This window comes from Streptomyces sp. NPDC005151 (genome assembly GCF_053599875.1).
In genome coordinates, this window is sequence record NZ_JBSFYR010000026.1 from 1 (window position 1) to 86,979 (window position 86,979).

General features: G+C 69.4%; 88 protein-coding genes, 1 pseudogene and 5 CRISPR repeat arrays. Of the genes and pseudogenes, 17 read left to right on the top strand and 72 right to left on the bottom strand.

The features are described 5' to 3' along the window. Positions 1–424: 424 nt before the first annotated feature. Complete coding sequence (locus ACWD6R_RS16325) at positions 425–1,843, top strand: ATP-binding protein (RefSeq protein ID WP_451819280.1); 1,419 nt, start codon at positions 425–427, stop codon at positions 1,841–1,843. 802 nt (positions 1,844–2,645) lie between these two features. On the opposite strand, the gene ACWD6R_RS16330 is transcribed toward ACWD6R_RS16325, so the two are convergent. The 10 genes from ACWD6R_RS16330 to ACWD6R_RS16375 form a co-directional block, all read right to left on the bottom strand. Then, complete coding sequence (locus tag ACWD6R_RS16330; protein ID WP_451819281.1) at positions 2,646–3,593, bottom strand: YcxB family protein; 948 nt, start codon at positions 3,591–3,593, stop codon at positions 2,646–2,648. Between the two features lie 269 nt (positions 3,594–3,862). Then, a complete protein-coding gene (locus ACWD6R_RS16335; protein ID WP_451819282.1) occupies positions 3,863–4,606 on the bottom strand; it encodes a hypothetical protein in 744 nt (247 codons plus the stop codon). A 55-nt stretch (positions 4,607–4,661) separates the two neighbouring features. Continuing rightward, positions 4,662–4,964, bottom strand: a complete 303-nt coding sequence (locus ACWD6R_RS16340) for a hypothetical protein (protein WP_451819283.1) — start codon at positions 4,962–4,964, stop codon at positions 4,662–4,664. Between the two features lie 81 nt (positions 4,965–5,045). After that, a complete protein-coding gene (locus ACWD6R_RS16345; RefSeq protein ID WP_451819284.1) occupies positions 5,046–5,234 on the bottom strand; it encodes a DUF4314 domain-containing protein in 189 nt (62 codons plus the stop codon). Positions 5,235–5,628: 394 nt separating this feature from the next. Then, positions 5,629–6,738: an N-6 DNA methylase gene (locus ACWD6R_RS16350; RefSeq protein WP_451819285.1), complete on the bottom strand. Its 1,110-nt coding sequence runs from the start codon at positions 6,736–6,738 to the stop codon at positions 5,629–5,631. A 95-nt stretch (positions 6,739–6,833) separates the two neighbouring features. Then, complete coding sequence (locus tag ACWD6R_RS16355) at positions 6,834–7,235, bottom strand: hypothetical protein (protein ID WP_451819286.1); 402 nt, start codon at positions 7,233–7,235, stop codon at positions 6,834–6,836. Between the two features lie 68 nt (positions 7,236–7,303). Further along, positions 7,304–7,804, bottom strand: a complete 501-nt coding sequence (locus tag ACWD6R_RS16360; protein ID WP_451819287.1) for a hypothetical protein — start codon at positions 7,802–7,804, stop codon at positions 7,304–7,306. Positions 7,805–7,880: 76 nt separating this feature from the next. Then, positions 7,881–8,459 (bottom strand): hypothetical protein, encoded by a 579-nt coding sequence (locus ACWD6R_RS16365; RefSeq protein ID WP_451819288.1) that lies wholly within the window; start codon positions 8,457–8,459, stop codon positions 7,881–7,883. Between the two features lie 61 nt (positions 8,460–8,520). Next, on the bottom strand, positions 8,521–8,862 hold the full coding sequence (locus ACWD6R_RS16370; RefSeq protein WP_451819289.1) for a hypothetical protein: 342 nt from the start codon (positions 8,860–8,862) through the stop codon (positions 8,521–8,523). Between the two features lie 123 nt (positions 8,863–8,985). Continuing rightward, entirely contained in the window at positions 8,986–9,450 is a 465-nt protein-coding gene (locus tag ACWD6R_RS16375) for a PP2C family protein-serine/threonine phosphatase (protein WP_451819290.1), read from the bottom strand. A gap of 103 nt (positions 9,451–9,553) precedes the next feature. Here ACWD6R_RS16375 and ACWD6R_RS16380 point away from each other — a divergent pair, with 103 nt between their 5' ends. From ACWD6R_RS16380 to ACWD6R_RS16405, 6 genes are all read left to right on the top strand, one after another. Beyond that, positions 9,554–9,709 (top strand): hypothetical protein, encoded by a 156-nt coding sequence (locus ACWD6R_RS16380; RefSeq protein ID WP_451819291.1) that lies wholly within the window; start codon positions 9,554–9,556, stop codon positions 9,707–9,709. A gap of 1,651 nt (positions 9,710–11,360) precedes the next feature. Continuing rightward, positions 11,361–12,017, top strand: a complete 657-nt coding sequence (locus ACWD6R_RS16385) for a YeeE/YedE family protein (protein WP_451819365.1) — start codon at positions 11,361–11,363, stop codon at positions 12,015–12,017. Then, complete coding sequence (locus ACWD6R_RS16390; RefSeq protein ID WP_451819292.1) at positions 12,017–12,433, top strand: YeeE/YedE thiosulfate transporter family protein; 417 nt, start codon at positions 12,017–12,019, stop codon at positions 12,431–12,433. Before ACWD6R_RS16385 ends, ACWD6R_RS16390 begins: the two co-directional genes overlap by 1 nt. A 291-nt stretch (positions 12,434–12,724) precedes the next feature. Then, positions 12,725–13,573: an SCO2400 family protein gene (locus ACWD6R_RS16395; protein ID WP_451819293.1), complete on the top strand. Its 849-nt coding sequence runs from the start codon at positions 12,725–12,727 to the stop codon at positions 13,571–13,573. A 110-nt stretch (positions 13,574–13,683) separates the two neighbouring features. After that, positions 13,684–14,256, top strand: a complete 573-nt coding sequence (locus ACWD6R_RS16400; protein ID WP_451819294.1) for a hypothetical protein — start codon at positions 13,684–13,686, stop codon at positions 14,254–14,256. 1,164 nt (positions 14,257–15,420) lie between these two features. Continuing rightward, the gene (locus ACWD6R_RS16405) at positions 15,421–15,912 is read left to right on the top strand and encodes a MarR family winged helix-turn-helix transcriptional regulator (RefSeq protein WP_451819295.1); all 492 of its coding nucleotides are present in this window, start codon (positions 15,421–15,423) and stop codon (positions 15,910–15,912) included. 31 nt (positions 15,913–15,943) lie between these two features. On the opposite strand, the pseudogene ACWD6R_RS16410 reads toward ACWD6R_RS16405, so the two are convergent. After that, positions 15,944–16,192, bottom strand: a pseudogene (locus tag ACWD6R_RS16410) (ATP-binding protein); the annotation flags it as partial. Positions 16,193–16,451: 259 nt separating this feature from the next. On the opposite strand from ACWD6R_RS16410, the gene ACWD6R_RS16415 reads away from it, so the two are divergent. The 5 genes from ACWD6R_RS16415 to ACWD6R_RS16435 all read left to right on the top strand — a co-directional run bounded on the left by ACWD6R_RS16415 (position 16,452) and on the right by ACWD6R_RS16435 (position 22,887). Further along, positions 16,452–17,081, top strand: coding sequence for a hypothetical protein (locus ACWD6R_RS16415; RefSeq protein WP_451819296.1), 630 nt, complete (start codon positions 16,452–16,454; stop codon positions 17,079–17,081). Between the two features lie 53 nt (positions 17,082–17,134). Next, positions 17,135–18,229 (top strand): IS630 family transposase, encoded by a 1,095-nt coding sequence (locus tag ACWD6R_RS16420; RefSeq protein WP_451819297.1) that lies wholly within the window; start codon positions 17,135–17,137, stop codon positions 18,227–18,229. Between the two features lie 361 nt (positions 18,230–18,590). Beyond that, positions 18,591–19,235: a helix-turn-helix transcriptional regulator gene (locus ACWD6R_RS16425; RefSeq protein ID WP_451819298.1), complete on the top strand. Its 645-nt coding sequence runs from the start codon at positions 18,591–18,593 to the stop codon at positions 19,233–19,235. Continuing rightward, on the top strand, positions 19,232–19,996 hold the full coding sequence (locus tag ACWD6R_RS16430) for a phytanoyl-CoA dioxygenase family protein (RefSeq protein WP_451819299.1): 765 nt from the start codon (positions 19,232–19,234) through the stop codon (positions 19,994–19,996). The genes ACWD6R_RS16425 and ACWD6R_RS16430 overlap by 4 nt, the downstream gene beginning before the upstream one ends. A 254-nt stretch (positions 19,997–20,250) precedes the next feature. Then, complete coding sequence (locus tag ACWD6R_RS16435; RefSeq protein WP_451819300.1) at positions 20,251–22,887, top strand: family 20 glycosylhydrolase; 2,637 nt, start codon at positions 20,251–20,253, stop codon at positions 22,885–22,887. Positions 22,888–23,409: 522 nt separating this feature from the next. On the opposite strand, the gene ACWD6R_RS16440 is transcribed toward ACWD6R_RS16435, so the two are convergent. The 38 genes from ACWD6R_RS16440 to ACWD6R_RS16625 form a co-directional block, all read right to left on the bottom strand. Continuing rightward, positions 23,410–23,802 (bottom strand): hypothetical protein, encoded by a 393-nt coding sequence (locus tag ACWD6R_RS16440; protein WP_451819301.1) that lies wholly within the window; start codon positions 23,800–23,802, stop codon positions 23,410–23,412. A 58-nt stretch (positions 23,803–23,860) separates the two neighbouring features. Beyond that, on the bottom strand, positions 23,861–24,253 hold the full coding sequence (locus ACWD6R_RS16445) for a hypothetical protein (RefSeq protein WP_451819302.1): 393 nt from the start codon (positions 24,251–24,253) through the stop codon (positions 23,861–23,863). An 84-nt stretch (positions 24,254–24,337) separates the two neighbouring features. Beyond that, the gene (locus tag ACWD6R_RS16450) at positions 24,338–24,628 is read right to left on the bottom strand and encodes a hypothetical protein (RefSeq protein ID WP_451819303.1); all 291 of its coding nucleotides are present in this window, start codon (positions 24,626–24,628) and stop codon (positions 24,338–24,340) included. 106 nt (positions 24,629–24,734) lie between these two features. Further along, positions 24,735–24,941, bottom strand: a complete 207-nt coding sequence (locus ACWD6R_RS16455; protein WP_451819304.1) for a hypothetical protein — start codon at positions 24,939–24,941, stop codon at positions 24,735–24,737. Between the two features lie 166 nt (positions 24,942–25,107). Beyond that, positions 25,108–25,761, bottom strand: coding sequence for a hypothetical protein (locus tag ACWD6R_RS16460; RefSeq protein WP_451819305.1), 654 nt, complete (start codon positions 25,759–25,761; stop codon positions 25,108–25,110). A gap of 86 nt (positions 25,762–25,847) precedes the next feature. Continuing rightward, positions 25,848–26,306 (bottom strand): hypothetical protein, encoded by a 459-nt coding sequence (locus ACWD6R_RS16465; protein WP_451819306.1) that lies wholly within the window; start codon positions 26,304–26,306, stop codon positions 25,848–25,850. Positions 26,307–26,394: 88 nt separating this feature from the next. After that, positions 26,395–26,793, bottom strand: a complete 399-nt coding sequence (locus ACWD6R_RS16470) for a hypothetical protein (RefSeq protein ID WP_451819307.1) — start codon at positions 26,791–26,793, stop codon at positions 26,395–26,397. A 23-nt stretch (positions 26,794–26,816) separates the two neighbouring features. Next, complete coding sequence (locus tag ACWD6R_RS16475) at positions 26,817–27,002, bottom strand: hypothetical protein (protein WP_451819308.1); 186 nt, start codon at positions 27,000–27,002, stop codon at positions 26,817–26,819. A gap of 116 nt (positions 27,003–27,118) precedes the next feature. Continuing rightward, the gene (locus ACWD6R_RS16480; RefSeq protein ID WP_451819309.1) at positions 27,119–27,562 is read right to left on the bottom strand and encodes a hypothetical protein; all 444 of its coding nucleotides are present in this window, start codon (positions 27,560–27,562) and stop codon (positions 27,119–27,121) included. Positions 27,563–27,738: 176 nt separating this feature from the next. Continuing rightward, positions 27,739–29,289 carry a DNA cytosine methyltransferase gene (locus ACWD6R_RS16485; protein WP_451819310.1) on the bottom strand — a complete coding sequence of 517 codons (1,551 nt, stop codon included), beginning with the start codon at positions 29,287–29,289 and terminating at the stop codon, positions 27,739–27,741. 71 nt (positions 29,290–29,360) lie between these two features. Beyond that, positions 29,361–30,017 carry a hypothetical protein gene (locus ACWD6R_RS16490; RefSeq protein ID WP_451819311.1) on the bottom strand — a complete coding sequence of 219 codons (657 nt, stop codon included), beginning with the start codon at positions 30,015–30,017 and terminating at the stop codon, positions 29,361–29,363. Between the two features lie 108 nt (positions 30,018–30,125). Continuing rightward, complete coding sequence (locus ACWD6R_RS16495) at positions 30,126–30,611, bottom strand: hypothetical protein (protein ID WP_451819312.1); 486 nt, start codon at positions 30,609–30,611, stop codon at positions 30,126–30,128. A gap of 91 nt (positions 30,612–30,702) precedes the next feature. After that, positions 30,703–30,861: a hypothetical protein gene (locus tag ACWD6R_RS16500; protein ID WP_451819313.1), complete on the bottom strand. Its 159-nt coding sequence runs from the start codon at positions 30,859–30,861 to the stop codon at positions 30,703–30,705. 86 nt (positions 30,862–30,947) lie between these two features. Next, entirely contained in the window at positions 30,948–31,871 is a 924-nt protein-coding gene (locus tag ACWD6R_RS16505) for a hypothetical protein (protein ID WP_451819314.1), read from the bottom strand. A gap of 66 nt (positions 31,872–31,937) precedes the next feature. Further along, positions 31,938–33,074, bottom strand: coding sequence for a PD-(D/E)XK nuclease family protein (locus ACWD6R_RS16510; RefSeq protein WP_451819315.1), 1,137 nt, complete (start codon positions 33,072–33,074; stop codon positions 31,938–31,940). A gap of 25 nt (positions 33,075–33,099) precedes the next feature. Continuing rightward, positions 33,100–34,266, bottom strand: coding sequence for an AAA family ATPase (locus tag ACWD6R_RS16515; RefSeq protein WP_451819316.1), 1,167 nt, complete (start codon positions 34,264–34,266; stop codon positions 33,100–33,102). A 27-nt stretch (positions 34,267–34,293) separates the two neighbouring features. After that, the gene (locus ACWD6R_RS16520; RefSeq protein WP_451819317.1) at positions 34,294–34,644 is read right to left on the bottom strand and encodes a hypothetical protein; all 351 of its coding nucleotides are present in this window, start codon (positions 34,642–34,644) and stop codon (positions 34,294–34,296) included. A 231-nt stretch (positions 34,645–34,875) separates the two neighbouring features. Beyond that, on the bottom strand, positions 34,876–35,436 hold the full coding sequence (locus ACWD6R_RS16525) for a hypothetical protein (protein ID WP_451819318.1): 561 nt from the start codon (positions 35,434–35,436) through the stop codon (positions 34,876–34,878). A 154-nt stretch (positions 35,437–35,590) separates the two neighbouring features. Further along, the gene (locus ACWD6R_RS16530; RefSeq protein ID WP_451819319.1) at positions 35,591–35,848 is read right to left on the bottom strand and encodes a hypothetical protein; all 258 of its coding nucleotides are present in this window, start codon (positions 35,846–35,848) and stop codon (positions 35,591–35,593) included. Positions 35,849–35,850: 2 nt separating this feature from the next. Beyond that, positions 35,851–36,069 (bottom strand): Acb2/Tad1 domain-containing protein, encoded by a 219-nt coding sequence (locus tag ACWD6R_RS16535; protein WP_451819320.1) that lies wholly within the window; start codon positions 36,067–36,069, stop codon positions 35,851–35,853. A gap of 7 nt (positions 36,070–36,076) precedes the next feature. Continuing rightward, positions 36,077–36,946, bottom strand: coding sequence for a glycoside hydrolase family 25 protein (locus ACWD6R_RS16540; RefSeq protein WP_451819321.1), 870 nt, complete (start codon positions 36,944–36,946; stop codon positions 36,077–36,079). Between the two features lie 60 nt (positions 36,947–37,006). Continuing rightward, complete coding sequence (locus ACWD6R_RS16545; protein ID WP_326604269.1) at positions 37,007–37,369, bottom strand: hypothetical protein; 363 nt, start codon at positions 37,367–37,369, stop codon at positions 37,007–37,009. A gap of 269 nt (positions 37,370–37,638) precedes the next feature. Next, the gene (locus tag ACWD6R_RS16550; RefSeq protein WP_451819322.1) at positions 37,639–40,176 is read right to left on the bottom strand and encodes a hypothetical protein; all 2,538 of its coding nucleotides are present in this window, start codon (positions 40,174–40,176) and stop codon (positions 37,639–37,641) included. A gap of 5 nt (positions 40,177–40,181) precedes the next feature. Further along, positions 40,182–41,252: a hypothetical protein gene (locus ACWD6R_RS16555; RefSeq protein ID WP_451819323.1), complete on the bottom strand. Its 1,071-nt coding sequence runs from the start codon at positions 41,250–41,252 to the stop codon at positions 40,182–40,184. A gap of 20 nt (positions 41,253–41,272) precedes the next feature. After that, positions 41,273–42,214, bottom strand: a complete 942-nt coding sequence (locus tag ACWD6R_RS16560; RefSeq protein WP_451819324.1) for a hypothetical protein — start codon at positions 42,212–42,214, stop codon at positions 41,273–41,275. Positions 42,215–42,224: 10 nt separating this feature from the next. After that, positions 42,225–43,124, bottom strand: coding sequence for a phage distal tail protein (locus ACWD6R_RS16565; protein ID WP_451819325.1), 900 nt, complete (start codon positions 43,122–43,124; stop codon positions 42,225–42,227). Continuing rightward, entirely contained in the window at positions 43,121–47,932 is a 4,812-nt protein-coding gene (locus tag ACWD6R_RS16570) for a phage tail tape measure protein (RefSeq protein ID WP_451819326.1), read from the bottom strand. Before ACWD6R_RS16570 ends, ACWD6R_RS16565 begins: the two co-directional genes overlap by 4 nt. Next, on the bottom strand, positions 47,933–48,238 hold the full coding sequence (locus ACWD6R_RS16575; RefSeq protein ID WP_451819327.1) for a hypothetical protein: 306 nt from the start codon (positions 48,236–48,238) through the stop codon (positions 47,933–47,935). A gap of 26 nt (positions 48,239–48,264) precedes the next feature. After that, complete coding sequence (locus tag ACWD6R_RS16580) at positions 48,265–48,876, bottom strand: hypothetical protein (protein WP_451819328.1); 612 nt, start codon at positions 48,874–48,876, stop codon at positions 48,265–48,267. 17 nt (positions 48,877–48,893) lie between these two features. Next, the gene (locus ACWD6R_RS16585; protein WP_451819329.1) at positions 48,894–49,379 is read right to left on the bottom strand and encodes a phage tail tube protein; all 486 of its coding nucleotides are present in this window, start codon (positions 49,377–49,379) and stop codon (positions 48,894–48,896) included. 149 nt (positions 49,380–49,528) lie between these two features. After that, complete coding sequence (locus ACWD6R_RS16590) at positions 49,529–49,972, bottom strand: hypothetical protein (RefSeq protein ID WP_326604259.1); 444 nt, start codon at positions 49,970–49,972, stop codon at positions 49,529–49,531. Beyond that, positions 49,973–50,227, bottom strand: a complete 255-nt coding sequence (locus tag ACWD6R_RS16595; RefSeq protein WP_451819330.1) for a hypothetical protein — start codon at positions 50,225–50,227, stop codon at positions 49,973–49,975. It lies immediately after the preceding gene. Further along, complete coding sequence (locus tag ACWD6R_RS16600) at positions 50,224–50,646, bottom strand: HK97 gp10 family phage protein (RefSeq protein ID WP_451819331.1); 423 nt, start codon at positions 50,644–50,646, stop codon at positions 50,224–50,226. Before ACWD6R_RS16600 ends, ACWD6R_RS16595 begins: the two co-directional genes overlap by 4 nt. Beyond that, positions 50,646–51,029, bottom strand: a complete 384-nt coding sequence (locus ACWD6R_RS16605) for a hypothetical protein (RefSeq protein WP_451819332.1) — start codon at positions 51,027–51,029, stop codon at positions 50,646–50,648. Before ACWD6R_RS16605 ends, ACWD6R_RS16600 begins: the two co-directional genes overlap by 1 nt. A 79-nt stretch (positions 51,030–51,108) precedes the next feature. Further along, positions 51,109–51,522: a DUF6093 family protein gene (locus ACWD6R_RS16610; RefSeq protein ID WP_451819333.1), complete on the bottom strand. Its 414-nt coding sequence runs from the start codon at positions 51,520–51,522 to the stop codon at positions 51,109–51,111. A 10-nt stretch (positions 51,523–51,532) separates the two neighbouring features. Continuing rightward, on the bottom strand, positions 51,533–51,973 hold the full coding sequence (locus ACWD6R_RS16615) for a DUF6093 family protein (protein WP_451819334.1): 441 nt from the start codon (positions 51,971–51,973) through the stop codon (positions 51,533–51,535). Between the two features lie 59 nt (positions 51,974–52,032). Further along, positions 52,033–52,497, bottom strand: coding sequence for a hypothetical protein (locus ACWD6R_RS16620; RefSeq protein WP_451819335.1), 465 nt, complete (start codon positions 52,495–52,497; stop codon positions 52,033–52,035). A 125-nt stretch (positions 52,498–52,622) separates the two neighbouring features. After that, on the bottom strand, positions 52,623–52,835 hold the full coding sequence (locus ACWD6R_RS16625; protein WP_451819336.1) for a hypothetical protein: 213 nt from the start codon (positions 52,833–52,835) through the stop codon (positions 52,623–52,625). A gap of 88 nt (positions 52,836–52,923) precedes the next feature. On the opposite strand from ACWD6R_RS16625, the gene ACWD6R_RS16630 reads away from it, so the two are divergent. Beyond that, positions 52,924–53,151 carry a hypothetical protein gene (locus tag ACWD6R_RS16630; protein ID WP_451819337.1) on the top strand — a complete coding sequence of 76 codons (228 nt, stop codon included), beginning with the start codon at positions 52,924–52,926 and terminating at the stop codon, positions 53,149–53,151. A gap of 103 nt (positions 53,152–53,254) precedes the next feature. Here the strand turns inward: ACWD6R_RS16630 and ACWD6R_RS16635 are convergent, their stop codons facing one another. From ACWD6R_RS16635 to ACWD6R_RS16665, 7 genes are all read right to left on the bottom strand, one after another. Further along, the gene (locus tag ACWD6R_RS16635) at positions 53,255–53,527 is read right to left on the bottom strand and encodes a hypothetical protein (RefSeq protein WP_451819338.1); all 273 of its coding nucleotides are present in this window, start codon (positions 53,525–53,527) and stop codon (positions 53,255–53,257) included. Then, positions 53,511–53,741 carry a hypothetical protein gene (locus tag ACWD6R_RS16640; protein ID WP_451819339.1) on the bottom strand — a complete coding sequence of 77 codons (231 nt, stop codon included), beginning with the start codon at positions 53,739–53,741 and terminating at the stop codon, positions 53,511–53,513. The genes ACWD6R_RS16635 and ACWD6R_RS16640 overlap by 17 nt, the downstream gene beginning before the upstream one ends. Before the next feature lie 52 nt (positions 53,742–53,793). Next, positions 53,794–54,609 (bottom strand): phosphotransferase family protein, encoded by an 816-nt coding sequence (locus tag ACWD6R_RS16645; protein WP_451819340.1) that lies wholly within the window; start codon positions 54,607–54,609, stop codon positions 53,794–53,796. Between the two features lie 79 nt (positions 54,610–54,688). Beyond that, positions 54,689–54,886 (bottom strand): hypothetical protein, encoded by a 198-nt coding sequence (locus ACWD6R_RS16650; protein ID WP_451819341.1) that lies wholly within the window; start codon positions 54,884–54,886, stop codon positions 54,689–54,691. Then, positions 54,883–55,998, bottom strand: coding sequence for a radical SAM protein (locus tag ACWD6R_RS16655; RefSeq protein ID WP_451819342.1), 1,116 nt, complete (start codon positions 55,996–55,998; stop codon positions 54,883–54,885). The genes ACWD6R_RS16650 and ACWD6R_RS16655 overlap by 4 nt, the downstream gene beginning before the upstream one ends. A gap of 155 nt (positions 55,999–56,153) precedes the next feature. Next, positions 56,154–56,516 (bottom strand): hypothetical protein, encoded by a 363-nt coding sequence (locus ACWD6R_RS16660; RefSeq protein ID WP_451819343.1) that lies wholly within the window; start codon positions 56,514–56,516, stop codon positions 56,154–56,156. Between the two features lie 287 nt (positions 56,517–56,803). Further along, positions 56,804–57,226, bottom strand: coding sequence for an ATP-binding protein (locus ACWD6R_RS16665; RefSeq protein ID WP_451819344.1), 423 nt, complete (start codon positions 57,224–57,226; stop codon positions 56,804–56,806). Between the two features lie 212 nt (positions 57,227–57,438). Here ACWD6R_RS16665 and ACWD6R_RS16670 point away from each other — a divergent pair, with 212 nt between their 5' ends. After that, complete coding sequence (locus ACWD6R_RS16670; protein ID WP_451819345.1) at positions 57,439–58,689, top strand: helix-turn-helix domain-containing protein; 1,251 nt, start codon at positions 57,439–57,441, stop codon at positions 58,687–58,689. Between the two features lie 13 nt (positions 58,690–58,702). Continuing rightward, entirely contained in the window at positions 58,703–59,179 is a 477-nt protein-coding gene (locus ACWD6R_RS16675) for a hypothetical protein (RefSeq protein ID WP_451819346.1), read from the top strand. A gap of 1 nt (position 59,180) precedes the next feature. Here the strand turns inward: ACWD6R_RS16675 and ACWD6R_RS16680 are convergent, their stop codons facing one another. The 7 genes from ACWD6R_RS16680 to ACWD6R_RS16710 form a co-directional block, all read right to left on the bottom strand. Further along, positions 59,181–59,867 (bottom strand): hypothetical protein, encoded by a 687-nt coding sequence (locus ACWD6R_RS16680; RefSeq protein ID WP_451819347.1) that lies wholly within the window; start codon positions 59,865–59,867, stop codon positions 59,181–59,183. Positions 59,868–59,899: 32 nt separating this feature from the next. Beyond that, a complete protein-coding gene (locus ACWD6R_RS16685) occupies positions 59,900–60,718 on the bottom strand; it encodes a hypothetical protein (protein ID WP_451819348.1) in 819 nt (272 codons plus the stop codon). Positions 60,719–60,721: 3 nt separating this feature from the next. Next, complete coding sequence (locus ACWD6R_RS16690; protein WP_451819349.1) at positions 60,722–61,042, bottom strand: hypothetical protein; 321 nt, start codon at positions 61,040–61,042, stop codon at positions 60,722–60,724. A gap of 73 nt (positions 61,043–61,115) precedes the next feature. Further along, positions 61,116–61,439, bottom strand: a complete 324-nt coding sequence (locus ACWD6R_RS16695; protein WP_451819350.1) for a hypothetical protein — start codon at positions 61,437–61,439, stop codon at positions 61,116–61,118. Next, positions 61,439–62,488 (bottom strand): major capsid protein, encoded by a 1,050-nt coding sequence (locus tag ACWD6R_RS16700; protein ID WP_451819351.1) that lies wholly within the window; start codon positions 62,486–62,488, stop codon positions 61,439–61,441. Before ACWD6R_RS16700 ends, ACWD6R_RS16695 begins: the two co-directional genes overlap by 1 nt. 18 nt (positions 62,489–62,506) lie before the next feature. Further along, a complete protein-coding gene (locus ACWD6R_RS16705) occupies positions 62,507–62,917 on the bottom strand; it encodes a head decoration protein (protein ID WP_451819352.1) in 411 nt (136 codons plus the stop codon). 113 nt (positions 62,918–63,030) lie between these two features. Beyond that, positions 63,031–63,765 carry a hypothetical protein gene (locus ACWD6R_RS16710; RefSeq protein ID WP_451819353.1) on the bottom strand — a complete coding sequence of 245 codons (735 nt, stop codon included), beginning with the start codon at positions 63,763–63,765 and terminating at the stop codon, positions 63,031–63,033. Positions 63,766–64,050: 285 nt separating this feature from the next. On the opposite strand from ACWD6R_RS16710, the gene ACWD6R_RS16715 reads away from it, so the two are divergent. Next, positions 64,051–65,289: a protein kinase domain-containing protein gene (locus tag ACWD6R_RS16715; RefSeq protein WP_451819354.1), complete on the top strand. Its 1,239-nt coding sequence runs from the start codon at positions 64,051–64,053 to the stop codon at positions 65,287–65,289. Positions 65,290–65,362: 73 nt separating this feature from the next. Further along, a CRISPR array of direct repeats spans positions 65,363–65,820; the repeat unit is 29 nt; unit sequence CGGAACACCCCCGCGTCGGCGGGGAGGAC. Positions 65,821–66,334: 514 nt separating this feature from the next. Then, positions 66,335–67,646: direct repeats of the CRISPR family, unit length 29 nt; unit sequence CGGAACACCCCCGCGTCGGCGGGGAGGAC. 179 nt (positions 67,647–67,825) lie between these two features. Here the strand turns inward: ACWD6R_RS16715 and ACWD6R_RS16720 are convergent. The 8 genes from ACWD6R_RS16720 to cas3 form a co-directional block, all read right to left on the bottom strand. Further along, a complete protein-coding gene (locus ACWD6R_RS16720) occupies positions 67,826–68,980 on the bottom strand; it encodes a hypothetical protein (RefSeq protein WP_451819355.1) in 1,155 nt (384 codons plus the stop codon). Positions 68,981–69,129: 149 nt separating this feature from the next. Next, on the bottom strand, positions 69,130–70,422 hold the full coding sequence (locus ACWD6R_RS16725) for a hypothetical protein (protein ID WP_451819356.1): 1,293 nt from the start codon (positions 70,420–70,422) through the stop codon (positions 69,130–69,132). Positions 70,423–70,563: 141 nt separating this feature from the next. Next, positions 70,564–71,569: direct repeats of the CRISPR family, unit length 29 nt; unit sequence CGGAACACCCCCGCGTCGGCGGGGAGGAC. A 90-nt stretch (positions 71,570–71,659) separates the two neighbouring features. After that, positions 71,660–72,728: a CRISPR direct-repeat array (repeat unit 29 nt; unit sequence CGGAACACCCCCGCGTCGGCGGGGAGGAC). Between the two features lie 92 nt (positions 72,729–72,820). Then, positions 72,821–76,959: a CRISPR direct-repeat array (repeat unit 29 nt; unit sequence CGGAACACCCCCGCGTCGGCGGGGAGGAC). Between the two features lie 95 nt (positions 76,960–77,054). Further along, positions 77,055–77,705, bottom strand: coding sequence for a type I-E CRISPR-associated protein Cas6/Cse3/CasE (gene cas6e / locus ACWD6R_RS16730; RefSeq protein WP_451819357.1), 651 nt, complete (start codon positions 77,703–77,705; stop codon positions 77,055–77,057). Then, positions 77,702–78,469 carry a type I-E CRISPR-associated protein Cas5/CasD gene (cas5e, locus tag ACWD6R_RS16735; protein ID WP_451819358.1) on the bottom strand — a complete coding sequence of 256 codons (768 nt, stop codon included), beginning with the start codon at positions 78,467–78,469 and terminating at the stop codon, positions 77,702–77,704. The genes cas6e and cas5e overlap by 4 nt, the downstream gene beginning before the upstream one ends. Continuing rightward, entirely contained in the window at positions 78,466–79,593 is a 1,128-nt protein-coding gene (gene cas7e, locus ACWD6R_RS16740) for a type I-E CRISPR-associated protein Cas7/Cse4/CasC (RefSeq protein ID WP_451819359.1), read from the bottom strand. Before cas7e ends, cas5e begins: the two co-directional genes overlap by 4 nt. Continuing rightward, the gene (casB, locus tag ACWD6R_RS16745; protein WP_451819360.1) at positions 79,593–80,231 is read right to left on the bottom strand and encodes a type I-E CRISPR-associated protein Cse2/CasB; all 639 of its coding nucleotides are present in this window, start codon (positions 80,229–80,231) and stop codon (positions 79,593–79,595) included. The genes cas7e and casB overlap by 1 nt, the downstream gene beginning before the upstream one ends. A 46-nt stretch (positions 80,232–80,277) precedes the next feature. Continuing rightward, on the bottom strand, positions 80,278–81,888 hold the full coding sequence (casA, locus tag ACWD6R_RS16750) for a type I-E CRISPR-associated protein Cse1/CasA (protein ID WP_451819361.1): 1,611 nt from the start codon (positions 81,886–81,888) through the stop codon (positions 80,278–80,280). Between the two features lie 120 nt (positions 81,889–82,008). Further along, complete coding sequence (gene cas3, locus ACWD6R_RS16755; protein ID WP_451819362.1) at positions 82,009–84,873, bottom strand: CRISPR-associated helicase Cas3'; 2,865 nt, start codon at positions 84,871–84,873, stop codon at positions 82,009–82,011. 481 nt (positions 84,874–85,354) lie between these two features. Here cas3 and ACWD6R_RS16760 point away from each other — a divergent pair, with 481 nt between their 5' ends. Beyond that, complete coding sequence (locus ACWD6R_RS16760; RefSeq protein WP_451819363.1) at positions 85,355–85,945, top strand: hypothetical protein; 591 nt, start codon at positions 85,355–85,357, stop codon at positions 85,943–85,945. A 301-nt stretch (positions 85,946–86,246) separates the two neighbouring features. Here ACWD6R_RS16760 and ACWD6R_RS16765 read toward each other — a convergent pair. Then, positions 86,247–86,979 (bottom strand): IS1634 family transposase (locus ACWD6R_RS16765; RefSeq protein ID WP_451819364.1); only part of this gene is annotated, 733 nt, incomplete at its 5' end.

An 86,979-nucleotide genomic window follows, 5' to 3' on the forward strand; every position in this document is an offset into this window, starting at 1 on the left:
TACAAAAGCCTCAAAGTCGACCGGCGTACCTACAAAGCCACCCTCAGGATTGACATCTTGCAACCAACGATCAGCCCGTAACTTCACGGCCTTGCGCTTTAGGAGTGGGATCGAATCTCTGGAGGGTGGTGCTTGGCTGTGCCGCGTGGTGGCCTTCTGGCTGATCAGCACCGCGCGGCATGACCGGCCATCCGGCTCAGGGCCGCTCCTGTTACGCCGTCCGCTCACGCGCCGCTCACGCATTCGGCGGCCCTGGGGCGTCCAGTGGCGGACCATGCTGTGGCGCCGAAGGCTGATTTTCTCCCGTGGGTGTACCGGGGTAAGTAGGACACTTCCAGATTGGCCTCAATCACTAACGCTAATGTTGCTAACTGTGATGTTAGTATCCGTAAGGGCGTGAGGTAACACTCTGGAAGGCGGCGACATGGCGGGTTTCGTGGGCAGGCGGCGCGAGCTCGAGACGCTGGATCGCGAGCTGGGCAAGGTGACGGCCGGGGTCGGTGGGGAGCGGCCCGGGCGGTGCGTGATGCTTCGAGGGCGCCGCCGGGTGGGTAAGTCGCGGTTGGTGGAGCGGTTCGCCGAGAGGTCTGGTGCGCCGTTCCTCTTCTATGCCGCCACAGGGGCATCGCCGGGGGCAGACCTGGAGCGGCTCAGCCAGGATGCGCAGTCATCCAGCCTTCCGCTGGCGAATCTGCTGTCCGCGGCTCGCCCGGCGAGTTGGGATGCCGCCTTCGATGTACTGGCGGCGGCACTGCCACACGACCGGGCGAGCGTGGTGGTCATGGACGAGGTGCCCTATTTGATGGATGCGGAGGGCGCCTTTGAGGGCATGCTTCAGCGGGCCTGGGACCGAGTGCTGGAGACGAAGCCGGTTCTGCTGGTTCTCATCGGCTCCGACCTGTCGATGATGGAGGCGCTGAACAGCTATGGACGCCCGTTCCACCAGCGCGGCAGGGAGATGGTGCTGGGTCCGCTCAACCCGGCGGAGGTAGGCGAGATGCTCGGCCTCGAGCCTGCCTCGGCCTTCGATGCGGCCTTGATCACCGGTGGACTTCCTCTGATCTGTGCAGAGTGGACGCATGGCGCCGGGATGTGGGAGTTCCTGCAGGCGGCACTCAGTGATCCGGTCTCGGCCTTGCTGGTGTCAGCGGAGCGCTCGCTCGCTGCAGAGTTCCCCCAGCAGGTGCAAGCCCGCACCGTCCTCTCGGCGATCGGCAGCGGTGAGCGGACGTTCTCCAATATTGCCCGCGCCGCCGGCGGGATCGGGGCGACCCCGCTACAGCGGTCACTAGGGATCCTTGCGGACAAGCGGGTGATCGCGGCGGAGCTTCCCGTGTCCACGCGGCCTTCGAAGGATCGCCGCTACCGGGTCGCGGATCCCTACCTCCGCTTCTGGCTGAAGCTCCTGGGTCCGGCGATGGAGGAGATCGAGCGGGGCCGGGGTGACCTGACGCTGCGGCGCATCCGCGAAAACTGGACCAGCTGGCGTGGCAGGGCCGTTGAACCTCTGGTGCGCGAGGCGCTGGCACGGCTGCTGCCCGACGCGAACCTCCCCGCCGCCCCCGCCATCGGCGGTTACTGGACCCGCACCAACGATGTGGAGATCGACGTCGTGGGAGCGGACCGCGCGCCGATCGCCAAGGAGCTGTTGTTCGTCGGCTCGGTGAAGTGGCTGGAGAACTCCCCGTTCGACCGGCACGATCTCGCGGCGCTGCACCGACACCGCGCCGCGCTCACGCCTGCTCCCGTGCCTGTGATTGCTGTCTCGCGCAGCGGGACCGACTGCGCGGGGCTCGACGCTGCGTACGGCCCGGCGGAGCTCCTCGCGGCGTGGTCCTCCTGAGCACGCCGGGATTCATGATGGGCCGGAGGCGTACGGCCTGCTGGCCGAACTCGGGTCGGCGGAGCTCCTGGCCCCGATACTCGGTTCTGCCTTGCGAAGTCCGCCTGGACGCAACTGAGGAGCAGAGGTGCACCAGGATGTCGGTCGCCTACGCGGGTCGCCCTGCCGTCGAGCGGCGCACGATGTCCGGCACAGCACGGACCGCCGGCCGTACCCGGGCCGAGCCGCCCTCGAGCAGGTCCACCGCGACCTCGGCGCCGTGCCGACACCCTCGACGAGGACGTCCTTCCGCTCACGCAAACGGTCCCGGACGAGGAGTCCGAGGCCGAGTAGAGCGCCTTCCTGGGGGAGAAACCCCAGGTCAGCGACGTACTGCGTTGTGCCCCCGGCAGGATTCGAACCTGCGACACCCGCTTTAGGAGAGGCCCTATAACCTGCCCTGTCTGTGTTGATCTTCCCCCGGATTCACCGTTCTGGCTGGTCAGCGCGGTCCGGCCTTCCGTCCCCGTCGGATCATTCCCGGCCTTTACTCGGCCTTCCGTTCCCCTGACGTTCCCCATGTGGCCCCCCCGGACCTGAGGGAACGGAGGCCGGGGGAGTCGGTCGAGGTCAGCTGCGGTCGTCGAAGTGGTGAGCACCGCAGACCCTTTGGGGACGACAAAGGCCCCGCCCCCATCAGAGGGTCGGGGCCCTTGGCCGTCTGTGCGGGCCATCAATGGCCGCTGGGCGGCATCCTGCCACACCTCACGGCTCGCCGGCCGGTCTGGCTGAGATTCGAGGAGTGAGCCCCGGGCCCGCCCGCTCAGAAGTCGTAGCAGGCGTAGTCGCCGTCGGGGCCCTGGGTGATCCGGTCTGAGCCCCAGCAGTGCAGCATCGGCCCGATGCGGTAGAGGGCGGCGCCGCCGACCAGCAGCACGGCTGCGGCGAGCACGGCGGTCACGATCCGCATCACCTTCATCCGCCGTACGGCCCACCATGCGCGGGCGACGGCAGGCATCCCCAGGATCAGGGCGATGGCCGAGACCGGCGCGTTGTTGTGCTGGAGCCCGGGGAAGGCATCTGGGTCCGCGGACTTCTGGACGGCGGCGTAGGCGAAGAAGAACAGGACCAGCCCGAGGAGCAGCAGCCCGACGACGCCCGCTCCGCGCCGGACGGCCCGGCCCCGGCTCGGCGCCCTGTCGGCGTCCGGCGCCGCAGCGGCATCCGCGCGTACGAGGTGCCGATCGAGGATCGTCCGCAGCCGGCCCGCGTCCTCCGGGTTGCTCAGGCCGCGCTTGGGCAGGACGACGACGCCGACGGCGGACTTGTCGGCGCTGAGCAGCACGAACAGCTCCGGGGTCTCGGCATAGCGCGAGTACAGGTGCCAGTCGAGAGTGGCCGAGCTGTGGGCGGTGGTGAGGCGGATCCCCGTGTCGTCGACGACGGCGCGGAAGTCGCCCTGCCGCTCGCTGAGCCGGTGGAGCTGGCGGGCCTGCAGTCGCGGCACGGCGGTCGTGAAGGCGACGAAGGCCACCAGGGCCAGGTACAGGTGCCACGGTGTGTCACGGTGGCCGTCGCCGAGCGTCGAGAGCAGGACTCCGACGGCCGTGACCACCAGCGTGTAGATCAGCAGCCGTCGCCGGAAAAGGCCCGTTCTGGTGCTCTTTGCCCGGGTGCGGATCGCTGCCGCGAGGTCGTCAACGGTGGGCCGGTAGGCCAGCTCCACCGGTCTCTCCGCGACGGCGTCCGTCGCTTCCCGGCCCTCGGCCATGTCCCCTCCCCGGTTCGGTGAACCACCGGATCGTAGCGCCGGGGGGGATGGGACGTGCTCGGGGTCAGGAGGCGGGAGCGGAGGGCTCGTTCGCCGACGGCACCTCGCTCGGCCTCGGGGCTGGTGGACTCGCATCAGTCGGGGCAGTTGGCGGGTGTGGGATTGGCCGGGCTTTCGGGCTCGGGCTGGGTTTCAGGCTAGGGAGCCATGGGTGTCCTTGCCGGTTTGGTCCGGCCGCCCGCTGTGATGGGGGCGGCCGGGCTGGGTTGTCAGGAGGTGGCGGGCTTCGGCTTGGCGGTGGTGCGCTTGCGGGCGGCGCGCGGCTTGGGTTCGGCGGCGGCCGCGGGTGCGGGCTTGGTGGTGGTGCGCTTGCGGGTGGGGCGCGGCTTGGTTTCGGCGGCGAGGTCGGCCTTGGTGCGGCGGGTCCGTTTGGCGGCGGGCTTGGCCTCCGGCTCCGGCTCCGGCTCCGGCTCCGGCTGGGGCTGGGGCTGGGGCTGCGGGGCGGGCTGATCGGCCGGGGCCTGCGGCTCGGGTGTGGGTGCAGGTGTGGGCTGTTCGTCGACGCCGGCGGCGGGCGGGGGCGTCGCCTCGGCGTCCCGCTCGACGTCGGGTGCGGTGTCGGGCTCCCAGGGCCGGTGGCCGACGTAGTGCGGCTTGGCGTCGAAGACGGGCAGCAGGTTGTCCCTGACGGTGTTGTAGAGGACGACCCCGGGGTCCTGGTCCTCGGTGAGGGGGCCGATGTGGACGGCGAGGTTGTAGCGGTGGCCGTGCGGCAGCGGGATGACGCCGTCGGCGGGCTCGTGGTCGGTGGGCTGGGTGCCGCCGGTGGCCCACATCTGGACGGTGTTGCCGTTGTTGATGAGGCGCATGCCGATGTGGCGTTCCATGTCGCCCTGGAGGTGGACGATGCCGTCGATGTCGAGCCCGTCGAGCTGCCAGGAGCCGAGGCGCGTGGCGAGGTCTTCGCCGGTGGCGTGAAGGGCTGAGGGTGCGAGTTGCACGGTGTTCTCCAAGAGGTCGGTGGTGCTGGTTGGGGCCCCGCCCCTGGTGGGGCGGGGCTGGCTTGGGTCAGGCCGGGAGGCCTGCCAGGAGGGTGCGGGCGGCGGCTGCGAGCTGGGGGGCGTTGGCTTCCTCGCAGCTGGCGTAGCTGCAGGCGGCGCGGAGGGCGTCGCGAGCCTTGTCGGTGTCGCCGTGGTCGAGGAACTTGGCGGCGGAGTCGAACTGGAAGGCGGCGACGCCGAGGGCGTTCTCCTGGTCGTCGCAGACGGCGCGGTTGACGAGGGCGCGGGCGCGGGTGGCCCACTTGCGGGCGGCGGCTTCGAGGTTCGGGATGTCGAGGTGAATGTCGAGGGCCGGGGCTGCGGGCTGCATGGGGTGCTCCAAGAGGTCGGGTGGTGCTGTGCGAAGGCCCCGCCCAGGTGGGCGGGGCCGGGTGGGCGGGGCCGGGTGGGGTCAGGTCAGGACGCTGACCTCGTCGCCGTCGTCGAGGAGCATCGAGAGTCTGGAGCCGCTGTCCCAGGTGACGTTGAGCTGCTGGAGGGCGGGGTTGTAGGAGCGGACGGTGCCCTCGTCGCCGGGGCGGAGTTCGGTGTGGGGGTCGGTGGTGATTACGAGGGCGACGCGCTGGCCGGGTTGGTACATGACTGCCTTCCTCGCACAAGTCGGTGGATTGGTGTGGCACATCCGAAGGCGGACGGCGGAATCACATTCCGCCGTCCGCACTCAGATCACGCCTCGCGAACGGTGACGACGCCGTCGTCGTTCAGCGTCGTCTCGCTCAGCTTCGCGCCGAAGGCCCAGACCTCGGCGATCGAGGTGTCACCCTCGTGTCGCACTCTCACACTCCAACCGCACTGGCAGGTCTCGGGCGTGCAAGCCGGCTGCTCGCTCATATGCAGTTCCTCTCGGGATGCAGGGGGCCTTCCCCCTCCCCGCTACCCTTATTCTAGCGGCATAGCGGCATAGCGGCATAGCGGCATAGCGGCATAGCGGCATAGCGGCAGGGGTCAAGCATTTTTTTCAGCGAAACCCCAGGTCAGGCGGCCTTTGCCCCGGTCATGAGCCGGTCGGCGAGCGCCATCGCCTCGCCGTACGCCTCGACCGTCGCGAGGTACCCGACGATCTGGTCGCGCTCCTCGATGAGCGCCGCACGCTCCCGCATGGCCTGGTCCACCACGTCACCCTGCCGAAGAACGTCGCCGCAGGAGACGACGACGTTCGGGCCCAGGCCCCACACGATCGCGTTGACGGCGGCACCGGCGGCCGCGAGCGGGTCGAGGTCGTTGATGGCCCACCCGTAGTCGGCCGGGTCCAGGTGAAGGTGGCGCAGGTGCTGCGCGAGCGCGCGGAACATTCCGCCGGTCCCGCCGGCGGGCTCGTGGAACCAGGAGCCTTTCGGCAGCGCCTCGTTGCCGTAGGTCATGGCGGCCATCAGGTCGCACAGCTCCGGCGGGGTGTGGTACTCGCCCAGGCCCTGGCGGGCGCCGTGCGAGCGCAGCGAGGTGATCGTCCACGACATCAGGTCGGTGTCGGAGCGGCACCAGGGGTCGGGGTCGCCGGTCAGCTGCAGCACCCCGTACTTGAGCGCGGTGTCGGTGACCCGCCGTACCGCGTACGCCTTCTCCTCCACGCCGTCCTCGGTGAGCCAGCTCATCAGCGGGGCCATGCGGGCACCGAGGTCGGGGCGGCTGGACCAAGTCGTCGCGTAGATCTCGCGGTAGCCCTGCAGGAGCTCCCAGTCGGTGCAGGTGCTGATGATGCGGGTGACGTCGGCGGTGTGCCCCTTGATGGGGAACAGGGCGAGGGCGGCGACGATGCTGACGGGGATGTCCATGCGGTACCCGCCCCAGTTGGAGGCGTGCCAGGTGTCGGCGACGGCCTCGCCGAGGCGCTGTCCGGCGTCGCGAGGGTTGCCGATCAGCAGCGGTGTGACACTGCGGCGGGCGGGGATGGGCGTCTGCACGGCGGGCAGCTCCGGGCGCGGGTCGGCGAACAGCGCCTCGGGCTCGGCGGCGGCCGCGGCGACCGGGCGCGGCGCCTGCGCCGGGCGGGGTGCGGGTACAGCGGCCGGGCGGGGCGGGACGGGGCGGGCGGTGAAGGTCGCCGGGATCTCGTCGACTTCGGCGAACAGGTCGAGCTGGTCCATCGGTTGCTCCTCAGGGTGTGGGTGTGACGGCGCCCCGCCGCCCGGGCCGGAGTCGGCGGGGCGGCGGGGCGCTGGCAGGGGATGCGGTGGGGGGGTCAGTCGGACCAGGTGGCCCGGCGCATGTAGGTCCAGCCGGTGCGGTCGGCGTTGCGGGCGAGGACTTCGATGCGGTCGGGGTGCAGCACGTAGGCGTAGTGCAGGTCGCGGTCGGCGGTGCCCTCGTGGGTGAGCAGGCCCATGTCGATCCGGTCGTTGTCGCTGCCGCTGTGGCAGAAACACTCGCCGTCGTCCTCGGCCTCGTCGGGCAGGCGGACCCAGCCGTTGGGGTGCTCGTCGAGCAGGGCGCGGGCTGCGGCCGCGACGTCGCCGGCGTGGACGTTGAGCACCAGGTGGCGCAAGACCCACACGCGGGTGGTGGGCTCGCCGTCGAAGTGGACGTAGCGTCCGGCGAAGCCTCCGCCTTCGGCGGGGCGGGCGACGATGGAGCGGGCGGCCATGGATTCCTCCGGGTGTGGAAGGGGCCGGGCGCCCGCAGGTGCGGGGCCCGGCCCAGGGGCGGGTGGGGTCAGGTGGTGGTGGGGGCTGCGGTGTCGGGGGTGGCCTCGTCGTCGGCGGGGCGGGGGAGGCCGCACTCGCAGTGGGTCACGTGCCATTCCTCTTCGGCACCGCACGTGCACGCCCACGTCGCGAAGTGCCAGGTCCACGCCCAGCCGCCGATGCCGTACAGGCCCTCGTCGTTGGGCTGGATGACCGTCGCGGCGGACTCGGAGCCTTCCTCAAGGTGCATCCAGCGGACGTGGAGGACGACCGCGCGGGGTTCGCCCTCACGGCCGGTGCCGCCGTCGATGACGTGGATGGTGTCGATGCAGTCGAAGCCGTCCTCGTCGGCGATCTCCTGCGTGCGGGCGGCGAGTTTGCGGGCAGTGTCGAGGGTGAAGAACGGGGAGAGCCAGCCGTTCCACCGGTTGTTGGGGTTGAGCTGGGCGTCGTAGGGGCCGAGCATGTCGTCGATGCAGACCCGCGTTTCGATCACAGAGGACTGCTGCGGCTGGTCGGTGTCGGACACGTGTGTTCCTCCGGGCATGGAAGGGGCCGGGCGCCCGCAGGTGCGGGGCCCGGCCCGGGGGTGGGATGGAGCGGGGTCAGAGGGTGGCGGCGCTGCCCAGTGCGTGGATGAGGACGGCCACCGCCTCCTCGTTGCGGCCTGCGGCCACCAGCGCGGCGTGCCGGTAGAGGGTCGCCGCGGTGTTGACCGTGAGGTGGTCGACGTACTGCTCGTACGTCAAGTGGCGTTCGCGCAGGGGCCGGTGCCGGTATCCGGCGCGCAGCGCGGTCGCAACGATGTCGTCGGCGCGCTTTGCGGCGGGCCGGGTCAGGGCGACTTCGCGGGAGGCGTGGGCGAGGGCCTGGCGGCCGCGGGGCGTGGTGCAGGTGCGCGGCGCCGCCGCACGGCGCTGGGAGCGGTCGGCACGCATGCGGGCGCAGACGGTGCGGATGCGTTCGACGTCGTACAGCTGCCGGGCGGTGCGCCGGGCCTCGCCGGCGGTGGTGGCGTCGACGTCGTACGACGACAGGTGGGCGATGTAATGCTCGGTGCGCAGCTCGTCGAGGGCGTCGGGGTCTTCGGGGTCGCGGTGGACGGCGATGATGCGCATCGCGTAGGGGTCGTTGCGGAAGACGACGATCCAGCCGCGGGGCTGCCGCTTGAAAGTGATGGCCATGCTGGTCTCCAAGAGGTCGGTGGTCCGGTGGCCCGCCCGCCGGCGGGCGGGCCACCAGGGGTCAGCGGCTGATCTGGCCGATGTACGAGTGCATGTCGTTCGCGACGAGCCACAGGCTCTTGGTGATGAGTGCGGTCTCGAAGGCCGACTTGTAGAAGCAGTGGCAGACCAGCTGCGTGAACTGCTCGCGGGTGAGGCCGTGCGCCCCGTTCTTCCGGATGAAGTTCTCGTCCGGGTCGAAGGCGTCGGTGAGGGCGATGTTCACGAGGAGCAGGGCGTTGCTGATGTCGGCGCCAGTGAGCGTGAGGTCGCGGCGGTGGCGGTCGATGACGTCGGCGATCGTCTGCGCGATCTGCAGGCCGGCGTAGGGGGGAAGGGGCATGAGGGTCGAGTTGGTGGTCACGTTGTTCTCCAAGAGGTCGTGGTGGGGAGGGGGCGGCTTCCCCCTCCCCGTTGCACTTATTCTACAGGCATTGGACCTATGTGTCCCCCTATGCCAGAAAATCTCAGGTATGGGCCAGATTTTTCAGGCGCCCGGGCGCGGGAACCTCACCACGAGCGCGGTCGCGTTGTCCGAGCTCGCCTCACGCGAGCACCCCTGGGCCAGGGCCTCGGCCACGAGCGAGCCCGCGCCTTCCTTCGCGTCCAAGGCCAGCAGCAGGGCCTCCTCCATCAGGCCCGGCTCGTAGTTCTCCAGCGGGTGGTGCACCCCGTCCGAGCACAGGACGAGCTGCGCGACCACGTCCATCTCCACCTCCTCGAAGCCGATGTCGCCGTCTTCGAGGCACGTCATCAGCGAGCTGTGGTCCCACTCCTTGGGCTGGCGGCCGGCGTCGAGCAGCTCCTGCGCCCAGTTGTGGTCCTTCGTCAGCGGCACGAGGGTGCCGATGCGGGAGAGCCGGTAGGCGCGGACGTCGCCGGACCAGGCCAGGCGCAGCAGCGGGTTGCCGGGGTGGTGGACGGCCACGACCGCGGCCGCACCCGGGTCCATGTGACCCCAGCGTCGCCCGAGTCGGGTAAGGATCTGGGCGCGAGTCGCACCACGGAACCCAGGCACCGATGCCGACATCGCCTACGGACAACTTCTGCGCCGCATGACCGACCCGCCCCCGGACACCCGCTACGCCCTTGTCGTGCCGTCCTCGTCCGTGTTCCACGCCTTGCGGGTGCCGCCCTCAGTGCGGAGCCTGCTCAGGATCAGCGTCTACGAGGTCACCGACGACGGCTCGGTGCGGATGTGCGAGGCGTAGCCCAGCGCAATCGAGGACCTCGGCGCTGCTTGGCGTCAGCCCCCAGGGTCCCTCCGGGCATGCTCGGCCACGAGCATGCCCTTACTCGCGCCCCGTCCTCCCGTCCGGGGCCAGCGCCATCGAGGCCGAGTGGTGGGCGCCCGCATCGCAACGCCTTTGGACTGTGCACCGGCGGTGACCAGGTCGCTCACACCGTGCGGGTGCTGCTGACGTTCGACCTATGTGGGCAGAACCTTCACCGTTCAACCACCAAGGCCATTTAGCTCGAAGCGTCGTACACCAGGCGTCCAACGGCGTGCCGCAAGAGGGTGGTCAGATCTGCCAGGAGTTCCCGCTCGTCGGTTCCGTGGATGGTTCCCGTTCATGCCGGGCCTTTCGCCCAAGAGACGAGCCGGGCCCACCAGCCACCCGTCGATCGACCCCGTGAACTGTCTGGGCGTCGAGGAACCTGTGTGCGTCGCGCCGACCCACCCGGTCGGACCGGCATCGGCCCCGATCGAGCCATCACCTCGCCTGTACGGGCACGCCTGCGCTTCGCCGGCTCACACATGCACCGCTGAGGTGTTGGCACACCGGCGAGCACTTGCTCCACGTGTCTCCCGCAGCCCTCGTAGGTGACCTTCCGGCAGGACCGGCAGACAGCACGTTGGCACATGATTCCCCTTCATTAGCGTCCGCATTTACGCCCAGCAATATCAACAGTTTCGTCACAGTCGAATTCACAATTTCGCCACAAGCGACGCCCATATGTACACCATCTCCACGAACAACTTCTTCCCGCCACCAGGAGGGTCGGCCATGAGGTCGCCTCACGCTCCAAGCGATCTCATTATCGGCCGCGAATATCCGGATACGAGAGACATAGGGGCACAAGCGCGGCGTGGCATAACTCACTCAGCGATGTCAAGCGGTCACGGTCAGAATTCTCCCTGAGGTTGCTCGGGACACCGAAACAGTGGTTGCATCACGCCCGGTCGAAGGAATGGAGGGCACAGCTCCGTATTGTGACAGGCCGTCACTGCGTCGTTTTGAGATCGTCGACCCTGGCGCGGCGAGGGCACGAAATCGAGAACGGCAACCGCCTTCACCGAACGGGTGGTGTGCGCCGCTCGGAAGGGAGCAACGTGGGTTGCTCGCACACCGCAGGATGCCCCCTTTTCCCGCTACTTAGGGCGAGCTTGCAAGGCTGGCGCGACTACTACTGCGACAGCGAGGATCAGTGGCTGGGCTGTGCGCGCTACCAGGTGTCACTCACCGGCGAGCGCGTGCCGATCAGCCTGCTGCCCAACGGAGCCAGCGCGCGACACCTCGAAGCCACTGCCGCCGACGCGGACCGCTCCGGCGCCGCCTACCCAGAGCAGAGACCCCAGCAGGCCCAGCCACCACAGCACAATCCGTGGGCACCGGAGAGCACGTCCTGGTCGCAGCCGGCACCGGCCCGGCCACCAGAGCCGTCATTTGGGACCGCGGCACCCGAGACCATGGCTCAGTTCGGCGCGGCATCTCCGCCGATACCGGTCTCGCATTACCAACCGTCACCACCCTCAGAGATTCCCCAGCCTCATACCCACCCCTCTCGACACGCGCGGCAGGCGCCCAGCTCGAAGCGCGGCTGGTGGGCCCGATTCACCGAATGGATGAGAGGACCCGCATGAGTAACTACTGGCCCTGGTGGGCGGGCGCTATCGGGCTCGCTCTGATCACCATCAACTACACCCTCATCACCGATCGGTCTTTCGGGGTGTCGTCCGCATGGGATCGCGTGTTGCACTGGCGCCGCGAGCGCCACCTCGAGGAGATGGACGAGGAGTTCACCGACGATCAAGCTCTCGCTGAGGCGCTCGCCGCAGCTACGGCGGAGCACTTCGGCACCGGCACCGGCGCGTCCACCCCGCCACAGGTTCCGTACGGGAATTCACAGCCACTCGAAGCGGATACCGAACCAGCGGCGAGCGAGAGCCCCGCGGCCACAAGCCTGCGCCCGGCCCCGCTGGTCACCCAGGCTGCCCTGCTGATATCGATCTTCCTCGGCGGATTGATCGCCGCAGCCACCTCCGGGCGGTTCCACCTCCGCTACGACATGGGCCCGGGTTTTCGGAACCTGGTCACCGCAAATCCGACCACCATGATCGTCCTGCTGTTCGTGGGAGGCGTGCTGGTCGGCTTCGGCACTCGGCTGGCCGGTGGGTGCAGCTCCGGCCACGGACTCAACGGCTGCGGCCGTCTGCGCCCGGTCAGCCTCGTCGCGACCGCCGTGTTCTTCGGCACCGCCGTCGCGGTGTCGTTCCTGCTGTGGAAGGTGATCTGATGCGTACTCGGGGCGCGATTCTGCTGGCCACCATCATCACCGGACTGGCCCTCGGTTATACCGTCACCAACATAGGCTTCGGCGACTACGCCGAGCTGAACCGCATGTTCACCTTCCAGGACCTGCGCATGCTCCTCGCCTTCGCCGGCGCTGTCGTGATCATCGTGTGCGCATTCGCTCTGCTGCGGGTCCGCCGCACCCCCGGGCGCATCCACGCCGGCGTGATCCCCGGCGCAGTGCTGTTCGGTACGGGCTGGGCGATCTCAGGTGGGTGCCCTGCAATCCCGATCGTCCAAGTCGCCAGCGGATACCTGCCTGCCCTGGTCACCATCGTCGGCGTCATCGTCGGTATCCGGCTGTGCCGCTGGGCCAACGCCCGGTACTTCCACCTCGACCGCGGCTCCTGCGGGCTGTAACCAAGGACGCCCCGCCACACGTCCCGCCGAGGAAGCGGCCCTCGGCCGGAGCCGCTGCGGCTGGTTAGCCGGAGTAGCGCGGGTCGCCGCCGTAGGTGGACTCGGCGCGGATACGTCCACCTATCCCGTCTCCACACAAGGAATCCGCGCAGGAGCATCACACATGCTGCACACAGCGTTTCAAAAGCCTCGTTAGCGTTGACGGCTGCTCGATCCCCTGTGCGAACGTGACCAGGCCGTGGCCCAGGCGGGCCGACGGCGCGTCGAACCAGGAAGGCCGGAAAACCGCAGATGGATTACTGCTCCTCATGCCGTCGGCATCTCAACGGCGCCCTGGTGTGCCCCGGGTGCGGGGCCTACGCCCCGGACATCGCCCCGCACGCCGCCGACGGCCGCAGCAAATCGGCCCCGACGATGACGAGCGCCGCACCGGCCACAACGGCTCACTGGGACACCGCAACCTACGACACGTGGCATGACACGCTCCTCGACGGCGAGGCGGAGTCCGGCGCTGCCATGGACGTGGCCCCGCACGTTGCCGCCGATGTCGAGGACCCGCCCGCGCGGCAGGGGCGTGCGGCACGTCGGCGCCAGCTGGTCCGCTGGAAGAAGAACAAGCGCCGGGCGGCGGTCGCGAGTGCTGTCGCACTCGTCGGAGGCGGCCTGACCATCACCATGATGGACCGGAACTCCGCCGACCAGGCAGAAGCAGCCACGGCGCCGGACGGCCGGAGCGTGAGCGCCGTGGAGGAGCAGACGCCCGAGCAGAACCGTCCGGCATCCGCATCAGCGACCGCCCAGCGCACTCACCGGTCATCCCACGCCCCTTCCCAGCCGCAGCCGCCGACGACAAACGCCCCGCGGCAACAGTCCCTCGCATCCTCGCGCCGCACGACGCAGACGATCGACAGGCCAGAGGCCGCCGCGCCTCACAGCCTGGCCGCGACGCCGACCCCGCAGCCGCGGAGCACCGCCCCCTCCGCCGGCGACGCGGTCCCCGACCGCTCCGATACAACGGCGCAACAGCCGCCGACGCCCGCGCCCACCAACGGCACGGACTCGGAAACGTCCCAGCCCCGCCCCGCACGGGCATCGACGTCGCCGACGGACGTCTGTCTCCTCGGACTGTGCCTCAGCTGACCACGCCTGCACCCGGGCTGTTCCCGATCGAATGACTTTCGGAGTTCGCGGGCCGTGTGCCGGTCTGTGAGCAACGGCCCCAGCCGAGGGAAGGAGAGGAGGCAGAGCCCATGAGCCCCCGCGACGAATTCCAAGTCCTGCTGCGCCGCATCGGCCGGTGGTGGGCCGTCGACATTCCCCGCCTGGACCTCCACACCCAGAGCCGCACACTTGAAAGTGCGGAGAACCTCGCGCGCGGCCTCGTCGCCGAAGCCGTCGGGGCCCCTCCCGACGTGATCGTCCTGAACATGGTGGTGCCCGAACTCGCGCCCGTGCTCAGTCCGGTGGCCGAAGCGCGGCAACATCGGGCGGCCGCGGTCGCCGCCGAGGACCAGGCGATTGCGGCCGCTGTTCACGAGCTCGTAGACAAGCTGCACGTAAGCCAAGGTGACGCCGCGTGTCTGCTCGGCATGCCTCCGAGCGAAGTGGCCCACTTCACCCCACGACGCAGCTCGGCGACCGCCGGCACAGGGCAAAGCGCAGGGCAGCGCACCCCGGTGCCCTCGCCCAGTCCGCCGCGACCGGGCGCCGCCGCCCCTGCTGCCGGCTCGCGCCCTGGCCTGCCACGGCGACCGCGGCAGACGACCTCGCCCGCCCGACCCGCCTGGGCGACTTCAGACGACGGCACCGCAGACCGAGGCTGACACGGCTTCGCCTACAGGCATGCGGCCACGGGCATGCTCGCGTGGAGTGGTTACCGATCATTGGGCGGCCGGTGCCCATCGACCGCACGCCCCTGCCCGAAGGTCAGCTCATTACGCCGTCCGCGCGGCCACGATCTCCATCAGAGGGCAGGCGCCGGCGGACGCCTTCAAGACCGCCACCGATCCGGTCACCCAACGACTGGCAAATGATCGCTACCGGCGAGCGTGTGGCCAGCGGTTCGTCCTTAGGAAGGAACGACAGCCACACAGAGCAGCGGTACGTTTCTGCGCACCTCGCTCCCACGCCCCCCTCGGCCGGATATCGAGGTCTGCGGCCCCGCCTCCCTGTGCGCAGCGCGTACAACCCCCAGGGCGGCGGGGCCGCACCTACCGCTCGGCCGGGGACCGGCGTGTCGGCCGATGTGAAGAGCAGGGGGCAAGCTGCCTGGCACGGACGGACGCTCCCTGCCCCTGCGCACCGGGTGTGACCAGACCACCGCGGCGGGGACGGCCAGCTCGTGCGCCCGGGAGGGAAGAACCGCGGCTCGCCCCCCAAGCCACAGACAGCCCATCCCCAGCATTCCCTAAAACTGGTCAGGCCTCCGACTCCCCGATGTAGGACGGCCTTCTTCCCGTCCGTTGGAACGACCTGGGTGCCCCTGCCACGTGTCGGTCGGGCGCCCAGGCCGGCCTCTTGCGAGCAGGGGCAGACCTGTCACGGGGGGAAACGGGCCTGCCCCTGCACGATGGCGCCCGCGTACCTCCCCCACAGAGAGCAGGCGCCTGACCCCACTCGGGGGGTCACTCTCTTCAGCGGTTGGTGCGACGGAAGTGTCACGGGTGACCCAAGGGTAGCTGGATCCGTCACAGCTCTGCACGAAGCCAGCACGCCGCCCACGCAATTCACGCACAGATCACACAATGACTGCTCCACACACCGCACTTGGGGGACAGCCATGGCCTACAGCTCGAACCCGTACATCAACATGCCCATCACCCCATGTCAACGGACAGCAGGCCGTCCGGGTGAGCGGACATCTCGGATCCTTGTGCGCGGACAGTTGACCTCCCTGCCCGGTACGACTATTCGTCCCTCGGATGGGGGCGTGTGAGCGTTGGGGCCCCGTTGCGCTGGCGGTGCGATGGGGATGTAGCGTCGCGATGATGAGACCGCTGACTGACACCACCACCGACCAGGCGCCGGCTGATCCGGCCGCCACCGACGACATGCTGGCCACTCAGCCCATCGGATACTGGAGTGGCCTCGCCCACGCGGCCGTCACCCGGCATCTGCGTGACGCTATGGCCAGGATCGATGTCACGCAGCCGCAGTACTGGGTGCTCAACAGGGTGAACGGCGGGCCCGCGGCACCGAGCCGCGAGGAGGTCGTCATACAGCTGACGCCCCTCGCGGACGGGCCACACGAGATCGCTCGTGTCATCGACCAGCTGTTCCACCGCGGCTGGCTCCGAATCGACGCCGGGCAGCGCCTGCAGCTCACCGACGCCGGGGAGGCTGCCCGGGTGCGGCTGCGCGAGCTGGTGACCGATCTGCGCACCGTGGTCCACGAGGGCATCAGCGACGAAGAGTACGTAGCCGCGCTCAAGGTGCTGCGCAGGATGGTCGCCAACGTCGAGGGCAACGGGGGCTCGTAGGTTCTGCCTCTTTGGTCAGCCGACGAACCCGTCAAGGAGACACGCTCTGACCCGGCTGGTTCAGCGGGACGACGCCCTGGCCGGTGGTTGCCTGGGTCAGTCGCAGGCTGGAGCCCTCGGTGAGGACGATGTGCGCGTGGTGCAGGAGCCGGTCGACGGCGGCGGTGGCCAGCGTCTTGGGCATGATCGAATCGAAGCCTGACGGGTGCAGGTTCGAGGTGACGATCACCGACCGGCGTTCGTAGGCGGCGTCGATGACGCGGTAGAACGCCTCGGCGGCCGCCTGGCCCCCAGCCCGGCCACGCATGTACGGCTCAAGCCTCGCCCGTGTCATCTGGACACTCGTGCCCGTGGTCAGCAGCAGCCTGCTTGCCGCGGTGCCCTTCGTCACCGCCGCCGCGAAAGGCGTGATCAAGGGCTGCTGCACATCCTGTTGATCAGCATCTCGGCGACGCACACCGCTCTGCTCGACAGCGAGAAGATCCGCATCGGCAAGTAGCCCCTCTCAAAGATCTGTTCCTTCCGTTAGGTTCGGCGCCATGACCGAACCTAACGATATTGAGAGTACGGACGGGATCACTTGGCTGGCCGACGTTTGGCACGCACAGGATCTGAATGTGACCTTCGCCCGCGGCATCAGCCCAGGAGAGCTGGTTATCCGCCTCGGGGCCGCCCCGGGAATGTCGCTGGACCAGATCACCGCCACAGAGGCGATCGGAATGACGGGCACTGACGGGTGCGCCCGCGTAGCGCGTTTCGGTGAGTGCGGCGGGTGGTCATTCGCGTTAGAGCCGATCTGCCCCTCGGCTGGCTGGTGGGGCAAGCCCGGCCTATCTGCGGGCGGGGTGGAGGTGCTGCATCTGACGCCGAAGGGCTACGATCCTCCGTCGGAGGTCTGGTACTACCGCGACGGGGCCACCGTGGGTCACTTCAGCATCGGCGAGATACCCGACGGTGACATGACGTTCCTGGCCCCGGCGTTCGAGGCGGCCGGCCTCGTTGATGATCCTGTGTTGTCTGAGCGGCCGGAGGACTTCGATTCGGTGCGGGCGACCCTGGCGGTGCTGGAAGAGCACTTCGGGCTGTGCCTGCCGCGAGACGCAGTCCTTGAGGGGCGCCTGCCCGCCGCGGTGACCGCGCTCACGCACCCGGAGAACCTGGGCGACTAGTGTCTCGTGACCCTGTCAGCGTTACTTGATCTTGTGTGTCTCGTTCTATTGGCATGGAGCTCTCTGTGGAACAGGCCGCCGAGCTGCGGGAGTTGGTGAGCAGTCGGGACGTGCCTGCGGATATAGCCACGCGGGGCCGGATCGTGCTGTGGTCGGCTGGGGGGCGTCGACGCAAGGACATCGCCGAGCTGCTGGGAGTGTCGCTGCCGACGGTGGACCGCTGGAAGCGCCGTTATGTCGAGCACGGCGTGGCCGGGCTGGAAGTCGACCGGCCCGGCGGGGCCCGGGAGCAAGTGCCGGCACGGGTACGGGCCCGGGTGATTGCGCTGACGCGTATGACGCCGCCGGACGGCACTGGTCTTTCGCACTGGTCCACACGCGAGTTGGCGAAGTACCTGAAGCGGACTGAGGACGCCACCGTGTCCTGGCGCTACATCGCGCGGATCTGGCGGGAGGAGAAGCTCAAGCCGCACCGGTCGGGCACCTTCAAGATCTCGAAGGACCCGGCGTTCGCGCAGAAGGTCGCCGACGTGATCGGTCTCTATCTGGACCCTCCGGGCGGCGCGGTGGTGCTGTCGATCGACGAGAAGACGCAGGTGCAGGCGCTGGACCGGACCCAGCCGGTGCTGCCCGTGGCATTCGCGGCCACCGAGAAGCGCACCCACGACTTTGTGCGGCATGGCACGACGAACCTGTTCGCCGCCCTCAACGTCGGCACCGGGGAAGTCATCGGTGAGTGCAGGCCCAACCGGAACGGCGCAACTTTCCTGGCTTTCCTGAAGAAGGCGGTGAAGCCACACGCGGGCAAGGAGATTCACGTCGTTTTGGACAACCTGTCCACGCACACCACGCCGGAGGTGAAGGCGTGGCTGGCCAAGAACCCGCATATCCACTTCCACTTCACTCCCGTCGGCTCCTCCTGGTTGAACCAGATCGAGATCTGGTTCGGCATCCTGACGCGGCAGTCGATCCGTCGCGGGACGTTCTCGAGCGTCAACGTCCTGGTCAAGCAGATCCGCGACTACATCAGCTCCTGGAACCAGGCGGCGAAACCCTTCACCTGGACCGCGACCGCCGACGAGGTTCTCGCCAAGGTCCGGCTCGTCCAGACCAACGTGAAGAAACTCGTCAATAACAACGCGAGATGACGCAATCAGGATCACGAGATACTAGCCGCCCACCGCCTCACGCCGGAAAGCACGCGATGATCCCCATCACCCGCGACACCGTCGACACCACCTGCACCAGCGAACGCACGGTCCTGGACCTCGCCGCGCGCGGCTGGGACCCGCTGGTCGCCCTGGGCCGCTATCACTACCGCCGCGCCCACAGGCCGCTCCCGCCGACCCGCCACAATGCCCTCCTCGTGATCGCCCTGCCCGTACGGGGCACCTTCACGTTCACCGTGGACAGCCAGGCATGCCTCATACAGCCAGGTCAAGCCCTGTGCATCCCGCCGCAGCACATCTACACCACCGGACAACGCGCCGAACCCCGCGGCGAGCTGCTGTGGCTGATCACGCGTACCTCTCCTCAGGCCGACGCCACCCCCCTGCACACCGCACTGTCCGTGCTCGCGCAGTCCACCGCTGCCGCCGTCTGCTTCCACACGGCCGCATCCTGCAGACCCTCGACGAGATCCTCACCACGCCCCATCCCACCCACCTGCGCCAGCACGAATTCCGCTACCTGCTGCTCGCGGAACTGCTCGCCCTCGCCGACGCCCACACGCACGCCGCAGCCACCCCCACGAAGCAGGCACCCCTGCACCCGGGCATCGCCAACGTGCTCGCCCTGATCGAGCGCAGCCTGGAGCGGCCCCTGAGCGTTGCCGACCTCGCCGCTCACGCCAGGCTGTCGACCAGCCGGTTCTACGACGTCTTCACCAGCCAAGTCGGCACCACGCCCAAGGACCATGTCCACCGCCGGAAGATGGAGCACGCCCGGCGCCTGCTGCGTGATCACCCTCATCTCACCGTCACCGAGGTAGCCCACCGAGTCGGCTTCTCCTCCTCCCAGTACTTCGCCAGCGTCTACCGGCGCTACTACGCCACCTCCCCCTCCACCGATCGCCGGCCGACGGCACCGTCTTCTGTTCCCGTGGAAGGACTCGAACGCCCCACCCCCCCTGCGCACTTACGGTCCACACCATGAACACCACCACCCAGACGCACGAAACGTGGGCCAGGGACGGATTCGTCACCGTGGGCTGCCTCCTCCACGCAGACGAGATCGCCGCCTACCGCACCCTGTACAACCACTTCCTGGACGGCACCATCAACTGCGCCGACAAGCGTGCCGACCTCGGCACCGGCAACGCCGCCACCCAGGGCAACGAGACGATCACCCAGATCATGTGGCCCTCCGCCCTCGCCCCCGAGGTCCACACCCTGCCCCTGCACGACCGCGCGCTGCGCCTGGCCAAAGAACTCCTCGGCGACGACGCAGAACTCGACTTCGACATGCTCATCGACAAGGCTCCCGGCAGCGCCACCCCCACCCCGTGGCACCAGGACGCCGCCTACTGGGTCGACCTCCCCGACACCCGCGCCCTGTCCCTGTGGGTCGCCCTCGACAACGCCGACCTCGACAACGGCTGCATGTGGTACGTCACCGGCTCTCACAACGGACCCATCCGCCCCCACTGGACCACCGGAAGCAGCGCCGCCCTCCAATGCCAGTGCAGTGAACAGGAACCCGGCGCCACCCCCGTCCCCATTCCACCCGGCCACGGCATCGCCCACGCCGGCAAAACCCTGCACTACTCCCGCGGCAACACCACCACCAACCGCCACCGCCGCGCCTACATCCTCAACTACCGCCCCGCCGCAATGATCACCCTCGAGCGGGAAAAAGGCATGGACCACGGCCTCAGCAACAACGAACGAAAGATCCGCAACACCAAAGCCGGATGACCCTCCTGAAGTTCCCCCACCATGCCGACCAGCTTCCGGCGGGCCGGGTTTTTCCTGGAAGGCCGGATAGCGCCGCGCAATGAACTCCAAGACCTCACTGGAGAACCTGGAGGCGACAGCGAGGAACTCGATGACCGTGCAGCGCCCGGACACAGGATCCCAGGACCTCGTCACCGTCACCGTAGCGCCGTCAGTTCTGTTCCCGTGGAAGAACTTGAACGCCCCGCCTCTCCTGCGCACTTACGGTCCACGCCATGAACACCACAACCCAGACGCACAAAACGTGGGCCAGGGACAGACTCGTCACCGTGGGTTCCCTCCTCCACGCAGACGAGATCGCCGCCTACCGCGCCCTGTACAACCGCTTCCTGGACGGCCTCCGGCCCTCTCGTCGACCGATGCTGAGTGGGTCGCGGCCCGTCGCGTGGCTAGCGGCCCTGTTGCTGCTCGTGCTCGCGTCGACCCTGACCGGTATCACCCCGACGTCAGCCGCCACACCGGCCAACCAGTCTGTGTCACCACCGGCAGTTCCCACGGTCATCCCGGTTCCGCAATCCATGACCCTGAAAGGGGGCCATCCATTTGTCCTGACCAAGGACACCGAGATCGTGGTCGACGGGAGCGGTGCAGCCACGGTGGGCGGCTATCTCGCCAACCTTCTACGACCGTCGACCGGCTACCCACTCCCCGTGTCCGACCACGGGCGCGGCAAGCAGGTGATCGAGCTGCGGGTGGCCGGCGTCGACCTCGGAGTCGAGGGCTACCAACTGGAGGTCAACACCGACCGAGTGCTGCTGCGCGCCTCGAGTGCCGAAGGTCTGTCCCGTGGCGTGCAGACGCTGCGCCAGCTGCTGCCCGCCGAGGTTGAGGCCCACCGCGTCCAGTCCGGGAAGTGGACGGTGCCGGCGGTACACGTGAGGGACAAGCCGCGATTCGCTTGGCGTGGTTCCATGATCGACCCGGCCCGCAACTTCCTCACGGTGCAGGAGATCAAGCAGCACATCGATACGCTGGCTCTGTACAAGATCAACATTCTGCATCTGCATCTCACCGACGACCAGGGGTGGCGGCTGGCGATCAAGAGCTGGCCGCGGCTTACAGAGGTCGGCGGGAGTACCGAGTGGGGCCCTGGTCCGGGCGGTTACTACACGCAGGACGAGTACCGCGACATCGTCGCGTACGCCGCCGAGCGTTACATCACGATCGTCCCCGAGATTGATATGCCCGGTCATAGCACCGCCGCGGTGAGGTCATATCCCGAGCTCAGCTGTGATGGCCGTGCCGGGGAGCTGTGCCCCGACAAGTCCGTAACCGACAAGTTTCTTGACGACGTGATTCGGGAGGTCGCGGCGCTGACTCCGGGGCCGTACATCCACATCGGCGGCGATGAGTCCGACATGTCAGATGAGACTTATGTGCGGTTCATCCAGCGAGCCGAGCACATCGTGCAGAAGCACGGCAAGCGGATGGTTGGCTGGGACGAGGCCGCGACGGCGGGCCTGTCGGCTCACTCGGTCAATCAGCACTGGTATTACTCTGATCTCGCGGCGACGGCTGCACAGCAGGGTGTCCCGGTGGTCATGTCACCGGCGTCGTATGCCTACTTTGACATGGCGTACAACAAGGACACTCAGGGTCGCGCATGGGCAGGTCGCATCAGCGTCCAGCGCGCGTACGAATGGAATCCGGCCACCCTTATCAAAGGCGTCGGCGAGTCCAACGTGCTCGGTGTAGAGGGTCCGGTGTGGGGCTTTCCGGAGTGGGGAGATGTACCGTCGGGCGCGGCCTTCGACACGTTCAAGGGCCTCCAGTTTATGGCGTTTCCGCGGACCGCGGCCCTCGCCGAGGTCGGCTGGTCGGCGCAGCAGGACCGGTCATGGGCGGACTTCCGGGAGCGGCTCGGCAGGCAGGGCGCGCGCTTGGAGCGGCTAGCGTCGAACTACTACCGTGCACCGGACGTGCCGTGGCCATTCGGGTTCAACCTCGACACGACCGAGCTGCACCCTGGCAAATCCTTTACTGCCGTGGCGAGGATGCGCAACGACTACGGGTTCTCCACGTTGACCGATGCCCGCTTCCAGCTCGACGTGCCAGAGCAGTTCGTCGTACGGCCGCTGTCCAACACCAAGGCCGAGTCGGTGGCGCCGGGCGAGACGTTCACGGCGAGATGGGAAGTGACGGTGCCGAGCGGATACGACCCGTCGGCCCCAATCGAGTACGCCGAAGTAGGTGCGACGGCGTCATACGTACACGCGGGTGTCCGCCAGTCCGCCCAGGAACGAGAGCGTGTGTCGGTGGTGACGCCCGTGCAGGCGCCGTACCTGACCGCGGATCATGACGCCAACGCCATCTTCGGCCAGAAGGACGGCCACTTCTCGATTCTGGCAGGAGGCCGCGACGCTTGGGGCCCCATCGACGAGTACGGCACGATCTACCGTGACGACATCCTGAGCAACGAGGGAACCGTCACGGTAAAGGTGCTCAGTCAAGAGAACACCGGGCAGTGGGCAAGAGCAGGCATCATCGTGCGCAATGACCTCGCCAAAAGCGGGTCCACCGGCTTGGTCAGCGTCTTCATCACCCCAGGGAACGGCTGCGCGATGACGTGGGACAGCAACGGCGACGGCTACAACGACCGGGTCGCCCAGGTGCCCGGCGTCAAGGCGCCAGTGTATCTGCGCCTCAAGCGGTCGGGCACCGGCTATACGGGCCAGTGCTCGGCAAACGGCACGGACTGGACGACCGTCGCTGCGGTCGACGTACCAGGGGCTGCGGCGGTCCAGGACGCTGGCATGTACGTGTCTGCCGCCGCCCGGGAGATCGGAGGCCTCGTCCAGTTCACCGGTTTCGGCGTGCAGAGCGACCTGCCCTCCGGACCGGCAGCAGGGTGACGGCCAGGGGAGACGGCTTCACAAGCGCACACGGAGAATGCGCGGACAACCTGCCCGTGATGGCGGCGCACACCAGATCAGCGCCGCCGGCTAACGCCACGTGGCGCATACGGTCTGTGCCCGTGGCCATGGAAAAGTCGCCGCAGGTGGCCGGTTCGAGGTCACCGCTGGTGGCCGGCTGAGGTCCCCGCTTCTTGCATGCGCGTCAGCGTGTCGTGGACGTCGAGCTTGACGAGGCGTTTCAGCTTGGCGCGAGTGCCTTCGATGTTCTTCGGCAGCAGTTCGTGGTCAAGGGCTTCGCAGACGTCACGGGCTCGTAGGGGTCGGTGGCCTCGTTGAAGACGGCGAGGATGTGCGGATAGTCCGGGCGCTCGGGCAGGTCCGGCGAGACCGGGTGGGTGGGGAGTCGTTCGGTGAGGGCGGTGACGGTCTTCCGGGTGATCGCCAGGTGTTCCGCGTGTGCTCCGTTCAGGCAAGAGGGGCGGCCGGGCCCGTTCGGGGCCCGGCCGCAGGCGGGTGGGGTCAGGAGGTGGCGGGGGTGTAGCGGGTCGCCAGGACGGCGACGATCTGCGGCAGGACCCCGCGCAGCGGTTCGGGCACGTCGGTGTGCTCGCCCGCGCCGTTCGGGGCACCCAGCAGCACGACGGGCCCGTGCAGGCAGTACGGCAGTCGGCTCAGGCGGATCGCGTTGATCAGCGAGGTCGCGAACAGGTTCTCCGGCTGCGTGTCCCGCCCGTCGGCGTTCACGACCACGGCCACGCGGCGCTTGCCATCGGGGCGGGAGTAGTGGGCGGTCTCGGCCCAGCCGCCGACGGCGTCTCGAAGGGCCTTCGCCCGTGCGTCGCCGGCGGGCAGTTCCAGGTCGGTGAGGGTGCCGTCGACGTCGAGGCGGATCGCGCGAAGGATGACGGTCACGGTTGTCTCCCAGAGGGTGAGGGGTGAGGCGGCCGCCGGGCGGCGGCCCCCGGGGTGGTCAGCGGCCGCCGAGGTCGACGGCGAGTTCGGTGAGCATCAGGCGTGCCATGCGCAGCTCGTGGGCGGTGGCGTACTTGTCGGTCTCGGCGCGTGCGGCCATCTCGACCAGGCACTTGAGCAGCACCTCGGGCAGGCGGCCGACCCAGGCGGTGTAGTTCTCGCCGTACGCGGTGGCTCGCCAGGTCTGGTGGAGGGTGGCGCCGGTCGAGAAGGCGGCCTGCTCGGCGGCTTCGTCGTCGAGGCCGAACCGTTCGGCGAGCAGGGGCTGCAGGTGGGGGCCGTCGATGATGTCGGCGAGTCGGTGGCCGATGACGGGCCGGTAGTTGGGGTCGCCGGTGACGCAGACCTCGTAGGGGCCGGCGAGTCGGTCGAGCGGGGCGGTGGCGGGCATGGCTTCCTCCAAGAGGCCGTTGGTCGAGCGGGGGCGGGGCCCGGCCGCCCACCTGGTGGGGTGGGCGGCCGGGCCCGGGGTGGGTCAGGCGAACCAGAACCAGACGTCCATGAACTCGTCCAGCTCCACCAGGGCCTGCGAGAACTTCTGCGCGCGGGTGTGGATGAAGCTGGCCGCGTCGATCGGGCCGCGCTCCGGGGCGATGGCCACGAGCGTGATGCGCAGCTCGTCGGACGCCGCCGGCTCGCAGATGACCTTCAGGACGCGGGAGTTATCGGCGAAGCGGGCGTAGACGTTGTTGCCGACGCGCGCGACATGGTCAGCGCGCTGGGTGAGGTGGGCGGTGAACAGTTCCTGGACGGTGCTCAGACTCATGGCTTCTCCGAATGAACTGGAACGTTTGAAAGGTGTGGCACACCTTTAGGCTTGCCTTTCGCTGCCGATAGGGCGCACCCCTTTCGAGGTGCGCCCTATCGGTTTCCTACTTTGCGAAGGTTCGAACGCAGCACAGCTGGCCCTGCGGCCCGTTGTCCCAATCGACGACGAACTTGTGGACGGCAGTGGTGTTCCCACTGGCCTGGCGCTTCCAGTCGGCCTTCACCTCGCGGACTGTCCCTCTGTCCCCGGTCTGGCCGTGTTCGACGGTGTCTCCGACGTTGTAACGACGCATCGTCGTCTCCCTCCGCATTCATGGACTCCTTGCCGGCGGAGGGAGCTCCCCCCGCCTCTCTCCACTTATTCTAGCGGCAATCCCCAGGAAGGCCAGAACTTTTTTCTCGTTTGCCCAGGTCAGGCCCCATCCAGTCCGACCCGCGCCCGACCACCGCACCATCCGGCCACAGCACCGCCTCCACTTACGCCGCGGCCTCGGCCCGGCCCGCGCCCGGCGGCGGCACGGCCTCTGCCTCCGCCCGGCCCACGCTCGGCCACGGCACCGCGTCCAGGGCCCGACGGTGCGTGTCCGGAACCTCGGCCAGCGGCCAGCCCGTCCAGTGCAGGCCCATCGCAGCGAGGATGAACGCGTCCGCCTTGTCGTACCGGCCCGGCCCCTCGCACTCCATGCCGTACCGCTCGGCGACCGCGTCACGCACCATGCCCTTGGCGATGCGTGCCCGCTGCGCCTTGGGGTGCTCCTTCGCCGGGTTCGCGCTGCCGGTGGCGTAGATGGTCCGCGAGTGCGGGTTCACCACCGCGTACGGGATGTCCCGCTCCCACAGGTCCTGCGCGATCAGCCACCACAGGCCCGCCAGCTCGTGGTGGCCGGCCTGGCCGCCCCGCCCGTACGCCGCGCCCTCGATCACCACCAGGTCCGCCAGGCGGGTCCGGTCCCGTATCTCCTTGCGCAGCCACCCGAGGCGCTGGTGGCCGCGCCCCTTGAAGCGCAGCGCATCGGCCCAGCCGTCGCCCGCCACCCCCGTGCACGTCAGCGACGGGTCCAGGCCAATCACCAGCGGGGCCCGGCCGCTCGTGGCCAGCCAGGCACCGGGGGCAACAACGAGGTCGGTCAACGCGAGCTCCTTCACGAGCAGATGGGGGGTTGGTGGGCCGCGCCCGCAGGGGTGATGGGCGCCGCGGGCGCGGCCCGGCTTATGGGTCAGTGCGGGTGGGCCGCGGGCTCCTCGCCGCCCTCGGCGAGCTCCAGCAGCGCGCGGCGGGCCAGACGGGCGACGTCGCCGAGCAGCGCGATCACCGAGTGGGTGTAGTCGTCGGCGCTGGCGTTGGACGCGGCCAGGTACAGGGCCTGGCAGGTCTCCATGTCGCCGTTGGCGAAGGCGGTGATGAAGCGCAGGGAGAAGGTGTGCGCGGGGTGGCGGGGCTCGTCGTCCGGGTCCGGCGCGGCCAGCGCCCACTGCATCTCGGGGCCCAGGTGCCCGTACAGGCGCACGAGGGTCTGGCGGGCGGCGTCCGCCAGACCGCAGCACACCCCGTACATCTGCTGGCCGTTGCTGTTCCGGGCGATCTCGCCCATCAGGTTCGAGGCGATCTGGAAGTCGCAGTCGACGGCGTGCCTGATGGCGTCCATGACCAGCTTGGCGCGAAGGGAGTAGTCCACGATGCTCTGTTCCTTTGTCTAGGTGGTGGGGTGGGCCGCGCCCGCGGGGGTGCGGGCACCGCGGGCGCAGCCGGGATCAGGGGCTGGGTCAGGCGACGAGGAGTGCGAGGCTGTCCGCCCATGCGCGGCCGCCGGACGCCCACGCCACGGCGTGCAGGGCCAGGCGCTTACTGGTCTCGTCCAGCAGGCTCAGGTTCGCCAGGGACAGGGCATGACGTCCGGTCAGGAGGCAGGCCAGGCACAGGACCTGCCACTCCGAGGGCGTTCCGACCAGGGGGCCGTCGCCGGCGGACAGGCACGTGGAGGCAACCTGACGCCAGGCGATGCGGGAGCAGCCGTCGCCGTCGTCGTGGATCAGGCCGGTCCGCTCAAGTTCGGGCAGCCAGTGGCCATGGGTGGCGAGCAGCCACACGGCGGCTTCTTCCTGCCACGCTCCGGCGGCGCGCTCTCCAAGGCGGGCGGCGAGGTCGGTCGTGTCGTGGTTCACGTGTTCTCCAAGAGGAGTTGGGGTCAGCGGGTGGTGCGGGGTTTGGGCGTGTGGCCGACGTGCCAGCCGCCGCAGGCGCGGCGGCGGCACTCGTAGGCGGCCAGGCGTACGGCGCCCCTGGCGATCAGCCGGTCGCGGTGCTCCTCGGCCTGCTGCTCGGTGTCGTGGCGCTTCTTGCCGGTGCAGGCCCGGTTCTTGGTGCGGATCACTGGGGGCCGCCGGTGTCGGCGCGGGGGACGGTGGTGGGGTGGAGCATCGTCGTCTCCAAAAGGGAGTCGGGCCCGCCGCCCGCCCCCCTTTCGCCGGAGGCAGGCGGGGGAACGGGTCAGGTGGTACCGGCGAAGTCGAGCTGCAGCTGTTCCTGCTGCCGCTTGGCCTTCTCCGCCTCGCGGCGCGCATCTATCTCGCGGGCCGCCTGCCGGCAGGAGGGGCAGACGCGTTCGTCGTTGCGGCTGTGGCTCCTCGCTCCGGCTTCGGTGCCGCAGGAGGCGCGCAGCTTCGGCTCCGCCAGCTCCTCGTCGCTCACGTCGTCGAGGGCGTCGATGACTTCGCCGTTGCACCACAGGCGGCCGCCGGCGATCCCGTCGAACTTGACCTGGGAGGGCTTGATGGTGGCGATGCACTCGGCGCGGAACGGACACGGCCCGCACGTCGGCAGCTGAGGCCCGCACAGGTCTTTGATGTGTTTTGCGCTTTCGCAGGCGTCCTGGTTGGGCGAGAAGCCGTCCTTGCCGCTGCAGGGTGCGCGAAGGGTCCACGCGCCGGTCACATCTCCTCCTCGGGGTCGTAGGCGGTGGCGGGGATGATGGCGACGGCCGCTTCGGCCGGTAGCCGGGCGGCTTCCGCCCGGTGGTCGGGAGTGGTCACAGGGGTCTCCAAGAGGTCGGTTTCAGGTGGTGAAAGGGGGCGGCGGGCCAGGCCGGTTGGGCCCGGCCCGCCGCGGGGTTACAGGACGGCCTTGATGCACTCGCCGATGTGCCGGGCGACGTTCACCGACACGGCGTTCCCGGCCTGCATGGTCTGCTCGGCCTGGTTGCCCAGCACGATGTAGCGGCGGGGGAACCGCTGGGCCTCCAGCTGCTCGCGGGGCTTGAGCATGCGGAAGTAGCAGTCCTCCACCGCGGGTGCGCTGCGCAGGAGTGCGGCCGAGTCGCGGGTGGTCAGGGTGTGAACGGGCTCGGCGGCCGTCTTGACGGCGGCCTTGCGGTAGGGGATGACCAGGGAGTTGCGCAGCTCGGGCGGGACGGGCCCGCCGGGGACGACCAGACCGTGATGGTTGCCCTGCGCGGTGACACTGGTAATGGGCTCGGTGGCCAGGGCCGGGTTGGCGTTCTGGCGGTAGGTGATCACGAACGGCTCGGGGTCGACCGTGACCAGGGCCTCGCTCTCGCGGGTCAGCCGGGTGCGCATCGGGTCGGCGACATCGCTGCACGCGGTGTTCCAGCTGCCGCCGGTCGGCACGAGCAGCGCGTCGCCCTGCTTGATGGTGCGGGTGGAAAACGGCCGCTCGGCCACCGCGTAGGCCCGGTCGGTTCCGTCCCGGCCGTGGTTGAGGGTGATCGAGGACGGCTGGTGGGGGAACTTGGCGCGGCCCGCGCGGATGCGGTCCATGGTGGTCTCCGCCAGCGGCTTCTTGCGGTCGCCGATGCGCTGGCCGAGGTCGTCCCAGTTGATGACGGAGGCGGCCGGGCGCACGTACGGCTCGACCTCGGCGTGACGGCAGCGTGTGTTGGGGCAGCGGTAGCTGTAGTCGCGCAGGTACTTGCCGACACGGACCCCGGGCTGGAACCAACTCTTCTTCGCGCGGACGTCCTTGCCGCACTCGAAGCAGAACGCCAGCGGGCGGGGCTCCAGGTCCGGCTTGGGCATGCCCTTGAGGCGGAAGACGATGTAGATGCGGTCCCGCCACTGCGGGGCGCGCAAGTTGTCGTCGTCGCCAACGTGCGCGGAGGTGGCGCACAGGATCTGCGGGGCCTCGTAGCCGAGCTCCGTCATGGCCTTGACCCAGGCCTTCCTCAACACCCAGCACAGCCAGAACTCGACGACGTTCTCGATCACGACGTACGGGAACCGCTTCGCCTCGCAGGCCCGCACCACGCACCAGGCGGTGGCCCGGGTCCGCTCGAACGCGTCCGGGGTCAACGCCTTCCACGACTCGGCATCGTCGTCATCGCCGAGCTGGTCGAGGACTTCGAACAGGTCGAGCTGGTCAGTGGGGTGAATGCGGCCGCCGGCCGGGCTCACCTCGGTGCAGATGATCGACGCCCACAGCATCAGGGCGCGGGGCAGGAAACGCATGGGGTAGCCGGTCACGTCGGCGACCAGGTGCTCGCAGTCGGGGTGATTGGCGGCGTGGCTGTCGATCGCGGTCCGCCAGTGGTTCATGGCGAGCTTGCCCCGCCATCCGGCCTCAACCAGGCCAGAAGTAGAACCGCCCGCTCCGGCGAGCAGGTCGTTGAACGTCAGCTCGATGTCGGTCGGAAGAGTGGTCAGCACAGAGGTCTCCAAGGGGTCGCGATCCGGCCCCGCACACGCGGTGCGGGGCCGGGCCGGTCAGGGGGCGATGGTCAGTTGGCGACGCGGGCGACGAAGACGATCTGTGCGGCCTCCTCGCGGCGGTGCCAGATGGTCAGGGGCCACTCGGTGCCGCCCTGCTCGTGGACCATCTGCCAGCCGTCCTGCTCCAGCTGGTGGGTCTGCCAGCCGTACTCCTTGACCGCCTGCAGGTGGGTGTCGAAGGGGCCGGAGGTGATCTGCCCGGTGGGCGTGTGACCGGTGCTGACGCCCACGAAGCTGACGGCGAACCGCTCGGGGGTCTCGATCAGGGACATGCCGAGGACCTGGCCTGCGGTCTTGGTGTCGGGGTCGCGCAGGTCGTGCAGGTAGATCGCGACGGCGGCGAGCATCGTCCGGATGTCGGCGGCGTGCTGGCCGTGCTCGCCTTCGGCGGTGGAGTCGTAGAGCAGTCCGTCGTGGTTCGGGTTGTCCACGTGGCTGCGCACGATCCGCCAGCCGGTGACGTCGGCGAGACGGTCGGGCAGGGAGTGGTCGTCGGCGATGACCAGGTGCGTGCCGTCGGGGAGGTTGGCGTAGATGACGGTCTCGCCGCCGGAGGTCTCGATGTCGCAGGCCAGTCCGGCCGCGCGCAGCGGGGTGGTGACGGCTTCGTACTGCTGCCACAGGGCCTGCCACTCGGGGCGGTTGACGCGGGCGTGGTCAGGCATGGGGGCGAGGTTCATCATGATCTCCAAGAGGTGAGCGGTCGTCACAGTACAGAGTTGTGGCACATCCGGGAACCGGGGGGCGGGCTCGGCCGCCCCCCGGACGGGGGGTCAGGCCGACTGAGGTGTCGTGGCGTTGGTCCGGGCCTCTTTCAGCTGGGCGCGTAGGCGCTGGATCTCGGCCTGCGCTCTGTAGAACTGGGCACGATCGGCGTCATCGACCTCGATCGCGATCGCGTTGGCGTGAGCGTCGAGGACGTCGGCCATGCGGCGAGCCTCCTCGGCGATCCGTCGGGCCTGATGGGCGGCGTGACGGTCGCGCCTGGGGCTCAGGTGGAACTCGGCGCCGCCGGCCTCGGTCAGGAGCTGGTCGGCGATCTGGTCGCGGGCATGCTCGATGTCGCCGAGTCGTTCCGGCTCGACCTCGTCGCGAACAAGGTCGTCGTGTTCGATGAGCTGGGAGAGCAGGCCGCCGATGGCGTCGGGGTCGCGGCGCCAGGCGCCGGCGAGGTCGATCAGGACGGTGGTGACCTGCTGATGGGAGTCCAGGACGATGCGGTCCGGGTGGTCGCGGCGCAGGGTGGGCAGGTGACCCATGAGGTCCTCCAAGAGGCGGGTTCGGAAGGTCGAGTGGTGTGGCACATCTCGGTCCGGACGGCGGTGTTCGTCCGCCGCCCGGACCGGGGGGTCAGGCGGTGCGAGCGGACTTCCGCAGGGCGGCATCCTCGGCGGCGAGTTCGGCGTCGTGGGCGTCGATCTCGGCGATCTCGGCCAGCTCGGCCAGCTCGGCGGCCGCGCGCTCGGCGTCGGCGGCGTCGTCGTCGTTGATGTCGATCAGTCGGTTCATGCGGTTCTCCAAGAGGCTCGTGGGTGGGGGCCTTTCCCCTTCCCCGCTGCCCTTATTCTAGCTGCATTCGGGTTGGGAGGCCAGTTTTATTTTTCGGGTGAGCGGGCGCCACCGAGCCCTCCCCGCGCCGCCCGTGCCGCCTGGCGGGCCAGCTGCCTGGCCGCCTCCACCTCCTGCGGGCGGTCGTAGGCCACCTGCCGCGCCTGGGCCTGGTCCGCGTGCCAGTTCTCCATGAACTCCCGCTGCGACTGCCGCTCCGCCTCCGCCCGCTCCCGCTCCCGTGCCGCGCGCTCGGCGCGCGGATTGGTTTTGCAGCCACGACAACTGGCAGCGGGAGTCGAGTGCTTGGGGCAGCCGCGCGGCTCCCCTGCGGCGTCAGCCGCGGGGGTAGGGGGGAAAGGAAGAACAGCAGTAGAAGAAGGAAAAGAAGGGGTTCCACCGGTGGAACCCTTGGGGTTCCCCCCGTGGAACCCTTTGGGTTCCACCGGTGAAACCCTGGCCTCGTCATCATCAGGGTTCCACCCGTGGAACCCTGACTCTCGCCTCACGCCTTCGCCGGCGGCCAGCTCCTGCACGTCGAAGTCCGCGCGCGTTCGGGCGTCGATGTCCTCATGCGTCATCGCGGGCTTGGACGGTGCCGCGCGAGTGATGCCCGAGCGGGCTTTGTTCGGGTTCTTCGGCGCGGCATCAGCGGCCTCGAACCGCTCTTTCAGGTCGTCGTTGGTCGGGATCGCGGGCACTCCCAGCGGGAAGACCCGGTACACCGCCCGGCGCCCGAGCATGCCGACCTCCACACGCTCGATCAGGCCCTTGGCGACCAGTTCGGTGACGATGGTCGTGCACCGCTTCTCGCTGACGCCGACCCACGCGCGAACACGCAGCATGCCCGGCTTCGACAGACGCGTCTCGTCGTCGGCCGAGTCGCATATCTTCATCAGGGCCACCTTCTGGCTCTGGGTGACCACGTCGTCGGGCAGGTATGCGGCGACGAGCATCAGGTGAATGGACAACGGAACTTCCCCTTCTGCGGGCACGCTGCCGCCCGCCCGGGTCGAGGGCGGGCGGCAGCAGTCCGATCAGGCCTTGTAGGCCCGCACGTTGATGGTCTTGGGCGTCTTCTGCGCGGTCTTCTTCTCCGGGACCGCGAGGCCCGCTTCCTTCAAGTTGGCGACCATCCGCTTCTCGTCGGGCACCATCGGCACCGTCAGGCCCGCCGACTCGTGGAGGTCGACCATGGCCTGCAAGTCGCCGGACCAGACGTCGTTCCCGCCGGTCCACACCAGCTCGTTCGCGCCGTACACGCCCGCCGGCGAGAGGTCGACCTTCTTGCGCGCCAGGGCCTTCATGCGGTTGCCCTGCAGCGCCAGCTCGTGGCCTTGCACGTACTCCGCCAGGGCCTGGGTCCGGTCGGCGTCGTCGTGGATGAGCACGGTCTGCACCGCGGCGCCCGGCTGCTGAGGCAGGCCCCAGCAGGCCGTCATGAACGGGCAGTGGTCGCAGATGGCATCCAGGCCCGGCCCGTCGAAGTCGCGGCGCCCCTCCTCGGGCGAGTTCAGCTCCCGCACGCGCTGGACCCACCAGCGTGCGCGGGTGGCCTCGTTCGGGTCGAAGTCGAACTCCTCGATGAGCTCTTCGCCGTTGTCGCGGTTGACGAAGCGGAAGCGGATCCGGGAAACCTCCAGCGGGCCGAGCTTGGCCAGGTACCGCTGGCCGCGCCGGTCCTCGAAGCCGACCGTGCGCAGCAGGTCCGCGTACAGGTACACCTGGCGCAGCTCGGCCGCCGAGGGCCCGTAGCGGCGCACCTTCTCCCACAGGTACGTGGACTTCGTCTTGACGTCCTCCACGGTCACCCCGTGCTTGGCGGCCACCTTGGGCCGGTGCCGGGCCGGGACGCGGTCAGCAGTGGCCTGGTCGAGCTGCACGGCGTCGATGTGGCCCCGGATCGTGTCATCGGCCACGGCCCTCTCCACCAGCCAGCCGTACTCGGTGCGGGCGGCACCCAGCAGGCCCTCGTGAATGTAGGTCCCCAAGATCGCGGCACGCTTCTCGGACCAGTCGGAGGGGGTGACCCCGAACAGGACGTAGGCGGCGCGGCGCTCGCACACCGTGTCGGACGCGCCGAGCTGGCGCTGCAGCGATCGCGGCCGTCTAGCGTCGACGTCGTGAGCGGCTGTCCACAGGGACACGGCGCTTTCCATAGGTTGTGCGGTCATCAGGTACTCCTGGAAGTAGGGCGGCTCAACGCCGGACGGGGACCTTGGCGGCCGTGGTCTTGGCGGGGGTGCGTTTGCGCGCGGGCCGGCGCGTCGGCTCCGGCACGGTCACGTCGTCGGGGTCGACGACGGGCTCCTCGGCGGCCTTTCGCTCGGCGGCGGCCCGCAGCTTGTCGGCGTCGCTGATTGGGCCCTGGCCCATCTCGGTGGGCGGGTTCTCGAGGACGGCGACCTTCCGCTCGATCGCCCCACGGATGGAGACGACCTCGGCGCGGGTCAGGCCGGTGTCGTCCTTCGCGGTGTCCCACCACAGCTGGCGCAGCTTCTCGACGTCCTGCAGCTCGTCGACGTCGTTGTCCTCCAGCCACGCCTGCACGCGGTCGCCGATCAGGGCGGGCATCTGGCGGGGCTGGGAGTCCATCGAGCAGCCGAGCCGGTTGAACACCAGGTCCTCGACGGTGAAGTCCGGCAGGGTGAGCGGCTTGCCGTCCTCGACGCGCAGCTGCAGCGAGCGGGCCTTGATGACCTGGGGGGCCTTGCCTCGGCGCATGCGCACCCACACCGAGCAGTCGAACGCCAGGTCCTTCTGGGCCTGGACCTTCCACTCCCGCAGGACGCGGCCGCGGTCCTTGACCGGCTTGCCGCCCTCGTCGATGGCGGTGATCTGCTTGCCCCGGGCGGTGATGATGGCGATGCCCGGGAAGGTCTGCAGGAGGTGGATGACTTCCAGCCAACGGTCGGTGGCGTCGTTCCACAGGTTCATGCCGACGTCGATCGAGGCGTCCGGGTTCTCCTGCAGGAGTTGCGCGTTGTTCTTGCTGCGCCGGGCCCGCTCGTTGGTCCAGGTCTTGAGCATCCGCCACAGCGCGGTGCCCGAGTCGACGGACAGCACCACGGGCGGTTCGCCGGCGGCCGCGGCCCGGCGGGCTTCGAGGAACACGGCCCGGATCTGCTCCAGGATGTCCCGGTAGGTGCCGTCGTGCTCGATGATCAGGTAGCGGGCGCCGGGGATCGCCGCGTATTCGTCGGCGCTGCCTTCCGCGAGGTCGATCCAGTACATCTGGCCGACGAGCTCGGAGGCGGAGAACTCGGCGGCGGAGTACGTCTTTCCGGCGCCCTCGTCTCCTTCGAGGAGGATCAGGGGCCACGGGACGATGCCGGTGGGTCTGCGAGTTTTGAGCTGGATGGCCATCGGGACTGCTCCAAGAGGTCGTTGGTCTCATGCGGCGCGCAGGGCCCGGGTCTCGAACAGCGGCGCCCACTGGGCGTTGCGTTCGATCAGGAGCCGCACGTACCGGCTGCGGAAGTTGTTGTTGAGCCGGAAAGAGTCGCCTTGGGTGGCTTCGCCGTAGCGCCAGCGCAGGAGCTCGAAGAGCATCCCGATGCCGACGCGTTTGAAGCCCTTGGCGATGCAGTCGGTGGTCAGTGCCTCCAGGTGCCGCAGCACCCACGGATTGAGGTCGTGGAACGCCTCGAACCGCTGCTGGATGGACTGGCCGGGGTGGATGGCGGGCTGCTGGACAAGCTGGATGTCGTCCAGGCCGGGCAGTTGTTGCTGCTGGAAGGGCACAAGACCCCCGAAAGTGCGCTCACGCTCGAATGATGTGGCACATCTTTACCGATGGGCGTCGCGTGATCAACCGGCGAGGCATCCCCGGGCCCGCGCCGGCGGGTCGGCGAACGGGCCACGCGCGTCGTGGCGTGCATGCATTCCTCCCAAGACAAAGGGCAGCGCCGCTCTCTGCGGCACTGCCCTTATTCTACCTGCGTTTGGGGGAATGCGTCTAGCTGTTTCCGCAGGTCAGACGGCCTTCGCGGCGAGACCGCGTGGCACGATCACGGAGCCGGGGCCGGTGTACCGCTTCTGCCGCAGCGCCGCCTGCACCTGCGTATTGATCGCCCACGACACGGTGCGGGACTTCGCCTGCATCTGCGGCGCCGCCTCGATCAGGGTGTCCAGCAGCCACAGCGGCGACCCCGACAGCTGGTAGTCCGCCGGCGCCGTGAACCGCCCCTGCCGCACCATCGCCGCCATGCTCTGCTGGCTGGCCACGCCGAACAGCTGCGTCACCTCCTGCAGGCCCAGCAGCGGCGGGATCTCCTCCACGGTCTGCGCCCACACCCCGGGCTCCTGCTCAGCAACAACACGCTGCAGAACCGCTTGGTCCAGCTCCTTGGGCCGCGCAGTCGTCTGCCCGAAGCCCCGCACGAACGACAACAGCCAATACGGCGAACCCGACACGATCACCGCACGGTCGTAGTTCAGCACCCCCCGCGCCAACCACTGCGTCACCTGCGTCGCCTTCACCCCGTACAGGGCGGCGAACTCCTGCCTACCGGCCAGGAAAGGCTTCTTCGGCATCGCCGACCCCCTCATCGCACTCCATGATTGCCCTTAGATTCTAACCATCGCGGGCCGAGTGGGCGAGTTCACCGCCTGCTACGCTGGGTGCTCCAAGAGGTCGAGGCCCCCCACCGCGTGCGGTGGGGGGCCTTGGTCTTGCCGCAGGCGACGGTCAGCGCCACAGCTCCGGCTCAGGCTTCTTGTACTTCGGCGGCGCCGCATACCCCAGCAGCCAGCCGAAGCGCGGGCTGATGTGCAGCTCGGCCCAGCGGAACACCAGGTAGTAGGCGCCCGCGAACCCCGACGCCAGCAGCGACACCAGCACGGTGCCGTCCAGGTGCACACCAAGGCGCACGGCCTGGGTGATCAGCCATCCGGCGAGGATCGGCGCGAGGGTCCGCACCAGCGACAGCAGGTAGTTGTAGAGCACTCTCACTCCTTGGGTTGGCGGGCGATCGCAGCGTTCGCCCAGAACATGACCTCTTCGAGCCGGAACAGGGCGGCCTGCTTCTCAGCCGCGGCCGGCAGCTCCGCGTTCAAGGTGAGCGCGAGCTCCATGCACACCGACCGGACGTCCTCGTGCGCCTGGCGGCGCGCGACGGTGTCGGCCGGGTGGAACGTGAACCGGCGGATGATCTCTTCGGCAGTCACCGGGGCCTCACTTCTGGCCGTAGGCGAGGGTGAACAGGTAGGCCCAGCCGCGCGGCCCGATCGCCACGTCGTGCGGCTTGCCCTTCGCCCGGAACTGCGGGTGCGCGGCGAAGAACTTGCCCACCCCGGCCTGCGTGCGCGGCCCGTACGTGTCGGACAGGTCCGCGTCGGTGATGTGCAGGAACCCGGCCTTGCGCAGAGCCTTCTGCAGGCTCTTCGCCGACGGCCTTGACTTCCCTGGGGTCAGGCCCGCCGGGAACTCCGGCGGCGCGTACGGCTTCCCCGTCGGCGGCTTGGGCGTGGGCGGCTTGGGGGCGTCGGGCGCGCCCGCCCAGTCCCTCCACGCCTGCACCGTGGCGAAGTTGCACACGTTGACGTCGGTGTGGTTGCGGATGCCGTACTGGTGGACCACCCACGAGTGCGTGATGCGCGGGTGGCCGGCGGCCGCGCCCGGGTCGGCGATCCACAGGCCGTTGCCGCACTTGCCGGTGGTGTCGCGGTTCTTCCAGTAGTCGAGGTTGCAGTACAGCACCACCCGCAGGTGCGGCCGCAGCTTCTTCACCGCCGCCAGGAACGCGTCCTTGTCCGCACACGACGGCACGGTCCCCGACGTGGTGGTCTCCCAGTCGCACGCGAGGACGTCGCCCGGCTTGGGGTTGGCGCAGCGGATGAACCACTCGGCCTGCGCCTGGACGTTCCCCGGCCACAGGAAGTGGTACCAGCCGACCTGCTTGTTCTCCTTGCGGGCGGCCGCGGCCTGCGCCACCCGCAAGGGGTTGGCGTAGGTGCGGCCCTCGGACGCCTTGATGATGACGACGTCCACACCCGTCAGGTTCGGGTGGGGCTGCAGCGAACTGATGTCGATGGCCTTGAGCATGTTGTTGCCCGGTGCTTCTCCCCCGCGCCGGACGGATGGTGCTGCGACGGTGCAGGCCCGTTACGGGCCTGCACCGATCCTGCTGGTGAACCACAGCTGCACCAAGCCCAGCAGGAGCGGGGCGACGAACACCGCCACCAGCCACTTACGGGTGTTGGCGGCCTGCTGCTGGTCGCTCTCGCGCTGCCGGACCGCGGCCTCCTGCGCATCCTCAACCGCCTGGATCCGCTGGTTCACCAGACGCTGGTCGGCCTGGTAGACGTCCTTGGTGACCATCTGCTCGAACCGCTGGCTCATCGCGGCGAGATCGCCGCGCAGGTCGTCGCGAAGCTGCTTGATGCCGTCGCTCTGATCTTCACGTAGCTGCTGGAGCGTGCGGTGCAGCTCCCACAAAGTGGGGTCGGCGTTCGGCGGCTGCGTCACCGCGCACTCCCTTGATTGGCGTGCCCCGCGCCGCATCCGATCTTACGGGCACGGGGTGACGCCGAAGCGAGGTCAGGCCATCTCGGGCCAATACTGGAACGTATCGATCAGGCGGCGGGCACGAGGTCCGTCACGGGTTGGCCGCACTGCGCGCAGACCACGGTAAACGGGGGCCCGTAGACGTCGACGGTGTATCCGATGTCCTGGACCGGGCAGCCAGGCGTACGGCAGGTGGCAGTCACAAGTACCGGTGTGGCTTCTTCCATGAGTCAGCTCCCTATCAGCATGTAGTCGACGGCTGTTCCGGTGGTGCCGTTGCGGGTCAGCCACACAGTGACCGAGTTGTTCGTAACGTTGGTGCAGCCGACACCGAGCACGCTGGTACCGGGCACAGTCGTGCTCGCGGTGGCGACGGCGCGGGGGGTGCCGCCGGTCATTGCGAGACCGGTGATCGTGACTGAGGTGGGAACGTTCGCTGCGGTCGGTGTGATGGTGACGCGGCCGGCCCGAATGTTCCCGGCGGTGAGATTCCCGGACGTGGTCGTATCGCCGACGACGGACAGGCCCGTGGGCAAACCGGTGGTCGACGAGTAGGAGAACCCCTTGTTTCGGGCGTCCGTCCAATCGAACGTGTCGGCCGTGATGGTCAGGTCTCCGAGCTCGTTCGGAGTGATGCCCGGCTGCTCGATGGTCACGCTGAGCTGGCCGAGATTTGATCCCCCGTCGGCCGCGTAGGCGTAGAGGGATGTGGTGGAGCCGGAGCCGTCGCCAGTGCTGAGCCGGAACTCGCCCTGGTCGTTCTGCGTGCCGCCGCCGGCGATCAGGGCAAGTTCGGCGCTGGTGCCGGTTTCCACGGTGGGGGACCACAGATTCAGGCGGGGTCGCTCGTGTCCCGATTTGCTGTCGACCGTGGCCAGGATCTCGCCAGGCTCTGTCTCCGCGGCCGTGCCGGAGTAGAACCGGACGGAGTTGGTGCCGGGGGTGCCGGACGGGGTGATGACGACGCGCTGCCCGGTGGCGGCGGTCTGCAGCGTCGCCCCGGTGATCGTCTGCCCGTTGATCGCCCCCGCGATGATGTTGCTCGCCGTGAGCGCCCCCATCTCCACGACCTCGATGGCGAACATGTCGATCTCGGCCGTGCCGGTGCCGCTGGTGTAATTCACGTGCACGATGGGGGTGATGTACCGGACGTTGGCGTGCAGCTGACCGGGTGCGTTGGCATTCGGCTTGGCGCCGCCGACGGGGGCGGCGGAAGTGCCCTTGATGTAGCCGGTGTACGTCACGAACCCGGCGCCGGCCGTCAGGTCCTGGGCGCTGGCCGCAAAGTTGAACTGGTTGGACGTCGCGTTCTGGCCCGTGAGGTTCACCCAGGTGACGCCGTCGGCCGCGATGCCCGCCACACCCGCGTAGAACTTCTGGTTGGCGCCGGGCGTGCCGTTGGCGACGGTCTGCCGGACTCGGGCGCTCACCCGGTAGGTGACGCCCGGATCGAACGGGATCTTGATGTCCGGCCGGTAACCGGCCGCTACGTAGCCCACGCACCGCATCACGCTGCCGCCGGACATGCCGTCGGCGGCCGCGACCGTGGTCATGGTGCCGGGGCCGGACTTGCTCCACTTGGTGGCCGAGTCCCCGAAGTCGTAGAACTTCTGCCCGACCTGGCCCGCCAGCCCCACCGCCAGGCGGTCCACGGAGATCGTCCCGGCCTTGATGGTGGCCGCGTCCAGGGTGCCGGTCTGGACCGAGCCGCCATTGATCGTGGTGGTCTGCGGGATCTGACCGCTGCCGATCTGCGCGGGCGGCAGCGTCACCCCGGCGCCGATGGACCCGGTGACGGTCGTCGCGCTGACCGCGCTGGTGGCCGTTGAGGCGGAGCCGACCGTGCCGTTGACGTTCGCGGCGGAGACCACCAGGTTGGTCGCGTCGATCTGCGACGCGGCGATCTTCCCGACCGTGATCTTGGCGGCGTCGATGGAGGAGATCACGCCGGAGGCGGCCGTAATCGTGCCCGTCACGAAGTTGTCGGCGGTGAGGGTGTTCACCGCCATCCGGTCGCCGGTCAGGCTCAGGGCCTTGACGTGCTTGGCGGTGACGCTGGCGGCGACCAGCGCGTCGGCGGCGACGGTCCCCGCCGCGAGGCGGTCGCCGTTGAGCTCTCCGACGACCAGCTTCGGTGTGGTAATCGAGCCGTCGGCGATCTCGACCTTGCCGACCGCTCCCGCTGCGATCTTCGCCCGGGTGACGGCATTGTCGGCGAGCGCGAGATCGTTGATGATGCCGTCCAGGACGGCCTGGGCGACGACCGGAGCCGGCCCGGCCGGTCCCGCGGCCGCCGAAGGGCCGGACACGGCGCCGGATGTGGACACGCACACCAGGCGCACCCACAGCGGGCCGCTGCTGGGCACGGTCATCGTGCCGCCGGACGGCGAGTAGAACGCGGAGAACAGGGAGCCGTCGTCGGGGAAGTCCAAGGCAGAGGAGAAGTGGACTTCCACGTACGCGAAGTCGGCCGGGGCCTGGCTGCCGTCCGCGAACGCGCCGCTCCACGAGACGGCAACACCGCCGAGGACAGAAGTGATTGAGGGAGCGGACGGTATCGGCGGCGGGGGGCCGTTGACGGCCGCCAGCGCCACCGTGCCGTCCTGCTGCAGGCCGATGCTGCCGCGCAGAATGCCGCCGTCGTCGTAGACGCTGATGGCGCCGCTCTCGATCGAGGAGTGCGCCAGGCGGCTGGTGCGCGACAGGTCACGCACCAGCCTCTCCAGGGTCGCGATCCTGCCCGCCAGAACAGCGAGGGTGTCAGCCAAAGGGTTCAGCCTCCGTAAGTGAAGGAGTCGGCGCGCGCCAGGCGCACCGTCATCCGTTCCTGCTGGTCCCCCTGCGCCGGCGTGAGCGTCCATCCGGTCACTCGCGCCCAACCGTCGTAGTCGGCCCACTGGTCGTGGACCTGCACCCACACGTCGTCGCCCACAGCGAAGGAGCCGAAGCGGGCGGCGGGGTGGTCGATGACGTCGATCTGCTGAATGTCGCCGCGCACCTGGCGGGCGATCCGCTCGGTGCGGGCCTTCGCCGCGAGCTGGTCCTTGCCCTTCACCGCGGGCAGGTCCATGACTTCCTCCAGGCGCAGCCGCCCGTCACGGACCGCGTCGATCGCGCGCAGCCGCGACCGGCCCTCACCCGAGCCGAGAGCGACAACGACCTGCGCGTAGGTGTCGCCGTCGTAGATGACCGGCTCGGAGGTGGCAATGTTCACCCCGGTGGAGAACGACACGTCCGTGCGGCGGGAGCCCAGGCGCGGCCAGCCGATGCGGAACCTGCGCTGCGGTATCCCGCCCACCCAGTCGACCTGCTCGGTCCACTCCGGGCCGCCGTCGGCGCCGACCGCGTCGACGATCAGGTCCGCCAGGGTGCGGGTCTCCCACCAGCCGGAGGCGTACGGCTCCTCAGGGGTGCCGATCTTCGCCTTGGACGGGGTGCCGTCGACGACGACCTGCAGGTCTCCGTCGGCCTGCTCCTGGCAGTACGCCCACACGTCCCGCATCAGCTTGCACGGGTCGCCGTACGTGTACGGGCCGCGCGCGTTGAGGTTGCCGTGGACGTCGTGGCGGCGCGCCAGGTACGAGGTGAACCCGGAGGCCTCGATCGGGTACCTGCCGCCTTCCGGCTCGGCCCGCCAGATCAGGCCCCCCCACATGAGCGTGGAGTCCCGCTCGGCAAAGATCAGCGTGTTGCCGGGGTCGACCATGCTGTCCAGCACATGCGCCAGGTGCGGCTCCAGCGTCGCCGACAGGCTGCCCGGCCCGTTCAGCTCCGGGCCGTAAGCGACATCCGACAGCGGCAGGTCCCACGCCAGGACCTGCCCCGTCAGCGCGCTACACGTCAAATAGCGGTAGGAGCGCACTGTTAGAACACGCCCTCCTCGAACTCCACGTCCGCAATCGCGGTCGTGGCCTTGTCCGCCTGCAGGATTCCGACGTTGCCGCTGTCCAGAGCAACCAGTGCCTGCAACGACTGGGTCGTACCGCGCAGTGAGGCGGGGATGGTGAGGGTGTCGGCGGAGATCAGGTTCACACGCTGGCTGCGGTCGCTGCTGGTGAACACACCCGTGTCGAAGGTGATGCCCTGGCCCTGGACGGTGCCGAGCTTGAACGCGGCATTCCCCCACACGCTGCCGAACATCACCTGCACGGCGGAGACAGTGAACACGATGCGGGTGCGGACCGCCCACACAGGCACTGCGATGTTCCAGCGGGCGGCCTGGGGCCACGCCACGTAGGTGCCGTTCTTGTTGCCCACCCAGGTCTGGTCCCCGGTCGGGGAGGCGGTGTAGATCTGCCGATCCCGGCGCGGGTTGGCAATGCCCCGCAGGTCGGTGATCATCGCGGCGGTGATCGTGGCGGTATTCGCCGGGATCGCTATCCGGGCCAGCGGGATCGCGGTCATCCCCGCCGGCGGCTGCGTCGCGGTGCTGCTGACGTTGGAGACGACGTAGAAGTAACCGATGTCGTCCTTGGCCGGGTCGCGGCTGCCTTCGTACTCGGGATCCAACACCCGCAGCACGACCATGTCGGTGCGCCCCTGCGCCCCGGTCGGGGCGATGTTCACCGTCGCCGAGCCCACGTTGTACTGGGTGTAGGAGCCCTGGCCCCATGCGGCGCCCCGTACCACGCCGGAGCCGTCGGCGACCTGCACGCCCGCGCCGGGCGTCGTCATCGGGGAGACCTTCAGGTCGTTGTACTCGGTCACGCCCTGCGATCCGCGCGACAGGTCACGGATCATCATGCGCATGGTGCGGGCGGGATGGGTGCCGCCGTTGACCATCATGGGCGGCTGGATCAGCGTCATCTCAGTGTCCTCACAGGGCCTTGTAGGCGTCGCGCCACGACAGGGTCAGGCGGCAGGTGTTCGTGTAGTCGGTGGCCGTCCACCGGATCTCGCTTCGCTTCGTCGGGATCTGGAACAGGTCGAGGCGGGATCCGGCGGTCAGTGCCGGCGCCGCGTTACCGGACCCGTTGCGCAGCACCCAGCGGGTACCGGGCCGGGTCTCGATCTCGATCCACTCCCCGACGGCCAAAGTGGTGTTCAGCTGCAGGTAGCGGCCGGTCTCCACCACCCACACCTTCGGATTGGTGACCGGGCCGTCGATGCGCACAGTCGGCCAGGCGGCCTTGTTGCCGCTGTTGAGCACCCAGCCAGGCCGCTGCGAAGGGCTGGACACCCCGGTCGTGATCGGCGCGACCACCGGCGCTTTGAACCCCTGGGAGTCGTCCGAGATGTCCAGCGGCAGCACCAGAGCCTGCGACTCATCCGCGTGCCAGCACGGGTCCATCGCCGCGAACTCCAACGCCAACGGAATCCACCCGTAGACGGCCTGCGACATGGATGCGGGCTCCGCCCGCCGCCACCTGCCGTACACGCGCTTGACCGGCCGGCCGGGCATCTTGGCGCGCAGCACGGCCAAGGCGCCCGCCGTCTTGCGGATGCTGTCGGCCCCGGTTGCCTCCTCCAGCTGGGCAAGCAGGTCGAGGGCCGCGGCCGGATTGTCGGGGGTGCGGATACCCGCCTCGATGGACAGCGTCCGCGTCCCGAACAGGTCCACACCCGGAAAGCCGCCGTCGTCGGTGGGGTTGTCGACGTCGGCGGTGCGCTGGCCGGGGGCGCCCATCCCGTTGATGTCGCCGACCGGCACCAGCGTGCCCGTCCCGATCACCATGCCGCCGACGTCGAACTGCCAGTCGCCAAGAGCGGTCGTCACAGCTTGCCTCCTCGCTGCGCGGCACGAAGTCGCCGCATCACCTCAGCGCCGATCTCCTGCGCCGCACCGCGCCCGCCGCCACCGGCCGTGACGGTCACAGGCATCTGGCCGATCAGCGGCCCGCCCTTCTCCTTCACGACGACGACCTGCACGCCGCCGGACGGCTTGGCGTCCACACGCATCGGCCCCGTCACCCCCTGGGCGGTGAGGGTGTAGCCAAAGCGTTGGGCGACGTCCTCGAGTACCGCCGTCGCGGACGGCCGCTTGGACTGCCCGAGCGGGATGTACGCCTCGCCGCCCGTGCTGGGCTCCGCAAACCGCACCAGGCCGTTGCTCGTCGCATACAGGCCGGGCGTCAGGACGCCGCCCTGCGCGTAGGACAGGCCCTTGTTGGCCCGCCCGAGGTCGGCGAGGAACTGCGTAGCCCGCTTCCCGAGAGCCTTCTTCAACTCGGACAGGCCCGTGTTGGCGACGTCGATGATGCGGTCCTCGCCGAGCTCCGTGGAGTCGGCGACCTTGTGGATGCCCGTCTTGCTGCTCTTGATCGCCGAGATGATCGTCAGCAGGTCCGCCAGGTCCTGATCGGACAGCGTCGCCGACGCCGCCTTCGACGCCGTGTTGGCCTTCGACGCGGACTTCTTGCTCTTCACGGCCTGCGCGGCCAGGTCCTGCGCGGCCTGGTCGCCCTGCTCCGCCAGCCGCGCAGCCAGGTCCCCGTATCCCTGGGCTGCCAGCTTCATCAGGTTCTGCTGGAACACCGACGTCTGCTTGGCCGCGCCGCCGAGCTGGCTGGTGTACTCCGACAGCGACGCCTTCGCGCTCGCGGCCAGCTTCTCCAGGTCCTTGGCCATGGCCCGCACGTACTTCGAGCTGCCCGTGGCCATCTTGTGCGTCAGGTCGATGCCGTCCGTGCCCATTGCCTCCAGCGCATCGGCGACGTCCTGACCGGCACGGTGGGCCACCGTCGCCAGGTCCTTGCGCCACCGCCGCGCCTCCTGCACGGACATGTGAAGGTTCTTTTTGAACTTCGCCAAGTCCAGGGCGGTGCCCTTCTTGTTCATGGAGTCCGACGCGATCGACGACAGGGAGAACAGGCCGCCCAGGCCACCGGCCGGCTGGTACGTCCACCCGGACATGCCGCCCTCGGCGTGGAAGTCGACGCTCGCACCGAACCGGTGCGCGACCTCGGTAAGGATCTGCTTGGACCGGGTCCGCTTGGACGTGGCGAGAGGGATGTACGCCTCCCCCGACGTCTCCGGCTCGGCCCACACCCGCCACGCCCCCGCCGGGGCGATCTGCGCCACGTGGGACTCGCGCATGCCGCCGCCGGCGTAGAACGACAGCAGCGACCCGTCGGCCTGCGTCTGGGGCTTGTTCGCCCAGGGCACGCCCGAGCCGGGCGCGACGCGCGGGATCACCGTTACCGACACCGGCGACGGCGGATTCACACTGACGGAGATCGTCTTCGTGCCGGGGATCTGCCGCACGCTCGCACCGATCGCATCCAACTGCGACTGCACGGCCCCCATGTCGCCGGACAGCAGCGCCGACGTCAGAGCCATTGCGGCCTCGTTGCCCTTGGCCTTGGCGACCTGCTGGATCAACTGCAGCATGCCCGTCCACTCGGTGAGGGACTGCTCGCCCGCGGTCTTGAACGCGCCGACAACGCCCTGCAGGTCCGCCTCACTGATCGGCAGGTCCGCACCCCAGATCGCCTGCAGCTGGCCCATGGCGCGCTTCACGTCACCGGACAGAAGGGCCTGCTGCAGGGCGTTCGCCGCGTCCGCGCCCTTGGCCTGCGCGACCTTCGCCAGCAGGCCCATGCCACGCTGCATCTGTACCTTTGCGGCCGCGCTGCCCTTCTTCACTGCCCGGGTCATGTCGGTGACGGCCATCTCCTGCAGGACCTTCCCGAACTTGCCCGCATCGTTGGTCTCTGCGGCGTCGGCGAACCTCTGCGCGATCTTCTTGCCGTAGCGGCCCGCGATCGCGGGCAGTTGATCCAGGCCCGCGCGGAACGCTTCCGACGACCGGGACGACGACTCGGAGATGATGCCCTCCAGCTCGTCGGCAACCTTCGTCTTGCCCTTGGACAGCTGCTTGACCAGCTCGTCCAGGATCGGGGCGGAGCTCACCCCGAGCTTGGCGAAATGATCGGTCAGCCCCGTGTACCCGGACATGGCGAGCGCCGACAGGTTCTTCTGGAAGTCGCGCTGCGACTTCAGCTGCTTCTGCAGCTGGTCCATGTAGTCCTTGAGCGTCGCCTTCGCGTTCTTGTTGGACTTGGCGACCTTGTCCTGTGCTGCGGACCACGCCTTGGCCGGGTCGACGATGCCGCCCAGGGCCTGCGCCATGGCCTTCATCTCGTCGGTGTACTTCGGCAGCCCGTCCTGGCCGGGCTGCACCAACTGTTCCAGGGACCACACCTTCGACGCGTTGACCCTGGCCTGGCGGACCTTGGCGTTGACGATGTCCATGTTGGCGGCGAGCTCGGCCTGCTTCTTCACCGCGTTCGACCAGATGTCGTGTTGCGTATCGATGACGCCCATCGCTGCTTTGCCCTCGCGTGTCAGCACCGTGCTGACCTGCTCGGACTGGGGGTCCACCAGGGTGAGCGAGTTGTCGTTCCACAGCTTGGCCTTGAGGTCCGCGAGCTTCTGGCCGCCGCTCGTGATGGCGTCCAGAGCGTCGGTCATGTCGATGCCGACCTTCTTGAGCTTGGCAGCATCATCGGACTTGGTCAGCGACTCGGTCAGGGCGCGCAGGCCCGCACCCTCGTCGCCCTGCTCGTGCTCCGCCCGCAGGGCCTCCACCAGGTCGTCGGTGGCCATCTTGGCCTTCTGCTTCGACGCCGAGTACGCCGAGTACGCGATGACGCCGATCGCGAGGAGCGCCGTGAGGCCCGACACGGCCAGGCCCGCACCCTTCAGGACCGCCGGCATGGCCGACTGGCCCGCCTGTGCGGCGGCCAGCGCAATGCGGAACTCGCGCCACTGAGTGGTCAGTTTGGTGACCGCGACAAGGGCCAGCATGCCCCCGGCAGTCACCGCGAGCAGCCCCGCACCGATCTCCTTGAGCGGGCCGGGAGCGTCCGCGAGAGCCCCGGCGAACACCGACACGGCTTCGCCGACGGCCTGCAGGGCCGGCAGCAGTGCCCGGCCCAGGTCCATGCCCAGCGCCTTGCTGCGGTTGACGAACATCTGCCACTGCCCGGCCGTGGTGTCCATCTGCATCTGGAACGCCCGCTGGGTGGCCCCGGCGCGCTCCACCTCGTTGGCGATGCCCGCGTACGTGTCGGCGTAGTTCTTGCCGTCGTTGGCGGCCAGCGCCAGGACCGCGCGGGTGGCCCGCACGTCGACGAACAGTTTGGTCATGGCCTCGGACGAGCCGCCCGTGGCCTTCGCCAGCTTGTTGACAACCACGTACAGGCCGTCCTGCTGCACTGCGGAGGCCGCCGAGTCGTACCCGAGCGCCCGCATCGCGTTACTCAGGTCGCGGGTGGGCGCCATCATCCGCGTCATCATCCCGTTCAGCGCGGTCGCGGCCTCCGCCGCGGGGATACCGGTGAGGGTGATCGCGGCGTACGCCGCCGACAGGTCGTCGAACTCGACGCCCGCGGCGGCCGCCATCGGCACCACGTCGCCAAGGTTCTGTGCCAGCTCCTCGAAGGAGATGACGCCCTTGTTGACGGTCTGGAACATGATGTCCATGACGTTGCTGGCGTCACCCGCCGTGAGCCCGTACGCCTTCAGCACACCCAGCAGGGCCCGCGAGGACGCCTCGGTGGTCGTCAGGCCCGCGCTGGCGCCCTTCGCTGCCACTCCGAGGATCGTCATGGCGTCGGCGCCGTCGAAGCCCGTAGAGACGATCTCGTACAGGCCTTCGGCGAGCTGGTTCGACGACTGCGTCAGGTCCTTCGACAGGTCGACGATCTGGTCGGTGAACGACCCGACCGTCGCCTGGTTGATCTGCTCGGAGATCGTCATGACGTTGGCCATGCGCTTCTCCAGCGCGATGGCCTGCGCGACACCGGCGCCGAGGACCGCCGTCAGCACCAGACCGGTCTTCAGGTAGCCGTTGACGCGGGCCTGTGTGGCGGCCCGGGCCTCGGCATCCGCAGCGGTCTGCGCCTGGCGTACGGCGGCCGCGTTCGCCGCCGCACGCTGCGCCGCTGCCGCCTCTGCCTCCGATCGTGCGGCAACCGCCGTCAGGGCGGTGGCGTCGGCGGCCTGCCGCGCCTGCAACGTCCGGGTAGACAGGGCCGCACCACGAGCGGCCGCAGCCTGCGCGGCAGCGGCCCGCCCCTCCTGCAACGTCTGCGTCTGCGCGGCCTGCGTGGCCGCCCGGGCGGCGGCAGCCGCCGTGGCCTGTGCCGCGGCCGCACCCCGGCCCGTGGTGGCCTGGGCCCGGGCGGCCATGGTCTGGGCGAGGGCCTGGGCGCGCAGTGCACGCTCCCCAGCCATCACCGCTGCCGCCCGCTCGGTCTCCGCCCGCGCGGCCAGGTTCGCCGCGAGGACCTGCGCCCGGCCGTTGCGTTCGGCTGCCGTAGCGGCGGCCGTCTGTGCGGCCTGGCTGCGTTGCACGGCGGCGGTGACACGGGTCTGTCCGAGGACCGCGTCGACGGACGCGGACGCCTGCAGGCGGGCCAGGCGTTGCGTCGCCGTCGAGGTTTCCATCAGGCTGCGGTTGACCTGCTGCAGCTGCCCGTCGAACTGCCGCAGCTGCCCGGCACCGGACCGCAGACCGTTGGTCAGTCCGGCTGTCGTCGCCTGCAGGTTGACGTACAGGTTGTAGGCACTGGCGCCCACCTACTGCTCCTGTCTGGGCTTGAGCCCGATCTTGACCCCGCGCCCATCCGGTCCGTCCGGTACCTGCTCCCGCTCCATCTCCAGCAGCTCGCACCCCGGACAGGTGCTCGAATCGGCCACGTACGCGAACCGGTCCCCGCCCAGATCCGGCCGCCACTCGTCCGACCTCGTGCCGCAGCCGGTACACACCGCGCGGCTGTACGCCAGCCACGCCAGGGCTTTCGCCCGGTCCAGCGCCGACCAGCGGCCGTCACCGGCCCCCGTGAACTGGCTGTGAGGAATGCCGTACGTGTGGCACAGCTCCATCTCCGCCCGGAAAGCCGGGTCAGAGGTCAGCCTTTTCCCAGGTCCGCCCGGAGCGTCTGGTTGATGACGAGAGCGGTCGTGAACAGGGCCTTCGCCTCGGCGTCCGCCCAGGTGTCCAGGAGCTCCTGCGCGTCGGCCGCACTCATGCCCTCGACCTCCGTCCCGTCCACGTCACGCTCGACGTGGCAGGCGGAGATCAGCGCCGCGGGGAAGGTGTCGACGTTGTACTCCATGCCCTGGTCGGCCTGCGCCTCACTGGGGGCGTGGTCGCGCAGCAGCTGCTCCCACACCGGCCGGGGCAGCGCCCGGAAGGTCAGGGCCAACGTGGCGTCCGCGAGGGCGTCCTGTGCCCGGACCAGGCCGGCGTCAGCCGCAAGGACCTGCGGGTTCGACGCCACCCAGGCGTCGCGCTGCTCCTCACGGATGCCCTGCTCGGTGCATTCGACCAGCGCCTCAGAGCGGGCCTTGGCCAGGGCCAGGGCCGCCTCGGTGACGGCGGTCTTGGCGTCCTGGTCGTCACAGATCGACAGGGTGCGCTCAGGCAGCTTCCGGGCCCGCAGGCGGGCCATCTTCGCCGACCAGTGGGCGTCCTTCGCGACGGCGTCCGCCGGCGGCTCAACAGTGGTGTTCGTGGTCATGCGGGATCCCCCCTGGATCAGGTAGTGGCCGGGACGGCGGCGTCGAGCGTCGGCTTGTCGGACACCGCGAAGGTCACGGTGAACTTGGCCGGGTCCGATCCGGCGGAGTAGGCCGGTGCGCGCGAGGCGACACGGACGGGGAAGATGTCCATGGACTTCGACGCCGGGACGTCGCCCTTGCGCAGGATGACGACGAAGCCTTCCTCGCCCTTGCTGAGCAGGGTCTCGATGGTGTCGCCGGCCTTGTCCTCGTAGAAGGTCAGGGTCGACGCGTCGGCCTTGTCCTCACCGGGGATCGACGTGGTCAGCGTCGAGCCCAGGTCGGGGGTGTCGATCGGGCTGTTGCCGAGCGACCAGCCCGCGATGTCGGAGATCGCGCCGGACAGGTCCGTGCCGGTGGTGATCTCCTGGCGGGTCGGGATGTTCGTCGCCGCGGTGATGTCCGACAGGAAGTGGATCTTCGTGACGCCACGGCGCATGAACCGCTGCTGGGTGGTACCCAAGGGGGGTGCTCACTCTCCGGGGACCCCGGCCTCCGGCGATACGAAGGCCCGTCCCCAACAGGTCGCAGGACTGCGAACCAGGGGTGCGGCCCGTACCGGTATGGCCGGGCGTCCGCGCGGGGGCCTCCGCGGTGAGGTGCGATCAAACGTCAGCTGTTCGGTGTTGAAACCGTCAGGACGAATCGCTGCACGTAAGTGTAGGTGGAGCTCACGACACCGGTCCCTTCCTCCCGGTCGAGCTCCCGGCCGATCACGGTCGCCCCGGTCACGGTGATCGCGTTGAGGTACTGGCCGCTGCCCGGCACCCGGGCCAAAAACGCCTGCCGGGCCTTGTCGGCCTGCAAGGACGCCTGCTCGGCGGTCTGCCCCACCGACGACACCTGCAGAAGCACCCGGGCATCGGCGTCGCTGTCCCCGAAGACCGGGCCCAGGCCGGCGACTTGCCCCAGCTCGTACAACACGCAGTACGGGATCGTGTTGCCCGTCGGCACCGACGCCGTCGTGGGCGCCGTCCCGTACCCGCAGGAGCGGCCTGTCGCCGTCTGCAGCATGGTCTGTACTGCGAGCGCCACTTGGCGCCCCGACACACTCATCTAGTCCTCCTCGTCGTTGTTCGTCATCCGGTCTGCGGTGACAGCGGCTTGAATGTCCGCGATAGCGAAGGTGTGCAGCCCGAGTTCGGACCACACGGGCATGTCGGATGGGCTCGATGCTCGAAGCAGTCCCAGGCCGCCAGTCTCCTCATCGATGAGCTCGACGACGAACACCAGCCGCGACACGATGCCGTAGCCGTGGGCCGCCATGACGTCGGCGACGGCCCGATGCAGGTCCTCCGACGGGGTGCTCACGCCGGGTTCCCGTCGGCGATCCGGCCGATGGCTGCCGTGAACAGGGGGCTGACCGTTTCAACGGCGGGGCCGACGTGGGCGTACGGGGGCTGGTCGTAGACGCGGCCGAGGCTGTCGGGGCCGACGTACCCGAACTCCAGGCGCCTGCCCTGTGGTTTGGCGGTGCCGACGGTCGCCGTCACCGCTTCGCCGGTGACGTGCACCTCGTGCGTCCAGGAGCGCCTGTAGTCGCCAGTCGGCGCGTTCGGTCCGGGCCTGCCCGAGGCGTTGGCCTTGATCTGCGTCTCCAGCAGCATCGCGTAGTGCTGTACGACGGACACCGCAGACGGCAGCATCCGTGCGGCGCGGGCCTGCAGTTGGGCGGCGATCTCGTCCGCGTTACTGAAGGCGCCGGGGCGCGGGGGGCCGAGGGCAGCCACTATCCGGTCACCTCCGGCTGCCACCGTCCGGACGCCCAGTCCTGCAGCAGCCGCAGCATGGCCCGGGTCATCTCGTGCGGCCCGCCGTCCATCAGGTCGTGCCGGGCCAAGGCGTTGCGCTCCAGCTCGCCCGCGTCGATCGCCGACAGGAACGCCGCGGCGGCCGGTCCCGGGTCCGGGGAGACACCGACGGCGACGCGGGCCAAACCGTCGAACTCGTCCTTCACCAGGGGCGACAGGAACAGCAGCAGCTCCGCCGGCTGGCCCGCACGCTGGCGAAGGTCGTACCCGGAGATTTGGGAGGAGATGTCGCGGCCGTCGAGTGCCACGGTTCCGGTGGTGTGTTCGGCGGTAATCCGCACCCAGTGCGCCTGATCATCCATGCCGTTCAGCCTACGAAGGGGCGCGGACAGCACTGCGGCCTCACGCAGGGGGTGCGCGAGGCCGCCAAGAGGCCGTGGGTCAGATGGCGCTGGACGCGGTGGTGATGCGTTCCATCAGCCTGGTGGAGCGGCAGATCTCCACCGTGGACGCCTCGGTGACGTCGTCGGCGAGCCAGATGCGGCCGGCCAGGCCGCCCGTCTCGGTGACGATCTCCACCAGGTCGCCGAGCAGCGCAACTGGCGCCGACACGGGCGTCACCAGCCGGTACCAGGCGGAGCCCTCGGACAGCCAGTCCTGGCCGAGGACCTGACCGAAGACGATCTGCCCGTGCGTGGACAGCACCGCACCCGGCCCGTCGTACACCACGGTGGTCGGGGTCTGGCCGGGCTCCCCGGTCACCGGGTCCAGGACGGGCTGGCCGGCTGTGCGGGAGATCCGCACCGTGTCGGTCAGCTGCGCCTCCAGGTCGGCCCTGGCCTGCGAAAGATCCACTGGCACCGGCTCACGCCCCGGTCGTCTGGGTGGACTCGTCCAGCCACGTGGTGCGGACGACGGCGAGCGAGTTGGCATCGGAGATGTCCAGGACCCGCCACACCCTGTTCATCAGGCCCGGGTCTTGCGTGGCGACGGTAACGCGCACGTGGTCCTCCCGCGACGCGAGCGGTACGTCCAGCGGCGTCAGCAGCCGGTACCGGTTACGGGTGTCATCGGCGTACGCCTGTCCTTCCAGGGACAGGACCAGGCCGGGCCCGCCGGACGCGAAGATCGCACCGGAACCGGCGTAGATGATCTTGTCCGGGCCGGGGTGGTACTCGCCGGAGTCCGGGTCAAGGACCGGCTCCCCGGGGCGGAAGATCTCGACAGTGTCCACGAGGATGCGCGTCTCGACGATGGGGGCGACGGCAGCAAGCGAAAGCCCCTCAGAGGGCGGAGGAGTGCTCATACGTTCGAGCGTAGGACTGCGTTCGGACAACTCCCCTGGTGACGTGCCTGCTTCGCCCCTCACAGGAAGGCGGGGGGCCTGTCCTCGAAGTAGGCCGAGCCCGGGATGACGCCGCGCGTCCACTGCTGCAGCGTGTCGGCCTCTCCGTCCTTGCGGTCAAGGCTGCGGCGGATGACATGGAGGGTGACCACCTGCCGCTCCGTGGCCGAGTCGAAGTGCTCTCCCCGCGCGGCCCGGTAGACGCCGTATCCCTTGGCGTCGGCCGACATGCGTCCGGCCCGGCCGAAGGCCATCGCGGGGGCAAGATCCTCGAAGAACACCCACAGCTGCGGCAGCCTCGGCCCGCACAGACCCACCGCGTAGCCCTGCACGATCTGGTGCCCGTCGCTGTCGCGCGCCGACGGGAGAGTCCTGACCGCGTGGACGTGGTCGTAGTTCGGCTGGGGCTGAGGCTCGGACGGCCACGGCTCCCACTGGCAGTCGGGGCACTCAGCCGCGCCGGGGCTGGTCTGCGTTCCATTCATGGGTACAGCATCCCCGACGCGCTGGCAGCGCGGGGCGCAAACGGCACCGCCTCCCGGAGGGGGTGCCGGAAGGCGGGGCCGTAACAGGGGCCGATCAGTTCATGCCGGGACACTACTGGCGAGAGTCAAGCCGCGTCCCATTGATGAGCGCGGCCGCCTCGCCACTCGACCATCTGCGGGTCGTCGATCAAGTCCTCTGCATCCGGGAGCCCGGCCCGGCGCAAGAACTCCACCAGGTCCCGGTCATCGTGGGCAAGCCCGAGTATCTGCCTGTACGCGGCAACCTGCCGCCCCCCGGTCGGAGAAGGCTGGTGCACGACAATCGGAGCAGCGACCATGCCTCCAGAGTGCAGCGGTGTGCTGCTCACAGCACACCGAGCGCGGTGTCCGAACCCTCTCATCGCCTGGCCGGTAGGCTCGCTGGCCATGTCCATACCGAGACCCGCATGGATCACCCCGCGCAGTGTGAGAGCCGTCGCCGTCATGGCTGCCGTATTCGCATCCGGCTGGTACCTGGGGCAACCCGTCCTGCCCTCACACTGCGAGGCGCCGGTGAAGACCGTGCGCTACAGCGACCACCTGGCAGCCGACACGCTCCGAGGCTGCGACGACAAGCCGCGCCTCCTGGCCTGGCTCACAGGAAACCTCCGCTGAGAGCAGGACGGATCGCGGTGGTGGCGGCTTTCGGGCCCACCTTGGCAAGGAGCCCCGCCTCCCGGACGGGGGTGCCGGGAGGCGGGGCAGTAGCAGGGGCCGGTCAGACCTCGAAGTAGGCGACGATGACCACGGCGCCCAGAACGGTGACATGGTAGATCACGCGGGTGGTGCCTTCGGTGTACTCCCGCAGCGGCACCTGGCCCTCGCCGGTGGGCCGCTCGGCACCGATCGACGGGTCCAGCGAGATCGTGACGATCGCCCGGTCCAAGCGCACCAGGTCCGACACCGACAGCTTCGTCAGGCCGGGCTCACACTCCGGGGTGAACGCCACCTTGGCGCGTCTGCCGGGCGTGTGCCTAGGCGACACGGGCATCGCCGCCGTTCCCGGTCACGTCGATGCCGTGAGCCGCGAACAGCTCCACCCTGGTGGTCTCCCAGTCACGGGACAGGTCGATGCCGTTCTCGGCGAACCCGCGCAGCGACTCGGCCAGCATCGTCTCGCCGGCCGTCTCGGCCTCGTCCGCCTGCCGCAGCACGGCGGGCCTTTCGTGCTCCTCGAACACCAGCCGCATGGCTATCCCTTTCATTGCCGCGTCTCTCTTCGTAAGGTACGCCCGCAATGGTCGGGGGCGTAGCGATTCAGTCCAGGCCCGACCAGTAGCTGCACCACTGATCCGCCATGCGGGCCATGTGCAGCTTCCACGGTTCGGGGTCGTGCTCGGTGATGCTCTTCCACAGGCGCGCGTTGGCGGCCGAGAACGACGCCACCTCCGTACGGCCGGCGCCCTGCCAGGCGGGCAGGACCCTGCACACCGCGTCGGCCTGCGCCGCGGTGTGCCCGGCTTCCATCAGCCGCAGGATCAGCACCACCGGATCGACCCACGCCGGGCCGACCGTTGGCCACGCCCAGTCGATCAGCCAGTCCCGCGTCTCGCCGAGCAGGACGTTGTGCGACGCGAAGTCGGTGTGCAGCAGAGTCCGGCCGCCACGCCAGCGTTCGGCCGCGCCGGGGTCGGCGTGCGCCGCCCAGCGTTGCTCGACGGTGCGGACCACCGACGCCGGCGGGGTGTCCACCTGCGCCAGCTCGCCCGCCAGCCGCAGGACGCGCGGCAGGTCGGGCGAGCTCGGCGCGTAGTCGGCGTGACGGCCGCTGACGTACTCGAACCCGAGGAGGTCCCACCCCCCGTCCTGGACTCGCCACAGGATCGTGGGAGCCAGGCGGGGGGCGACGTACGGGTTGATCGCGGCCTCGCGCTGCTGCGAGGGGTGCTGAGGGTGATCGGACGGCATGCCCTTGACGAACAGAAGCTGTTCGGCGGTGAACACGCACGCGGCGATCTGGGAGTTCTTGCCGCCGGAGACGGTCTCGGCCTTGAGGACCGGCCCGGTATGGGCTTCCACAGCGTGGTGGACGTGCTCGGGCAGGTGCTCCCAGTCGATGCGCGACATGGACATGTGTGGCGCCGTTCCTATCGGACGAAGCGGGCGGGGCCGCCCCGGTCGGAAACTACCACCGGGGCGGCCGCGCAGACTCCTAGTACGGGTTGTCGTCGCTGGCGCTGCAGTTGCACATCGTGGCCTCCAGGAACCCGTCCAGGTCGCCCACGATGATCACCTCCTCGTCGCCGACGGTGCCGGGGAGCTCGGCCCCCAGCGGCGGGCGGCTGTCCGCGTCCGCGTCCGTCTTCGGCTCGGGCGGCCGCTTGCCGATCTCAACCATCACGGTCGTCATGCGTGGTTCCTCTCTTCGTGCTGGCAGTAACTGACGAGTGGCGCCTTGGCCTCCTGGTACAGCTTGGCCAAGGGCCTGCAGGTCCGGCAGGTGCCGGACAGTGCGCAGCCGGAGCAGCCTCCGGTGCGCAACATCAGGGAGTCCGCGATGCCACGGAGGCGGCGCAGACCCTCCACGCCTTCGGTCATGAGGTCGATCTGCGGATCACGGCCGATCTTGCAGATCGACGCCTGGCCGAATGGGTCGGCGTGGAAGAAGGTGTGGCCCGCGTTGCAGCCCTTGAAGACCCTGCGGGCGCTCTCGTACCGGATCGACTGGGTGGCCAGCACAGAGCCGTCGCCGCCGATGGTCGGCGACATGTTGCCGTAGACGTTGTGTGGCCCGTACTTCTCGGCCAGCGCCTCCATCTCGGCAACCTCGTGCTGGTTGTCCTTGGCCACCACCACGTTCATCCGCATGGGCAGCCCGGCCTCGCGGGCAGCGTCCAGGCCGCGCACGAACCGCTTGAAGCTGCCGCGGCGGCGGGTGATGCCGTCGTAGGTCGCCTCGGTGGCCCCGTACACGCTGATCGTGAGCCGGTACGGGGGACGTCCCCGGAACAGGTCCTGGATCATCTCGGAGTGCAGGCGGGACCCGTTGGTGGAGACCTGCATCATCATGCCGAGGTCGTAGGCGTAGGCGTACACCTGCGGGAACCGCCGATCGATCAGCGCCTCTCCGCCGGTGATCTGCAGGTACACCACGCCGGCGTCGGCCATGATGCCGAGGAGCTGCTTCTGCTGCTCCCAGCTCATGCCCTCGAACCGCTTCTCGCCGAGGTAGCAGAACTCGCAGTCGTAGTTGCAGCCGAGGTTGATCTCGTAGGACGCGCGGACGTACCCGTGGGGCGACGGCTTGCGGACCAGGATCGACTGGCCGACCTTGCTGCCGGTCAGGTCCAGGCCCCACGCCTGCCGGACCGCGTCTGCGGTCCACTGCGGGACCGGGGTGTCCGGGTGGGCGTCGGCCAGCTCCTTGAAGCGGGCGGCGCCCAGGCGCAGCCCGTTGTGCTGGCCGGGGCGCAGTAACAGGTGCCCGTCCATGAACGGGCTGGCGATCAGATCGTGCTGCATGTCCCCTCCTTTGCCGGTGTCCCCGCCCGGCCGCAACGGGGAGGCGATGCGGCCGGGCGGGTGCTGGAAGGAAGAGGGGCGATTCCCCTCCTCCTAAGCCTTATTTTAGCCGCATTCGGGGTGGGGTGCAAGATTTTTCCCGACAAAACCGCAGGTCAGAGCCCTGGTGGCCTTGGGGGTGCGGGGCGGTCGGCGGCCCTCTCACCGCTCAGGATCGTGCCGACCGGCACCGTGCTTGTCGGGTCCGACAGCTCAGCCACCGCAGCCTCCAGCCGCTGCGGATCCACCCCCAGGAACCGCGCGGCCGCCTCCGCGATCGCGTCCGCGAGACGCGCCCGCATCCGGGCCTCATGCCGGTTCAGCGCGATCTGCACCGCCGCCGCCTCCGCTCCCGCGATCAGCGTGCTGGTGACCCGCTGCCTCGGCTCCACGCCGAACGTCATCATCAGCACGAGCTGCCCGCGCTCCGGGTCGAAGACCACGCGGAACGGCAGCTGCTCCTCGGGGGCGACGGTCACGGTTCTCTCTCCCTTGCCTTTCGGACGGGCGGACTGCTGGGCACGGGCCCACGCTCAGATCAGGGCGTGAGCGAATGCAGGTCTGCGGCCAAGACGACAACCGGCGGAACGATCAGGGACGTTGCTGCGATGAACAGGGCGGCGGAGTGTCGCCGGGCGGTGGCAGCGAGCCCTACCACTCGGTTGATTAAGTGCATGGCGGAGTTCCCGGGGTCAGGCCCACGCGGGGGCTGCAGGTGGAACCGGCCCGGCAGCGCGTACGGGGGGCACGCCACCGGGCCGGGGCTTCACGGGGCGGACGGCCGGCGGATGGTCGCCCACACGGTCTTGCCGCCGGGCTTCCGCAGCCGCACCCCGAAGTCGGAGGCGGCCGCGCGAACGAGGAACAGCCCCCGGCCGCTCTCCGCGTGGCGCGACGCGACCGTCGGCCGCGGCGGGTTGCGGCTCGGGTCGGACACCTCCAACAGCAGCTCCGCACCGTCATCAGTGACATGCAGGTGCACCAGGTGCCGGGCGTCGCAGTGCCGGATGGCGTTGGTGACCAGCTCACTGGTGATCAGGACGGCGGTGTCCACCGCATCGTCGGGCACCAGCCAGCAGGCCAGGATGGAACGAACCTGCCGGCGGGCCTCACCCACCGCCTTCGGGAACGGCGTCAGCCACAGCTCCCACTGCTGGCCGGTCGTTGACTCGTCGCGCGTACTCGCCATCGAGGACACCGCTTCCCCTCCAAGGGGCAGTGCCCCGGTCGGGTTTTCCAAGAGGTCAGCGCCGACCTGACGTTGCGTCGGACACTGTGTGTAGGAAACCCGTCACCGAGCCGTCCCGCCATCTCCGATGCGGTCAGCGCATACAGATATGCACAGGACGCATACGCGGCGGGTACATCCGATGCGAACGTACGTAGCGTGGAGGGGAATGCATGAACTGGGCCGGGAACAAGCAAATCCGAGACGCGTCACGTGACGGCGACTATGGCCGCGTCATCAAGCAGGCCCGCAAAGCATTAGGTCTGACCCAACGCCAACTAGGAGAGGCATGCGGCCTGTCCCAGTCAGCCACGTCCCGCCTCGAAGACCGCGGCGTCGGCACCTACAACATGAGCCTCCTGGCGAGCGCAGCCAGCCACCTCGGCCTCCCCCCGAATCTGGTCGGCCTCGCCGACTACGACCGGAACGGGAACAGCACCGTGGAACGCCGCGAATTCCTCGCTGGCGTCGCCGCAGTCGCCGCGACGCCAACCCTCCCCACCCAACTCCAGACCCGCCCCGAATGGGACAGCGGCCAGGCAGCAGCCCTGCGCGTGGCCACCAGCGCCTTCCGCCGCCTGGACGCCACCGTCGGCTCACGCGACCTCGCCGAGACCGCACAGGCCCACCTACGGCTCATCCAGCGCGTCGCCTCCCAGGCCCCCGACGCCTCCCACCGGGCCCGCATGGCCGCCGTCGGCTCCGAAGCCGCATCGCTGGCCGGCTGGCTCGCCTGGGACATGGCCGACCACGGCTCGGCCCGCACCTGGTACGGCTCGGCCATCAAAGCCGCACGCACCGCCGGAGACCCGCTGCTGGCCGCCTACCAGACCGGCAGCCTCGCCCAGTTCGAGGTAGAGGCGGGCAACACCGCCGAAGGGCTGCGCCTGATCGCCCGCGCCCGCCGCCAGCTCGGCCCCGACCTGCCCGCCATCGCCGCCGCCTGGCTCGCCTCGATCGAGGCCGTCGCCCACGCCACCGCCGGCGACGACCGCGCCACCGAACGAGCCCTGCGCTCCTGCGAACAGCACACCACCCGCGTCCCCCGCGAGGACCCGCCGCCGTGGCCGTGGGTGTTCAGCTTCGACGAGCGGAAGGTCGCCTCCTGCCGCGTGGTGTGCGGGGCCCGCCTCGGCCGGTCCCGCTGGGTCCTGTCATCCGCGCAGGAGATCACCGCAGCCCTGTCCTCCGGCCACGAGAAGCAGCGGGCGCTGCTCACCCTCGACGTCGCCACCGGCCACCTCGCCTCCGGTCGCATCGACAGCGCCTTCGCCCTGGCGACGCGCGCCGTCAACGACGGGCTGCGGCTGCGGTCCGGCCGCGTCGTGGAGCGGGCCCGTGCCTTCCGCCGCTCCTATGCCACCGCCACGCCGCCCGGTATCGTGCGCGACTTCGACACCCTGCTCCACGACGTCTACCTATGAGGAGGATCCAGCCATGCGCCTGGGCATCACGGGCCACCGGGGTCTGTCACCGGAGGTCGAAGCCCAAGTCCGGGCCGAACTCGCCGAACTGGTCGCCGACTGCCAGCCGGAAGACCTGGTGGGGATCAGTTGCATCGCCGACGGCCCCGACGCCTGGTTCGCGCAGGCCGTCCTCGCGCACGGCGGCCGCCTCGAGGTAGTCATCCCCGCCGCCGAGTACCGCGAGAGCCTGCCCGACTGGCACCACCCCGTCTACGACGAGCTCACCGCCCGCGCCGCCGACGTCCACCACACCGGGATGCGCGAGTCCAACTCTCAGGCCCACCAGGCCGGCAGCGAGATCGTCGTGGGCCTGGCCGACCAGCTGATCGCCGTGTGGGACGGGAAACCGGCCCGCGGCTACGGCGGAACCGCCGACGTCGTCGCGTACGCCCGCCGCGTCGGCGTTCCCGTGCGCGTCATCTGGCCCGAAGGTGCCACGCGGGACTGAGTCAGCGAAGTGCGCCAGGCGGATACAGCTCCACCTGCTGGGCTACCGGGTCCCAGACCCATATCTCGCTCTGCAGCCACAGACGCGGTAGCTCGGTAATCTCCTCGCAGAAGGGGTCCGGACACCCCTGGCACAGCGTCCCTTCATTCATGTGCATCCAAAGGTCCGTGCCGACCGGGGACGGACGCCAGTCCCGGTCGCCGACGAGAACGGCCCTGAGGTTGTACAACTGCATGCCTGCAGTCCCGTCGGGGGCGGGCACCCGCCACTCCCGTTCGTGCATCCAGGTTGAGCCGGTGCCGGTTCGCACCGCCCAGTGCTCCAACCCGGCGACACGGAACTGGTCGTAGACCTCGTCCGGCACGTACGCAACTGCCCCGCCGCCGGCCTCCAGCAAGCCTTGTCGAGTGGCTACGATGCCCCACGGCTCAAACTGACGGTCGCCGATTAGGTGGGCGAGGTGGTTGGCAGGACTCTCGGAGAAACAGGCGCAGGCGCGTTCCACGCCGTACGGCGCGAAGGTACGCAGCAGCTCGCTATACAGGATCGAGTCCAGCCGCTGGCTGGCAGTCATCGCTCGGACGTCCGGTGTCGCGCCCGGTCCCGGCTCCCTACCTCTGCTGGTGAAGTGCACCAGCTCCTCACTCTGCGCGGGCCCAACCGCGCCCAGGAGAGATCTCTCGACCATCACCCCTCGCCTTCCCACCTACGTGAGAGCACTTATACCTCAGGCACATGGTCGGGCCGTGGCCCGAATGCCCTGCTGCACCGCGGGTGGGAGATCGGCCACGCCGCAGCCTCCTCGACCGTCCTGAGCGAGCCTGTGGCCTTGTCGGGGTCCTGGTGGCTGGTCCACCCGCAGCCGGCTCCGTCGAAGACCTGCATGTACTGCACGCGGGCCTCCCGCGCCCGGTTCAGGGTGCCCGAGTTGTAGGCCACTGCCGACTTGGTGAGGGTCGCCGACTCCGCCCACGCCTGCACCGGCACCCGTGCCCCGTTGCGGTAGACCACGTACTGCAGTTGGTGCTCGGCGGCCAGGCGGTCGGCGAGGGCCTTCGCGGCCTGCAACGCCGTGGTGTTCCCTGCCGCCAGCAGCGGCACCTCACGGCGTGCCGCCTCGCGCACCGCCCGGTAGAACGCGGCCGCCATGCGCTGCTCCTCCTGTGAGCGGCGCAGGAAGTCGGCGTACGAGTCGGACGCCAGCGACTGCAAGGCCTCGGCGTGGATCAGGGTCCACGTGAACCGGCCACCCAGGGCTTCGGCGGCCTGTTGCGCCCCCTGCTCGTACAGCAGCGGCAGCTGGCGGGTGACGAACGCGCGGGCCTCGGCGTCCACACGCTGCTGGAAGTCAGCGATGGCGGCCTGGAACTCCGCGAGGCGGGCAACCATGTGCGGGGCGCGGCCCGACTCCGACAGGGCGGCCAGGACGGCCGTCTGCTGGTCGGCGAGGCGCTGCCAGGCGTCCTGCAGGACAGCGGCAACCCGGGCCGCGACGGTCTTCGCGTCGCCGGGGACCAGTGGCGGAAACTCGTAGGCCACCGCTTACCGGTGCCAGCTGTGGGCGCGGCGCAGTGGCGCGACGACCAGTTCGGTGCCATCGGTGGTGTCGTCCGGGGCGGTGGCGGCCTCCACGGATGCGATCTGCCGTTCCAGGCCGGTGAGGTTGTTGCTCTGGTCGAGGGTCACGACGCCGTTGACGGTCAGCTGCAGCGGGTCGGCAAGCAGCCTGGCGCGGCGTTCGGACAGCACCTCCAGGGCGACGGCCTTCGCCGCACCGAGGCGGGTGTACCGGTCCTGCAGGTCGGCCGGGTCGGTGGCTTTGCCGAGCTGTGCTTGGAGCCAGGAGAGGACTGCGGGGTCCACGGGTGGTGTCCTTCCGGGTAGCAGGCCCGGCCCGGCACCCCGCAGCGGGTGCCGGGCTGGGCCTGGCTTTGGGTTACTGCTCTCCGGCGGCCTTGCGGGCCCGGGTCTTGGCGGCCGGCTTGGCCGGGGCCTCCGGCACCGGCACCGGTTCGACCTCGGGCTCCGGCTCCGACTCCGGCACCGGCTCGGGCTTGGGCTCGGCCTCCGGTCCAGGGTCGGTGGACGTCGGCGTCTCCGACTGGTCATCGACCGTCACCTCCTCCGGCGTCTCCCACGCGTCGGGGTTGGTGATGGCCTCGGCCACGTCCTCGTCCGGCTCCTCACCGGGCTGCAGGATCAGCAGTTCGTGCGTCGTGGGGTGCTCGATGTGCACCGCTGCTGCCAGTCGCCGCCCCATCACAGCACCTTCGCCACGATGTGGCAGTCCGGCGCGAAGAGGACGGGCATGGCCACGGCCGCACCCTTGGTCCACACCTGCGGCGGGTCGTCCTTCGTGCCCTTGGTGATGATCAGGCCCGGCGCGTCCTCGCGAACGATCTCCGGGTTGCTGCCACGAGACAGCACCAGGGACTCCGCCGTGGTGCCATACATGGTCTGGCCCCACTTGGTGCGGTCCGGCGGCACCATCACCCACCGGTCGTCAGGCAGCGGCCGCACCGTGGCACCGTCCACCCGAACCTGACCCTTGTACAGCTCGATCGGCGGCAGCCCGTAGTTGCCGCGCACCACGTTGACCTGCTGCGGCGTCAGCGACGCGGTCGGCGTGGTCGACGGGTTGACGCTGCCGTAGTACGCCGCCCGGTAGGCGTTGTTCTTCCCCAGGAAGGAAAAGGCGCGGCGGCTGGTGACAACCAGCTCCGGGAACGGGGCGCCGATGGAGTCGAGGTAGTCCAGCCACCCCAGCTCGTCCCTGATCGCATCCGCAGTCGGGTCGGACCACAGGACCGGCGCCGTCGGCATGTTCGCCGCCGGCACCTGGAAGTCGACGTCGGTCGTAAGGGCGTTCTCCGCCGCCAGGGAGAACTTGCCGTCGGTGAGGACATCACCGGCGGCCAGCTCCAGACGCGAGTTGACGGCCTCCACGTGCCGCTCGACGTCGTCGTACAGCAGCTCGATCAGGCGGTCCTGGTCGGCGCCGCGGGACGCCTCCTGCAGCAGGATCTCCATCTCGCCGACGAGCAGCTTCTGCCCCAGGGCGGGCAGCATGCCCTGCGTGCTGGTCGTCCACGCCTGGCGGTCGGCGAGGACCACGCTGGCGTCGTAGCTGCGGTACTTCGCGGCGTTGACGTAGCGGCCCTGGTTCTTGATCCGCCACATCACGTCGGAGACCTCCACCTTCGGGAAGATCTTCTGCGTGAGCAGGAAGTCAGCCGGGGTGGGAATGGTGCGGGCGAACGTGGTCAGGTCCTGGACGGTGATGCCCTTGATGAGGTCCTGGATAGACATGGTTGCGGGCCTCCTTCCTTAAACGAAGCGGATCTGGCAGGTGGTGGACGGCACGACCGGGGCGACGACGACGGGGAGCTTCGACGTCTTCACCGATCCGTGCCACAGCAGCGCGGCCGGAACCTTCGTCTGGGTGGGGTTGAACAGGACCTCGGCGAACACGAACCCGGCGAGGTTCTGGCGGCCGTCGGCGGCACCGGTGGAGTACAGGCCGTAAAGGCCGCTGGCGGTGATCTTGCCGACGGGGATGCCGGACACGATCCGGCTGAACGGCACGCTGGTGTCGGTCGAGGCGAAGTAGTGGGTGCCCGCGGCAAGCGTGGACATGTCGAGGGTGATGGAGTCGGTCTGGTCGGTGCCGTGCAGCGACGCCAGCCAGGACCGGTCGGCGGTCAGGTTCTGGGTCGTGGTGACCGGCTGAACGGTCATGTGTCCTCCGTGGACGCGATCAGGCGGATGATCGTCCGCTCACCAGGTGGTGGCGTCGTCCACGGGAAGGGGCGTGGTCCCCACAGTCCGGCCTTGTCCCGCCGGTGGGAAGTTCAGGTGGTGGTGTAGCCGCGGCGGCGGGCCATCTCGGCGCCGGCCGCGCCCCGCTTCGGGACGTTGCCGCCGCGCTGCGGGGGCCCACCGGCAGGTGAACCACCGGGCGCTGCCGCCGGGGTGGGCGTTTTGCCGAACAGCTCCGGGCGGCGCGCCTTGAGTGCGGTGGCCGCGCCGGTGACGGCCTGCTCGTCGGCGTCGTCGTCGACGGTCAGGAGACGTTCGGCGTCGGCGAGGTCGGCACCGGTGGCGCCGAGCGCGACGAGGGCGGAACGGCGCACCGCGGCCTTCTCGCGGGCGACAGCAGCAGCCTCACGGGCGGCAGCGGCAGCGGCAGCGTCGTCCGCGGCCTTCTCCCGGCGCTGCACCTCCGTCAGCTGCGCGTCCTGCGCGTCCTGCTGGGCCTTGACGAACGCGGCCAGGTCGTCGGTCTTGGCGAACCCCAGCTGCTCCACGAGCTTGCGCACCGCAGCACGTTCGCCCTGCTGCTTCTCGCGGGCCAGCAGCCGCGTCAGCGTCTCCTGGTCCATCGGCTGCCCCATCTGGGCGGCAGGCTGGGCGGGGTCGGGGACCTGGTCGTTGGACGGGTCGGTGGGGTCCGCGCCCAGGAGCGGGTAGATCGGGCGGCCGTCGCGTCGGTGACCGATGGGGGTGTGCGGGTCGGGCAGCGGGCGGGCCATCACGGTGTCGTCCTCCAGCAGCAGCGCCCCCGCGCCGTGGATCAGTGTAGCCACAGCCGCAGCCACCCATCCCGTGTGCGGCTCGCAGATCACAGGGTTTGCTGCACCGGTCGGCCGCCGAGTCCGAAGAAGTCCGGTCCGGCCTTCATCAGACGCCTCTCTCCGAGAGATACCGCTCCTCTGAGTCGGGGGGCCGCCCTACGCCAACCGGTGTGCCGATGCCGTCCGTCAGGAGGCCGATACGCTGTGGGCCGCTCTTCCCCACCCTCACCCGCCCGCGCGGGTGTTGCCCTGGCCTGCAGCGGTCGCGTCGTCTCATGGCATGAGGATGAAACACAGATGTTGATAGCGGGCCGGTACTGGCTGCACGACCCGATCGGGCGGGGTGCGATGGGGGAGGTCTGGCGGGGATCCGACGAAACTCTCGGCAGACCGGTGGCCGTCAAGCTCCTGCTCGCCCAGGAATCCGACCCCACGGCCGCCTCCCGCTTCCGCCTGGAAGCGCAGACCGCCGGCCGCCTCAACCACCCCCACGTCGTCAGCGTGCTGGACTTCGGCGAGCAGGAGGGCCGCCTGTTCCTGGTGATGGAGCTGGTCGACGGCGACAGCCTCGCGGGCCTGCTGTCCGCCACCGCGCCCCCGCCCGCCGAGAGCGTCGCCCGCATCGCCGCCCAGGCCGCGGCCGGACTCGCCGCCGCCCATCAACAGAGCATCGTGCACCGCGACATCAAGCCCGCAAACCTGCTCCTGGACGCCGACGGCACCCTCAAGATCGGCGACTTCGGCATCGCGCGTTTCCTCGACGACCCGGCCGCCGCCCTCACCGCCACCGGGCAGATCATCGGCACCAGCCTCTACCTCGCCCCCGAACGCGCCCTGGGCAAGCCCGCAGTTCCCGCCTCCGACATGTACTCCCTGGGCTGCGTGCTCTACCAGCTCCTCACCGGACGCCCGCCGTTCCAGGCCGACACCGCCATCGCCATCCTCCACCAGCACCTTGACGCCACGCCCGTACCTCCCCGTGATCTTGGCATCGTGCTCCCGCCCGCCTTCGAAAACTACCTGCTTGGCCTCCTCACCAAGCAGCCCGAGGACCGGCCCACCGCCCAGCAGATGACCGACTGGTTCGCTGCCGGCGCCTGGCAGGGCCACCCCGAGCCACTGCCCTCCCCACTCCCGGCTCCGGTCGCCCGCTTCGTCCAGGGCTCTCCGCTCCCCGAACCCGGCCCCGCGACCACGTATGTACTCCCAGCCGCCACCGTGCCCGCGGGCGGGCGCGGCCGCCGGGAACGCCAGCAGTGGGCCGGCGAGGTCCGCCGCCTCGTCGGCCGTCGGCCCAGACTGCTGGGTACCCTCGCCGCCGCCCTGGTCTTCCTGGCCGCGATGCTGCTCGGCATGAACTTGTTCGCACCGGAGCGGAGCTCGGCGGACACCCCCCAGGCCGACCCGACGACCCGTACGACAAGCCCCGCCCCGGCGCCGCCACATTCCTCCCCGGAGCCGAGCACGGCCCCAGCCACATTCCCCACACCCGAGCCGCTTCCCTCCACCGACGAGGACCAGGACGAGGACGACTGAGCGAGTTGACGGTGCGACACCTGCGCTCTGCTCAACGAACGCGGCGTCCACGGACGCATCGCGCACACTTGGTCGGAACACCCCCGCGTCGGCGGGGAGGACGAGCGTGAGTTGTTTGTCGAGCCAGGCAAAGACCGGAACACCCCCGCGTCGGCGGGGAGGACGGGGCGAAGTGCCCCGCGATGCTCTTCGGCATCGGAACACCCCCGCGTCGGCGGGGAGGACCCGGATGGCCCGGTCACGGCGCCTCTTGTGGGCGGAACACCCCCGCGTCGGCAGGGAAGACGCAGCCAGGACGTCAGTGAGACGCGCAGCAGCCGGAACACCCCCGCGTCGGCGGGGAGGACGCGGGAACAGTGTGGCCGGGCAGCCCCAGCTCCGGAACACCCCCGCGTCGGCGGGGAGGACGAGGTGTCGGCGACGGCCTTGATGTTGAAGATCGGAACACCCCCGCGTCGGCGGGGAGGACCGGACCACCGCGGCGGCGATGATGTCGGACTTCGGAACACCCCCGCGTTGGCGGGGAGGACACCTGGCCGAGGTCCTCGTCGGCCGTCACCAACGGAACACCCCCCGTCGGCGGGGAGGACGGCCACCACTCAGTCCGGCCCGTCACCTCGTCCGGAACACCCCCGCGTCGGCGGGGAGGACTTGGCCGAGCCGCGCTTGCGTCCGGGTGCGTGCGGAACACCCCCGCTTCGGCGGGGAGGTCCGGCGCCCAGGCCGCCACCGCCCGCCTGTCTACGGAACACCCCCGCGTCGGCGGGGGAGGACCCACGTACCGGGGTACACCCATGCCTGTTGAGCGGAACACCCCCGCGTCGGCGGGAAAAACCTCATCCGCATCGGCCACCACGACCAGGACGCCGGAACACCCCCGCGTCGGCGGGGAGGACTGGGCGAACAGGATCACGGACCTGCCGGTCGACGGAACACCCCCGCGTCGGCGGGGAGGACATCACGGACGTGGAGCTGACGGTGCCGGACACCGGAACACCCCCCGCGTCGGCACGCCAGGCCACGTGGCGGGCGTCTGGTGCGATCACGGAACACCCCCGCGTCGGCGGGGAGGACCTCATCGGCTTTTCCTCGGCGCTCGGGACCGACGGAACACCCCCGCGTCGGCGGGGAGGACCGGCGTCCAGGCCGCTACCGCCCGCCTGCCTACGGAACACCCCCGCGTCGGCGGGGAGGGGGCAGGCGTTTCCGCTCGGCGTCGATCGCCTTCGCCGGAACACCCCCGCGTCGGCGGGGAGGACGTGAACCCGGGCAGCATCGCCCTCTGAATGTCCGGGACACCCCCGCGTCGGTGGGGAGGACAGATACGCCCGGTCGAACTCGGCCGGATCCATCGGAACACCCCCGCGTCGGCGGGGAGGACGGCGGAATGGTCGGCGTGGCGGGCTGGGTAGTCGGAACACCCCCGCGTCGGCAGGGAGGACCGGCGCACGACCAAAAATGCGGACCGTACGGAACACTCCCGCGTCGGCGGGGAGGACTCCAGGCCCGTAAGGAAGCCCTTCCCGGCGTTCGGAACACCCCCGCATCGGCGGGGAGGACTCGCGCTCAGGACGCGGTGAGCCCCTGCCCTTCGGAACACCCCCGCGTCGGCGGGGAGGACAGGTTCCGCTCCGCATCCTTGAGGGCGTCGGCCGGAACACCCCCGCGTCGGCGGGGAGGACTGCCCACTCGATCATCGTGTGGAGGTCACCGACCGGAACACCCACGCGTCGGCGGGGAGGACGAGCGGTACGCGGACTACCTGCAGGTCGGGTTCGGAACACCCCCGCGTCGGCGGGGAGGACTTGGGCAGGGTGAGCGCGTCACCCACGACCGACGGAACACCCCAGCGTCGGCGGGGAGGACCCGGGTAGTCCAGCGGGGCCGGCACGGTGTAGGTCGGAACACCCCCGCGTCGGCGGGGAGGACTGGGTCGGCGAAGAGGGCCCAGAGCTGATGCGCGGAACACCCCCGCGTCGGCGGGGAGGACATCACGGACGTGGAACTGACCGTGCCGGACACCGGAACACCCCCCGCGTCGGCGGGGAGGACACCACGAACGAGTGGGCCGACGCCGGTACCGACGGAACACCCCCGCGTCGGCGGGGAGGACCCGCGCATGGCCGTTCCGTCGGGATGGGTCCGCGGAACACCCCCGCGTCGGCGGGGAGGACACCGGACGACCGGGGGATTTTTCATGCCCGAACGGAACACCCCCGCGTCGGCGGGGAGGACTACGCGAGGGACGCCGCGTGCAGCACCGCCTACGGAACACCCCCGCGTCGGCGGGGAGGACATCTGCCCGTCAGCGCCGATCGGAATCGCGTACGGAACACCCCCGCGTCGGCGGGAAGGACGGCGGGCGCGGGCAAGTCCACGATGCTCGCGCACGAGTTGCCAGCTTCGGACCAATGCCTCAGGCCATGGAGAACTTGGTTCTCGGCGTGGCTCCTCGTCGAATCGATGAGGAGTACAAGACGGCGGGACAAGTGTCCTGACGCGTCGCTCACCTGTGATGCACCGCCGCTAATCTGAACTAAAGTTCAACCGGCTGGCCGCGGTCCGGGACCACTCCCGAAAATGTCCCGAAGGGAATCTCACTCAGTCCCTTCAAAGCCGATACCACCTGAGGCCCGGCGATACTTGACAGGCATCTAAGCCCCACCAAGAGCAGTGCCTTATGTTCCGTCGTGAAAAGGTGCGCGAACGCCTTTGCCTTCCAGGCCGAATCGCCCAGCAGGGCATCAAAGCACACTATTTCAGCAACCTGAAGGAGATCTCGGGCGACCTGGGGGTTCGCTCGCAGCCTCTGCACGAAGTCGAGGTAATCACTCAAGTATTCAGGGGGCGTCGCAACAGCATCTCGCAACGATGCGTATTCGATCCTAATTGCATCAGCACCAGCACCCACATACGCCTTATGTGTGCGGTCCTGGACGTGCCTAATGTATGCATCCGCCTTCTCTAGCATCGGAAGCACGTAACTGCCGTCTGGATCGCCAACCGTCAATGCGCTCTCAAGTCGACTCCGAAGCAGACGCTCTGGGACATCGTCAAGGCGTCCCGCATCCTGAACTGCCGCCAGGATGACAGCAATAAGACTGTGTCCAGCCAGGACACCAGCCGCAGGGTCAGGAAGAACTCCTTGCTTTCCCACAGCAAGACCGAATGAATGTACAGCTTGCAGAATTGCCGGAGAATCAGCGAGCAGGGCACCTCCGCGCAAGAATCGCGCCAATGCTGGCGAGATTTCGGGCAACCCCTTTAGCTGCGTGTCCGTCCTAGACTCGGCTCCGGAACATGCCGCCCCATCGAGATGCGCAAAACGCTCTGGTAGCCAGGCGTGCGACTTCTCCCGCCGGGTCACGGTCGCTTCGTCCATCACGACGATTCCGAGCTTCCGCGCCAGACTCTGGCCACGCGGACTCACGGTTTGGCGAACAAGCGTCACTCGGTCCAGGTCAAGCAATTGCCTAAAGCCAGCCAACCAGACGATTGTGTTCGGCTCGCCCGTCTGCCCCTTGCCGCTCTTGCATTCCATGCTAGAGCGGGAAATCCGAAGGCGAGAGTCGATATCGATCGACAGCACATCAATATCGGTCAGGACGCTGCGTCCGCTGTCCGCATCCTCTGCCGGGAGCGGCACGCGCAGACGCACGTACGCGCCCTCGGCGAACTCAAGCCGAGCCACACGGCGCTCCAAAAGTCCGCCAAGGGTATCCGCGGGCTTGGTGCCAGCCTGGGTTCGCACGGCCGAGGATCGCCGCGAACGACGCCCATCCCCTCGCCCACGATCATTCCCGGCAGCAGTCGCCTCAGAGGTTTCGCCGGTGTTGTCAGTCACTTCCCGCCGCCCATCATCCGGTTAACAGGGACCTCCCTGAGGGCAGCGATCAGCCTAGCTTCCTCGATCTTGTCGACGTCACTAGTCAATGCCAGCCTGGCGCGCTCCTGCTCCACGTGACGATACGATCGCTGAGCTCGAAGTGCCGCCGCGTCGGCCCGCTCGGTTCCCGTGCCCTCCCTGGCGTTGAGCATCTGCAGTGCGTCCTGCGCGACCTCGGGCTGCAGAAGCTGGAGTCGGTACCGACCTGACTGGTAACCACCAACCACCTTGACGACACCGGCCTTCTCAAGCATCGGATAATCGGTGCCGACGTTTGAGGTGTTGCCAGCCACGCCTCGATTGATAAGCGCACGCAGGAAGACCTCGGGCGAGTGCAGCTTGAACTTCGCGAACGTTGCGGCGTAGATCATGGAGCCCACGAGCTGCCGCACGTGCCCTGACGCATCGCCCGCGGTGCCGCCGAAGGGGTCGCGTCGGATGTGAGGCGTAAACAGGAAGCCACGCTCGGCATCCTCGGAAGTCTGGATCACCGACCTCTGAACGAGGTTCTGAGAGACGGCAAAGTCCACCCATTTCGCCTCAGTGGACTGAACGTGCGTTTCCGGCATTCCGGGGTTGAGCGCGATCTCTTCCAGGAGGGCAGTGACCTCGGCAGTGGCCCGGGCATCAGCGGCCTTCAGGGCCGCCTTCGCAACGGAGTCGTCTCCCTGTGTCCAAACGTTCGGGTTGTAGAGAACCTCACGGCCGTCATCAGTGATGACACGACGGATCAAACCCGTATGGGTCAGGTGCCGCAGGGCAGCATCGGCAGCCTCGTCGTGCCCCTTGACGCCATCCGCGGTCGCGGCAGCCTGCAACGCGTCCTGTTCCAGCAGTGGCTGGAGTGTTGTCGCGCGCAGCAGCGCGAGGGCCGCTAGCTCAACGGGACCGACCATGAGCACCCTGAAGAGCTTCGGGGTGGCCATAATGAGGTCACCAGCGGCCGGGATGCTCTCGGTGATGGAAACGAGCTGGCGATCTACGTCGTGGACGGTTGTGACCCAGCCCAAGGTCTCCATCGTCGCGATGACATCTCTCAGGTTTCGAGGTCCGAGACCCACGTCCAGGCCGATGGCCTTCACCCGCCCGGCGCTGCTCGTGGTGCTCCCCTGAAGCCGGAACGCGACGTCGAAGACCCACCCCGCGAACTCGAGCTGCTCCAAGGCCGCCCGCTCGGGACCCATCTGGTACACGGAGAGGTGCCGCGACAGGCCCAAGGCCAGTTCGGCATCCGTCAGAAAGCTCAAACTTCCCCCACCTGAAAGAACTGGCGCACGACTCGCGCAGGTCTCACGAGCCACCGATCAGGCTACCGGTCACATCGTCACGTCGCCTGACAATCCAGCGCGGAGACCCACATTCGGAATCTCGGACGGGCACCTCCACACCGAAACACCCCCGCGTCGGCGGGGAGGACCTGCTGCCTATGGACACCGCCTTCCCGTTCATCGGAACACCCCCGCGTCGGCGGGGAGGACGTCGGGAGCGCGAGCTGGCCGGAGGCCCCCACCGGAACACCCCCGCGTCGGCGGGGAGGACAGCTTCGACGTGTACGTGTACGCCCCGAGGGTCGGAACACCCCCGCGTCGGCAGGGAGGACTACTTGACCTGAGCGGCCTCAGAGATGCGGTACGGAACGCCCCCGCGTCGGCGGGGAGGACCAGGCCCATGCCCTCGCGCTGCACCACGTGAACGGAACACCCCCGCATCGGCGAGGAGGACTTCAGGGCGATGATCCGGGTGCGGTAACCCATCGGAACACCCCCGCGTCGGCGGGGAGGACGAGGGCTTCGACGTGGTGAAGCCGACGTTCAACGGAACACCCCCGCGTCGGCGGGGAGGACGCCTTGATCTTGCGGGTCTTGTCCCGGGTGGGCGGAACACCCCCGCGTCGGCGGGGAGGACAGGCGGGCGGCGAGCGTGGTGATGCGCTCGATCGGAACACCCCCGCGTCGGCGGGGAGGACAGGCGGGCGGCGAGCGTGGTGATGCGCTCGATCGGAACACCCCCGCGTCGGCGGGGAGGACTTGGGGTTGGCCATGCCGTCTATCGGCCCGAGCGGAACACCCCCGCGTCGGCGGGGAGGACGATCCGCCGGCCGCCGTGACCACTGCCGCCACCGGAACACCTCCGCGTCGGCGGAGAGGACGCCAGCAGCAGCTCGTCCCGGGTGGCGGTCTCCGGGACACCCGCGCGTCGGCGGGGAGGACATCAGCTTGGCCAGAATCTGGGTGTCGACCGACGGAACACCCCCGCGTCGGCGGAGAGGACGAGCACGGCGATGTTGCCCACGGCGGGGCCGCCGGAACACCCCCGCGTCGGCGGGGAGGACCTGCGCGCCGGGAGCGTGGCAAGCCTGGCGTCCGGAACACCCCCGCATCGCCGGGGAGGACTGCCCGCCCGGTTCGAGGACCTGCGTCCAGACCGGAACACCCTGCGTCGGCGGGGAGACTCGGCGAAGGGACCGGTCGCACCCTTCATCGTCGGAACACCCCCGCGTCGGCGAGGAGGACGAAACGTACGTGCCTTTCCAGGACTCCAACGACGGAACACCCCCGCGTCGGCGGGGAGGACAGCCGGCTGAGCTCTGCCTCATGCTCGGCAATCGGAACACCCCCGCGTCGGCGGGGAGGACACGGTGAGACCGTTCTCCCCGGCGAGAGTGAACGGAACACCCCCGCCTCGGCGGGGAGGACGTGGTGCGCAGCACGACGCGCGGGTCGTGGCCCGGAACACCCCCGCGTCGGCGGGGAGGACCAGTGCCCGGCACCGAAGTGCTGCGGGTGCAGCGGAACACCCCCGCGTCGGCGGGGAGGACGTCGCCAAGACGGCGCACGAAACCGCCTGGAACAACGGAACACCCCCGCCTCTGCGGGGAGGACGCGTCCTTCAGGTCCAGCTCCTCGACCTGATCCGGAACACCCCCGCGTCGGCGGGGAGGACTCCATTTGGGAATCGACCTGCGCTTTTTCGTCCGGAACACCCCCGCGTCGGCGGGGAGGACCCGCCGCACACCCAGGCGGCCCAGATCTTGAACGGAACACCCCCGCGTCGGCGGGGAGGACCCGCCGCACACCCAGGCGGCCCAGATCTTGAACGGAACACCCCCGCGTCGGCGGGGAGGACTCGGCACGCGAGAACCTCGTCACCCCCTTGTTCGGAACACCCCCGCGTCGGCGGGGAGGACTCGGCACGCGAGAACCTCGTCACCCCCTTGTTCGGAACACCCTCGCGTCGGCGGGGAGGACGGCGACGTGGGTGACGCGGGCCCGCTCGTTGGCGGAACACCCTCGCGTCGGCGGGGAGGACGATCGTTCGGATGCGGGCCACGGTGCTGGCTTCGGAACACCCCCGCGTCGGCGGGGAGGACGCCGGCGTCACCTTCCACGCGTACTCGGCGGACGGAACACCCCCGCGTCGGCGGGGAGGACCGGGTGCCGGGCTGGCGGTAGTGGCCTGTGGTCGGAACACCCCCGCGTCGGCGGGGAGGACCACCTTGGCTGGGGTGAAGGCGGACCCTTCGGCGAACACCCCCGCGTCGGCGGGGAGGACGAGTACGACCTGCAGGGCCGCCCACGCGTCGTCGGAACACCCTTGCGTAGGCAGGAAAGACTCCTTGTTGACCATCGCGACGAGCTTGGAATCCGGAACACCCCCGCGTCGGCGGGGAGGACCCACTGTCTGTATCTCCGGTTGTCCGGGTACGCGGTACACCCCCGCGTCGGCGGGGAGGACGGCCAGACAGGCAATGTCTACGACACCATCTACGGAACACCCCCGCGTCGGCGGGGAGGACTACCCGGTCGTGATGGTCGACTCCCTCAGCCACGGAACACCCCCGCGTCGGCGGTAGGGACATCGAGGTCACCAAGTACGCCGCCCCAGGGAACGGAACACCCCCGCGTCAGCGGGGAGGACCGCTGGCGCCACGGGACGCCGGCACTGGCCTTCGGAACACCCCCGCGTCGGCGGGGAAAACTCGCCGGTCTTCTGCAGCTTGGACACGATGTCCGGAACACCCCCGCGTCGGCGGGGAGGACTTACCGACATCGGCCATGAGCGCCTTCATCTTCGGAGCATCCCCGCGTCGGCGGGGAGGACGCCGCGATGCCCGCGCTCTGCGCCGTGGTCTTCGGAACACCCCCGCGTCGGCGGGGAGGACCAACCCACCCCGGGCGACTACTACATGCACGACGGAACACCCCCGCGTCAGCGGGGAGGACAAGGTGCGAGTCGGGTAGCTCGACTGCGCGGACGGAACACCCCCGCGTCGGCGGGGAGGACGCCGCGAGCAGAATCGTGTTGCCGGACGCCGACGGAACACCCCCGCGTCGGCGGGGAGGATATCGGCACCTCGGGGTCCTCGACCTGGGGCGCCGGAACACCCCCGCGTCGGCGGGGAGGACCACTCAATGGTGCGGAGACGCTCCTCATGGTCCGGAACACCCCAGCGTCGGCGGGGAGGACTCGTCGAGGGTGGTGCTGCCGATCTGCTCGTACGGAACACCCCCGCGTCGGCGGGGAGGACGCTGCCTCGTTGCCTGTCACGCCCTGGGTGAGCGGAACACCCCCGCGTCGGCGGGGAGGACTGCGAGCGCGCATCGCACGCGTTCGTTGGTTGCGGGAACACCCCCGCGTCGGCGGGGAGGACCCCGCCGTCGTCGACGAGCAGCTGGTCGAGGACGGAACACCCCCGCGTCGGCGGGGAGGACTTGGTGCCCAGACGCTCGATGGCCTCGCCCTGCGGAACACCCCCGCGTCGGCGGGGAGGACTTGGTGCCCAGACGCTCGATGGCCTCGCCCTGCGGAACACCCCCGCGTCGGCGGGGAGGACGGGGTCACAAAGGTATGAATACGGAGCCCCTGCGGAACACCCCCGCGTCGGCGGGGAGGACGCGCCCGGGTGGGGTGGACGTGCATCAGCCGTCGGAACACCCCCGCGTCGGCGGGGAGGACCCGATCACCGAGGTATCGCCGTCCTTGCCCCACGGAACACCCCCGCGTCGGCGGGGAGGACCTCATGTCCGCCTCGGCCTTGTCCTTGGCGGCCGGAACACCCCCGCGTCGGCAGGGAGGACCGCCACGGGCCCTGATACCAGGACCAGCGTTCCGGAACACCTCCGCGTCGGCGGGGAGGACGTGCCGAGTAGTGGTCAGCCGGTGCGACGCTCCGGAACACCCCCGCGTCGGCGGGGAGGACGACAAGGGGACGCGGGTCATCGTCGAAGGCGACGGAACACCCCCGCGTCGGCGGGGGAGGACTGCTCACCCGGGTCAACGGTGATGATCTTCGCCGGAACACCCCCGCGTCGGCGGGGAGGACGCCGCGGCAGGGACGGTGAGCGCGACGGGCAGCGGAACACCCCCGCGTCGGCGGGGAGGACGTGAACGGGCAGGGCCCGTTCTGGGGCGACATCGGAACACCCCCGCGTCGGCGGGGAGGACGGCCGAGCGGGAAGACTCGCCGCCGCTTGTTGCGGAACACCCCCGCGTCGACGGGGAGGACTGGCCGGTGCTCATCACGACACCCGTGATCGTCGGAACACCCCCGCGTCGGCGGGGAGGACGGACGCCGCCTGAACGCCGACGACTCCAAGGGCGGAACACCCCCGCGTCGGCGGGGAGGACAAAGAGGCTCAGGCCGCCATGGACAAGATCGGCGGAACACCCCCGCGTCGGCGGGGAGGACGTTCCGGACCGGGCGTGGTCTGGACGGCCCCGCGGAACACCCCCGCGTCGGCGGGGAGGACAGCAGGAACCGGTGGTTTCCGGCGCCGAGGGACGGAACACCCCCGCGTCGGCGGGGAGGACCTCACGTCATACACGCGCTCCTGATACCGGGTCGGAACACCCCCGCGTCGGCGGGGAGGACTCTGCCGGGAAGATGAACTGTTCTCCGCCGAACGGAACACCCCCGCGTCGGCGGGGAGGACTCTGCCGGGAAGATGAACTGTTCTCCGCCGAACGGAACACTCCCGCGTCGGCGGGGAGGACGATGAGCAGGGAAAGCCGCACGTTGCTGCCCTCGGAACACCCCCGCGTCGGCGGGGAGGACGCAAGCACACCGTGCAGGACATCGCCGACGAACGGAACACCCCCGCGTCGGCGGGGAGGACGCGAACCCGCGCAGCCCCGGGATTTCCCCCGCGTCGGCGGGGAGGACAACGGCTGGCACCCCCGCGTCGGCGGGGAGGACCACCGGGCGCACGCGATCGCGCTGCAGAACCGCGGAACACCCCCGCGTCGGCGGGGAGGACAGCGTGCGGACGATGCGAGACATAGAGCTCTCCGGAACACCCCCGCGTCGGCGGGGAGGACTCCGAGGCGAAATACGCGTTCGCGGCCTCGACCGGAACACCCCCGCGTCGGCGGGGAGGACACGTTCAACGAGGGCTCCCAGACGTGGAATGGCGGAACACCCCCGCGTCGGCGGGGAGGACGCCCGCACATGCACAAGAAAGCTCTGCACGGTCGGAACACCCCCGCGTCGGCGGGGAGGACGGCGGGCCGCCCTGGTCCTCGGGCTGCCATGCCGGAACACCCCCGCGTCGGCGGGGAGGACAGCGTGCGGACGATGCGAGACATAGAGCTCTCCGGAACACCCCCGCGTCGGCGGGGAGGACTCCGAGGCGAAATACGCGTTCGCGGCCTCGACCGGAACACCCCCGCGTCGGCGGGGAGGACACGTTCAACGAGGGCTCCCAGACGTGGAATGGCGGAACACCCCCGCGTCGGCGGGGAGGACGCCCGCACATGCACAAGAAAGCTCTGCACAAACGGAACACCCCCGCGTCGGCGGGGAGGACAAGGCCAAACCGACTGGCGTACGACGAGAGATCGGAACACCCCCGCGTCGGCGGGGAGGACGGCGGGCCGCCCTGGTCCTCGGGCTGCCATGCCGGAACACCCCCGCGTCGGCGGGGAGGACTCCGGCTCGAGGAACAGTCCCTGGTACGCGGGCGGAACACCCCCGCGTCGGCGGGGAGGACTTGGGGTTGGCCATGCCGTCTATGGGGCCGAGCGGAACACCGCCGCGTCGGCGGGGAGGACGCCCGATCGAACGCCCCGGGATCGGCGGCCATCGGAACACCCCCGCGTCGGCGGGGAGGACAGGATCAGGCCGCGAAAGGCGGGGCAGCGGGACGGAACACCCCCGCGTCGGCGGGGAGGACTAGAGGGCGTCCGGGTCGTACGGCACCTGGACCGGAACACCCCCGCGTCGGCGGGGAGGACGCGAAGCTGGCCCTCGCGGGTACGGGCATCGGCGGAACACCCCCGCGTCGGCGGGGAGGACCGCCACGCCTCCCAGCCCTCTGGCGTGTACGGCGGAACACCCCCGCGTCGGCGGGGAGGACAATGATGTCGTCCCAGATCCAGTCCTCGACCTCGGAACACCCCCGCGTCGGCGGGGAGGACACGACCAGGTTCGTGGAATCCACGATGCCGGGCGGAACACCCCCCCGCGTCGGCGGGGAGGACCGGACCACCGCGGCGGCGATGATGTCGGACTTCGGAACACCCCCGCGTTGGCGGGGAAGACCGCCGCAGTCGCGCACGGTCTGGCCACGGAGGCGGAACACCCCCGCGTCGGCGGGGAGGACGGTGAGGACGTGCGGTGCTCAGGACTTCGGAACGGAACACCCCCGCGTCGGCGGGGAGGACTCGTCGGCGTATTTCTTCGAACCGGTGGCCATCGGAACACCCCCGCGTCGGCAGGGAGGACAGCGGAACGCACTGGCACGTGTTCTGCGCGTGCGGAACACCCTCGCGTCGGCGGGGAGAACTCTCCGGCCTGAATCTCGGACCGACACGCGGGGGAGCATGGCGAGGGTGGGGGCGGCGAGGCGTTTACGCGCGTCGCCGCCCCTTCGCGGTGCACTCACCCGGTTTTCGCCGGGGCGAGGCTGAGGAGTCCGGCGCCATAGGGCTTTGCACGGCCGATGCCGGTGAGGACGGCTTCGGTGAGGGCGTCGGGGTCGGTGACCGTGGCGGTGCCGTCGTAGCGGATGAGGCTGTGTCGCATCTTCGGAGCGTCGACGCCGCGGGGCTGGGCGGGGGCAAGGTTGGTGGGTGTGAGGACGTGGGGCTGGAGTCCCGCGGAGGTGGCGCGCCGTATCCACCATTGGTCGGCTTCGGACCCGGACAGCGGGATTACGCGGCCACGCTGGTTTTTCTGTTCCAGCGGGAGGCGTTCTCGTTTGACGGGGTTGACGACGATCCGGTAGTTGACGGCCATGCCTTTACGTAGGGCGGCGAACATGGGAGCGAGGTCTTTGATCTCGGCGTGGCCGTAGTCGGCGGGTAGCCGGTGCGCATCGATGTGCTGGGCCTGGACGAGGAGGATGCTCGCAGAACTGGATTCGTCGATGCGGTAGAGCAGGCCAGCTGTGTGGCGGGGTGAGTTGCCGAGGTTGTCGGGGGCGAGCCGCATCACGGTGCGGTGCATCTGGGTGGCGTCGCGCAGGTCGCGCTGGACGGCTCGGCTGTGGGGGTTGAGACGGATGCGGGCGATCACCGCAGTGGGGCTCATGCGGCGTTCCCCTCCAGGCAGTAGGTGATCAGTCGGTCCATCAGTTGTGGGCGTGGGCTGGTCAGGGAGTGCGCAAGGTGGTACTCGGCCCGGTACACGCGCCGGGTGCGGTGGCTGCGCTGGTGCTGGGCGAAGCTGACGGGATGGTCGTTTACGGCCAGGATGTCGACCTTGTCTTCCGGCACATCAGCCGGGGGCTCCTCATACAGGAACGTGACGGGCACGGTGTCCGGCTCGGGCCGCTCGGGTGCGCGGCTGAGCGGCACATGGTGGCGTAGTTCGCTCAGGGGGTCGGGGACGTGGGCGCGTAGCAGGAACGGCTCATCGGGGACGCACGAGCGGCGCCCGAGGTAGGGCGCCCAGTGCGGCCGGTGCAGGGCCTGGGCGATGCGCTGGGTGTCGGTGTCGGGGCCGGTGACGGCGATGGTGAACACGGCGTCGGCCAGGTAGTGGCGCCTGGTGATCACAGCGGCGCCCTTGTTGCTGTCGCCGCTGGTGGCCGCGGTCTGCGCTTTGGGGAAGCCACCGCCGACGGTGTGGTAGTCGACCAGCCGCACCCCGGGCCGGTCCACGCGCACAGTGAAGTGGAGGCTGTCGTACCGCTCGATGCCCTGTTCGTCGCGCCCGAGGCCTTCGGCTGCGGCGAACATCCCGGTCAGCGCGGACCGGGTCGGGAACGGTGCGCTGTCCCGCACGGGGGTGAACGCTGAGCGTTCACCCCAGGACTGCAGCGGGCCGGCCAGGCGCAGCAGCAGTCCGCTCACTGCTGCTCCCCCGTCTCGGGCAGGGCTGCCTCCACGGCTGCCTCGATCAGGGCGTCGAAGGAGTTGTGGGCGGTGCCCAGCCCGGGCATCTGCTCGTCGGGGGCGATGGTGGCGTGGCCGTGGAAGGGGCGGTGGCGGTCGCCGGTGAGCCGGTTGATGTTCCCCGCGTACCCGGCCAGGGCCGCCCGCGACGGCCTGGCGTATCCGCCGGTTACGTCGGCGGTGACCGGGGCTTCGAACGCGGCCGCGAGGGAGAGCGGGCGCTGTTCACGCACGGCCAGGTAGGCGAGGTCGGGGAGGGTGTGCGGGGCGGTGCTGTTCTTCTTCGCCTGGGGCAGCGACATCAGGAAGTGTTCGGCGAAGGACGCAAGAACGGTGCGGGCCGCCTTCCGGTCGCCCTCCAGGTTCTTGACCAGGTCGGCGACGTTGACGGTGGCGTACCGGTAGAAGACACCGGAGCTGAACTCGGCGGTGTCCAGGTGGCCGCTGCCGGTCTCGGTTTCCCCCAGCCAGTCGTCGACTGCGGTGAAGTAGTCACGCTGCGGTTCGGAGGCGTGCGTGGTGAAGGCGTGCGCGACCTGGGCGGCGCCGTCGACGTTCGCGTCCGGCAGCTCGGCCAGCATGCGGCCCAGCAGACTGATCGAGGCGGTGCGCCGTTTGAGGATCTCCTCGATCCTGGCCGGCGGCAGCAGCTGCCCCGGCTTCTTCTTGCTCTGCCCCGTCTCCAGGTCGCCGCGATGTTCCTCGCACACGGCGGCAAGCTCGCCGATGGCAGTCTCGGGCAGGAACAGCAGCACCGAGGTGTGGCCGGCGGTCTCCGTGCCGATGCCCTTCTTACCCGCACTCGCTGCCACCTGGGCCCCGGCGAACGCCGCCAGCTCCTCGGGCCAGCCCGCCTTCATCAGGGCCTGGCGGAGCTTGACGGGAACCAGGCGGGTGCGGGCGGCCCGCTCACCGAGGTCCCGCTCGACCCCCTGGCGGATGACCCGCTTCCAGGACTGGCTGGAGACGCGGATACGAGGCGCGCTGCCGTACTGCACCTGCTTGGGCGACCCGAGGTCGTCCCGGTTCAGGTTGGCGGCGGGCACGGACTGCAGGGCTGAGAGGTCGACGTACAGGGACATCAGTTGTTCTCCTCAGTGGAATTGGAAGGGGTTGCGGCGGGGTCGTCGTCCTTGGCGCCTGCGGTACGGAAGTAGGCCTCCAGCCAGCGGGTGGCGATCCGGTTGCGGTCGCGGTTCCACCAGGCGAGGTCTTCCAGCAGCACCGCCCAGTCCACCGCGACGCCCCCGGTGAGCAGGTGCCGAGTCAGTGCCGGCAGCCGGGGGTGGATGGCCTCGATGCTCTGGCGGGCCATCAGGTGCAGGTCGCCTTCGGCAGAGTCTGGCTTGATGACCCGCTTGTTCACTGCCTCGGCCAGTGCGGCGCCGAGATTGGCGCGCTGGTACCAGTCCGGTCGGGGCTGCCCGTCGTCGGCAGCGTGTGCGGCGGTTTCGCGGGCGGCGCGGGGGCGGGCAGCGATCAGGGCGGCCACCGCATAGTGGGCGCGGCGAGAGTCGGCGTGCATCCGCTCGGGCAGCCGCGGGACGAGGTAGCGGTGCAGGTAGTTGCAGCGGTCGACGGGCAGGCCCAGACCGGTGCGCAGGTCGGACTGGGTCTTCTTGACCCGGCACAGGCCCAGGACGTGTGTGACGAAGGCGTCCGAGGCCCGCTCGGACTTTCCTTTCGGCGGTGCGGTCGATGCAGATACGGAAGCAGACATAGGACATCCCCGGGTAGGGCCAGTGGAAAGCAATGGCGCAGGAGGGTCAGGCAGCCTTGGGCGGTTGGAGGAGGCCGCGGATGATCGAGCGGGCCCGGTTGCGGGCACGGGCCACGCGGATGTCCGCCCGGTTGCCCGTTCCGAGCGCCGCATCCAGGGCGGCGAGGGCAGCGTTCACGAACGGCGGCTGTGGCCGGGCGCTCGACCGGCTGGGGGTGGCGAGCTGCCAGAATTCGCTTTCGGCCGCCGGCCAGTAGTGCGCCGCCGCAGCGGCGGCCCACGGCCCCGGCTTGCGCTTGTCGAGCTTCACCTTGCCAGAGGCGTCAGCGTTGACATCCGTGGCGAGCTTCCACGCGACCTTCGCCGCGTAATCCAGACGCTCCCCAGCGTCCTCCGCGGCCCGGTGGCATCGCTCCACGTGCGCCGCCATCTCCGGGTCCGCCTCCTGCTGCCACTGCAGGACCGGTGGAGTGGTCGCCTGGAACCAGCCGTTGTCCTTTTGCTGACCGTCCTGATCGAACCCGTAGGCCCGCACCCGCAACCGGCCACGCACCCCGTCCGGAAGGCCCTCAAGAGCAGTCGGGCGCAGCGCGTCCTGGGCACTGTCCATCAACAGCAGCGCGTCCATGTCCCGCCACAGCGCCCGCGAACTGTCCGCCTCTCTCGCTTGCAGGCCGCCGTCCCGACGCCGATCCAGGATCAGGAACGGATCCCGCGCGTCGTGAGCAGGCTCGTGGGTCGACCACGTGATGTATGCGTCGGCCACCTCGGTGCGGTCCGTAGACGGCACCAGCAGGGCGGCGTGACGGAACCGGCCCGTCAGCAGACGGCACGGCCACGATGGTGGGGGCCAGTCTCCCAACGGGTTGGGTAGTTCCTCCTCCCACGGACAGGCATCCGCCTCATCGGCCTCACCTGGGGCGGGTACCGCCAGCACCAGCGTCGTGAACAGATCCGGCGCCCATGGAAGGTACGAGATCGACTTCCGCAGCGGCCCCGCTTTCCCGTTGCCCGCCTGCGTCTGCGTAATCTGCCGCGGCGTGCACTGCCCCGCCGGGCCGAAGTACAGCTGGGCGATCAGATGCCAAACTGCCTCCGCTGCCGGCACCGGAACCGGATCGCCGTCCGTGAAGTGTCCGAACAGCACGGCACCGTTCACGCCCGTGGGACGCCCCATCACCAGCTTGTTCACGCCAGACGTGTTCGGCTGCCCCTGGCCGTCCACACAGTCCGCGAGCAGCCGTGGATCCTGCAGAAACGGTCGCTTCTCGTCGAACAGGCCGAACCGGCCCGCCGGGACCTGCTCGTCGAAATACGCGTCGACCGCGTCCGGATCGAACCGGCCACCGGCCAGCACGGCCTGCCGCAGGGCATGCCACTCTGCGATGTCCTCCGCGGTGTCCTCGTCGTTCAGCTGCACACCATCGTGGTGCGCGATCCGCGTCGTCATCGCCGCGAGGAGCCGCATCAGCCCGGAAGCCGCCGGCGCGACCGGCAGCTCAAGGTCCTCGATCTCGTGCGCCCGCTTGAACAACCCCCGGAAACCGATCCGGACAGACTCCCCCGATGCCAACCGCACCGGCACCCACGGCTCATCCCGCAGGTCAAACCCCCCACCCATCAAATACCCCCACTCACGAAAGCGCAGTACAGACACGGCAGTTACCCCCCAACCGGAACACATCCGGCATGACACCCGACATTCAACCAACCACCACTGACAGCCGGGTCCGGTTCAGACACTCCTCCGTTCAGAATCCCTCGCAATTCGAGCCTTTCACTCCCGCACAAGCCCCAACTCCGGGTCCAAACGAAGGCTCTTCGGCCCCACGGGGACCGCTTGTGCCAGCCCGTCCACTACGGGCTGGGTCAGGATTCGAAGTTCGCCCAGCATCGGGTGCTTGGACCAAGAGGCTGGCGGGCGGTGCGCGTCAGCGTCGACTTGGGCGAACCAGTCGGCGCGGACCGGGATCGTGCGGCGCATCACGCTTCGTACATCGCCCGCCGTCGGCTCAGCGTCCACAGCGGGAACCTCCTCCACGCCAGCAGCATCCAGCGTGATCCGCCCATCCGGCTGCTGGTGAACGCACAACAGGCGCACCGAGTCCGCCCCCAGGCGGGTGGCCGCCTCCCACTCGTCCTCAGTGCCTTCCAAGTGGTGCATCTGGTGCAGTTCCCACAGACTCCGAGCACGCGGCACGACCACGACGTCCGCCATGCTTCGCGCGGCCATCTCCCCGCCCCGGTAGGCACTCCACGCGGCGGACTTGGCCGGGCTGTCCCAGTCGAACCGGTCGGCCCGGTCACCGTGCACCCGCTCAACCAGCTGCTGCACATCGCCGGGGATCGCCACCTGTTTCCCGGCGAGCTCGGCCATCACCTCAGACGTCTCCATCAGCAAGTGCTCGTCGTAAACCTCTCCCCACTGCGCCGGCACTTTCCCACCGTCCGCCAACGGGTCGAGCACGACCAGCCGCGGTGCATCGGCCCAGCCGGGCCGGCCACGTCCGCCGGGGTAGCCGTTGCGGGACCACCAGTTCTCGTGCCGCCAGCACCGGCCCGCCCGCTGCAGCAACAGCGCCAGTGGAGCCAGGTCGCTGATGACGATGTCCGCATCCAGGTCCAGGGACTGCTCCACCACCTGTGTCGCAACGACGATCCGCCTCGAAGGACGCGGCCCGCTGCGGCCCATCCCCTGCGTGACCTGAGCTGTCCGCTTCTCTCGTTCGTCGCCCGGGAAGCGGGCGTGCACAAGCAGCAGCTCCTCGCCGGTCAGCGACGCGTAGTGCTCCTGCAGGCGGCGGTAGGTCTTCTGAGCCTCGGGAACGGTATTGCACACCACCAGGGCGCAGCCTCCCTCGCTCCCAGCAATGGGGGCGAGGAGCCGCTGGATGACGGCCTGCCGGTCCCGTGCCCCGGTGTTCGCGCTGTGCACGACGGGCTCTACCTGGACGTGCAGGTCCATGCTCCGCACAGCCGCCTGCTCGCGCTGCTGTTCGCTGGACATGGGGGTGCACATGCCGCTCTCGGCGTCCACGTACAGCCAGCCCGGATAGGGCGCCGGGAACTCCCGCTTCTTCAGCTCGGACACCTTCCTGCCCGCTCCTCGCAGGTACTCGGTGATCAGCCGGTTGCTGACCGACGCCGGAAGCGTCGCCGACAGCAGCACAACCGGCGCCCCGAAGGACCCGAGCCAGTTCAGCAGCCGTCCCAGGAGCACCTGCATGTACGGGTCGTAGGCGTGCGCCTCGTCGACGATGAACGCCTTGCCCGACAACGCCAGCAGCCGCAGCGCGTTGTGCCTCACCGGCAGCACCGACATCAACGCCTGGTCCACCGTGCCGACCGCGAACTGAGCCAGCAGCGCACGCTTCATACCCCGCAGCCACTGCCGCGGCCGCAGATCCGCCTCCGACCGCTTCGAGGACCGCCCCTCGTCCCCATCGCAGACCAGAACATCCACCCCGCCACCGAGATCCTCATCCGCGTACGCGCTGTTCAGCCACGCCATGCTGTGCGTCAGCGTCAACCCTGCCCGATGCCCTGCCTGCCGAAGCAGTGCACCCGCCACCCGGCCATACATCTGGTCACTCGTGGCCATCGTCGGCAACAAGAAGGCGAAGCCCCGCGTATGGAAAACCCGCGAGAGGACCCGCACCGCCTCCAGCGCCGTCTCGCTCTTGCCATCGCCAGGTGCGGCAGTAACCAGCATGATCCCGCCCTTGCAACCTCCCTGCGCGGCCGAGGCGAGCTCCTCCATCACCGACCGCTGCAAGGGATTCGGCTTCCCATCGATGCCGTATGACTGCGAAAAGCCCTGGTACTCCAACTCCACCGGCTCCAGACCCGCATCACGCAGCAGACCCGGAGCATCGGCCACAGAGCGAGCGAAGTGATCCTCCAACGAGCCGTCCAACGCCCGCTGGCGGCTCTTGATGTAGGGAGCCTGGCTGACGAGCCAGTCCGCGAGGATCACCACACCCGTCACCAAGACGGCTGCAGAAGCACAGAACGCATCCGGCACCTTCGGCTCACCCAGCACGCGATGGACCGCCCTCGCGTGCACCACCCGCTGAACCGCCCATGTCCGGCCGCCCAGCAGGTCCTGCACCGCGAAGTGGGCGTTGCGGCGGTAGTCGTTTCGGTGGAAGCGTCCGTGATGCCCGCCGAGGATCTCCGCGATGCGCCGTACCGCGGACGCCTCACCGGTGTCCTGGAACCCGAGGGCCTCAAGAACAGCTGAGGCAGCGCGCATGCCCGCGACATCGTGGCCGACCCGCTCGGCGCCGATCTTTCCGGTGTCCGCGAGGAATGTCTCGCTGAGATGGTCTTTCCCGTGCCGTGAGCAGAACTGGAACCCGGAGATCTTCCCGATGTCGTGCAGACCGGCACACAGCGCAACAGCCCCGCGGGCCTGCTCCGGCGAGCATTTAAGGCCGTCGGCAATGGCCCGTCGCTGATTCTCCGACAGGTACGCATCCCACAGGTACGCTGCCATGGCCGCCGCGTCCAGGAGATGTCGCACCAGAGGGTATGGAGGACAACTCTCGTCCAGCCCCCGCGACTTCCCCCACGCCGACTCATCCAGTTCCGGCAGTCCCATGACTCTCCTCCCTGGCCGACACGGAACTTCCGTCGGCATCCAAGATGCAAGCACGTGGCACCGACAATGCGTCCGTTGCCTGCTGCGCTGGGGCCTGCCAGTGGGCGGCGCGACGTCCTCGCCCACCTGGCCGCCGTCGCGTCCGTCGCGAAGTCGGTCCTGATCAGCAAGACCCACCTGGCTTGCGACGCCATCGGCTGTCCGCTCGGCTTCGTGGTGACCGCGGGAACGACAACCCAAGGTCGTCGAGTCCTACCAGGCATCCGTCGCCCTCGCATCGCTGCTGATGTTGACGACAACTCCTAGCGAGGCCCAGGGCCCGTCGGGCCGGTCTTGCCCGGTGGCGGCAGCTGGGACGGCGGCGCCGGGTGGTGGCGTGGCTGCTGGGTGGCGGGGATGGCCAACATCAGGTTCAGATTCACTTCCCAAGTAGAGATTTCACTTGGTAAGTTAATCTCAGAGAGTTGACGCACCGCCTACAACGCGTCAGGCGTGCAGGCATAACCCAGGGGAGGACCAAGTGGATCTCGAAGCACTACGGGAAGAGCTACACCAGGCCATCGATCGCATCATCGACGCCCGCACGAGTTGCGGCGATACATCACCATCAATCACTGCCGAAGAGCAAGACCCCTTGTCGATCGCGGCTGGCGACGCGACCAAGGAGTGGACCTACCGCTGGCCAGGTAGCGGCACTGAAGACTTCCACGAGACTCGCTGGTACGAACTGGCAGGCGAGCGTGGGCGGCATCGTGTACGGGTTGCGTGGACCCGGCGCGCGGCCTGGGGGCGGGACGACCGTCTCAGGGCCATCGTGTTCCACCAGCAGGGGCGTGCCGACTCGACCACGTATTACCCGTGGACAGAGTTTGTCGAGACCGACGACGGTCGCTATGCCGCGATCATCCCCAAGCCGGGTCAGCCCAGGGCACAACTGCGAGACGACGATCCCATCCCCGATCGGTTCCAGCACCGAACCGTCGAAAGGACAGACGCTCTCTTTGACTCGATCGCCGAGGGCCCCTCTCTGCGGTTCGTGGTCGATAAGTCCGACGAAGTGGAGATGGTTCGCCACGGCTATTGGGTCGCCACTCTGCGCAATCGCTTCTGAATCGCCTATGCGTGGGCAGGACGGCGCTGACCGAGCCTGGGGCTGAACCGGCCTGCTCCGGAGCTGCGTCGCCCTGCCCGTCCGCTGATGAGGCGGCTAGCCGCGCCCGGCCCCGCGGAGGACGACCCGCATGCGCGGGTCGTGCCGAAGGCAGTCGTGGTGTGCAACCGGCAATGCGGCTTGCAGCCCGGTGCCCTTCGAGAACGCCTGATCTGTTGATCTTCATGGACCTGACGTGGCTGACAGAAACGTCGCCAGCATCCGCCTCAGCCCGCTAGCCGGTGACTTCGCACATGGGGTTTTAGGTCTCCAGCCAGCGAGGCCGCGTTTCGTCGATGCCGAGGAGTTCGAGCAGGTGTGCTTGGACTCCTCGGCTGACGAGGATGACGGGTGGATCGGTAGCGGTGCCGGGGCGGAGCATGAGGCCGTCGAGGTGGTAGAGGATCATGCGGCCGGTGGGTCGGACCTTGCGGTTGTCGGGGTAGAGGCCGGCCATGGTCTGCTCGGGGCCCAGGGCCTGGCGGACCTGGCGTTCGATCAGGCAGTAGACCAGCAGGGCCAGGCAGATCACGGTGATCAAGGCCGTGATGCGGCGGTTGTGCTCCAGGAACAGCGGTGCGACGGCCAGGGGGCCTTTGAACTCGCCGTAGCGGCGTTCGACCACGCCCTGGCCTTTGTAGCGCCGGAAGACCTCGGCCGTGTCGGCCTGTTCTGGAGTCAGAGCGGTGACCAGGGAGTACCAGCCGTCGGCGGCGGCTTCGGCGGCCAGGACGTCCTGGTCGAAGTGCCAGGTCAGAGCGGGTTTCCCGTCCGGGCCGGCGGTGACGGCGGTGCGCAGACAGCTGGCGACCCGGCGGGACTTGGTGATCACCCCGATCCGGGCCTGGACCTTCTCGGCGGTGGTGTAGTACCGGCCGCCGGCTGATTTTTGCAGTTTGGCCAGATCCTCGGCGGCTTTGGCCAGACGCTTGGCGCGTGCTTTGCGCTGGCCCTCCGCGTTGCCGGTGGAGTGGACCAGGATCCGGCGCAGGTGG

Coding starts and splice junctions, on each gene's coding strand:
- ACWD6R_RS16705 (WP_451819352.1), bottom strand. CDS start 62,917: ATGACCGTTCAGCCGGTCACCACGACCCAGAACCTGACCGCCGACCGG.
- ACWD6R_RS16670 (WP_451819345.1), top strand. CDS start 57,439: ATGAACTGGGCCGGGAACAAGCAAATCCGAGACGCGTCACGTGACGGC.
- ACWD6R_RS16500 (WP_451819313.1), bottom strand. CDS start 30,861: ATGAACCGACTGATCGACATCAACGACGACGACGCCGCCGACGCCGAG.
- ACWD6R_RS16380 (WP_451819291.1), top strand. CDS start 9,554: ATGACCGACCCGCCCCCGGACACCCGCTACGCCCTTGTCGTGCCGTCC.
- ACWD6R_RS16605 (WP_451819332.1), bottom strand. CDS start 51,029: ATGGATGATCAGGCGCACTGGGTGCGGATTACCGCCGAACACACCACC.
- ACWD6R_RS16680 (WP_451819347.1), bottom strand. CDS start 59,867: ATGGTCGAGAGATCTCTCCTGGGCGCGGTTGGGCCCGCGCAGAGTGAG.
- ACWD6R_RS16415 (WP_451819296.1), top strand. CDS start 16,452: ATGACCGAACCTAACGATATTGAGAGTACGGACGGGATCACTTGGCTG.
- ACWD6R_RS16625 (WP_451819336.1), bottom strand. CDS start 52,835: ATGGTCGCTGCTCCGATTGTCGTGCACCAGCCTTCTCCGACCGGGGGG.
- casB (WP_451819360.1), bottom strand. CDS start 80,231: ATGTCTGCTTCCGTATCTGCATCGACCGCACCGCCGAAAGGAAAGTCC.
- ACWD6R_RS16615 (WP_451819334.1), bottom strand. CDS start 51,973: ATGAGCACTCCTCCGCCCTCTGAGGGGCTTTCGCTTGCTGCCGTCGCC.
- ACWD6R_RS16445 (WP_451819302.1), bottom strand. CDS start 24,253: ATGCCCGCCACCGCCCCGCTCGACCGACTCGCCGGCCCCTACGAGGTC.
- ACWD6R_RS16400 (WP_451819294.1), top strand. CDS start 13,684: ATGAGCCCCCGCGACGAATTCCAAGTCCTGCTGCGCCGCATCGGCCGG.
- ACWD6R_RS16560 (WP_451819324.1), bottom strand. CDS start 42,214: ATGACGCTGATCCAGCCGCCCATGATGGTCAACGGCGGCACCCATCCC.
- ACWD6R_RS16490 (WP_451819311.1), bottom strand. CDS start 30,017: ATGCCTGACCACGCCCGCGTCAACCGCCCCGAGTGGCAGGCCCTGTGG.
- ACWD6R_RS16345 (WP_451819284.1), bottom strand. CDS start 5,234: ATGTACCAACCCGGCCAGCGCGTCGCCCTCGTAATCACCACCGACCCC.
- cas7e (WP_451819359.1), bottom strand. CDS start 79,593: ATGTCCCTGTACGTCGACCTCTCAGCCCTGCAGTCCGTGCCCGCCGCC.
- ACWD6R_RS16715 (WP_451819354.1), top strand. CDS start 64,051: ATGTTGATAGCGGGCCGGTACTGGCTGCACGACCCGATCGGGCGGGGT.
- ACWD6R_RS16350 (WP_451819285.1), bottom strand. CDS start 6,738: ATGGACCAGCTCGACCTGTTCGCCGAAGTCGACGAGATCCCGGCGACC.
- ACWD6R_RS16355 (WP_451819286.1), bottom strand. CDS start 7,235: ATGGCCGCCCGCTCCATCGTCGCCCGCCCCGCCGAAGGCGGAGGCTTC.
- ACWD6R_RS16495 (WP_451819312.1), bottom strand. CDS start 30,611: ATGGGTCACCTGCCCACCCTGCGCCGCGACCACCCGGACCGCATCGTC.
- ACWD6R_RS16525 (WP_451819318.1), bottom strand. CDS start 35,436: ATGCCGAAGAAGCCTTTCCTGGCCGGTAGGCAGGAGTTCGCCGCCCTG.
- cas6e (WP_451819357.1), bottom strand. CDS start 77,705: ATGAGCCCCACTGCGGTGATCGCCCGCATCCGTCTCAACCCCCACAGC.
- ACWD6R_RS16675 (WP_451819346.1), top strand. CDS start 58,703: ATGCGCCTGGGCATCACGGGCCACCGGGGTCTGTCACCGGAGGTCGAA.
- ACWD6R_RS16590 (WP_326604259.1), bottom strand. CDS start 49,972: ATGAGTGTGTCGGGGCGCCAAGTGGCGCTCGCAGTACAGACCATGCTG.
- ACWD6R_RS16650 (WP_451819341.1), bottom strand. CDS start 54,886: ATGACGACCGTGATGGTTGAGATCGGCAAGCGGCCGCCCGAGCCGAAG.
- ACWD6R_RS16340 (WP_451819283.1), bottom strand. CDS start 4,964: ATGCAGCCCGCAGCCCCGGCCCTCGACATTCACCTCGACATCCCGAAC.
- ACWD6R_RS16420 (WP_451819297.1), top strand. CDS start 17,135: ATGGAGCTCTCTGTGGAACAGGCCGCCGAGCTGCGGGAGTTGGTGAGC.
- ACWD6R_RS16640 (WP_451819339.1), bottom strand. CDS start 53,741: ATGAAAGGGATAGCCATGCGGCTGGTGTTCGAGGAGCACGAAAGGCCC.
- ACWD6R_RS16580 (WP_451819328.1), bottom strand. CDS start 48,876: ATGACCACGAACACCACTGTTGAGCCGCCGGCGGACGCCGTCGCGAAG.
- ACWD6R_RS16405 (WP_451819295.1), top strand. CDS start 15,421: ATGAGACCGCTGACTGACACCACCACCGACCAGGCGCCGGCTGATCCG.
- ACWD6R_RS16375 (WP_451819290.1), bottom strand. CDS start 9,450: ATGGACCCGGGTGCGGCCGCGGTCGTGGCCGTCCACCACCCCGGCAAC.
- ACWD6R_RS16450 (WP_451819303.1), bottom strand. CDS start 24,628: ATGAGTCTGAGCACCGTCCAGGAACTGTTCACCGCCCACCTCACCCAG.
- ACWD6R_RS16515 (WP_451819316.1), bottom strand. CDS start 34,266: ATGGCCATCCAGCTCAAAACTCGCAGACCCACCGGCATCGTCCCGTGG.
- ACWD6R_RS16620 (WP_451819335.1), bottom strand. CDS start 52,497: ATGAATGGAACGCAGACCAGCCCCGGCGCGGCTGAGTGCCCCGACTGC.
- ACWD6R_RS16635 (WP_451819338.1), bottom strand. CDS start 53,527: ATGCCCGTGTCGCCTAGGCACACGCCCGGCAGACGCGCCAAGGTGGCG.
- cas3 (WP_451819362.1), bottom strand. CDS start 84,873: ATGCCGACGGAAGTTCCGTGTCGGCCAGGGAGGAGAGTCATGGGACTG.
- ACWD6R_RS16510 (WP_451819315.1), bottom strand. CDS start 33,074: ATGACCGCACAACCTATGGAAAGCGCCGTGTCCCTGTGGACAGCCGCT.
- ACWD6R_RS16435 (WP_451819300.1), top strand. CDS start 20,251: ATGAACACCACAACCCAGACGCACAAAACGTGGGCCAGGGACAGACTC.
- ACWD6R_RS16330 (WP_451819281.1), bottom strand. CDS start 3,593: ATGGCCGAGGGCCGGGAAGCGACGGACGCCGTCGCGGAGAGACCGGTG.
- ACWD6R_RS16455 (WP_451819304.1), bottom strand. CDS start 24,941: ATGCGGAGGGAGACGACGATGCGTCGTTACAACGTCGGAGACACCGTC.
- ACWD6R_RS16385 (WP_451819365.1), top strand. CDS start 11,361: ATGAGTAACTACTGGCCCTGGTGGGCGGGCGCTATCGGGCTCGCTCTG.
- ACWD6R_RS16395 (WP_451819293.1), top strand. CDS start 12,725: ATGGATTACTGCTCCTCATGCCGTCGGCATCTCAACGGCGCCCTGGTG.
- ACWD6R_RS16365 (WP_451819288.1), bottom strand. CDS start 8,459: ATGGCCATCACTTTCAAGCGGCAGCCCCGCGGCTGGATCGTCGTCTTC.
- ACWD6R_RS16695 (WP_451819350.1), bottom strand. CDS start 61,439: ATGGGGCGGCGACTGGCAGCAGCGGTGCACATCGAGCACCCCACGACG.
- ACWD6R_RS16645 (WP_451819340.1), bottom strand. CDS start 54,609: ATGTCCATGTCGCGCATCGACTGGGAGCACCTGCCCGAGCACGTCCAC.
- ACWD6R_RS16430 (WP_451819299.1), top strand. CDS start 19,232: ATGAACACCACCACCCAGACGCACGAAACGTGGGCCAGGGACGGATTC.
- ACWD6R_RS16390 (WP_451819292.1), top strand. CDS start 12,017: ATGCGTACTCGGGGCGCGATTCTGCTGGCCACCATCATCACCGGACTG.
- ACWD6R_RS16575 (WP_451819327.1), bottom strand. CDS start 48,238: ATGGAGCTGTGCCACACGTACGGCATTCCTCACAGCCAGTTCACGGGG.
- ACWD6R_RS16540 (WP_451819321.1), bottom strand. CDS start 36,946: ATGCTCAAGGCCATCGACATCAGTTCGCTGCAGCCCCACCCGAACCTG.
- ACWD6R_RS16655 (WP_451819342.1), bottom strand. CDS start 55,998: ATGCAGCACGATCTGATCGCCAGCCCGTTCATGGACGGGCACCTGTTA.
- ACWD6R_RS16630 (WP_451819337.1), top strand. CDS start 52,924: ATGTCCATACCGAGACCCGCATGGATCACCCCGCGCAGTGTGAGAGCC.
- ACWD6R_RS16665 (WP_451819344.1), bottom strand. CDS start 57,226: ATGGCGAGTACGCGCGACGAGTCAACGACCGGCCAGCAGTGGGAGCTG.
- ACWD6R_RS16700 (WP_451819351.1), bottom strand. CDS start 62,488: ATGTCTATCCAGGACCTCATCAAGGGCATCACCGTCCAGGACCTGACC.
- ACWD6R_RS16325 (WP_451819280.1), top strand. CDS start 425: ATGGCGGGTTTCGTGGGCAGGCGGCGCGAGCTCGAGACGCTGGATCGC.